The 81,297-nt window shown below is 38.1% G+C and carries 71 protein-coding genes and 1 pseudogene (1 of these 72 cut by a window edge); 33 read left to right on the top strand and 39 right to left on the bottom strand.

All coding sequences use genetic code 11. The features are described from left to right. Positions 1–132: 132 nt before the first annotated feature. From AC1M9N_RS10760 to AC1M9N_RS10740, 5 genes are all read right to left on the bottom strand, one after another. Positions 133–2,010, bottom strand: a complete 1,878-nt coding sequence (locus AC1M9N_RS10760) for a 5'-nucleotidase C-terminal domain-containing protein (RefSeq protein ID WP_481954733.1) — start codon at positions 2,008–2,010, stop codon at positions 133–135. A 61-nt stretch (positions 2,011–2,071) separates the two neighbouring features. Further along, positions 2,072–3,667: an FAD-dependent oxidoreductase gene (locus tag AC1M9N_RS10755; protein WP_481954732.1), complete on the bottom strand. Its 1,596-nt coding sequence runs from the start codon at positions 3,665–3,667 to the stop codon at positions 2,072–2,074. Next, positions 3,664–4,125: a hypothetical protein gene (locus AC1M9N_RS10750; protein ID WP_092767835.1), complete on the bottom strand. Its 462-nt coding sequence runs from the start codon at positions 4,123–4,125 to the stop codon at positions 3,664–3,666. The genes AC1M9N_RS10755 and AC1M9N_RS10750 overlap by 4 nt, the downstream gene beginning before the upstream one ends. Before the next feature lie 163 nt (positions 4,126–4,288). Further along, positions 4,289–4,903, bottom strand: a complete 615-nt coding sequence (locus AC1M9N_RS10745; protein ID WP_092767832.1) for a YidB family protein — start codon at positions 4,901–4,903, stop codon at positions 4,289–4,291. Between the two features lie 101 nt (positions 4,904–5,004). After that, a complete protein-coding gene (locus tag AC1M9N_RS10740) occupies positions 5,005–5,472 on the bottom strand; it encodes a DUF6231 family protein (RefSeq protein WP_481954731.1) in 468 nt (155 codons plus the stop codon). A gap of 31 nt (positions 5,473–5,503) precedes the next feature. On the opposite strand from AC1M9N_RS10740, the gene AC1M9N_RS10735 reads away from it, so the two are divergent. After that, complete coding sequence (locus tag AC1M9N_RS10735) at positions 5,504–6,379, top strand: DUF2797 domain-containing protein (protein ID WP_481954730.1); 876 nt, start codon at positions 5,504–5,506, stop codon at positions 6,377–6,379. A gap of 35 nt (positions 6,380–6,414) precedes the next feature. Here AC1M9N_RS10735 and lpxB read toward each other — a convergent pair whose 3' ends face one another. Then, positions 6,415–7,584 (bottom strand): lipid-A-disaccharide synthase, encoded by a 1,170-nt coding sequence (lpxB, locus tag AC1M9N_RS10730; protein ID WP_481596355.1) that lies wholly within the window; start codon positions 7,582–7,584, stop codon positions 6,415–6,417. A gap of 186 nt (positions 7,585–7,770) precedes the next feature. On the opposite strand from lpxB, the gene AC1M9N_RS10725 reads away from it, so the two are divergent. The 3 genes from AC1M9N_RS10725 (at position 7,771) to AC1M9N_RS10715 (ending at position 10,574) form a co-directional block, all read left to right on the top strand. After that, positions 7,771–8,646, top strand: coding sequence for a sulfite exporter TauE/SafE family protein (locus AC1M9N_RS10725; RefSeq protein ID WP_481954729.1), 876 nt, complete (start codon positions 7,771–7,773; stop codon positions 8,644–8,646). Positions 8,647–8,909: 263 nt separating this feature from the next. Beyond that, complete coding sequence (locus tag AC1M9N_RS10720) at positions 8,910–10,001, top strand: 3-deoxy-7-phosphoheptulonate synthase (RefSeq protein ID WP_051586615.1); 1,092 nt, start codon at positions 8,910–8,912, stop codon at positions 9,999–10,001. Positions 10,002–10,049: 48 nt separating this feature from the next. Beyond that, complete coding sequence (locus tag AC1M9N_RS10715) at positions 10,050–10,574, top strand: protein-tyrosine phosphatase family protein (RefSeq protein ID WP_481596357.1); 525 nt, start codon at positions 10,050–10,052, stop codon at positions 10,572–10,574. Positions 10,575–10,584: 10 nt separating this feature from the next. Here AC1M9N_RS10715 and ispF read toward each other — a convergent pair whose 3' ends face one another. After that, the gene (ispF, locus tag AC1M9N_RS10710; protein WP_092767822.1) at positions 10,585–11,070 is read right to left on the bottom strand and encodes a 2-C-methyl-D-erythritol 2,4-cyclodiphosphate synthase; all 486 of its coding nucleotides are present in this window, start codon (positions 11,068–11,070) and stop codon (positions 10,585–10,587) included. A gap of 98 nt (positions 11,071–11,168) precedes the next feature. Here ispF and AC1M9N_RS10705 point away from each other — a divergent pair, with 98 nt between their 5' ends. Then, complete coding sequence (locus AC1M9N_RS10705) at positions 11,169–11,822, top strand: A1S_1983 family putative colistin resistance protein (protein WP_481596406.1); 654 nt, start codon at positions 11,169–11,171, stop codon at positions 11,820–11,822. Between the two features lie 23 nt (positions 11,823–11,845). On the opposite strand, the gene AC1M9N_RS10700 is transcribed toward AC1M9N_RS10705, so the two are convergent. The 4 genes from AC1M9N_RS10700 to AC1M9N_RS10685 all read right to left on the bottom strand — a co-directional run bounded on the left by AC1M9N_RS10700 (position 11,846) and on the right by AC1M9N_RS10685 (position 15,498). Continuing rightward, positions 11,846–12,694: an EamA family transporter gene (locus tag AC1M9N_RS10700; RefSeq protein ID WP_481954736.1), complete on the bottom strand. Its 849-nt coding sequence runs from the start codon at positions 12,692–12,694 to the stop codon at positions 11,846–11,848. A 77-nt stretch (positions 12,695–12,771) separates the two neighbouring features. Further along, on the bottom strand, positions 12,772–13,809 hold the full coding sequence (gene fba / locus AC1M9N_RS10695) for a class II fructose-bisphosphate aldolase (RefSeq protein WP_035269168.1): 1,038 nt from the start codon (positions 13,807–13,809) through the stop codon (positions 12,772–12,774). A gap of 132 nt (positions 13,810–13,941) precedes the next feature. After that, on the bottom strand, positions 13,942–14,190 hold the full coding sequence (locus tag AC1M9N_RS10690; protein ID WP_481592481.1) for a hypothetical protein: 249 nt from the start codon (positions 14,188–14,190) through the stop codon (positions 13,942–13,944). 120 nt (positions 14,191–14,310) lie between these two features. After that, positions 14,311–15,498: a phosphoglycerate kinase gene (locus AC1M9N_RS10685; protein ID WP_481954728.1), complete on the bottom strand. Its 1,188-nt coding sequence runs from the start codon at positions 15,496–15,498 to the stop codon at positions 14,311–14,313. 138 nt (positions 15,499–15,636) lie between these two features. Between AC1M9N_RS10685 and AC1M9N_RS10680 the strand changes: the two genes are divergently transcribed. The 4 genes from AC1M9N_RS10680 (at position 15,637) to AC1M9N_RS10665 (ending at position 20,769) form a co-directional block, all read left to right on the top strand. Next, positions 15,637–16,020: a DUF2237 family protein gene (locus tag AC1M9N_RS10680; protein ID WP_035269188.1), complete on the top strand. Its 384-nt coding sequence runs from the start codon at positions 15,637–15,639 to the stop codon at positions 16,018–16,020. Beyond that, positions 16,020–16,631 (top strand): Maf family protein, encoded by a 612-nt coding sequence (locus AC1M9N_RS10675; protein WP_481592480.1) that lies wholly within the window; start codon positions 16,020–16,022, stop codon positions 16,629–16,631. Before AC1M9N_RS10680 ends, AC1M9N_RS10675 begins: the two co-directional genes overlap by 1 nt. 1,190 nt (positions 16,632–17,821) lie before the next feature. Beyond that, entirely contained in the window at positions 17,822–18,988 is a 1,167-nt protein-coding gene (locus AC1M9N_RS10670) for a ribosomal protein uL16 3-hydroxylase (protein ID WP_481954727.1), read from the top strand. A gap of 110 nt (positions 18,989–19,098) precedes the next feature. After that, on the top strand, positions 19,099–20,769 hold the full coding sequence (locus AC1M9N_RS10665) for an FMN-binding glutamate synthase family protein (RefSeq protein ID WP_481589291.1): 1,671 nt from the start codon (positions 19,099–19,101) through the stop codon (positions 20,767–20,769). 36 nt (positions 20,770–20,805) lie between these two features. Here AC1M9N_RS10665 and AC1M9N_RS10660 read toward each other — a convergent pair whose 3' ends face one another. Genes AC1M9N_RS10660 through AC1M9N_RS10645 form a run of 4 tightly spaced genes read right to left on the bottom strand, consistent with a single transcriptional unit; the run spans position 20,806 to position 24,543 of the window. Continuing rightward, on the bottom strand, positions 20,806–21,834 hold the full coding sequence (locus tag AC1M9N_RS10660) for an alpha/beta hydrolase (RefSeq protein ID WP_035266046.1): 1,029 nt from the start codon (positions 21,832–21,834) through the stop codon (positions 20,806–20,808). Beyond that, positions 21,834–22,964, bottom strand: a complete 1,131-nt coding sequence (locus AC1M9N_RS10655; RefSeq protein ID WP_481589292.1) for a YdcF family protein — start codon at positions 22,962–22,964, stop codon at positions 21,834–21,836. The genes AC1M9N_RS10660 and AC1M9N_RS10655 overlap by 1 nt, the downstream gene beginning before the upstream one ends. 10 nt (positions 22,965–22,974) lie before the next feature. Then, the gene (gene murB, locus AC1M9N_RS10650; RefSeq protein ID WP_481609143.1) at positions 22,975–24,009 is read right to left on the bottom strand and encodes a UDP-N-acetylmuramate dehydrogenase; all 1,035 of its coding nucleotides are present in this window, start codon (positions 24,007–24,009) and stop codon (positions 22,975–22,977) included. A gap of 12 nt (positions 24,010–24,021) precedes the next feature. Continuing rightward, a complete protein-coding gene (locus AC1M9N_RS10645; protein ID WP_179999475.1) occupies positions 24,022–24,543 on the bottom strand; it encodes a low molecular weight protein-tyrosine-phosphatase in 522 nt (173 codons plus the stop codon). Positions 24,544–24,656: 113 nt separating this feature from the next. Between AC1M9N_RS10645 and AC1M9N_RS10640 the strand changes: the two genes are divergently transcribed. Then, positions 24,657–25,817 (top strand): iron-containing alcohol dehydrogenase, encoded by a 1,161-nt coding sequence (locus AC1M9N_RS10640; protein ID WP_481596365.1) that lies wholly within the window; start codon positions 24,657–24,659, stop codon positions 25,815–25,817. Positions 25,818–25,854: 37 nt separating this feature from the next. Beyond that, the gene (locus AC1M9N_RS10635) at positions 25,855–26,304 is read left to right on the top strand and encodes an acyl-CoA thioesterase (RefSeq protein ID WP_481596366.1); all 450 of its coding nucleotides are present in this window, start codon (positions 25,855–25,857) and stop codon (positions 26,302–26,304) included. Here the strand turns inward: AC1M9N_RS10635 and dnaX are convergent. From dnaX to AC1M9N_RS10600, 7 genes are all read right to left on the bottom strand, one after another. Next, entirely contained in the window at positions 26,294–28,420 is a 2,127-nt protein-coding gene (gene dnaX, locus AC1M9N_RS10630) for a DNA polymerase III subunit gamma/tau (RefSeq protein ID WP_481954726.1), read from the bottom strand. The genes AC1M9N_RS10635 and dnaX overlap by 11 nt on opposite strands. A 118-nt stretch (positions 28,421–28,538) precedes the next feature. Continuing rightward, positions 28,539–28,997: a copper resistance protein NlpE N-terminal domain-containing protein gene (locus AC1M9N_RS10625; protein ID WP_481596368.1), complete on the bottom strand. Its 459-nt coding sequence runs from the start codon at positions 28,995–28,997 to the stop codon at positions 28,539–28,541. A gap of 60 nt (positions 28,998–29,057) precedes the next feature. Next, positions 29,058–29,675, bottom strand: a complete 618-nt coding sequence (gene cpaB / locus AC1M9N_RS10620; RefSeq protein WP_481596369.1) for a metalloprotease secretion chaperone CpaB — start codon at positions 29,673–29,675, stop codon at positions 29,058–29,060. A 3-nt stretch (positions 29,676–29,678) separates the two neighbouring features. Continuing rightward, positions 29,679–31,409 carry a metalloendopeptidase CpaA gene (cpaA, locus tag AC1M9N_RS10615; RefSeq protein WP_481596370.1) on the bottom strand — a complete coding sequence of 577 codons (1,731 nt, stop codon included), beginning with the start codon at positions 31,407–31,409 and terminating at the stop codon, positions 29,679–29,681. Between the two features lie 108 nt (positions 31,410–31,517). Further along, the gene (locus tag AC1M9N_RS10610) at positions 31,518–32,777 is read right to left on the bottom strand and encodes a serine hydrolase domain-containing protein (protein WP_481608082.1); all 1,260 of its coding nucleotides are present in this window, start codon (positions 32,775–32,777) and stop codon (positions 31,518–31,520) included. 68 nt (positions 32,778–32,845) lie between these two features. Next, the gene (locus AC1M9N_RS10605) at positions 32,846–33,700 is read right to left on the bottom strand and encodes a MaoC family dehydratase (protein WP_481597806.1); all 855 of its coding nucleotides are present in this window, start codon (positions 33,698–33,700) and stop codon (positions 32,846–32,848) included. 140 nt (positions 33,701–33,840) lie between these two features. Next, positions 33,841–35,232: a 3-oxoacyl-ACP reductase gene (locus AC1M9N_RS10600; RefSeq protein ID WP_035266061.1), complete on the bottom strand. Its 1,392-nt coding sequence runs from the start codon at positions 35,230–35,232 to the stop codon at positions 33,841–33,843. Positions 35,233–35,472: 240 nt separating this feature from the next. Between AC1M9N_RS10600 and AC1M9N_RS10595 the strand changes: the two genes are divergently transcribed. Both AC1M9N_RS10595 and AC1M9N_RS10590 read left to right on the top strand, forming a co-directional pair. Next, entirely contained in the window at positions 35,473–37,002 is a 1,530-nt protein-coding gene (locus AC1M9N_RS10595) for an acetyl-CoA C-acetyltransferase (RefSeq protein ID WP_481596372.1), read from the top strand. 177 nt (positions 37,003–37,179) lie between these two features. Further along, complete coding sequence (locus AC1M9N_RS10590) at positions 37,180–38,178, top strand: OmpW/AlkL family protein (protein WP_481596373.1); 999 nt, start codon at positions 37,180–37,182, stop codon at positions 38,176–38,178. Between the two features lie 43 nt (positions 38,179–38,221). On the opposite strand, the gene aceI is transcribed toward AC1M9N_RS10590, so the two are convergent. After that, on the bottom strand, positions 38,222–38,653 hold the full coding sequence (gene aceI / locus AC1M9N_RS10585; protein WP_092767850.1) for a chlorhexidine efflux PACE transporter AceI: 432 nt from the start codon (positions 38,651–38,653) through the stop codon (positions 38,222–38,224). A 97-nt stretch (positions 38,654–38,750) separates the two neighbouring features. Between aceI and aceR the strand changes: the two genes are divergently transcribed. From aceR to AC1M9N_RS10565, 4 genes are all read left to right on the top strand, one after another. Further along, positions 38,751–39,635, top strand: coding sequence for an HTH-type transcriptional regulator AceR (aceR, locus tag AC1M9N_RS10580; RefSeq protein WP_481954725.1), 885 nt, complete (start codon positions 38,751–38,753; stop codon positions 39,633–39,635). Between the two features lie 94 nt (positions 39,636–39,729). After that, entirely contained in the window at positions 39,730–40,716 is a 987-nt protein-coding gene (gene tal, locus AC1M9N_RS10575; protein ID WP_481587645.1) for a transaldolase, read from the top strand. 67 nt (positions 40,717–40,783) lie between these two features. Continuing rightward, entirely contained in the window at positions 40,784–41,434 is a 651-nt protein-coding gene (leuE, locus tag AC1M9N_RS10570) for a leucine efflux protein LeuE (RefSeq protein WP_481587646.1), read from the top strand. Between the two features lie 53 nt (positions 41,435–41,487). Further along, the gene (locus AC1M9N_RS10565; protein ID WP_481587691.1) at positions 41,488–42,666 is read left to right on the top strand and encodes a benzoate/H(+) symporter BenE family transporter; all 1,179 of its coding nucleotides are present in this window, start codon (positions 41,488–41,490) and stop codon (positions 42,664–42,666) included. A 19-nt stretch (positions 42,667–42,685) separates the two neighbouring features. Here AC1M9N_RS10565 and map read toward each other — a convergent pair whose 3' ends face one another. Next, positions 42,686–43,480, bottom strand: coding sequence for a type I methionyl aminopeptidase (map, locus tag AC1M9N_RS10560; protein WP_481592105.1), 795 nt, complete (start codon positions 43,478–43,480; stop codon positions 42,686–42,688). 344 nt (positions 43,481–43,824) lie between these two features. Here map and brnQ point away from each other — a divergent pair, with 344 nt between their 5' ends. Then, positions 43,825–45,117: a branched-chain amino acid transport system II carrier protein gene (brnQ, locus tag AC1M9N_RS10555; protein ID WP_481954724.1), complete on the top strand. Its 1,293-nt coding sequence runs from the start codon at positions 43,825–43,827 to the stop codon at positions 45,115–45,117. A gap of 420 nt (positions 45,118–45,537) precedes the next feature. Then, positions 45,538–45,789, top strand: coding sequence for a hypothetical protein (locus tag AC1M9N_RS10550; protein WP_035266079.1), 252 nt, complete (start codon positions 45,538–45,540; stop codon positions 45,787–45,789). A gap of 91 nt (positions 45,790–45,880) precedes the next feature. Here the strand turns inward: AC1M9N_RS10550 and AC1M9N_RS10545 are convergent, their stop codons facing one another. Both AC1M9N_RS10545 and AC1M9N_RS10540 read right to left on the bottom strand, forming a co-directional pair. Next, positions 45,881–46,336: a hypothetical protein gene (locus AC1M9N_RS10545; RefSeq protein WP_416224324.1), complete on the bottom strand. Its 456-nt coding sequence runs from the start codon at positions 46,334–46,336 to the stop codon at positions 45,881–45,883. Positions 46,337–46,480: 144 nt separating this feature from the next. Further along, positions 46,481–48,013 carry a TerC family protein gene (locus AC1M9N_RS10540; RefSeq protein ID WP_092767773.1) on the bottom strand — a complete coding sequence of 511 codons (1,533 nt, stop codon included), beginning with the start codon at positions 48,011–48,013 and terminating at the stop codon, positions 46,481–46,483. Positions 48,014–48,568: 555 nt separating this feature from the next. Here AC1M9N_RS10540 and AC1M9N_RS10535 point away from each other — a divergent pair. Beyond that, entirely contained in the window at positions 48,569–49,033 is a 465-nt protein-coding gene (locus AC1M9N_RS10535; RefSeq protein WP_035266085.1) for a MarR family winged helix-turn-helix transcriptional regulator, read from the top strand. 17 nt (positions 49,034–49,050) lie between these two features. Here AC1M9N_RS10535 and AC1M9N_RS10530 read toward each other — a convergent pair whose 3' ends face one another. The 5 genes from AC1M9N_RS10530 to AC1M9N_RS10510 all read right to left on the bottom strand — a co-directional run bounded on the left by AC1M9N_RS10530 (position 49,051) and on the right by AC1M9N_RS10510 (position 56,086). Then, a complete protein-coding gene (locus tag AC1M9N_RS10530; protein ID WP_481592103.1) occupies positions 49,051–49,716 on the bottom strand; it encodes an SOS response-associated peptidase in 666 nt (221 codons plus the stop codon). 59 nt (positions 49,717–49,775) lie between these two features. Beyond that, the gene (locus tag AC1M9N_RS10525) at positions 49,776–51,224 is read right to left on the bottom strand and encodes an aldehyde dehydrogenase family protein (RefSeq protein ID WP_481596380.1); all 1,449 of its coding nucleotides are present in this window, start codon (positions 51,222–51,224) and stop codon (positions 49,776–49,778) included. 91 nt (positions 51,225–51,315) lie between these two features. Beyond that, the gene (locus AC1M9N_RS10520) at positions 51,316–53,478 is read right to left on the bottom strand and encodes a malate synthase G (RefSeq protein WP_481954723.1); all 2,163 of its coding nucleotides are present in this window, start codon (positions 53,476–53,478) and stop codon (positions 51,316–51,318) included. A 354-nt stretch (positions 53,479–53,832) separates the two neighbouring features. Continuing rightward, entirely contained in the window at positions 53,833–54,975 is a 1,143-nt protein-coding gene (gene zapE / locus AC1M9N_RS10515) for a cell division protein ZapE (RefSeq protein ID WP_481587652.1), read from the bottom strand. 100 nt (positions 54,976–55,075) lie between these two features. Then, on the bottom strand, positions 55,076–56,086 hold the full coding sequence (locus tag AC1M9N_RS10510) for an AraC family transcriptional regulator (protein WP_481954722.1): 1,011 nt from the start codon (positions 56,084–56,086) through the stop codon (positions 55,076–55,078). Positions 56,087–56,241: 155 nt separating this feature from the next. On the opposite strand from AC1M9N_RS10510, the gene AC1M9N_RS10505 reads away from it, so the two are divergent. After that, positions 56,242–57,762, top strand: a complete 1,521-nt coding sequence (locus AC1M9N_RS10505; RefSeq protein WP_481954721.1) for a flavin-containing monooxygenase — start codon at positions 56,242–56,244, stop codon at positions 57,760–57,762. A gap of 38 nt (positions 57,763–57,800) precedes the next feature. On the opposite strand, the gene AC1M9N_RS10500 is transcribed toward AC1M9N_RS10505, so the two are convergent. Next, the gene (locus AC1M9N_RS10500; protein WP_035266096.1) at positions 57,801–58,283 is read right to left on the bottom strand and encodes a glutathione peroxidase; all 483 of its coding nucleotides are present in this window, start codon (positions 58,281–58,283) and stop codon (positions 57,801–57,803) included. After that, the gene (gene msrB / locus AC1M9N_RS10495) at positions 58,280–58,699 is read right to left on the bottom strand and encodes a peptide-methionine (R)-S-oxide reductase MsrB (protein WP_035266138.1); all 420 of its coding nucleotides are present in this window, start codon (positions 58,697–58,699) and stop codon (positions 58,280–58,282) included. Before msrB ends, AC1M9N_RS10500 begins: the two co-directional genes overlap by 4 nt. A gap of 151 nt (positions 58,700–58,850) precedes the next feature. Between msrB and AC1M9N_RS10490 the strand changes: the two genes are divergently transcribed. The 11 genes from AC1M9N_RS10490 (at position 58,851) to AC1M9N_RS10440 (ending at position 74,539) form a co-directional block, all read left to right on the top strand. After that, complete coding sequence (locus AC1M9N_RS10490; RefSeq protein ID WP_481587655.1) at positions 58,851–60,086, top strand: pyridoxal phosphate-dependent aminotransferase; 1,236 nt, start codon at positions 58,851–58,853, stop codon at positions 60,084–60,086. A 186-nt stretch (positions 60,087–60,272) separates the two neighbouring features. Then, positions 60,273–61,331: a type II asparaginase gene (locus AC1M9N_RS10485; protein ID WP_035266107.1), complete on the top strand. Its 1,059-nt coding sequence runs from the start codon at positions 60,273–60,275 to the stop codon at positions 61,329–61,331. Between the two features lie 173 nt (positions 61,332–61,504). Then, positions 61,505–65,083 (top strand): DNA polymerase III subunit alpha, encoded by a 3,579-nt coding sequence (gene dnaE, locus AC1M9N_RS10480; protein ID WP_481610265.1) that lies wholly within the window; start codon positions 61,505–61,507, stop codon positions 65,081–65,083. 13 nt (positions 65,084–65,096) lie between these two features. Beyond that, entirely contained in the window at positions 65,097–65,939 is an 843-nt protein-coding gene (locus AC1M9N_RS10475) for an RNA methyltransferase (protein ID WP_092767753.1), read from the top strand. Beyond that, the gene (gene cysE / locus AC1M9N_RS10470) at positions 65,932–66,744 is read left to right on the top strand and encodes a serine O-acetyltransferase (protein ID WP_035266113.1); all 813 of its coding nucleotides are present in this window, start codon (positions 65,932–65,934) and stop codon (positions 66,742–66,744) included. The genes AC1M9N_RS10475 and cysE overlap by 8 nt, the downstream gene beginning before the upstream one ends. A 110-nt stretch (positions 66,745–66,854) precedes the next feature. Continuing rightward, complete coding sequence (locus AC1M9N_RS10465) at positions 66,855–67,772, top strand: ABUW_2363 family tetratricopeptide repeat lipoprotein (protein WP_035266116.1); 918 nt, start codon at positions 66,855–66,857, stop codon at positions 67,770–67,772. Between the two features lie 114 nt (positions 67,773–67,886). After that, a complete protein-coding gene (locus tag AC1M9N_RS10460; RefSeq protein WP_481952347.1) occupies positions 67,887–69,890 on the top strand; it encodes an esterase/lipase family protein in 2,004 nt (667 codons plus the stop codon). A gap of 230 nt (positions 69,891–70,120) precedes the next feature. Beyond that, positions 70,121–71,557, top strand: a complete 1,437-nt coding sequence (gene antA, locus AC1M9N_RS10455) for an anthranilate 1,2-dioxygenase large subunit (RefSeq protein WP_035266117.1) — start codon at positions 70,121–70,123, stop codon at positions 71,555–71,557. A gap of 2 nt (positions 71,558–71,559) precedes the next feature. After that, positions 71,560–72,051 (top strand): anthranilate 1,2-dioxygenase small subunit, encoded by a 492-nt coding sequence (antB, locus tag AC1M9N_RS10450; protein WP_035266119.1) that lies wholly within the window; start codon positions 71,560–71,562, stop codon positions 72,049–72,051. Positions 72,052–72,062: 11 nt separating this feature from the next. Next, a complete protein-coding gene (gene antC / locus AC1M9N_RS10445) occupies positions 72,063–73,097 on the top strand; it encodes an anthranilate 1,2-dioxygenase electron transfer component AntC (protein WP_481952322.1) in 1,035 nt (344 codons plus the stop codon). A 98-nt stretch (positions 73,098–73,195) separates the two neighbouring features. Next, complete coding sequence (locus AC1M9N_RS10440) at positions 73,196–74,539, top strand: MFS transporter (protein ID WP_092767747.1); 1,344 nt, start codon at positions 73,196–73,198, stop codon at positions 74,537–74,539. 43 nt (positions 74,540–74,582) lie between these two features. Here the strand turns inward: AC1M9N_RS10440 and AC1M9N_RS10435 are convergent, their stop codons facing one another. Next, positions 74,583–75,563, bottom strand: coding sequence for an AraC family transcriptional regulator (locus AC1M9N_RS10435; protein WP_481593673.1), 981 nt, complete (start codon positions 75,561–75,563; stop codon positions 74,583–74,585). 458 nt (positions 75,564–76,021) lie between these two features. Here AC1M9N_RS10435 and AC1M9N_RS10430 point away from each other — a divergent pair, with 458 nt between their 5' ends. Continuing rightward, entirely contained in the window at positions 76,022–77,059 is a 1,038-nt protein-coding gene (locus tag AC1M9N_RS10430) for an AraC family transcriptional regulator (protein ID WP_481954720.1), read from the top strand. 48 nt (positions 77,060–77,107) lie between these two features. Here AC1M9N_RS10430 and AC1M9N_RS10425 read toward each other — a convergent pair. The 5 genes and pseudogenes from AC1M9N_RS10425 to AC1M9N_RS10405 form a co-directional block, all read right to left on the bottom strand. Beyond that, a pseudogene (locus AC1M9N_RS10425) lies at positions 77,108–78,052 on the bottom strand (SphA family protein). A 53-nt stretch (positions 78,053–78,105) separates the two neighbouring features. Then, the gene (locus tag AC1M9N_RS10420; protein WP_180028210.1) at positions 78,106–78,630 is read right to left on the bottom strand and encodes a flavin reductase family protein; all 525 of its coding nucleotides are present in this window, start codon (positions 78,628–78,630) and stop codon (positions 78,106–78,108) included. Between the two features lie 19 nt (positions 78,631–78,649). Continuing rightward, positions 78,650–79,888: a styrene monooxygenase/indole monooxygenase family protein gene (locus AC1M9N_RS10415; protein ID WP_481954719.1), complete on the bottom strand. Its 1,239-nt coding sequence runs from the start codon at positions 79,886–79,888 to the stop codon at positions 78,650–78,652. A gap of 21 nt (positions 79,889–79,909) precedes the next feature. Further along, on the bottom strand, positions 79,910–80,695 hold the full coding sequence (locus AC1M9N_RS10410) for an SDR family oxidoreductase (RefSeq protein WP_481954718.1): 786 nt from the start codon (positions 80,693–80,695) through the stop codon (positions 79,910–79,912). Positions 80,696–80,716: 21 nt separating this feature from the next. After that, on the bottom strand, positions 80,717–81,297 hold the final stretch of the coding sequence (locus AC1M9N_RS10405) for a dienelactone hydrolase family protein (protein ID WP_180028213.1). It continues 670 nt past the right edge of the window; 581 of the gene's 1,251 nt are visible here — the last part of the coding sequence; the start codon falls outside the window, past its right edge — the gene reads right to left on this strand; the stop codon is at positions 80,717–80,719.

Here is an 81,297-nt window from a genome sequence, read left to right as displayed (position 1 = left end):
AAACAAAAACTCATGCATGTTTATTTTTTAAGCAAATTTATGTTTTTTACACTAAAAAATACACAAAAACGATTAATTAAATTAAAAAACCCCAATTAAATTGAGGTTTTTCAGATCAAAAAGCTCTAAATCTTATTCTATGTATTTTTGAGTACTATAATATGAAGTAGGTAATTTTCGAATTGTTTTTATTTCTTGATGACCATCTATTGAATTTAAGTAATTTAAGAATGCTTCTGCATAGTCCAATCCAACATCTATTCGACGATCACCTGTAATTTTTTTCAATGTATGATAGTAATCAGCCCCATCAGCTAAAAAATTGATGGTTACAATTTTATATAACTGATTTAAATCTAATGGCACAAGCTGGTCAGACCTATTTCTGACTTGAATATTTGTAATACGCTTTCCATTAGGCTGCGTCATATCAACTTGCCAAGTTAATCCAGCCGTATATGGATAACTTCCAGTATTTTTTTGTTCAATCACGCCTGAAATGGCATCTTCAAGCGTATCTTTAATTTCTTGACCAGTCATATTCAATTGAACGAGCGTATTTTTGAAAGGTAAGACTTGGTAGATATCTGCTACAGTGATATTTCCTTTCGCCAAATCAACTCTTACTCCACCTGCATTTTGAAATGAAATATCAGCATTAAAATATTCCTTGCCTTGTTTAAGAAATGCTTCGGCAACCATTTGTTGAATATCACCACCATGGGCATCGACATGCGCATTCAAATTACACACATCACCTAAAGATGATCGTGAGCGATCAAATTGAGTTCCCGGCACACGTCTTGAACATAAATTATCAACTGCCTGCCCAACAACTTTGACTGCAAATAATTTTTTAAATTGCTTATAGGGCTCTAAGACACTCAAAATATTTTGATCTTCTTTAATAATAGAAAAAGGAGCTCGTTCTTTTTCGAATTGATGTTCTATATATTTTTTTTCTTGATCACTGACTCTTTCATTATTTTGCTTACGTTTAAAATCATCGCCAATTAACACATGCGGTGTACCCATACAACTTTGAACCGCACCATGTGCATTAAATTTTACGTTAAGTTCACCAACCAAATAACTGTATTGCCATGCTTGAGCAACACAAACAGATTCGCCATTTTTATTTTTCAATTGTAATGGGTAGGTAGCGACAGGAGACATACCATACTTTTCTAATATATGAGGTCCAAACAATGTGTGAGAGTCGCCTCCAATTATCACATCCACATCCGTAAGTTCTTGTGCTAATTTTTGATCTAGCTCATAGCCTACATGTGTTTGTAAAATAATTTTTTTAATTCCCTGTTTTTTGAGTTGATTAATCTCATTTTGAGCTACTGTAATTTCATCTCGGAATAATGTGTCTTGATTTGGTTGAGAGGAATTTTTAGTTTTTGATGCAATGGTGAGCCCCACAACCCCATATTTTTCCCCATCCCGCTCAAGAACAATAGATTTTTGAATCCGATCTGTCTGATATAAAGGTGAACTCACCCCAAATTCAACATTTGCAGAAAGAATCTCTGTTTGCTCTTTACAGTGTCCTTCGTCTAAAAAACCAATAAAATCTTTTAAGCCTTGATCTTTTGCATCAAATTCATGATTTCCCAAGGTAAAAGTATCAAAACACACTGTATTCATCATTTCAGCGTCAGCTTTTCCATTTGAGAGGTTATAATACAAATCTCCTGTTATCGCATCACCAGCATGAATTTTCACTACATTCGGATGATTTTCTGCCATTAGATTCATAAATGTTGCTACACGAGAAAATCCACCACGCGAAACGACTAGTTGTTCTTCACCATGACCTAAATCAAAATTAAAGCTAAGCTCTTCACCATCTAAATGGGAGTGATGGTCATTAATATGAAGAATTTTTAACTCTGAGGGTTGTGTAATATTAGGATTAGATTTTTGGTCATCTCCACCACAACTACTTAGCAATAACGATGTCGTTAAGAGAAGAGCTGTTATTTTTTTCTTGTTCTTCATTTGAATACTCCTTATTTAAACCAAGAGTATTCAACGAAGATATGACATTATGATGGTGGATTTATGACACTTTATCGAAATTACTGATTTTATATTTTTCCGCAAATCGCTCAGCTAATGCCGTAATGGTCAAACTCGGATTAACACCGACATTCACAGGAATCGCACTTCCATCAACTACATATAAGCCTTGATAGCCAAAAACCTGATGATTAGAGTCAATCACACCTTTAGAGGAATCTTCAGCCATAACTGCACCACCCAATATATGCGCTGTAACAGATAAGTGCCCCATACTTTCCAATATATTATTCTGTGCTTGACCACCACTTACTTCAGCAAATTTTTCCGCAGCTTCATTTGCTAACGGTATAAAAGACGGCGCTCTTTCTCCAACTGAAACCTGCGTTTTCAAAAAACGCCTAAAACCTCTGAGTGCAGTACGTCCATATACAAATCGTAGTTGATTGTCTGCCTGTTGCATGACGGTTAATACAGTGACACGTTTATGCCAGTTTTTAGAACGCCATGATCGAGTTGAAACAAAGGGGTGTAGAAAAAAATGCTTTAAAACATAGAGTGCACGTTTTACAGGTTGATCGCCATTGACCAGTGGTCCCATATAAAACTTCATAAACTCATAACTTGCTGGAAATCGATTCTGAGTAATATGTGTTTTGTCATCTGCATGAAAATGACTGGAAATGGTCGTCCCTCTCGTTAAATCTATTGTTTTATCATTATTAGAGATTGCAACAATCGCCTCACTATTGGTTCGAATATGCTCACCTAACTGACCAGAAATATTCGGTAAGGTTTTGTACACTTCTCTTGAAGCAAACAGAATTTCAACGGTTCCTATAACACCTGCGGATAGAATGACCTGTTTCGCAGAGTAATCTTGTTTTTCTTTAGAGTTAAATGACTGATATGTATGAATGATATATTTTCCATCAACATGTGAAAGATGAGTCACTTTGGTTTCTGGAATAATCTCAACTCCATTGTTCTCTGCAAGATATAAATAGTTTTTATCCAAACTATTCTTCGCACCCTGCGCACACCCCGTTATACAATTTCCGCACTGATTACAACCTATTCGTTCGGGACCTTGACCATTCAATAGCGGATCACTCACCCATTGATGAGGATCACCAAAGTAAATTCCCTGTGGTACGGTGTCGAAACTATCTCCAGAACCCATTTTTTCTGCTGTTTGTTTTAACCACTCATCTTGCTGACCTTTATATGGATTTAAACTTACACCTAGCATGGACTGAGCCATCTGATAGTGCGGTTGTAATTCCCTCTCCCAGTCTTCTGACAAATGACTCCAAGTTGGATCACGATAAAACTTTTGAACTGGTTTTAACAACACAGCAGCATAAATAACACTGCCACCACCAACGGCAACCCCTCGAACCACACCCATATGTTGGAATACGTCTTGTGCAAGAAAACCCTTCATCCCTAACGTCGGTGCCCAATTTAAGTATTTAGAACTCCGACTTGCTCGATGTAAATCATCTTCAGTGAGCCTTCTTCCCTGCTCTAGCACAGCTACTTTTAATCCAAGCTCAGACAATCTTAGCGCAGATACACTTCCACCAAAGCCTGAACCTACAATAATGACATCATATTCAAATTTTGATTTCATACATCACGACTTAGAATAAATGGAAATGAAAAATGCTTTAAAAAAGGAAGATTAATGATAGTCATACACAACATCGTATGTTCATCAAGCTGTCTTAACTCATCAACCACCCAACGCCATGGAATTGGTGCTGTCTTGCCATAATACAAGGCGATCGTTTGTTTTCCATCAATCAAAGACGCCTCTTCTAGACACTCCATTTGAAGCTTTTCACTTCTCTGACCGCGATTGAGTAAAATATTAGTGACTAAATTTTGATTGATGAATTTTTTCCCAAACCATCCCCCCAATCCACTTAAAAATAAACTCGGTGCTGCAGACACTCTTAACCACCAAGGACCAATAAACTGAGCCTTATATTCTCCTTGTCTCATGGCAAGTGGCGCGGATGACAGTTGTTGATAGGTTGCCTTAATCGAGGTCAACGAAGCAGTGATTAAATGCTCCTTACGGATCATGAATTTCTCCCTCAATGATTTTTGTTTTATTCAGCATGTCCTATGCTTCTTTATGAAATATATCAATCGTTTAAATTTTATTCCACTTACATACTTTGATCGATTGCATAAAAAAAGCCGAATGTATGTCACATCCGGCTTTTCAACTCAAATTAATTTCACTTTATTTCTTTAAAAATCCTGATACAAGATTCAACACATTTTGTATATCTGAATTCGCTTCTTGTGGATCGGTCTTATTTGCTTGAGGTGTAAGCGAATCAATAATTTGTGGTAAGACTGAAGAAATCGCACTGTATACATCCTGTTTAGGAACTTGCGCTTCTTGTGCGACTTGCTCTACATCTTGCTGATCAAATAAATTTTGAACCTGTTGCGTGCTGACATTGGCATTTTCGCCAGGACCAGTTGAAACCCAATCATCCACTTGACTCGTCAGACCCTGACCTTTCAGTTGATCAAGTGCACCTTGCAAACCGCCATTTTTTTGAATCCAATTGAGAATTAAAGGAACTACTGCGATTAATAAGGTTTGAGCGTTTAGACCTGATGATTTGCCTACACCACCAGGTTGACTACCCGATAAACCACCAAGTACAGATCCCAAAATCCCTCCCAATCCACCTTGTTGTTGGTTTTGATTGGTCTGATTATTTTGTCCCGTTAAACTCCCGAGTACAGAACCAAGTACACCACCCAATCCCGATTGATTAGATTGTGGATTACCGCCTAAGGCCTGTTTCGCTAAAACTTCAACGATATTACTTAAATTTGTCATCAAGACACCTTTACATTCTTATTTTCATTGATCAGCATATCGTTTAAAACATGGCTTTGTACATTGAAATTGTTGTGTTTTGATAAACTCAAAGTTTGCCATTACCATCTAAACTTATTCCAATTTTCTGGATTAGCCCAAAACTTAGAATTAAACCAATCTGGCACATGCTTATAATTCAAAATATTGAATTGCCATAAGGCGAAATCTTGCTCTGTATTTTTTTGCTCAATGAGCTGCGTGAATCCCAGACTTCTTAATAATTGTTCATCTGCAATATGACTCAACACGACGATTCTTTTTGCCATTAAATCACGCAGTTTTACCAGCATTTGTGATTTATGATGGGTTGATAGTGTTTCCATCTGTTCATTATTTAAAATCACAACACCTAGATCATAGCGTTGCTGAAAAGGAAGCATTAAAAATTCAGTTACGTTAAAATGATTCCACTGGATTGTTTGAGCATAGTCTTGGCTGAGATCCTGACCAAGACATACGGCAGTTTGAATTGGCTGTTCTTTAGATAAATCGTCTAGCATTGACGTGATGACATTTTTCTCAGCCATGAGCTGCACCTTATTTGAGTGAGATTAAAGCATGGAATTACAGGGCATTTGTCATAAAATGCACGCTGGTTTAACCAACCTAAGTGTAACTGAACAACAAACACAACAGGCAAATGTTGAATATAAATTTATTTTAGATCGTTCAGAAATCAATCTCCCGTTCAACTTAGGTCAAGAAATTGAAATTGAATGGACCGGCAAAATTTACTGTGTTTCCTGTGGGAATAAAACACCAAAATCATACTCCCAAGGTCACTGCTTTAAATGCATGAAAACGAAAGCAGCCTGTGATATGTGTATTATGAAGCCAGAAACATGCCATTACCATTTAGGGACTTGTCGTGAAGAAAGCTTTGCTCAAGAAGTATGCTTTCAACCCCATATTGTCTATCTTGCCAATTCAAGTGCATTAAAGGTTGGCATTACCCGTTTAGGTCAAATGCCAACACGATGGCTAGATCAAGGGGCTACCCAAGCTTTACCTATTATGAAAGTGGGCTCTCGTCGGTTATCAGGACAACTTGAAGTCATGTTTGGTACGCAAGTCGCTGATAAAACAGACTGGAGAAAATTGCTGAAAGGTGAAGCGGAAAAGGTAAATTTGTTAGAGATCAGAGATGAATTGTTCACGGAGTTTGAACCTCAAATTGAAACCATTCGAGATGAGTTCAGCATGAGCCTAGATTTCAATGAAAATGTAGAAATTTTAGAAAACGAACTTCCTCGTGAATTCATTTATCCTGTCGATCAATATCCTGAAAAAATTAAATCGCATAACTTAGACAAAACGCCAGTCATACGTGGAAAACTGCACGGTATCAAAGGACAATATCTGATTATGGACACAGGTGTAATCAATATACGCAAATATACGGGTTATGAATTAAAAATTCGTGCTGATTCATAATGCTAAATCAATAAGGCCTCAATATGAGGCTTTTTTTAAAGGATAGATAGAATTGCGTGCACTGGATCTTCATTTTGATCCGACAATAGTTGCTTGTGCATCGTCAACAATTGCATAGATTGTATTTTTGAGTTTTCGATATTCATCAACAACTCAATCTCATGTGCTAAGTTTTCTGGAGTTGCATCATTCTGGATTAACTCCTGAATTACTTTTTTACCTGCAATAATATTAGGTAAAGAATAATAAGGAATTTTCACTAAAAGTTTCGCGATCCAGTAGGTCAAACTATTTAATTTATAAAAAGTCACCATAGGACGATGCAATAACATCGCCTCAAGTGTTGCTGTACCCGATGCCAACGCCACAATATCACTGGCATCCATGACCATCCGACCTATTTTAGATTCCGCGTCAATATTTTCCATTAACTTGATATTATCTCTGAACCTATCTGGGTAACCTATTAGGATCTGCTCAATTTGTTGTTTACGAGCCTCATTGATGGCTGGAATTAAAAATTGATACTCAGGATATTTTTGATGGACAATCTTCGCTGCATCTAATACAAGCGGTCCTAACTTATCAACTTCACCACGACGACTTCCAGGCAGTAATGCGATATGTTTTTGTGCAGGATTTAAACCGAGCGCCTGCTTTGCATCGAGTATAGGATTTTCCAGCGGTAGTTGATTAGCGAGAGGATGTCCAACGAATACCGCTGGCACATTAAATCGATCATAAAAAGTTTTTTCGAATGGAAATAGACAAAGTACCAAGTCAATTGTGGCTTTAATCCCATGAACACGACCTTGACGCCATGCCCAAACTGAAGGACTCACATATTGAACAGTCTTAATTGGCAACGATTTTTGCTTTATTTTTTTTGCTAAGCGCAAGTTAAAATCTGGTGCGTCTATCCCTATAAAAATATCAATAGGTTGTTTAGTCCATTGATCAACCAAGCCATCTCGAACCGCAAAAAGTTTTTTAATATCTTTTAATACTTCAACAATTCCCATCACCGATAGAATATCCATCGCATAATAGCTTTTAAAACCCTCTGCAATCATTTGAGGACCGCCAATTCCTTCAAATTCAGCATCAATTCCCTGCTCTCGAAAACGACGTATTAATTTGGCGCCTAAGGTATCACCTGAAACTTCACCAACCACAATGCCAATTTTAAGTTTTCGATTTTGCAAATGAATATCCTCTCTCATGCTCTACAAGTATCTTAACATAAGCAGCTCATAACAGATTGAGTTCTTGAAATATCTTAACTTAGCGATGCTTTATCTTATTTTTGAATAAGTAAATGAATAATCAAGACAACAGCTTATATTCAAAAATCATAAGATATGCCGGTTTTCTGATAAGTAGCATAAACGATGTACGGTTCTATTGAATATATTTTAGCAGGTGTTTTAGTTGGATTCTGTGTAGGGGTTACTGGCGTAGGTGGCGGCTCACTTATGACTCCTATCTTAATTGGTTTATTTAAAATTGAACCACATATTGCAATTGGTACAGATCTACTTTATGCCGCGATTTCTAAGTTTTGCGGCTCTTTTGTACATGCAAAAAAGCTTAATATTGTTTGGCCCATCGTCATTTGGCTTGCGATCGGAAGTATTCCAGCCTCTTTAGCCACAACTTGGGTTTTAGACAACTATTTGAGTCAATCTACACATTACAAAGCCATTCTCACGATGGTCTTAGGCTTTATGCTGACCATTACTGGTATTTCAATTGTATTCCGTACCCAGATAGAAAAATTCTTCAAGAAATTTTCTAAAGAAGTTACTGAAGAGGAAGTTGAATTAACTCGAGAAAAATTAAAGCAGAAGCGTTTATATATTGCTTTAATGGGTATTGTATTGGGTATTTTTGTGACCTTATCTTCAGTTGGCGCGGGTGCATTCGGCATTATGGCGCTGATCATCATGTTCCCTAATTTACCTATGATTAGAATTATTGGTTCTGACGTTGTCCATGCAGTTTTACTGACGCTCGTGGCAGGTATGGGGCATATGAATTCAGGTAATGTGGATTTCAATTTATTGATGTGGCTTTTAGTCGGGTCAATTCCTGCAATCATCGTTGGTACGTTGGTGAGCTCCCATTTACCAGAAAAAATTATTCGTAAGGTACTGGGCATCACCTTATTTGCCATTGGTGTTAACTTCATGCTTAATCCAGTCAAAGCAAAACCTGTGACCGCGCCTGAGGCAGTTATTGAAACATCAACTCAAGCTCATTCTTAATTTAGTATCATGTTCAAACTATAACCTCAGTGAAGCTGTATATTTCACTGAGGTGAAATTAAATGATTTATTCGATTTAATAATTTTCAAAATTTAAAATCATTCTATACAATACAAGCAGAAACTCTGATTAATACCAAAAAGACAATTTCATTACTTTTTTTTATTAAATCCATTCAACTTTTTGATAACAAATGATCTACTGAATCATGCTATATTCAATAGATTGAACATTTTCTTGTAAAAACGAACCAGTGACGGCAATGAATACTTTACAGTCAAATTCTATCACCCAAAACGACATTGATGACGTGAATGTACAAAGCATTCAGCCTCTTGTTACTCCTGCTGAATTAAAAACAGAATTACCGTTAACTGATAATGCATACCAAACAGTCCTAAAAGGTCGTGAAACTGTACGTAATATCTTAGATGGCAACGACAAACGTTTATTCGTAGTCATTGGACCGTGCTCTATTCACGATCCTGCAGCAGCTCATGATTATGCTGATCGTTTAAAAGTTTTAAGCGAAAAAGTGAAAGACACGCTTTATATCATCATGCGCGTGTATTTCGAGAAGCCTCGTACAACAGTGGGTTGGAAAGGCTTAATTAATGACCCTGACATGAATGACTCTTTCAACATTGAAAAAGGTTTACGTTTAGGCCGTAAATTATTGCTGGAACTCAATGAGAAAGGTCTGCCATGCGCAACTGAAGCGCTTGATCCCAACTCTCCACAGTACTACCAAGACTTAATTTCTTGGTCAGCAATCGGTGCACGTACAACAGAGAGCCAGACACACCGAGAGATGTCTTCAGGTCTATCATCTCCTGTTGGCTTTAAAAATGGTACGGATGGCGGTCTCACTGTTGCGACCAATGCGATGCAGTCTGTAAAACATGGTCATAGTTTCCTTGGCTTAAATGACCAAGGTCAAGTTTCAGTTATTCGTACTAAAGGTAACCAATATGCCCATGTCGTTTTACGTGGTGGTAATGGCAAACCGAATTATGATGCTGGCTCTGTAGCAGAAGCTGAAAATGCATTAGCGAAAGCAAAAGTAAGCAACAAGATCATGATTGATGCGAGTCATGCCAACTCTAATAAAGACCCATACCTTCAGCCATTGGTTCTAAAAAATATCACTGAACAAATTTTAGATGGCAATAAATCGATCGTAGGTATTATGGTTGAAAGTCATTTAAAAGGTGGCCGCCAAGATATTCCTGCAAATCTTTGCGATTTAGAGTATGGTAAGTCTGTTACAGATGGATGCATCGATTGGGAAACAACTGAAAAAGTTTTGTTGGAAATGGATGCAGCTTTGAAAGACGTTCTACCACAACGTTAATCAGATAAAACGCCATCACACGATGGCGTTTTTTTATAAGGTTAAATCATGGATCAACTCGAAAAAGAACTTAGCTCAATCCCCCATTTTCAATTTGTTCATGAGCATTTGTTTAGCTCAGGTCAGCCAAACGAAGAACAACTTAAATCGATTAAAGCTTATGGTATCGATACCATCATTAATCTCGCTTTTAATGATGCTACACCGAACTTAAATCACGAGGATCGCTTAAGTGCTGAAATTGGTCTTAACTACATCCAAGTCCCTATTGATCCAGAATTTCCACATGACGATCAATGTTTATTTGTGCTCGATCTGATCGACCATCTCGTTAAAGAGAAAATGGTCTGGATACATTGCACCAAAAATCATCAATGTAGTTCATTAATCTATCTGTACCGACTACATTATATGAATATGGATTTATCTACAGCACATGAGCTATTACACCAAGTATGGGAACCCAACAACACTTGGACTGGGTTAATGCACGCAGTCGGCTTACAGTTGCAAGGACGTAAAGCCACTCAAGAACTGCAAGCCTCTTTGATGAAAGCGCAAAACTTTGAATGATCAAAATTGCTCATTGATGACTAATTAATACGGTCGCTGTAGACAGGATTCCTTCCTGACGACCAGTAAACCCTAATTTTTCAGTGGTAGTGGCTTTAATACTAATCTGATTGATATCCACATCAAGTACATCTGCAATACTTTGACGCATATCTAAATTATGTTTCGCTAATTTTGGACGCTCACAAGCCACTGTAATATCCGCGTTATTCAGTTGATAACCACGATCCAATATCAACTGATAAACATGCTTTAATAAAACCTTACTGTCCGCGCCTTTGAACTGTTCATCAGTATCTGGAAAGTGCTGTCCAATATCACCGAGCGCTAAAGCACCCAACAATGCATCACAAAGTGCATGTAAAACTACATCTCCATCAGAGTGTGCTTTCAAACCATGTGTATGCGGAATACGAATACCAGCCAATGTGACATAATCGCCTTCCTCAAAAGCATGAACATCAATACCTTGACCTATACGAATAGCTAAGCTCACATTGAACTCCTTTACACAGTTTTTGAAAATGAAATCTTGTATTCTTTGATTCTTGTTCGCTATAGTAGATGCGCAAACATTTGAAAGTATAAGCGATGATGTTGTCAAAAAGCGTATCAAGTTGGATGAAACCTTTAATTTCTATCTTTTTCATTGGATTAAGCAGTGTTTCTGTCGCACAGGCACAACTTATTCAATGCGATAAGCCTCAATCAAATTTTAAAAATTCCATGATTTGTTCTGTTGATTTTTCATCTTTGAGAGATGAATTGAATGAACGCTTTTTAACATCCTACTTAGTTACCGATGCACCAACTCGATTAATTCAAGATACACAACAGCTTTGGCTGAATCGACTGCAGCAGTGTAAAAATAAAAATTGTGTGTCATTACAAATCAATCAACGCATTGATGATTTAAACTTTTACATGTCAATGAATCAAACGCTTACTCAGCATTACATCAAGTTTGAACAAGGTAAAATTGCAGCGCAACCTGTACACCTTAAGATTCATCAATTAAGCAAGGATCGCGTCAAAATTGAAGGTATTGCTTATCGTAGCCCTAACAATCGCCTAGAAACCCAGACCATCCCATTATTGGCTTATACAACCACTCAAAACAAACACGAAATTATTGATAATGAGCATGATTGTCAGTACAAACTCAAATATCAAAAATCATTACTGATTGTCTCAACTGAGCAAACAGGCTGTGAGCGCTTTAGTGGAATCTATCGACTATATGATTAAACAGAGTGTATGCAAGTTCACAGTTAAATTGCGAATGCTAAACACAACACTCCTGTGATCGCTAACAGAATACCTAAGCTGTTTTTTAGGGTTATTTTTTCTTTAAAAACTAATATACCTGCGATCACACCTAACACTACGACTAGAATATTCATACCAGCGAATACGATTGCAGGTGAATCCTTTAACAACATATGTGCTTTCACATAAAGTGCAATATTGGCAAAATTCAATACACCTAAACTTAGTCCAGCAAGAAAATTTTGCAATGACCATGATGTTTGACGCAGGGACAAATATCCCATGGAAATAATTAAAGCAAACACAAACATCAAGTTTAAACTGACTGCAAATTTTAACCCTAAACTTGTACTGTATTTTAACAGAACATCTACGAGTGCATAGCCAAGCCAAACTGCGAGCAAATACATTCCTGCTTTTTTTGTTTGCAATGTTGGTGTCGATGTTTTAGAAAAAATGATCAAAACAATTGCACTCAAACCCAATGCAATACCAATCAATTTCAGGGTGCTAAATTTTTCTTGGAAAAGAAAATAGGCTGCCAACAATGAAAGAACAACGGATAATCTTTGCGCGATTTCAGTTCTGATAATTCCAGCTTGATCAAGTGATTTGGAAAGCAGCAAGAATATTGAGGGTAAAGCTATTCCCAACAACCCAATAAGCCACCAAGGTGTGGAGGTTAATGATATTTGGTAGAGATCTGGCTCAAACCAAAAAAAACAGAGTATCGTGGCGATGGCATAATTCCACGCAATCATTTGCATGACATCAAATCCACGAGACTTACTAAACTTCAATAAAATCGATACTAGTACACTGCATAAAGCTGCTGAAAAAATCAGTTCCATAATTTGCTCTTGTTTTTTATTCAAGAAAAAGCCCACAATCACTGTGGGCTTTTTAAAATTATAAATAATTTTATTAATTATTTATAACGATCTACCATTTTCTCTAAAGAAATTGGGCGAATCTTGTCAGCATGACCTGCTGTACCAAATGCAGTATAACGATCTACACAGATTTGCTTCATTGCTTCAACAGTTTGAGCAAAGAATTTTCGTGGATCAAATTCACTTGGTTTTTCAGCCATCATACGACGCATAGCACCTGTTGAAGCTAAACGTAAGTCAGTGTCGATATTGATTTTACGTACACCGTGTTTAATTGCTTCAACCAACTGCTCAACAGGAACACCGTAAGTTTCTTTGATGTCACCACCGTATTGGTTAATAATCGCTAACCATTCTTGTGGAACTGAACTTGAACCATGCATTACAAGATGAGTATTTGGAAGTGCAGCGTGGATCTCTTTAATACGATCAATCGCTAAAATATCACCTGTAGGTGGACGCGTAAATTTATAAGCGCCGTGTGAAGTACCAACCGCAATTGCTAACGCATCAACGTTAGTATCAGCGACAAATTGAGTCGCTTCCTCAACCGAAGTAAGGAGTTGTGAATGATCTAGAACGCCTTCAGCGCCAACACCATCCTCTTCACCAGCCAAACCAGTTTCAAGGCTACCTAGGCAACCAATCTCACCTTCTACAGATACACCACACGCATGTGCCATTTGAACAACACGACGAGTTACATCTACGTTGTAATCATAAGTTGTTGGTGTTTTACCATCTGCACCTAATGAACCATCCATCATTACAGATGAAAAGCCCAATTGGATTGAGCGTTGGCAAACGTCAGGATCAGTACCATGGTCTTGGTGCATCACAACTGGAATGTGTGGCCATTCTTCGATTGCAGCCAAAATAAGATGGCGTAAGAATGGAGCACCAGCATATTTACGAGCACCAGCAGATGCTTGAACAATAACAGGTGAATTTGTTTCATCTGCGGCTAACATAATCGCGCGCATTTGTTCTAAGTTGTTTACGTTAAACGCTGGTACGCCGTAACTATGTTCTGCGGCGTGATCCAAGAGCTGGCGCATTGAAATAAGAGCCATAATTTCCTCCCAGGTAATGCTCCATATTCTAACCTGACCTGTGTTTCAATTCAGCAACAATTGACAGTATTTCATAAAAAATCCCTGCAATTGCAGGGAGATTTTCAATTTAATACTTATTGAAGTAGAAAATCACTCCGCCGTTGCTTGATCAGCAGGTGCATTTGCAACTTCTTCAGGAACATCTGTATTATTTTCATCTTGTAATGGCTGATCAATAGCATCGATAGCCGCTTGTTGTTCAGCACTAATATCTGATGCTTCAACAGCAACTTCTGATGTTGATGTTTGATCTGCCGCTGGTGCACTTTCTTGTTTAGAACAAGCCGTCATTGCAAGAGTAGCAGTCAATAGTGCAATTACGCCTAATTGTAATTTCATGATGTTATTCCGCATGATAAATCAGATTATGATCATAATATTTCAAAATTATTTCATTTTCATGACGAAAATTAGTCATAAAAAAAGACCTTCTTAGAAGGTCTTTTTTCTTAAATCCAATTAAGCGCGTTCAAGTAGAACAGCGACTGCTGGTAATGTCTTGCCTTCTACAAATTCAAGGAAAGCACCCCCACCCGTTGAGATATAACCAATTTTGTCAGCAACTTCATACTTATCAATCGCAGCTAAAGTATCACCACCACCGGCAATAGAGAAACCTTCAGATTCTGCAATCGCTAAAGATAGCGCTTTCGTGCCCTCACCAAATTGATCAACCTCAAATACGCCTACTGGACCATTCCAAAGAATTGTTTTTGAAGTTTTTAAAATTTCAGCAAACGCTTGAGCTGTTTCTGGACCAACATCAAGAATCATGTCATTGTCAGCAACATCTTCAACTTTTTTCACTACGGCTTTTACTGCCGCTAATGAGCCAAGGAAGTCATCAAAGTTAATTTCTGATGCGTCAGCAACAACAACATCTGTTGGCAATGGAACCGATACTTTCGCAGCAATTGCTTTAGCTGTATCGATTAAATCATTTTCACAAAGTGATTTACCAACGTTATAGCCCGCAGCTGCTAAGAATGTATTCGCAATACCGCCACCGACAATGAGCTGATCACAAATATCTGATAACGATGTTAAAACATCAAGTTTAGTCGATACTTTTGAACCCGCTACGATAGCAACCATTGGTTTTTCAGGCGTCTGAAGCGCACGACCGAGTGCGTCTAATTCAGCGGCAAGTAATGGACCTGCTGCTGCAACTTTAGCAAGACGAGCCACACCTTCTGTCGATGCTTCTGCACGATGTGCAGTACCAAATGCATCCATCACAAACACATCACAAAGTGCTGCATATTTTGCTGCTAACTCTGGATTATTTTTCTTTTCGCCTGTGTTAAAGCGACAGTTTTCAAGTAACACAACTTGGCCTGGCGCAACTTCAACACCATCCAAATATTCAGTGAGTAATTTAACTTCTCGACCCAATGCTTCAGTTAAGTAGGCAGCAACAGGTGCAAGTGATTGTTCAGCTTTAGGCTCACCTTCAACTGGACGACCAAGGTGAGAATAAACCATTACTGCTGCGCCTTTTTCAAGAGCGGCTTTAATTGTTGGCAATGCAGCGCGTAAACGTGCATCACTCGTAATCACACCATTTTTAACAGGAACGTTTAAGTCTTCACGGATCAGAACACGTTTACCTGCTAAATCGAGGTCAGTCATACGCTGAAAGTTCATGTATAGCTCACTTTATAGATATTAAAACCGCATAGATTCTAAATGATTATGGTAAAAAAGGTGAGTAAAATTTCAGAAAAGCTGTAGAAATCTTTAGATTTGATTATGATAGATGGAGTCGAACCATAAAGTGTTACTATGTCTATCCATCCAGATCCAAGTATTAATCGTTTAAATGTTTTCGGCGAACCGCTCGCCAGTTGTTGTTTTGATCCTATCACAGGATATTTCAGAAATGGTTTTTGCCACACTGCGCCGTCTGATTTAGGTCAACATACAGTCTGTGCCGAAATGACGTCAGAATTCTTAAGTTTCTCGCAACGAATTGGGAATGATTTGACAACACCACTACCCGAAGTTGGTTTTCCTGGTTTAAAGCCTGGTGATTTCTGGTGTATTTGTGTGACGCGCTGGGTTGAAGCTTATCAGAATGATATGGCCCCGAATTTAAAACTTCAGGCTTGTCATCAATCAGTACTTGCTTATGTCCCGATCGACATTTTAATGGAATTCTCAGTGTAATGAATCATCATGTTGCTTCAACGTCAGCAAGAATTATTTTAGCTTCTGGCAGTCAGACACGTAAGGAACTACTTAATCGATTACATATCGATTTTGAACAAATATCACCCGATATCGATGAGACTCCGCGTGGGGAAAGCCATGCCGATGATCTTGCCTATCGACTTGCATATGAAAAAGCAAAATATTTTGCTGAGAAAGATCCAGATGCGATCGTTATTGGTTCTGATCAGGTGGCTTGGCGTGAAGGCGCACCTGATATATTTATTGGAAAACCTTTATCTCCTGAAAAAGCAATCAAACAACTTCAAGCAAATTCAGGAAAAATTGTTTATTTCAGTACAGCTTTGAGTGTTCAACACGCTTCATCTGGGTTTGAAGAAACCATTGTTGAACATTATAAGGTCAAATTTAGGCATTTGAATCTGGAAGAAATTCAGCGTTATGTCGCACTTGAACAACCTTTACAGTGTGCTGGAAGTTTCAAATGCGAAAGTTTGGGCATCAGCTTATTTGAAGAAATGATTGGGCAAGACCAAACCACGTTGATGGGCATGCCGATGATTCAATTGTGTAAAATTTTACGTGAATTGAAAATTCTAGTGCCTTGATACGTTGCATATTAATAAATAAGACCGAGTTCAATAACTCGGTTTTTTTGGAATTATTTGTTACTAGCAACTGATGAATGAAATAAATACCCTATTTTTAGCTCAAAAAATTACAACTGAGCTAAATTAATTTATATACACAAAGCTGTGGAAAATTGATCGATAAGCGATCTCAAAACATAGAAATTGTAAAAAAGTTCAAATGATCATATTTGGGTTGTTCATTTCAAGTTAAGAATATGAATTACATGAACAAGTTAAGAAACTTTGTATAACATCCATTATCTTAGTTTAAGTTATCATTGTTAAAGTTTTTTTCAATTTTGGATACTATCTTTAGGGGGATACATATGCATGATAACTTCTGGAATAGATTTCTACATATAGAAAAAAAACTAAAAGAATTTAGTACTCACGTAGATTTTGACATTAGAAACAATAAAACTTTTTCTATAGAAATAATGAATTTGTATCTTACAATTTGTTCAGAAATTGAAGCAATTTTTTAAAGCTTGTACATCTAATATTGGTAATTCATTCAACTTTAGAGATTTTCGTGAATACTATAAAGATGAAACACAACTACAAAGTCTATCTCTCTTAAAGTCTAACGTAAAAATTAAATATACATCTTTAAAATTCACTCCATTTGATAAGATAGATAGCGATGAAACAATTTTATGGTGGAATCACCATAATAAAATTAAGCATGATCGTGAAATTAATAGAAATCTCGCGAACTTAAAAAATCTATTAGACTCATCTAGCGCACTTTTTTACTTAACTTAGTCCACAGATTTGTAGTTCAAGAAAAAATATACCTTATACCCCCTCCTGAAATTTTCGAAACAAAAGACTTCTTGGTCAGCATTCATTCTTCAGGAGGTGGGCTTATATATGCATCCAAAGCCTGTATAAATAGTTTTGGTGTTGAAAGCCCTTTTGATGATGATTAGTTTAGTTAATATTTGATTCAATAAATCTGCCTCATTTAACATAATGGCTTTTATACGATATGAAATTCCCTCAAAGTGTAAATTAATTATTTCTTTAAAACAGCTATATTCATTTTTTTTCATATTCATTTGTCTCATCCATAAGCAAGAAAACATGCGCTTTTAAAGCCGTGTCACTTGCAGAACTTGCATCGTTCAAGGGACAATAAGCCAAACTAAATTGTAGTCCTTATTATGTCCCAAACTTTAGACGTTCTCGGCGGTATTAGCGCTGAACAATTCCTTACGGAATATTGGCAAAAAAAACCGCTCCTCGTTCGTAATGCAGTTCCTGAAATTGTGGGTTTACTTGAACCCAATGATGTTATGGAGCTTGCACTCGATGAAAACGTGACTGCACGTTTGATCAAACAAAAAGATCGTGACCCTAATCAATGGAATGTGAAGTCATCGCCACTGCTCAAAGCAGACTTCCAAAAAATGCCAAAATTATGGACACTACTCGTTCAAGCGGTCGATCACTATTCGTTTGATCTTGCTGAGTTATGGAAAAAATTTCCTTTTATTCCTCAATGGCGTCGTGAAGATATTATGGTGTCTTACGCACCACAAGGTGGTTCTGTCGGTAAACACTTCGATTTTTATGATGTATTTTTAGTTCAAGGTTACGGACATCGCCGTTGGCAATTAGGCCAAATGTGTGATGAACAGACAGCACTCGTTGCAGGTCAGCCTTTAAAACTTTTGCAAGAAATGGAAGTTCATTTTGATGAAGTTTTGGCGCCAGGAGATTTACTATATGTCCCACCTAGTCTTTCTCATTATGGCGTAGCTGAAGATGAGTGTTTAACCTATTCTTTCGGTTTCCGCATGCCAAATATCTCAGACATGATGGATAGTCTTGGTGATTCTTTTTCAGAACAAGAGCAACTGAAAAAACCATTATTAGATATCACACGCTCTGTCAGCACTGCTGTCGGCGAAATTTCAGATCATGAGCTTAGCTATTTGCGCGAACAACTTTTAGCTCAACTGCAAAATCCTGAGATGCTAAATGAAGCCATCATGTGTCTCGCTTCGCAACCTGGTTATCCTAACAATATTCCAGAAAATGACGAAATTGGAACAGGTGATTTAGAAGAAGCACTTGAAGAAGGTTATTTATTAAAAATCGAACCTGCTTCACGTTTGCTTTATAGCAACTTCAATGATGAACTTAACTTTTGGGCAAATGGAGAACGCTTATGCATCTCCGAAGAATTTAAACCCCATTTAAAACGTATCGCTGATGGTGAAATGATCGCTTTGGATGAAAATTTATTTGATCAACACATTCTTGAAGATCTCGCGGAACTCTTGAATAATTCGATCATTATGTTGCTTCCTTCGGAAGAAAACTAAACCCATAAATATAAATTGTTAGCTTACATCTGTAAGCTAACAATTCACTACTTGTCTGATTCCATAGAAGTTCGTATGGTAATTGCAGTAAAGAACGATGGAAAATAAAAATGGCAAGTCCTGCTCAAGCAATAAGACATAAATTACTGAACACTTTTTTTTCAAGGCATTCTGTATGGTTCGCATGTATTATCATCGCCCTGAGTATTACATGGCTTAGGCTATTTTACAGCCCCCATTATATTTATTATTTTCTATCCGACAGTGTCATTAATATTATTTGGCTACTGACCAGTTTACTCAGTGTCTTAGGCCTATATGATGTACTTCAAAATAAACATTCGATTTTAAAGAACTACCCAATCATGGGGCATTTTCGCTTCTTATTTGAAGATTTCAGACCCGAAATTCGTCAATATTTTATTGAATCAGACCAAGACGCTTTACCCTTTTCAAGAATGCAACGTAGCTTAGTTTATCAGCGTGCAAAGAATGAAAATGCTGATAAGCCTTTTGGTTCAATTATTGATGTATATCAAGATGACTATCGTTTCATTACTCACTCTCTTGCACCGAAACTCCCAGCTGATACCAGCACCTTCCGTATTAAAGTGGGTAATGATCAGTGTGCTCAACCTTATAGTGCATCAATCATGAATATCTCAGCAATGAGTTTTGGGAGTTTAAGTGCTAATGCAATACGCGCACTTAATCTCGGTGCCCACATGGGTCAGTTCTATCATGATACTGGCGAAGGAAGCCTAAGCCCCTACCATCTTGAAAATAATGGAGATATTGTTTGGCAAATCGCCAGTGGATATTTTGGTTGTCGAACTGAAGACGGTCTATTTGATCCTGAAAAATTTAAAGCTCAAGCCAAACATCCCAATATCAAAATGATTGAGCTAAAACTGTCTCAAGGTGCAAAACCAGGTCACGGCGGTATTTTACCCAAACATAAGATTACAGAAGAAATTTCGAAGATTCGTGGTGTTCCTCGTGATCGCGATTGTATTTCCCCGCCAAGCCACCCTAGCTTTAATACACCGATTGAAATGATGCATTTTATTCAAAAGTTACGTGAACTATCAGGTGGTAAACCTGTTGGATTCAAATTATGTATCGGACAGCCTTGGCAATTTATGAGTATTGTCAAAGCGATGCTTGAAACCAATATTGTTCCTGATTTTATCGTCGTAGATGGATCAGAAGGTGGAACCGGTGCTGCACCGATTGAATTTAGCGATAATATCGGAACGCCACTGCGTGAAGCGCTCTTATTTGCACACAATACCTTAGTAGGTGCTGGATTAAGAGATAAAGTAAAAATTGGCGCAAGTGGTAAAATCATCAGTGCTTTTGATATTGCGAGTACCTTTGCCTTAGGTGCAGATTGGGTGAATTCAGCTCGTGGATTTATGTTTGCTGTCGGTTGTATCCAAGCTCAAAGTTGCCATACCAATCAGTGTCCAGTTGGGGTAGCAACACAAGATGCTGAGCGCCAAAAAGCAGTCCATGTACCAACGAAAGCAGAACGTGTTTATAATTTCCACAAAAATACATTGCATGCACTGGCGGAAATGATAGCAGCTGCAGGTTTAAATCATCCGAGCGAAATTAAAGCTCATCATCTCGCGCAACGTATAAATGATCGTGAAATCAAAAATTATGCTCAATTACATTTTTGGTTAGAATCAGGTCAATTATTAAACTGTAAAGATAGAGATGAAGAAAATTTCTATTTCAGAATGTGGAATTTGGCAGATGCCAGCAAATTCTAGTTTCGTCAAAAAGGTGCTGAAATCAGCACCTTTATTTTAAAAGTATCCTTTGTGACTTTGAGCATGCAAGAACGCTGGGATTAAACCCGTTAATGCTGCCCGTATATCCGCACGCTCATTGATCAACTGATGAGATCCCTCCTCTAACATGAGCAAGGTCTGAAGGCGAAACTTTCTGCGTATAAATTCGATATTATAACGCCAGTCTACAGTTTGATCTTGGGCACCTTGAGCGAGCCAAACTGGAATTCGGCATGCAGGTCGATTTTCCATTTCCAACATCCACTTTGACATTGCTAATATCCAATCCATCCCCATCATGCGCGGTTGTAGTGGATCTTTTAGACGTACAAATCTTAAAAATTCAGGATTGTGATTATTGCGTTTAAAATGTCTTGGAACTTCACGTTTGATACGGCGAATGATGCCCAAGCCTACTGGATTATGCCACCATGCTGTTTTTGCAGGTCTGACTAATGGCGACAAGAGTAATACACGTTCTACAATTGGATTTTTACGTTGTTCAGCAAACTCCAACAAATGATGCATCCAAATTGCACCACCAGTACTCTGTCCAATACCTAGCCATGGTTTAGGCAATTGATCAGCTTGTTTTACATATTGGTGAACCGCATGGAGTACTTGCTGATAATGATCAAAGTTCTGAATGCTGGCAGCATTGCCATCACTTAACCCATGTCCTGGCAAATCATAGGTCAAAACACTAAACCCTTGATCCAGCAATTCACCAATAATTGGTTGGTAAATCCCACTGTGTTCCAAATAGCCATGCAATAAGAATACAGTACCTTTCACCTGCTCTATGCGAGGTTGATACACCTGCACATGAAGTTTGAACAAAGGCATTTTGATATAACCCTGCCAATAATTCGCTTCAAGACGATCAAGTGCGTAAAGATGACGATAAGCTTGAATCTCTTTCGAAGGTGAATAAGGTCGATTTAAGTTTAAAGGTTCCAACCTTAATGGTGTTTGTTCTCGATTCGGAATGGGTAAATCGAGTTGTTTCAACACATTTGGATTCAGAAATGGAATATCAGACATTATGGCACCTCCCGACAACCGCTAGAGCCAAACATTACATCTCTGATCGTGGCAAGTAATTCATAATTTGCACGACGACTGTGATCGTAATTTAATTGGCTAGGACGCCATGTTGTCAGCATTGTAGGCATGGGTGCTTCAACAGGAATTGTCTTGATACCGTTCAAAGCAAAAAGACGTCGTGTACGAGTCATATGATAACGATCGGTAATCAGAATCACTGTCGGCGCTCCTCCTTTTTTTTGTAATAATAATGAACTAAAGCGTGTATTCTCACAGGTATTCATGCTGCGTTGCTCTAATAGATTCGCTTCTACCCCACGCGATGCTAACCACGCTTGCATGTACGGTGCTTCAACACCACTCAACACAATAGGTAAATCCGTTTGCTTCTCAATCTCAAGTGTTTTTTCTAGTCTAGAGCGTGTGTAATCATTAACTACAATATCAATTTTATTATCCCCTAGCGTCAACCCACCACCCAACACAACTATCGCATAAGGTTTATCTTTCTGATTTGATAAAGTTTTATTTTCATTTTGAATCAACGCGATATCTTTATAGATTTGCGGATCTAATGTTTGAACCTCATCTTCTTCTAAGGGATGATTTCTAAGGAAAAATTCATATTTTTCCATTAAAGCCAAGCGCTGATTTTTTTCTTCATTGATGGATGAATTTGTTGAATCAGTTTGGCTTATGGCAACATCACTGGCTAAATCAGGCTGATCAATTGCGAAGACAACATCCTCTTTAGTTTCATTCTTTGTATTTATATCTGTAAGCAATTCATCTTTAATTTTTTGTTTTAATAACACATAGCGAGTTTGAATTTCAGCAAGCTGTTCAGCCCCTTGATCATTCAATTGTTCTTCAATAAGTTTGAGATAAGCTTGTCTTGCAATCCACAGCCTTGAACCAGGCTCCAAATCCTCCTTATCAGTTAACGCTGCCATTTGCTGGCTCTTGGCCGCAATTTCGTCAACTTTGATAGGGACAAATGCGTGAAGTGATTTCACAACAAGTGCTGAATAAAATGGTGTATACCAGAAAACCATGAGACAGCCCAAAAGTGCGAATATGATCGCCATCATACGCACCGTTGCCACCATCCAATGTTTTCTAGACATACTGTCCTTTCTAAACCAAATGAGATTGAATAGAACCTTTTTGATCGAACAAAACAGGCTCAGGTTCTAATAAAATACCAAACTTATTTAACACATCTTGCTGCACAGAGCGATAGGTTGCTTGCACATCTGTGAGAGATGCATCAGCGTAATTGACTAAAACTAAAGCCTGTCGATCAAACATTCCCACTTTTCCTAATTTTTTTCCTTTCCAGCCTGATTGGTCAATCAACCAACCAGCTGCAACTTTTACAGAACCATCTGCTTGAGGATAGTGTGGAATCGTGGGATGAAGCTGTAAAACTTCCTCAAATTTCGTTTTAATTAAAATCGGATTTTTAAAAAAGCTCCCTGCATTTGGATATTCTGCAGGATCTGGGAGTTTACTTTGACGAATTTTGATCACTTGTTGCTGTAAATTATATGGCGTAATGTCATCGCCCATCGCAGCTTTTAAATCTCCATAATTCATTTTGAGTCGTGGCTGTTTAAGTAATTTAAAGATGACCGCAGTAATAACAAACCGCTCAGGCTGATCTTTAAAAATGCTGTGTCGATATGAAAAATGACAATCACTCGCTTGGATTTGAACGATTTCATTTTTTGTACGATCAAAAGCCTCTACAAATTCAATAAATTCACCGACTTCAACGCCATAGGCACCAATGTTCTGAACAGGTGCAGCACCCACCCACCCTGGAATCAATGCGAGATTTTGCAATCCATAGAAACCTTGCTCTGTTGTCCAAAGCACGAACTCATGCCAGTGACGTCCAGCACCTACTCGAATTGTTACATTGGTATCATCTTCAGCAAGCAGGACAAGATCATCTAAATGTAATTGAACAACTAAAGCATCTAGATGCTCAGGGAGCAGCATATTACTCCCCCCTGAAAGTATCATCATGTTTAATTGAGCTTGCTCAGCAAATTCAATTGCTTCACGCAAATCTTGAAGAGATCGAACAATACAATAATGAGATGCAACAGCATTTAAATTCAACGTATTGAAAGACTGGAGTTGTATATTAGTTTGAATATTAATCATATTTTTATCTTACTCAACGTTTGACTGCTGCAACATTGGTTTTAAGTAACTAATCCATGCTTTACTGTTCGACTCACATTGATCTAAGACCAACTCAAAGCCATCATCTCCACCATAGTAAGGATCTGGTACTGGTTGATTTAAATATGAAGGATCTTTGGCACTCATGAGCTCTATTTTTGCTCGTAGTTCATGGTTTTGAAATATTTGCGCTGCTTCAACTTGCAGTTTCTGAATATTGACTAGATTTTCATGATCCATCGCCAAGATTAAATCAAATTCCTTAAAGTCTTCAATACGAATCTGTCTCGCACGTAATGAAGATAAATCATATCCTCGTTTCAATGCGTGCTTTTGACTTCGATGATCAGGCGCTTTGTTTGGGTGATAATTACTGGTTCCAGCTGAATCAACTTGAATATTTAATTTTTCTAAATCCGCAAAGTGTTTCATTACCACTTCAGCTGTTGGGGAACGACAAATATTTCCTAAACATACACATAAAATTTTGTATGGCATTTTCGTCGTCATCTTCGCCTCAAAAATACATATACTTTCGCAGTGCATATGTTAAGTTATTTAAGGAGTGAATCCTATAGAACTGTAAAACAATAATCTTATTTAAAGCGCAAAAAGGATGTGTGATGAGCCAATTTCAATTTCAAACTGTCGGGAATATTATTTCTGGTTTAGGGAGTATTCAACAGCTTGGCTCAATTTTAAAACAACATCGATTTAATAAAGTTTTTCTCGTCACAGATCAAGGGATGATTGATCACCACCTCCACCAACCTATTCTTCACATTTTCAACGCTACTGGGACTGAGTTCAGTATTTTTTCCGATGTCGTTGCAGATCCTCCTGAAGATGTCATCTTAAATGCAGTAGATGAAGCAAAACGTTTACACATTGATGCAGTCATTGGTTTTGGCGGTGGTAGCTCCTTAGACGTGGCAAAAATTATTGCCGTACTTGCGCACCCCAATCAAACCCAAACGATTTCTGAGTTATATGGCGTCAATCAAGCTCAATTGCCACGATTACCACTCATCTTAGTCCCTACAACTGCAGGTACGGGTTCTGAAGTTACACCAATCTCTATTGTCACTACAGGCAAAACAACAAAAACAGGAATTGTTTCACCCGTTCTGTATGCGGATACTGCCATTTTAGATGCAACTTTTACTCAAGGTCTTCCGGCTCACATCACTGCAGCAACAGGAATTGATGCAATGGTGCATGCAATTGAAGCCTACACCTCAAAACTAAAGAAAAATTTCTATTCTGATTTACTCGCTAAACAAGCATTGGATTTATTGAATCAAAATTTAAAACTTGTTCTAGAGCAACCCCAAAACCTAGAAGCGCGCCAAAAAATGCTCTTAGGTTCTATGTTGGCTGGACAAGCATTTGCAAATGCTCCTGTTGGAGCGGTTCATGCGCTTGCCTATCCTTTGGGCGGGCATTATCACTTATCGCATGGTCATACCAATGCAATCGTGCTTGTTGAAACACTGAAATTCAATGCACCTCAAGCGAAGAAATACTATGCTGAACTGATGCAATGGATTGACCCATATAGCAAAGGCAATACTGATGGCTTATGTGATTTATTTATAGATCATATGGAAAGGCTTGTTAGCCAGAGTGGGTTGAGCTTAAAACTCAATGAGCTAGGTGTACAAGAATCAGATTTAGAGATGTTAGCTAATGATGCGATGCAACAAACGCGCCTCTTACAAAACAATCCTAGAGCTCTAAGCTATGCTGATGCTTTAAGCATCTACCAAGCAATTTATCATTAAATGACTCGAAATCTTTAATCAACTTTCTGAATAAAATATGACAACTATTTTAAAAAAAACTAGAGCAGACTATAAATTCTTTTTTCCCATCCAAACCCGTTGGGCTGATAATGACGTGTATGGGCATGTCAATAACGTCACTTATTACAGCTACTTTGACACCGCCGCAAATGCGCTACTTATTCAACACGCACTATTTGACTTTAAAACTTCGCCTATCATTGGACTCGTTGTTGAATCAAAATGTACATATTTTTCTGAACTATCCTACCCCGAAGTGATTGATGTTGCTGTCGCTATCGAAAAGATTGGACGATCTTCAGTGACGTATAGCATTTCAATATTTAAGAAAAATCAATCAGAGCCTGCTGCTCAAGGTTATTTTGTGCATGTATTTGTCAACCGTGACTCTCGTAAAAATATTGAATTACCAAACTCAATACGCGAAGCCTTAACTACGTTTATGACAACTAAACTTAAGACTTAAGCTGAATATTATGTAGCTCACCGCCGAAAGTTTTTAATAAGTCTTCCACGACGGGTTCTTGATGAATCAATTCTTCAGCACGTCGATATGCCTTTTGCTTACGCTTTTCCTGCAGATCGAAAGGCGTTTCACCGTTTGGTTCGTTGTATTTTACGATTAATTGAGATTTTGAAAATGATTGCTTGAGTGCTGCTTCTAAACTCGGAATGAGTGAGTGCAATAAAGCTTCGTATTTTGCAGGGATATAGAATTCACATGTCCCATCAATTTGACCTTGCATAAGACCTTGTTGTGCTAATTCTTGTACCGCAGGTGTTAATGGACTATTTCTGAACCAATATTCCCACTTTTGAGTATCCCATTCACCTACCAATTCGACAGGCTCAAGTTTAAGAATATCTTGAGGCATTAAACCTTTTAAGCCAACATCTGTGACAACAATTTTATTCTCATCGGGTAGATCTAGACTTGGGAAATGAGAGCCATTCGATGTTCCTTCTTCTTGAACTGACAATTCAGCACTTTCAGCAGAAAGTTCATTTGGTTTAGGCTCTAAAAAGAAAATATTGTCTTGATCAACAATTGAAGATTCAACAGGTTCTGAATTAAAGCTTGCTCCAAATGAAGTCAGCTCAATCTCCCCACTGCCTACCACAGAGTTGGTTAAATTCTCTTGTTTCACCTCAACAGATACAGACTGACCGACATCATCCGCATGATTTAATTCTGTTGAATGTAAGCTTTCAGATTCAGATTTTTCAGGATGAACTGACTCCGTAGGAAAAGCCTCATCATCAGATGCCATCATCTGCTGAAACAAGATTAGATCCGTATTTTCCTCATCATTTACATCACGACTATGCTGAATCGAACTCGTATTATTCTCAGGCGAACTGATTTTCGATCCTGCTTCTTGATGATCTGCCGGTATAGATTCTGAATTCTCTGTCGAAATCTGATTGAAATTTTCAGCTTCTTTTAAGACATTTGATTGTTCTGGAGGTGCTTGAGTGGCCAGCTGCTCATTATTCGCCATCGGGCGGAATGCCAACAACCTGAGCACACACATTTCAAAGCCTTGTTCTTGAGTCACTGCAATTTGTAATTCAGCACGACCTTTACATGCAATTTGATAATACAATTGTAGATCTTGAGCCGAAATCAGGCGCGAAAGCTGCATAATTTTCTGATTGATCTCTGCACTATATTTTAAACTCAAGTCTGGTAAATATTGGAGTAAAGCCAACTCGTGTAAAGTTGAAATGAGTTGATCCAACACTAGAGAAACATCTAGTGCTTGTTGACGGAACTGGAGTAATAAAGCACTGACTTTAGCACGTTGATTTTGATGTATCGCCAAAATAAGGTTGAAAATAATCGTGCGATCAATCAAACCCAGCATTTCTTTCACATCTTGGTGGTGAATCGCACCTTGCCCATATGCAATTGCTTGATCTGTTAGCGACAGTGCATCACGTAAAGAACCTTGTGCTGACTCAGCGATCTGCCAAATCGCATCAGCTTCCGCATTAATTGATTCTTTAGTTAAAATTTGTGTGAGATGTGAAGTGATTTCATCAACCGCCAATGGGCGTAAAGTAAATTGCAAACAACGTGAAATAACCGTAATTGGAAGTTTTTGAGGATCTGTCGTCGCAAATAAAAATTTGACATGTTCAGGCGGTTCTTCAAGTGTCTTGAGTAAAGCATTGAATGAATGTGTGGACAGCATGTGTACTTCATCAATGAGATACACTTTAAAACGACCTTGCGTTGGTGCATAAGGTACGTTATCCAATAATTCTCGTGTATCCTCAACTTTGGTTCGGGATGCTGCGTCAATTTCAATTAAGTCTATAAATCGACCTTCATTGACTGCGGTACACGTTGGACATACTTCACACGGTGTAGATGTTACACCTGTTTCACAGTTCAGACATTTAGCAAGAATCCTTGCAATCGTCGTTTTACCAACGCCACGCGTCCCCGTAAAAAGATAAGCATGATGCAGTCGACCACGCTCTAAAGCACTGGTTAATGCACGCGACACATGGTTTTGACCAACCAATTCTAAAAAATTACGTGGACGATATTTACGCGCAAGAACCTGATACATGAATGCTCCCTAATTACAGGACTAAGCATACTGTTTTTTTTGGCAAGAGTGAATGCGTTACAGATGATTCATACATTCAAAAAACAATTTAAACCCAACTCTTTTTTCTTGGGAAAATTTAACCTGTTAAATTCAAACTATAATCATCGAAATTTTCGTATTCCTCACCAGTCCCATCGATACGAATTTCTAGTATTTTGTTGACCAAATCGACAAGAATGATATTTCTGGTTGGGACACCGCTTAATTGAATCACAGACTTCTCAGTATTAATGAATTTAAACTGACCTTTTATTTCTTCTGCTTGGTTATGACCACTTAGACTTAATCGTGATAATACATACGTTTGGTCTGCGTTAAGTTGTAAATCAACAGCCATACCAGGACAATCCTCACAACGCGAAAAACACCCCATACATGGCGTAGTACCTTGATACAAACCAATATATTGAGGTGTTACTTGATTTTTTATTGAATCATTCTGTTTCAAGAGTTGATTTGATTGCGTGGACTGATCGCAAGAAGCCATATGAATCGACGAGATCAAAACGAATGGGATGACAGTACTACGGCGCATAATCACAAATCAATTTTAACAATTTTGTGAAAATTACCATATCTCAAGTCTGCATATGAATCAATGCGTATGTTGGTGCACGTGAACCCCATCATCATGTAAAACTTGATCAGGGTAAGCGAGTCCAATCCCTTTAATTACTTCAGCAAAATATGACCCTTTATCTGTATAAACTTTAATAATTGCATATTGATCTTCAATACTTTGAGTAATCGTAAAATAGTTTAGATCAGCAGGATAATCCTCAAATTGCCCCTTATATCGCACAATTCCATCCTCAACTTGTTCAATCTCAGTAATTTCAGCCACACGGTTGATACCAAATTGCAAAAGTTTCAAGGGAAATTTACTGCCCTCTTTCATGCTCGCCACTTGATCAGGACTAAACTTAAATAAATAACCCGAGTCAGCCCGATGCTGAAAACTTTCTGGAAGAATCATATGCCGTTCAACATTTTGTTCTAGTACAGGCATAAGCTCAGGCATCAGATGAGAACTCGATGATTCATTCTTATTTTCAAGCCGTTCGTCATGAGCATTAACATTTTGACCCAGTTCATTTTCAACTTGATGCTGCTGTAAGCTTGCAGATGATTTGTCTTTTTCGGGTTTTAGATATAACGTAAATGTAGCAGTCACAAAAACTGCTACACCCAATAAAATATAAATTACTTTCATACGTTATTTGAATAGCGACACTGCTTTAGCATTTTTATTAATCATAGTGACAGCATCACGATCATTCGTACCCCCTAATTGGTATCCATACTTTGGATGGAATAAATCTGGGCTTGAGAAATAAGAGATACTATTACCTCCCATAATCGTACCACCCAATGGATGCTCCAAACCACGTGCTGGTCCAGCGGTATCATCATGATTCACCCCCATATTATGACCGAATTCATGACGTAAAACCGTGATTCCACAGTTAATACTTCCACTACCGATCATATAATTAGAGTTAGGGTTTTCAAGCAAGTAAGCTAAACCACAGCCTTCTTCATCACCTTCATAATATACAGCATCAGCTTTTAAGCGATTACGCTCATTCTGAATAACTTTGTCCACACGACCAATATCAAGGACATTGTTTAATGTTTTAGAACCTGGTGTTTTATATTGCAGATAACCAACGTTGCGCAGATAAAACTTGGCATTTGAATTCTCTGCAGACACATTGGTTAGATCAAAGCCTTCAATCAACCTCATTTTCGCTGCATTTGCACCTAATTTCTCTGCAACAGCAGTACTACTCACCAAAAGCATGTCAATGGTTGCACTATCAGCTTGCCATCCTTGAGATGTATAGAGAAAACGTTGCGTTTCACCAGTTTGAATCGTTTGTCGTAAATTATTGGATGCCTGAATTGTGCTGCTCCACGCCGCTCCAGAACTTATGATTATCTTGTCATTGATTTGAGCGCGATCAGGTAAATTAATTACTGATTGCCAATTTCCATTTGCCAACTTAACACGTGTCACTGGTTGTTTAGGATCAGGAACTTTTTGATTATTTAAATCTTTCGCTTGTATCACACGTTCTGGTGCAGAAACTAAAATCCACTTCGCTAATTCTTTTACAAACATAAATTCATATCGTTCACCTCTATTTAGTTTTAAAGTTGCTGAGGTATTGATATTCTGATTTGAAATAGTAGCTTCCCATGTTGCAGTCGACTTCACGATCACACGATCACGGTCATATGCTGAACTTGGTAATGTGAATTGTGACACCCAGTTTCCATCACCAAAAATAATTTCAGTTAAAGGGCTATCGGTTTTATTTAACTGAGTACCCACTGAACTAACATTTAGTTGTCTCGGCTTGATATATTCAGGCACCCATTTTTTTAGATTTTGATTAAATACAAACCAATAGCGATCTCCTTTTTTTAAATTAAAATTACTCGAAAAAAGAAGATTTGTTGTATCAATTGATGAATCCCTGCCTGCATCAGATTCAATCAACATTACCGTATTGTTAGCAACATCGCTCGGCAATACTATTTTCTTTGCCCAAGCGCCATCTTTTAGATGAACTCGCTGTATTGTTTGTTGATTAGATATAATATTTTGTACACTTGAATTATCTAAAATGACACTGGGTGTACTGTTGATTCGCCATTTTTTTAAAGATTCACTATAAATAAAGTCGAATGTGTTTCCTTTATTGATTTGAATTGATTCAAGGGGAATATCAATATTAGAAGTATCTAGATATGTAGCATATCCCGCCGATGAGGAAATTCTAATCTTGTCATTATTTTTTGGATTGTTTGGCAGATAGATTTGTTTCGTCCAATTTCCATCACGCAATTTAAATTCTAATTCAGCATAACCGCTCGGAATCTGCCCGCTTTGCTGATTTTGGTTTGGTGTAAGTACTGTACTTGCCACAACACCACTCATCAAACAACCCATTAGTAAAAAGGTAATTTTTTTATTCATCATGTCACTATTTGTTTATTTTAGTTAAAGTTAGTATACATTATAAATACAAATTCTCCTTTGTAAATGTTAAAACCATCCCTTTTTACCATTATTAATGTGATCCACACATCTTAATGCCTCTTGCGATAAACTCCACAAACGATAATCCCCTGTAATTGACCCAACAGGATAATTATGGGTATAGGCAAAGCTTAATTTTCTTTCAGGATCACACCAAGCCCCTGATCCGTTGTAGCCCATATGACCAAATCCATTTTTTGCACTTTTACCCAGCGTGATAACTCTGTGATAACCCAAACGCCAATGCATAGGTATTGGCATCACCTTGTCTCGATCATAGCTTTGAATTTGCGAAAGTTGTTTGAATACAAGTGGCTTGATAAATTGTCTTGATTCGAACTGACCATAGTGCGCCATCATGGCATAGATTTTCGCTAAACTTCTGGCTGTAAAGACACCATTAGCAGCAGGAATGGGTTGAGTCAGAACACGATCATCAAAAAAGCTAAACCCCTTCATTCCCTTTGGAATCATTGCATCTATAAAATCATCAGGATTTTGACCAGAATATTGAATGATACGATCCGAAAATGAAACTTTCTGTTTTTTCTTCTTTTGTTGTGCAACTTGAGTAGTTGATGACTTTTTTTCAATATTTGTTTTTTCTAGAGGTTTGGCTATTCTTGAAAGTTGATCCTGAGGGACACCAAAATAGGCACCATCTAATTGAAGTGGTTCTACTAAATATTGATTCATCAGCTCAGAAAGATTTTGCTGAGTCGCTTTTTCAATCAGCCCTCCTAATAACCAGCCATACGTAAGTGCTTGATATGCATAATTTGAATTGGGTTTAAAACGTGGTGTCGCGCTAGCCATCACATTGAGCATGTGATCCCAGTCTGCCATTTCAGATGCTTGAGCAATGACATTTCTAACATCATATAAACCACTACGGTGACTCAATACGTCAGCCAAAGTAATCTCAGATTTTCCATGTTCAGCAAATTCTGGCCAATAATCAGCTATGGGTTGACGATAATCTAATTTCCCTTCACTCACTAGAATATGCGACAAAGTCGCTAAGATCCCTTTTCCGGTGGAATAGCACATCGCCATCGTGTCTTCTGACCACTCTTCACTCGAAGACTTTTTTCCAACATAAATATCAACCACTTTTTCTTGACCATAATATACAGCCAATGATGCACCACCTTGTTCAGTACGAGAGTCTTGTAAACGACTAAATAAATGTGCCAAATCTGCAAACTGATGGTGAACGATACCCTTATAATTATGTGTGTCAGCGTAAATTAAATCTTTTAGAATTTTCATCTTCTATCCTTGATTTATAGTTATAAAAAAGCCTAACAAACATGTTAGGCCTAGAGCATCTATTAAAGTGGTTTCACAACACCAGAAACATGAGGTTTTTGTGATTTTGCATTACGAACTAACAAATATGTCGCTTGATCTCGCTCACCCGTTAAAAATTCAACCTCAGATGGTAAAAACATAGGCAACTTAAAATAAACATCAGCATCATAAGCATCCGGTAAACTAATACTTGCTAATGCTTTAGCTTTACTCCACATGCCATGCGCAATCGCTTGTTTAAAACCAAATGCTTTTGCTGTAACTGCATGAATATGAATGAGGTTAAAATCACCTGAAACGAGCGCATAGCGACGACCCGTGTTTTCAGCGACTTTCCAATTACCCTGTGATTTAAATTCAGGCAACTGATCTTCTTTCGCCTTTGAAGAGGATGAAGTATTTGTTTTTTCACGAGAAAGATAGGTTGTTAAACCCTCCATCACCACATCATTACCTACTTTCGCAGTGGTAATGAAGTCAAATTGCAAACCTTTGTCATGTGGTTTTAACTCACCAAATTTGCATGATAGCGTGATGGTTTCATTCACTCCAATTTTGCGATACTGCTTAACTTGATTACGAATATGAACTAAACCCAGCAAAGCAAATGGGAAAGGTTCTTGTGTCATCATTTGCATCTGCAAACTTTGAGAAATGACTGCCAAGTAAGTCGATGGTACATATCCATTATTCTTATAACCACAAATTTCGTTATAAGATTTTAAATGGTCATGATCAACACGATATTCATCAACGATGTAATCCACTTGTGGCAGTGTCTTTTCGCCTTTCGGTTTTTTAAAAATTAAACCTTTAATGACTTTAGGATAAGCTAAATAAGCTTTTGGCAATTGACTAAAGTGACGTGTTTTCATGTTAAAAATTCCCATTTATCTTTATAAAAAATTTAAAGTTTGCAGCTCAACAAAACGATCATAACAAATCATACGAGCAATAAAGAGAGCAATGCCTGAACATTACTCTCTTTCATTTAACAATCTATGACCACTAAAGCTTAAGCACCTAATAAACTTTGACCACACACACGTACAATGTTTCCATTCAGCCCCGTTGAAGCAGATGAAGCAAATAATGCGATTGTTTCAGCCACATCAACTGGTTGACCACCTTGACTCATCGAATTCATACGGCGACCCGCTTCACGAATTGCGAATGGAATCGCTGCTGTCATTTGAGTTTCAATAAATCCAGGAGCAACAGCATTAATCGTTACACCATTTTTCAAAATTGGTGCTGTAAATTTCACTAAACCAATCACACCAGCTTTAGAAGCTGCGTAGTTCGTTTGACCGAGGTTACCCGCAATACCTGAAATCGAAGATACGCAAACGATGCGACCATTTTCATTGATGCCTTCATTAGACAACAAATAGTCATTCACACGCTCAATCGCAGATAAGTTAATGTTAATCACAAGATCCCAAAGCTCTGGCTTCATATTAGCAAGCGTTTTATCACGTGTAATACCGGCATTATGGACAATCACATCTAGCCCGCCTTGAGCAGCCGCTGCAGCTTTGATTTTTTCTCCAGCATCTGGTGCAGTGATATCAATCGCTAAAGTCGATCCACCAATTTCACTCGCAACACGATCAAGATCTGCTTGTTGTTGTGGTACATCTAAGCAAATGACATGAGCACCATCACGCGACAAAACATGCGCAATCGCTTCACCAATACCACGACTTGCACCTGTGACCACTGCAGTTTTGCCCGCAAGTGGTTTAGTCCAATCAACATCAACAACATTTGCTTTTGAAACACGAATGACTTGACCTGATACATACGCTGAGCGCGGAGAAAGTACAAAACGAAGTGTAGATTCAAGATTTAAAGCAGCATCTTGATCTACATAAACCAATTGTGCAGCAATACCTTTCTTAAATTCTTTACCTACAGATTTCACGAATCCTTCTAATGCACGTTGAGCAATCGCTTGTTTCACTGTAGGTGCTGATTCTGGTGTCAAGCCAACGACGACTACACGACCTGAAGTTTGAATTTGGCGAGCAATTGGATTAAAGAATTTATACAATTCAATTAACTGTTCAGAGTCCTGAATACCCGAAGCATCAAACACAACTGCTTTGAATTTCGACTCTTTATCGCCTTCATTAAACGCACCTAAGTTCAACCCTACTTTAGCTGCAGCTTGTTGTAACTCAGCATTGTTTCCCGCATAGCTGTTGGCATGAATATTACTCAGAACTTGCGCAATTTCACCATTAAAAAGACTTTTAGACGCAGAACCGAATAAAACAGCGCCTTGAACAACAGGCGTTGCTGATTCAAAGCGATCTAAGTGAATTGGAGATGGTAAACCTAAATTTTTGATGACAAATTTACCAATTGGAGATTTTGCAAAAGCTTGATATTGGTCAGTCATGAATATGATCTCTCGATAGAATAATTTTTTGAAGGATCTATGGTGTAGATGAAGTTCAGTTCAAACTCTGATACTTAGTAAATTAATCGATCCCTGCGTTTCAGTTAAATAATACTTGAGTTACTCTATGTATGTCTTGACCTGAAAGCATTGCTAAATGTCATTTTAGTCAATACGACCTCTTAGCGATTATGCTAATGTAGCACTCAAGAATATCCCAAATATGCTTGGAAAAGCCTTATGAGCAAAACAACTCAAGAAAATCCAACAACTGAGAATTCTGCGAAAGCGACTGTGTCAAATACATCAAAAGCTCGTTCAAATACGAGTAGTGGTAATGCAAACAGTGCCAACAACGCAAATACTCCAAAAGCGACTCGCCCTCGTACGTCGACGACTCGCAAAAAAACAGCAGCAACAAATAAAACTAAAGCTGAAAATCAAACTTCAGCAACTACGACTCAATCTTCCGCTGAACAGGAAAAAACTATGACTCAAAATACTGTACGCCGTGTTGCAATTATCGGTGGTAATCGTATTCCTTTCGCACGTTCTAATGGTGCTTATTTCACAGCTACAAATACGGATATGCTTACAGCAGCATTGAATGGTCTAGTTGAGCGTTTTAATCTTCAAGGTCAACGTCTGGGTGAAGTTGTTGCTGGTGCTGTACTGAAGCACAGCCGTGATTTCAATATGACGCGTGAATGTGTGTTAAGCACAGAGCTTGCACCTGAAACTCCAGCTTACGATATCCAACAAGCTTGTGGTACTGGGCTTCAAGCCGCTTTCCTCGTAGCGAACAAAATTGCACTTGGTCAAATTGAGGTGGGTATTGCAGGTGGTGTGGATACCACTTCAGATGCTCCTATCGCATTTGGTGATGGATTACGTAAAGCCCTCTTAGAACTCAACGTTGCAAAAACAGGTAAAGATCGTCTTAAAGCGTTAACTAAAATTAACGTAAAAGATTTGCTAGATGCTCCTAAAAATGGTGAACCTCGTACTGGCTTATCTATGGGCGATCACCAAGCGATCACAACACTTGAGTGGGGCATTTCTCGTGAAGCTCAAGATGAACTTGCTGCATCGTCTCATCAGAAAATGGCTGCAGCTTATGAAGCAGGATTCTTTGACGATTTAATGACGCCATTCCTTGGCCTTGAGCGCGACAACAACTTACGTCCTGATTCAACTGTAGAAAAGCTTGCAAAACTTAAGCCAGCGTTTGGTAAAGGTGATGCTCGTACAATGACTGCTGGTAACTCTACTCCACTTACCGATGGTGCTTCTTGTGTATTATTAGCATCAGAAGAATGGGCTAAAGCAAATGGTCACGAAATTTTAGCGTATTTAAGTTTCTCTGAAACTGCTGCTGTAGATTTCATTGGTAAAAAAGAAGGTTTGTTAATGGCTCCTGCTTACGCAGTTCCACGTATGCTCGAGCGTGCTAATTTAAAACTTCAAGATTTTGACTACTATGAAATTCATGAAGCATTTGCATCTCAAGTTCTTTCTACATTAAAAGCTTGGGAAGATCCTAAATTCTGTAAAGAACGTCTAGGCTTAGATGCGCCTTTAGGTTCAATTGATCGTGCGAAGTTAAACGTTAAAGGCTCTTCGTTGGCTGCGGGTCACCCATTTGCCGCAACGGGTGGTCGTATTATCGCAACTGCTGCAAAGATTTTAAATGAAAAAGGTTCAGGTCGTGTACTTGTCTCGATCTGTGCTGCAGGTGGTCAAGGTGTAACGGCTATTATTGAAAAATAATTCGATGTTCTTAACAAATAAGCCCCTCGATTGAGGGGCTTTTTTTATTTTCATAAAAAAGATTGACAGAGTATTTATTTTTTTTAGACGAATGACTGACATTAAACTTTAAAAATTAGCATTTTATTACATAATTAAAGAGCTAAAAATGGATTTTAGCCAATTAAAGGAAAAAAAATGAAAAAGATACAAAACATATACTCAGTAATTCTATTATGTTGCATCAGTACCACAATTTTGGCGAACTCAGTTGAGCCTAAATATAAATGGTCTGTTAGTACTGGATGGCTACATATAATGCCTCAGGGGAAATATGGAAATACGTCGATTAATACAGCCGTTGATCCTGATTATGAGTACGACCTATGGAAAAATATGGGCATAACCTCAAAAATGGACGGATTAAGCAATTGGACTGAAAATGCTGGCTTAAAACCTAAGGATGGGGATACTTTGGGTTTAATGATTAATTATTATGTCAATGATAACATTTCACTTCAAATGATTGGAGGTGTTCCACCCAAAATTGATATTAAGGGGAAAGGTCAGATTAATGCAAAACCTATTGCACTTAATCCAATGATTGATGCTGCTATTATTGATATATTAGGGCCTGATCGAAATTTGTTTGTAACTGATCTTGGGAGCAGATCAAAGTTGGCAGAAGCAACAGCTTGGACTCCAGCTGCAACCGCACAGTACCACTTTGGTACTACAGGTATAAATAAATTTAGACCTTATGTCGGTGCAGGTGTCATGTATGCAACATTTACTGGACTAAAAATTGATAAAGGTCTTGAGGAAGAACTAATAACTGCTGGACATCGTATCGGTCATATTACAAATATTGTTAGAGATAGTGATCCATCAAAGGATATCAATGGAAATCTATTAGATGCTCTTGTAGATCCTATAGCAGTAAGAATTAATTCTCCAGTAGATCCAAAGGTTAAAGTGAAAGCCACTGATGCTTTAGGAGCAGTATTCACTTTAGGTGCAAATTACGACATTTCAAATAGAATCTATATTACCGGATCACTAACCTATGTAGATTTATCGAATAAGTCGAAAATTACAGTTTATGACCAAATATCAGGGCGTCCATTAGTTTCATCATCAACAAAAATCAATCTTAATCCTTTAATCAGCTATATTGGAATTGGTTACAAATTTTAAATAAAAAAAGCATCTCAATAGAGATGCTTTTTTATTTTAAGTTTTAATGATTTAAAGCCTCAGGTGCATAACCCAGTTTAGCTTCGATCCCATCATAGAACCATTGAAATATAAACGTATACACCAGAATACTAAGCGTCAAAGCTAAGTCGACGATAAAAGCTTGTATGAGCGTCATATCCATCATATATGCAACAATTGGAATGGTCACTAACATCAAGCCACCTTCAAATCCTAGCGCATGCAATATACGAACTTTTACAGTACGCTTCCACTGATTGCGCGCTTCAATTTTTTCAAAATAATGATTGAAAATCATATTCCAGATCACTGAAAGTACGGCCATAATCACACCTAATGAACCTGCAATCTCCAGGGGAACTTCAAAAATAAAACTCAAAGAAATTGCGATGATCACCAATAGAATGATTTCATAGCTTATTGCGTGAATAATTCTTCTCTTTGAAAAAAACATGCGTTCACTCATCAACATTGTTATTCATGAGCGCATTTTATTTTCATAATATTGAATGATCGAGTTAGAATCTATCAAAATTTTTGAAAGAATAAACATGAATATTAATCAAGAACAATTGGTCGTTTTTAAAACTGTGATGGAAACAGGTTCTTTTTCCGCAGCCGCACGTCAGTTAGGCAAGGTCCCCTCTGCTGTCAGTATGGCGATTTCCAATTTAGAGATTGATCTGAATCTTCAACTGTTTGAAAGAGTAGGACGTGAACCACAGCCAACACTTCAAGCCAAAGTTTTGTATGAACGTACTAATCATTTATTGATTGAAATGAATCAATGGAAACAACATGCATTTGGTTTGAGTAGCGGCATCGAAACCGAATTAAATATTGTGGTGGTATCTGAGTTACTGCATAGTAGATGGACTGATTATATTGTTTTATTAGAACAACAATTTCCTCAACTACAAATCAATATATTCAGCGCACCACAAGAAGATGCTCAACAAATGATTTTAACGGGTAAAGCACATTTAGCATTGATGTTTGAGCGTGAACATATTGAGGCGAATGAACAATTCGTGGAATTAATGAAAGAAAGTTTAATTCCAGTTGCATCTGTTCATCATCCGCTGTGCCAAAATCAAAAAGTGAGCTATGAAGAAATTTTTCAAAGTCGTCAGATTGTAGTCGCTAGTCGCGATCGGAACATTAAGCCTGAATTACTCTTCTCCAAAGATGCATGGCGTACAGACAATCACCATTCTGCATGTAGACTAATTTCACAAGGACTTGGATGGGGAGTTTTACCCACTGAAATGCTTTTCGAACAACCAACATTAAAGAAAAAACTTAAAGTTCTACGATTTTCAGATTTCACTCCAAAATTTGATTATTTTATCGATCTGGTTTGGAGTAAAGAGCAACCATTGGGCAAAGCTGCTCAATTTTTAATTCATCACATCAGAAATAAAAGAAAAATGTAGGAAAATAACTTGATTTAAAACTTTTGTAGCATGTTTCAAAATAATCATGTGTTATAAAGATGGTATAAGTAATGAAACAAAGAATTAGATCGCAATGACTGAAACAGCTTTATCTCAATTAAAAAACTTCACTACAATTGTTGCAGACACAGGTGACTTAAACGCTATAAAAAAATTTAAGCCATTGGATGCTACCACTAACCCTTCACTCATCACGGCAGCAGCTTCATTCCCTGAAAACAAAGAACTGATTGAAGCTGCATTTGATCAAGCAAAGTCAGAGGGTTATCAGTCAGATGAGTTAATCGATAGAACAATTGATATCCTGACTGTCAAATTAGGTGTGGAAATTCTAAAAGTAGTTGAAGGTCGAGTATCAACAGAAGTTGATGCAGCACTTTCATACGATACAGCCGCGACAATTGCTAAAGCTAAAGAATTACTCGCTCTCTATGCGACTTATGGTGTTGATCAAAACCGAATTTTAATTAAAATCGCCTCAACATGGGAAGGTATTCAAGCTGCTAAGGTTCTTGAAGCAGAAGGCATTCATTGCAACTTAACTTTGTTGTTTGGCTTACATCAAGCAAAAGCATGTGCGGATGCTCAGGTCACATTAATTTCACCATTTGTAGGTCGTATTCTCGATTGGTATAAAAAAGCTGAAAATGTGGATCACTATCCAATTGAACAAGATCCTGGTGTGCAATCCGTTAAACAAATTTACGAGTTCTACAAACAAAATCAGGTGAAAACTGAAGTTATGGGCGCCAGCTTTCGTAGCATAGAACAGGTTCTCGGACTTGCTGGATGCGACCTCTTAACTGTATCACCGAATTTACTTGACGAATTGGCTCAAGATCATCGCCAAGTTGAAGTTCAGTTAAATGCAAATGCACACAGCTCAAATATCGAATCACTTAGTCCAATCACTGAAATAGATTTTAAAGCGCAAATTCAGAAAGATCTTATGGCATCGCAATTATTGCAAGGCGGTATAGATGGCTTTATTAAGGCAAGAGATCAACTCAGCTCTCTGTTAAAACAATCATTTGGCATAGATGCTGATATAAAAGCTTAATTGCACCTATCCATCATTCTTTCAATCGAGCTCTTAGGAGCTCGATTATTTTTTAAGAGATAAATGAGTGTTTGGTATAACTGATCTTCCAACCTATTTAATAGGTACATTACTTATTATTTTATTACCTGGACCTAACTCGCTCTATGTCATGTCTATTGCGACTCGCTTTGGCATAAAAGTGGGCTATCAAGGTGCTTTCGGTATTTTGTGTGGAGATAGCATCCTTATTTTGCTAACTGTCTTAGGTGCCGCAACATTATTGCATCAATTTCCCTGGATTTTTTTCGCCCTAAAAATTATTGGTGCTTTATATCTTAGTTATTTAGGTATCCGTTTAATATATGCAGCCTATTTAACTTGGAAACGTCCAAGTAAAGATCAAGCTAATGTTTCTATTGTACAAAAACAAGAAAAATTTCATCCTTTTCGTACCGCATTACTCATTAGTCTGATTAACCCAAAGGCAATACTGTTCTTTTTATCGTTTTTTGTTCAATTTGTAGATCCAGCTTATCCTTATCCAGCCCAAAGCTTTTTAATGCTTGCTGTAATTTTACAATTAATGAGTATAGCCTACTTAAGTATGTTGATCTTCACAGGTATCAAAATTTCAAATTACTTCAACACGCATTATAAATTAGCAGCTGCTTCTGTTGCCGCTATTGGTATTTTATTTGGATTGTTTGGGATCAAACTTGCGACATCAACAATGTAATCTTAACTTCACAGAATCATTAGGGAAATAATATAAAAATGCTCATAGACGTGATAACAAGAATAAAAAAAGATTTAAGTCTACCTGCTGTTTTCGCTGGCTTTATTACATTTTTAATTGGCATTAGCGTTTCATCTGTACTGGTTATTCAAGCTGGACAAGTATTAGGTGCAAATCAAGCACAGATTAGCTCATGGTTTTGGGCACTGGGTTTGAGTATAGGATTATCAGGACTGATCTTAAGCTGGAAGTTTAAATATCCAGTTGCAACATCATGGTCAACAGCAGGACTAGCACTGATTATCGCTACAGGCTCAGGATACAATTTGAATGAGGCGATAGGGGCATTTTTAATATGCGGAATTATGACTGCTGTATTGGGCTTTTTTGGAATATTTCAAAGAATTCTTGAATTTTTACCGCAATCTCTTACAAGCGCCATGTTAGCTGGAGTGTTATTAAAATTTGGCATTTCATTATTTACGGTCATGCAAGACCAATTGATCTATGTTCTAATCTTGATCAGTACATATTTTATAAGTAAAAAAGCATTACCCCGTCACTCCATTGTCATTACATTGTTAGCTTGCATTATCGCCACACCTTTTTTCTTTGAATATACAGCAACCAAAATTCACTACGGAATGACGTATCCAGTATGGATTCAGCCTGAATTTCACTGGTCAAGTATTCTGGGTTTAGCTATTCCCCTCTTGATCATCAATATGGCTTCACAATATTTACCTGGTTTAGCAATGATCAGATCCTATGGTTACAAACCTCATGTCAACCAATTAGTAAGTTGGACAGGAATTGCTCAAGCAATATTCGCTCCGTTCGGGGCATTTTCAACCAATATCGCAGCAATTAGTGCAGCTGTGAGCCTTGATGAACAAGTTCATCAAGACCCTGCTAAACGCTATATTGCAGGTATGGCTTGTGGAGTGTTCTATATTTTTATGGGCATTTTTGCAGCGACACTAACGGGATTATTACTGTCATTCCCTAGAGAAATGATCACCACTTTGGCGGCGATCGCACTTTTTGCAACGATTGGACATAACATCAGTATCGCATTTAAAGAAGATTTAGATCGTGATGCTGCTTTAATCACTTTTTTAATGTCTGCATCTGGAGTTCAGTTTTTGGGCATTGGATCTGCTTTTTGGGGATTGGTTATTGGATTTATTATTTATCATTTGATGCGTATACAAATTAAAAAGCCTATTTAAAAAAATAGGCTTTTGGGAATTAAATTACAGGATATTCACCCGTACCTTCAGGCCAAGGTGTCAATAATTCATATCCTTCATCAGTCACAGCAACCATATGTTCCCATTGTGCAGACCAAGATTTATCTGCTGTAACTACTGTCCATCCGTCTTTTAATTCTTTAACTTTGGCTTTGCCTGCATTCACCATAGGCTCAATGGTAAACACCATTCCTTTTCTTAATACTAATCCCTGACCAGGCTGTCCGTAATGCAATACATTCGGTTGCTCATGGTAGGTTTTTCCAATACCGTGACCACAATATTCACGTACAATCGTAAAACCTTCGCGTTGCGCAACTTGTTGAATAGCATGACCCACGTCACCTAGTGTCGCGCCAGGTTTAACCGTTTTAATACCTGCAAGCATCGCTTCATAAGTCGTATCGACTAATTTTTTTGCTTCAGGTTTAATTGTACCTACATAGTACATTCGACTGGTATCACCAAAATAACCATCCTTGATGATTGCAACATCAATATTAATGATGTCTCCATCCTCTAAGATAATATTGGAAGCAGGGATACCATGACATACAACTTCATTTTTCGAAATACAGGTTGTTTTTGTATATCCGTAATAACCCACATTTGCTGGCGTCACCTTGAGTGTATTGACGATGTAATCATTACAGATATCATCAAGATACTCAGTACTCACACCTGGCTTCACATAATCACCAATCATTGCAAGCACTTGTGCCGCAAGCCGACCCGATATTCTTAGTTTTTCAATATCTTGTTCAGTTTTAATGGTGACAGCTGTTGCCTTCATGATGAACCCCTTTTTAATTCAGGATTCATTATAGGACTTTCATTTGTCGATCACAAACGCTATAGACTATCTGTAACTTAATCATTTTCGACTATTATTTAACCATTCAGTACATTATTTTATTTTGCGAATCAAGATCTATGCTCTGCTTAATTTCAATTCAATAAATAAATTTATTTTATTAGTTTTATAAATACATAGACTTAATTTAACTCATAATTTCCCATCCAATAAAATTATTCGCTTCTTGCTTTTTTACTATTCCATTCGATGGATGACCGCCCTCCCTATTTACTGACATTTGCTCTAAAATCGCTTTCTTTTTTCTTGAACCGATCTCCCTTATGACCAATTTGCGTACACGGGACATTATTGCCTTAGGTTTTATGACCTTTGCACTATTTATCGGTGCAGGCAATATTATCTTCCCACCTATTGTTGCTCAACAAGCGGGTGAACATGTTTGGTTAGCTGCTTTTGGCTTCTTAATTACTGCTGTTGGCCTTCCTGTTATCACGATCATTGCGCTATCGCGTGTTGAAGGCTCTATTCAACTTTTAAGCTCTCCACTGGGTAAGATTGCAAGTTTAATCTTAACCGTAGCATGCTATCTTGCTGTTGGACCACTTTTCGCGACACCTCGGACAGCTACAGTTTCTTTTGAAATTGGTTTTTCGAGTTATTTTGGAACGTCTTCATCGACCTTGTTGATCTACAGTGCAATTTATTTTGCATTTGTAACTTTAATCTCACTTTATCCGAATAAAATTTTGGATACTGTCGGCTATGTTTTATCTCCACTCAAAATTCTCTCTTTGATCATTTTAGGTGGTAGTGCCTTTTTAGTTTCTGCAGATTATATCCCTGCACCCATTGGAAATTATATCAATAGTCCTGTTTCAGAAGGATTTGTTAATGGTTATTTAACCATGGACACTTTAGGAGCTTTAGTATTTGGTATTGTCATTATTAATGCGATACGTTCACGTGGTGTAAATGATCAAAAGTTAATTACCAAATATGCAGTGATCGCAAGTTTAATTTCAGGTATTGGCCTTACACTGGTTTACATTAGCCTATTTAAACTTGGACTGAGTAGTCACGAGGCTGCACCTAACGCTGCAAATGGTGCCATTATTCTCCATGGCTATGTTCAGCATGCCTTTGGTGACTTTGGCTCATATTTTCTAGGGGCGATGATTTTTATCGCATGCATGGTTACGGCAATTGGTTTGACTTGTGCATGTGCAGAATATTTCTCACAAATCACGAAGATTACTTACAAAAAATGGGTTTTCATTCTTGTTGGTTTCTCATTTGTCATTTCCAACTTAGGTTTAACCAAGTTAATCGCCTTCTCTGTACCTGTATTAAGTGCAATCTACCCACCAGCGATTGTGGTGATCATGATGGGATTTATGTGGAAGTTCTTTAATTCCGCTCCACGCGTCATTGCGCCTGTTACGGCGGTTGCTTTCATATTCGGTATTATTGATGGACTTAAGGTTGCAGAATTAGATCATTTCTTGCCAGCATTTATGAACAATCTACCATTGGCTAAACAAAATTTAGCATGGTTGATTCCTTCTTTAGTTGTATTTGTCATTGTCTACATACTGGATAGACTGAAGAAGTAAATTCAGGTGATTTATCAATAAATATTGTTTTACCCAAGCCGTATTTGTTCTGTAATCAATAATTGTCTCGTTTATCCAACAGACTATTATTGCTTACCCACCTTAACTTTGACCTCATCAGTCTGATTTGGAATGACTTTTGCTACTATTTATTTGTTTTGCAAGATGCTAAAAAGTAAATAGATTAAAGAATTACAAGAAACTCTATTCATCTCATCACGATTTATCGAAATAATTCTAGCACTTAGCTCACGTAGTATCTTAATTTCAAATATTTCGACTTTTGTCATATTAATGTCATAATTTATTTACATAATAGAGTGTTAAAAACTTGCTTTATTCTTCAATCCCCTGTACAAGTATGTAAACAAAGTCGACTAAATCATTCAGATTTGTCATGAATTATCAGGAGGGATGGAGATGTTATCATTACATTTCAACAAGCAAGTCTTCATTAATACTCTTAAAGCAAACAACAATGCTGTCGTTTTTTTAAGCACAATGTTTGCTCTCATGCTGACACTTGTTGTGCAAGGTACAATTCAAGGCACGTTGAAGCTTGAATATTTTGCTTATGCACTTGCTGCGACGCTAGCATTTTACGTGTGGGCCTTTATTGACACGAAATATCGTACTCAAAAGCTTTCTGATCAAGAGGCACATTTAGACTAAGAGATGGATGCCAAAGCATCCATCTTAAAGTCAATGTCATCATTTAAAGCACTCTATCAAAATAACAAGTTTTTCAATTCTGCTCTACTTATTAGAATAACCCAACATATAAACCATAAAGCAAACCTAAGGTCGCCCCAACCTCACCTACGACCAATAGTACCATCGCACCTCTCATGAGCAATTTTGGTAATTCAATACGCCCTAATTGATGTGGTTCTTTGAACTGATTTGTCGTATCTTTCAATAAGCCATGCAAAATATAACTTAAAATTGAAAATGCAAAAAAGAAAATATTAATCAAAATAAAGAGCAAATTTGTCGATTCATTCAACGCTGAAAAATATGCCATAACCGCTAGAATTAACGTTGCAGGTGCATATAGCAAACTACTCCTATGCGCAATATCAACATAATAATGTGCTCGAGCTTGTTTAGATAAGCTGATTTGCACATACTTCCATACACCAGTAAGCATACCGGTCAATAAAAAAATACCACTAAAAAAAATAGCAAGTCTTACCGATAATTCCATTTGATCGATCATGATCTGACATTCCTTCGCTATAAAACAGATTGCAATATGTTTAGCATCTTATCTCATATTTCATACTACGACTTCGCTAACTCCATACCTTATATAGAAATTTAAGCAAAAAAAAGCTCCAATAAGGAGCTTTTTTATTAGAGTTTAAAGCGTGATTTTAACGGTTTTAATTCGATTATCTTCCATTTCTAGAATTTCGAAATTAACCCCTTGGTGTTCAATCAACATACCAACTTCAACCGCCCCACTCGTTTTATCTAAAATCAGTCCTGCAACACTAAAGTAACCTGAGTCTTCTTGCACCAGATCTAAATCTAATATATCGAGCGCCAGCTCTAATTGATATAAATCTAACATACCAGACGCCTTCCAAGTGGTATCATCGATTTTAACCAATTCAAGCTGTTCATCAGCATCTGGGAATTCACCAGCAATTGCTTCAAAAACATCTAATGGTGAGATTAAGCCTTGAATATTGCCATATTCATTTGTAACAAGTACCAATGAACCTTTAGAAGTTCTTAATGTATTAATTGCATCAATCACTTTCATTTTTTCATAAATGAAAATAGGACGGACACGTTTCATCAAATCTTTTAGTTGATCTGGATCATCTAATGCATCAATCAATTCTTTTGCACGTACAATCGTGATGACTTTATCCAATTGTCCACGACAAACTGGGAAAAGACTATGAGGTACAGCTAATACCTGTTCACGAATTGCTTCGGCATCGTCCTCAATATTAACCCAAGAAATTTGATTTCGAGGTGTCATAATTGAAGCAACTGAACGTTCAGCAAGTGATAGCACACCACCAACCATATAACGCTCTTCATCACCAAAAGCTTGTTGAATTTCTTCAACTTCTTTGGATGTTGCAATATCGGCATCCAATTTACTGCCCATCAATTTCAAAATTGAATCTGCAGTTCGATGACGTAACGGGATCTTCGCTTGATTTTTTTCAAGATTACGATTCGAAAATTGATTGAATGCTTCAATTAGAATTGCAACACCAATACCTGAATAAATATAACCTTTAGGGATATGGAATCCAAAACCTTCAGCGATTAGACTTACACCGATCAATAACAAGAAACTTAAACAAAGGATAACCACCGTAGGATGACGGTTAACAAACGTAGTTAACGGTTTTGATGCAATTAACATGACAACCATAGCCACAATCATCGCAGCCATCATCACGTAAATATTATCCACCATACCAATCGCAGTGATCACTGAGTCGAGTGAAAATACCGCATCAAGCACAACGATCTGAGCCACAACTGCAGCAAAACCAGCGTATACGACATTGTTATTCGTTTTAATCTCGGGTTTACCCTCCATTTTTTCATGGAGTTCATTGACAGCCTTATACACAAGGAATAGACCACCAAACAGTAATATCAAATCCCGACCTGAGAATGTTTTTCCAAAAATTTCAATCAATGGTTGAGTTAAAGTCACTAACCACGAGATCGCAAAAAGTAGACCTAGACGCATTAATAATGCGAGGGATAAACCGATTACACGGGCTTTATCACGTTGTTCTGGAGGAAGTTTTTCTGCAAGTATCGCAATAAATACTAAGTTATCAATACCTAAAACGATTTCAAGAATGATAAGGGTAATTAACCCTATCCAAATGCCAGGATCCAATAAAAATTCCATATTAGATCTCCTGGTTCTTATTATTTAAGATAATGTAAGAAGCTAAATTAGGCCAACACGGCGACGGGTCCATATATAAAGTTACCTTTTCAGAAATGATGAAACTATTATGCATAAGAATTTTATTTTGTAATTACTTTTTTATGTTCAAAACAATTTTTTATGTAAATTTAGATCATATCTTTAGTCGTAATTGCCATCCTTGAATAGTCTTTGACATTTTCGACACAAAAAAAAATATCAGTGCCAAGTTATAGTTCCTATATTTTTCAATAGAATTTGGTCAGCGTGGAATTGACATAAAGATATAATCATGAAGATCAGAATAGCTGTATTTTTCGAATCTTCTGTTTTGATACACATAAAGATATTTACAGATCATTGAAATATGTTTTATAAAACTGAAGTCAATAGGTGTCATACCTTTTGTCTGATTTAAGGTAAGCGCTTGAACATAAGTTGATTATTTGAACATAGTTCTTTTAATATAGGTTATGCTTCATGTAATATTTAAATTAATAAAAACAATTAAGTTACACTGACAAGGACGTAGCGATGTCAAAAAAATATGCAAAATTTTTACCTTCATCTGAAAATTTTGAACTCGAAAATTTTCCATTCTATTGGATCACTCAAGTCCATTCTCAGTATGTACTGAATGTTGACCATGTGCTCAAAAAGTATGGCGTTGATAATTCTCGTCGACGTTTGCTTGTCGCATTGTCTACTAAACCAGATGCAAGTGTTTCAGAACTCTCTGACATGATTGTGTCAAAAATGTCGACGACTACAAAAATCGTTTACCGTTTAAAAGATGAAGGAATGGTTGACACTTACTCGTGTGAAAACGATGCCCGTATTACGCGTGTGGTACTAACACCAAAAGGTTTAGAAATGACAAAAAAAATTAATGACCTGATGAGTGTGGTTCTTGAACAAACATTTGAGGGATTAACCCCACTTCAAATTGAAAAACTAATGGAAAGCTTAAAGCATATTTTCAAAAATTTAGCGCATTAATTTTCCTAAACTTTAGATTAAAGCCCATCATCAAACATATTGAGTTGGGCTGTATTGTTCTGCCGTGGTTTTGGACAATAAAAACATTCAAATTCCCCTACTGGAAAGCCTTCAACAAAGTTCTGAATGTCGGGGGATTTTAAACTCAACCACTGATCTAATTTATGGTGCGGAATAATAATTACTGACCGTTTAACATCTCCAGGCTCATGAAAATCCTTCATCATTTCGTGATGAATAGCATCCATGGTAATCATCGTTGCTGAACGATAAATAATTTGATCAATTTTCGTGATTTCATACAACGCTGCGATAAAAAATGCCTGACCATCTTTTCTTCTCACACCCCATCGTTGCGGTCGTCCATTAATATATTTTGCTTCATAAAACTCAGTGACTGGAATTACACCAAATTTACATTTTTCAAATGCTTCTTGAAAACTTCTTTTTTCGCTTAATGTTTCATTGCGTGCATTATAGGTTTTCTTCGCTATTTCTGTATCAGTTGCCCATTTTGGTATAAAACCAAAATTAACTAACCTCCACTCGTAGCTATGATCAGATTTAAATAATAACGGGGTTTCGTAGCTTGGATAAACCTCTTCCACATATTCAAATGAAATATGTGGAAGTTCTAATGCTTGGATTTGATGCGCTTGTATTGGCTTAAAGTTGGCACACATAGCATAATTTTCAATACTATAAAAAACTTAGGCTATTATAGCCGATCCAATTCAGTTCATTATGATGATATTGGTACTGTCATCCAGTGTGTACGCGTGAATTCATCCATAATCCAATGCCCATTAAAGCGCCCTAATCCAGAGTTCTTTTCTCCACCGAATGGTGCATTAGCATGGTCCGCGACACTTATATCATTAATATGTGTCATTCCAATATCGAGTTTTGAAGCGATTTCTACTCCGCGCTCAATATCAGATGTACATACAGCACCAGATAAACCAAACGGTGTGTCATTGGCGATTTTTATTGCATGTGCTTCATCATCTGCTCTGATGATCGGCAGAATTGGTCCGAAGCTTTCCTCTTGAGCAATTGCATATGTCGGCAATACATCGATAAACACATGAGGTGAAACCAAATTATTCTCAATACCCCCAGCATAGACCAACTTAGCACCTTCTATTTGAGCCTGATCAATGATTCGTTGATGCTGTTTCACTTGTGTATTATTAATAATAGGTCCTATAAGCGTCTCATCAAGATTAGGATCACCCACAGGAATATCTTTGACTTTGTTTAAAAGCTTTTCAACATATTCATTGTGAATCGATTGATCTACGATGACACGATTAGTGCTCATACAGATTTGACCTTGGTGAAGGAAGCGCCCCTTGATCGTCAAATCGACTGCCAAATCTAAATCTGCATCTTTAAGAATTAATAATGGCGCATTCCCCCCAAGCTCTAAAGCAAGTCGTTTGATTCTAGAGCTGGCCATCGCTTTAGCACCAACATTTTGTCCTACTTCTGTAGAGCCAGTGAATGAAATCATCTTCGGGATAGGATGCTCGACAAAATAATCCCCTATTTCACTACCACTACCCACAATGACATTCAGTACACCAGCGGGCACACCCGCCTCTTCAAACAATTTCCCTAATAATGTTCCACCTGTAACAGGTGTGTCACTCGCAGGTTTTAGTACCACTGTATTTCCACATGCGATTGCGCAAACAACCGATCGCATTGACAAATGAAATGGAAAATTCCAAGGGCTAATGACAGCAATAACACCCAACGCTTTGCGTTGATAAAAACTTTTTCTCGCAGGATCTTTACTTTCTAGCTGAACAGTTTGGATTTGATCAGGAAAAGTGAATGATTCTGAGATAATACCAAGCGCAGCACCTACTTCAATATTTGCCTTGAGACGCGTACTTCCAGACTCGGTAATCAGCCAATCTATAATTTCGTCTTTACGTAATTGTATGATGTCATGCAGCTTCTGAATGATTTTCTTGCGATCTATAGCAGAGGTAATTAAGCCAAGATCAAATGCTTGTTGTGCTGCAGAAAAAGCGAGATCAACATCAGACTGATTCGCCGCTTGAATTTGGTGTATTTCTTTTAAATCAAATGGATTAAAATTTTGTATGACACGCTCTGAAGAGCCTTTTAACCAAGAACCGTTAATATACTGTTGATTTAAATTTGAATATCGCGTCATTTTATGTCCCTCTACATGCCACTTTTTACCCAATGGTCAACTATTTTACACAATCGTAAAAAAAGCCTCCGGAGAGGCTTTTTTATTTTAATTAGTCACCAGTATAACCTTTAAGCTTCAAGCGGTAAGCATGAAGTAATGGTTCTGTATAACCTGATGGTTGTTCAGCACCTTTAAACACTAAATCATATGCTGCTTGGTAAGCATAACCGTCAAACCCAGGCGCCATTGGTGTGTACGCTGGATCGTTCGCATTTTGCTCATCTACAATTTTAGCCATACGTTGCATTACTTCTTCAACTTGCTCTTTAGTCACGATACCGTGACGTAACCAGTTAGCAACGTGTTGAGATGAAATACGTAAAGTTGCACGGTCTTCCATCAAACCAACGTTGTTGATGTCTGGAACTTTAGAACAACCAACACCCAAATCAACCCAACGAACAACATAACCAAGAATACCCTGAAGGTTATTTTCTAACTCTTTGGTTTTCTCTTCATCAGTCCAATTCGTATCAGTCGCTAATGGTGGAGTTAATAAATCATCTAAAGGTAATGCTTCAGTTTTTAACAACTCTTGTTGACGCGCTGAAACATTACATTGGTGATAGTGAATCGCATGAATTACAGCACCAGATGGTGATGGAACCCAAGCACAGCTCGCACCAGCTTCAGGATGCTCAATTTTGGTTTTATACATATCTAAAAGCATATCTGGTTTAGGCCACATGCCTTTACCAATTTGTGCTTTGCCACGTAAGCCTGCTTGTAAACCAACCATCACGTTACGGTTTTCATATGCAGGGAACCAAATTTGAGATTTAACTTCACCCTTACGAACGAATGGACCTGCTTCCATAAAGGTATGGATTTCGTCACCTGTACGGTCCATGAATCCTGTGTTAATGAAGATGGTACGATCTTTCGCTTGAGCAATACAGTTTTTCAAGTTTACAGAAGTACGGCGCTCTTCATCCATGATCCCGATTTTAAGCGTTTTTGCTGGCAAACCTAGAGCTTGTTCTGCACGCTCAAATAGTTCAACTGCAAATGCAACTTCTTCAGGGCCATGCATCTTAGGTTTAACGATATACATAGAACCTTTACGAGAGTTCTTGATTTCATTTTGACCTTTGATGTCAGCAAACGTTAATAACGGTGTGATCAATGCATCCATGATACCTTCATAGATTTCTTGACCATCCACTAGGATCGCCGGGTTCGTCATCAAATGACCAACGTTACGAAGAAGCATCAATGAACGACCGTGTAAAGTTGTTTCGCCACCGATCAGATTTTTGTGGGTACGGTCTTTGTTTAAAGCACGAGTAATGGTTTTACCATTTTTCTCGATTTTCTCTTCCAAAGTACCCTTCATCAAACCTAACCAGTTACGGTAGCCTTCAACTTTTTCTTCAGCATCAACCGCAGCAATTGAGTCTTCCAAATCTTGGATCGTTGTTACCGCAGATTCTAAAACAAGATCTTTTACGCCAGCAGCATCCGTTTGACCAATTGGGCTTGTCGCATCGATTTCAATGATGACATGCAAACCATTATTTAATAAAACGATTTCTGTCGGCGCAGACTCTTCACCATTAAAACCTACAAATTGAGCTTCTTTAGCCAAATTCGTTGTGCTGCCATCTTGAAGCGTTACCACTAATTTTTTTGCTTCAACAGCGTATTTCGTAGCATCCGCATGTGATCCATTTGCTAAAGGGAAAGTTTCATTTAAGAAATTTTTAGCAAAAGCGATAACTTTTTCGCCACGAACAGGGTTATACCCCTTACCTTTTTCCGCACCGCCTTCTTCCGAGATGACATCGAAACCATACAATGCGTCATATAAAGAGCCCCAACGAGCATTTGCAGCGTTCAAGCAGTAACGTGCATTACGTACAGGCACAACCAATTGTGCACCCGCCAATAGTGCGATTTCTTCATCTACATTTTCAGTTGTAATTTGAAAATCTTCTACTTCTGGTAATAAGTAGCCAATTTCTGTCAGGAAAGCTTTGTAAGCTCCTAATTCAAATTTATTATTGCGGTGCCATTCATCAATTTTCGCTTGAATGTCATCACGCTTAGCCAAGAGTGCTTTATTTTTTGGGCTAAGATCAACAACGACTTGTTCAAAGTTTTTCCAGTAAGTTTCACTGTCTAAACCAGAACCTGGTAGTGCTTCATTTTCGATGAAATCGTAGAGTTCTTTAGCAATCGCTAACTTGCCTTTCTGAATACGTGCAGTCATTGTCTTTCCTGATATTGCTACTTTTTATACAAGAGAATCTAGTATACCCATTTATAAATTGCTGAATAGTAATATCACATTGCTAAATAGTGATCATTTATTATAGACACCAATCAGATGAGACTTTTGATCTATTACTTATTGAGTCGTTTTAATTCAACAATCTAATTACAGTGTATAAAGTTTTATAAAGGTAGAAATTAGACTTAAGTGCCAATTTCCATCAAATCTGATTTAATTTAAACCAATATGTCTATTTTCTCTACGCTTTTAAGCGACGATTTCAAATTTATTCCACTCCAAATAAAAAAACCCAAACATCATCTGTTTGGGTTCGTTTTTGAATTTTCACATTTATTCTGCAGGCATATCAATTTGTCGATGCGCAGATTGTAAATAGTCATCTGATTGCATTTCGAGTAAGCGTGAACGTGTGCGTTCGATTTCAAACGCTAATTTTTCGCCACTATATATATCAATGATACTGGCATGTGAGGTTAGTAATAATTTAACACCACGATCATAGAACTCATCGACTAAATAAATGAATCGGCGTGTTCCTTCTGATAAATAATCATTCAGATCGGGAACATTACTGACTAGGACAGTGTTATAAGTGTTCGCAATTTCGATAAAGTCCGCAGGACTTCGTGGCTTCATACAGAGTTCAGAAAACTCACACCATAATACATCTTCAGTATGACCAATTGTATCGACATTACGTCCATTAATGATGATCGGTTCTTCACTCACATTTTGAGCACTGGTTAATGCTGAAAAACGTTGTGCCATCCATACCTGATTATCATGGCTTAAAGGTGATTTGAACAACTGCGCTTGTTTCAGTACACGCAAACGATAGTCAACACCTGCATCCACATTCAAAATGACACAATTCTTTTTTACCATTTCAATCGTTGGAATAAAGCGGTCGCGATGAATACCGTTCTTGTATAAACCATCTGGTGCAATGTTTGATGTCGCAACAAGTGTAATTCCACGAACAAATAGCTTTTGGAATAAATCACTTAAAATCATCGCATCCGTGACATTTGATACAAAGAATTCATCAAAACAGATCACAACCGCATCTTTGTAAATTTGATCAGCAACGATGTCGAGTGGATTTTGCTGTCCTGAATTTTTATTTAACTCTTTATGCACATATTGCATAAAATGATGGAAATGCATACGCGTCTTACGACGGAATGGTATCGCATCATAAAACTGGTCCATCAACCAAGTTTTTCCACGCCCAACACCACCCCACATATAAACACCCTTCGGGGCTGTTTGACGGCGAAAACGTCGAAACGCTTTTTTAGAAGCTTTATATCGTAAGATCAGTTCTTCCCAAACACGATTAAGTTCATGTACAGCTTGAGCTTGAGCATCATCAGGCATAAATTGTCCTGACGAAATTGCGTGAGCATAACGTTCTGCAGGTGATTGCGGAGTGTGACTTAAACTATTTTGCGAAGAATGAGAATGGAACATAGATATTGATTACTTTTTTAGGCCGTCGGAAGTATAACGAATATTTAAAAAAATGATAAATAACACTTTGGCATATACCATTTGAGCATACATGCTGAGGTTATTTCCCATACTGTCGTGGACTTTGTCCAAACCATCTTTTAAAAGCATGGTTAAATGCTGCAGGTTCTGAATATCCAAGCATTTCAGCTATTACTTCGATTGAATACTCTTTGTACTCAATTAATCGAAGCGCTTTCTCTCGAATGAGTTGCTCCCGTATTTGCTTATAGCTTGTATCCAGTTGGTTAAGCTGATGTCGCAAAGTACGCTCTGGAATATTCAATGCTTGAGCAGTTTCTGCCATTGTTGGAATCTGCCCCGTTTGTAAATCCAAATAATCGTGAATTCTTTGAATCAACTGGTGTTGATTCAATTGTTGTGCATTCAATCTTTCGATTTCAGCATTACATCTTTGTTGATGGACATTAAATGTGATTTGATCAGCTGAAGGCAACTTCAATTCTAAAATTTCTGCATCAAAAATCAGTCGAAATTTATCATGTTCAAACCGAACTTGCGCACCGAAATAATCCAAATACTTGTTTAAAAAGATGGATTCTTTGGGTCGTGAAAACGGCAATTCAATCTGCACTTCAGGAAAAGGCAATCCTATCATTTTGTAGATGTCTTGCACGAATTTAACCGTACCTGAAATTTCACATTGAGCCCTGAACTCATCAACTTCATTTTGTAAATTGAGAGGTTCATAACATAAAGCCGCATAGACACTCGTCTGCTCTAATGTAAGTCTACCCGATAAATGGGTAAGCGCTTGATAGCGTATTCCATTTGTGAGAGCCGCACCGACATTCGGGCTTGTGACCAACAGCATAAGAAGCGGACCATAGCCTGCGAGCGCATAATGTTGACCGACATCCAAACCAAGCAGCGGGTTAACCCCTTTAGCAATAATTCTTTGAATGATTTGTTCTAATTCAGGTTGAATCGTTGAACTCGGATCTAAGGCATCCGCCTTTAAACCGACAGCTTCCAATCTTTCGTCTACATTTATTCCGACCTGTCGCATACCCTGTATGAGATACAACAAACCGAGAATCGACCTTTTCATAAAACAGAATTTTAAAATTAAAGTTGCATATGTTTTACCCTAAAAAAAAGGGAAAGGATATTGCCGAAAATATCAATATTAAATGTCAATGAAATCATGTCAGTTTCAATCCAGACTGCTTATGATAGCTTCAAATAATATGAACGAGTATTAAAATGGAAGTTAGATCAGATCAGCTAGATACAAATTCAGTCGACTTGACTGAAACGCAATTCATCAAGAAAAATACTAAAATTGCGATTATCGGCGCCGGATTTGGAGGATTAGCCACAGCGATTCAACTTCTTAAACGCGGTATCAAAGATTTTGTTATTCTTGAAAAAGCTACAGATGTAGGTGGTACTTGGCGCGAAAATCAATATCCGGGTGCTGCATGTGATGTTCAGTCTCATATGTATTCGTTATCTTTTGCCCCCAAATCTGATTGGACAAAACGATATGCTGAAGCACCTGAAATTTTCCAATATATTCAAGATCTTATTCAAGAATATGATTTAAAAAAATTTATTCAATTTGATACCGAAGTCATTTCGACACGCTTCGATGAGCAAGCTCATGCGTGGGAAATATCCATCAAGAATCAAAGTGCTCTACACAGTCAATTCCTTATTTTTGCCTCTGGTCCATTGCATATTCCTCAAATTCCAAAGATTAAAGGTATCGAAAAATTTAAAGGCGAAGTATTCCACTCATCATCTTGGAATCATGCTTATGACCTGAATGGTAAACGTGTAGCCAGTATCGGCACAGGTGGAAGTGCAATTCAATATATTCCTGAGATTGCACCAAAAACCAAACAGTTATACGTGTTTCAAAGAACTGCTGCATGGGTAATACCGCGCGATGAACGTGCTTATAATGCTTTAGACAAAAAACTGTTTGCCCAATACGACTGGTTTAGAAAATTGCATCGAGCGCGCTTGTATTGGTCAAATGAATCACGCGTAGTTCCGATTGTAAAACCTCAAATGATGCGACTGGGTCAAAAACTTGCAGAAGCTTTTATTCGCTTCCAAGTCAAAGATAAAGAAATAGCAAAAAAATTGACACCAGATTACACCATGGGGTGTAAAAGAATTTTGGTATCAAATCGATATTTCCCAACATTTAATCGCAAGAATGTAGAGCTCGTGACGGACAGCATCCAAGAAATTACTGAAAATGCGATTGTTACCAAAGATGGGCAAGTACGAGAAATAGATTGCTTAATTTACGGTACTGGTTTTATTACTGATCCACGAATTTATTTAAAAGATTTTAAATGTTATGGTGAAAATGGTATTGAGTTGAAAGAAGCATGGAAAGAGGGTGCTGAAAGCTACTATGGAATTTCTACCAAAGGATTTCCAAATCTCTTTCAACTTTTAGGCCCGAATACTGTTTTAGGTCATAACTCTGTAATTTTTATGATCGAATCTCAAGTGAATTACATTCTACAACTGATTGAAGCTGTAGAAAAATCCAAAACCAAAGCAATCGTGGTCAAAGATGTAGTCCAAGAAGAATTCAACCGTAAAATCCAAGAAAAATTTGCAGGCACAGTTTGGCAATCTGGCTGTGTGAGTTGGTATCAGCAAGAAGGCGGAAAGAATTTTTCACTTTGGCCGAGTTATACATGGAAGTATTGGCTAGAAACCAAAAATGCAAATCTAGCCGATTACCGTTTCTTGAATTAAATGAATAAAAAAAATCAGCTCAATTGAGCTGATTTTTTTTACTGAGCCAGCGCTTTTTGAATATCATCTTCAATGCTTTCTGGTTTAGTTGTAGGTGCATATCGATTAAGCACTTTGCCATCTTTTCCAATCAAAAATTTGGTAAAGTTCCACTTAATTCCACTTCCTAAAATGCCTTTGCTGTTGTTGGTGAGATACCGAAAAATCACATGGGCTTCAGGACCTTTTACATCCACTTTAGCGAACATCGGAAAGGATACACCGTAATTTCTCTGGCAAAAACTACCAATTTCTTCGTGCGTACCCGGATCTTGCCCACCAAATTGATTACACGGAAATCCTAATACCTCAAAACCTTGATCTTTATACTTTTCATACAGCGCTTCCAACCCTGCAAATTGTGGCGTAAATCCACATTTGCTGGCTGTGTTGACTATCAATAGCACTTTACCTTCATAGTCCGAAAATTGCTTATTTTCCCCTTCTAGCAATTCTGCCTCAAATTGATAAATATTGGTCATGGATAGGTTTCCTCATCATTTTTTTCTTGGGTTTTTAATTCTAATGAAGCTGAGTTTACACAATAGCGAAGACCTGTAGGTTCAGGTCCATCCTCAAAAACATGACCTAGATGTGCGTCACAATGATGACAAACAATCTCAGTACGAATCATGCCATGTGAGTGATCGTCATGTTCTTCAATGACTGTTTGGTTGATTGGACGATAAAAACTAGGCCATCCACAACCACTGTCATATTTGGTTTCTGAAGTAAATAAAGGTTCGCCACAGCAACGACAAACATAAGTTCCTTCTTGTTTGGTATTCCAATATCGCCCTGTGAAAGCAGGCTCAGTTCCCTTTTGACGGGTAATGCGATACTCCTCTGGTGATAACTCTCTTTGCCATTCTCGGTCTGTTTTATTGAGTTTTCCCATGATTAACTCCTTTAAATCTTTGACATTCAATGTCATGCTTCAGTACCTTCATATTTACGCTAGAGCTTGAAAAATTTCTAGCTAAATTTCTACATAGATTGTGATATTTAGTAATCTATTTTTATTCACTCAAAAATAATTGGATGGGAATATGTCCGTTTTAGGTAACACTACTCCACGCGAAATTAAGAAATCGTCTAAGCTCGAGCATGTATGCTATGACATTCGTGGACCTGTGTTACGCGCCGCCAACGAAATGGAAGAAGCCGGACATAAGATAATTAAACTCAATATCGGCAACCCAGCGCCCTTCGGTTTTGAAGCACCTCAAGAAATTATCAATGATGTTGCGTTGAACTTACCAAATGCAATTGGCTATACAGACTCAAAAGGGATTTTCCCTGCCCGCAAAGCGGTTTGTCAGTACTATCAACAAAAAGGTATTTTCAATATGCATGTCAATGACGTTTATATTGGGAATGGTGTTTCTGAGCTGATTGTAATGGCTATGCAAGGCCTGTTAGATGACGGCGATGAAATGCTGGTGCCAATGCCAGATTATCCATTATGGACTGCTGCCGTTAATCTTTCTGGTGGTACTGCAATCCATTATAAATGTGATGAAGAAAACAATTGGTATCCTGATATTCAGGATATGGAAAACAAAATTACGCCTAATACTCGTGGGATCGTGATTATCAATCCGAACAACCCAACGGGTGCTGTTTATCCACGTCATGTCTTAGAAAAAATTGTCGCTCTTGCAAAAAAATATGACCTGATTTTATTTGCTGATGAGATCTACGATAAGATCGTTTACGATGGAATCGAACATGTATCGGTCGCTGCCCTTGCGGGTAATCAACTGTGTATTTCATTTAACGGATTATCTAAATCCTATCGAATTGCTGGATACCGTTCAGGCTGGATGGCAATTACGGGTGATAAGACACGTGCAGCAGATTATATTGAAGGTCTAGACATGCTCGCGTCAATGCGCCTGTGTGCTAACCATCAAGCTCAATATGCTATTCAAACTGCATTGGGTGGCTACCAGTCTATCAACGATTTAATTCGTCCAGGTGGTCGTTTGTATGAGCAACGCAATATTGCTTGGCAAATGTTGAATGAAATCCCAGGTGTAAGCTGTGTTAAACCTGAAGGTGCAATGTATTGTTTCCCTAAACTTGATCCTGAAATTTATCCGATTCAGGATGATGAACAGTTTATGCTTGACTTCCTCAAAGCAGAAAAAGTGTTATTGGTTCAAGGTACAGGATTCAACTGGCCTACCCCTGATCATTTCCGTGTGGTGTTCTTGCCTGCTGAAAATGAACTTCGTGAAGCGATTAACCGTCTAGGAAGATTCTTGGCGAAAATGCGTTAATTCAGTCGTTTTATGTGAATGATGTATTTAAAACCCCCAGATTTCAATGTGGGGGTTTTATATTTAATATTTTGATTATTTCATGATATTAATTTCATTTTGATTATATACAAGCACCCTTCTTTTCCTTTATCGTGATTAAGCATTATCCATGCACAATACTATAAAAAACATTTAGGAAAAAAGATGAAAAAGACGCTAACCGCACTGACTCTATCGATTGGCTTGTTATTACCCCTAACGAGCTTTGCTAAAAATAACGTTGTCGTCGTTGCAACTGGGGGAACGATTGCGGGTGCTGGTGCAAGCTCAACCAACAGCGCCACTTACACTGCCGCAAAAGTTCCAGTGGATGACTTACTGAATGCCGTTCCTCAAATTAAAGATTTAGCCAATGTGAGCGGCGTACAAGCAATGCAGGTTGCTTCTGAAAGCATTACAGACAAAGAATTACTTTCCCTTGCCCGCCAAGTCAATGATTTGGTTAAAAAGTCAGATGTAAATGGCGTTGTCATTACACATGGCACAGATACTTTAGAAGAAACCGCTTTTTTTCTTAATCTAGTCGTACAAACGGAAAAACCTATTGTTGTTGTCGGCTCAATGCGCCCATCGACGGCTTTATCTGCGGATGGCCCACTAAATTTATATAGTGCAGTTGCTCTGGCAGCAGACCCGAGTGCAAAAAATAAGGGGGTGTTCGTCCTTATGAACGATAGTATTTTTGCAGCTCGAGATGTGACTAAAGGCATTAATATTCATACTAATGCCTTTGTAAGCCAATGGGGAGCTTTAGGGACGTTGGTAGAATCTAAACCTTATTGGTTCCGAAGTTCTGTTAAGCGATTTAATCAGCGGTCAGAATTTAATATCGAGAATATTAAGGGTGATACACTCCCATTAGTTCAAATTGTCTATGGCTCTGGCAACATGATTCCTGATGCTTATCAAGCGTATGCCAAGGCTGGGGTTAAAGCCATTGTCCATGCAGGTACAGGAAACGGCTCAGTCGCGAAAAATATTGTTCCCACGCTGAATCAACTTCAGCAAAGTGGTATACAAATTGTACGTTCTTCACGAGTGCCACAAGGATTCGTTCTCCGTAATGCCGAACAGCCAGATGACAAATATGGTTGGGTAGTTGCACATGACTTCAACCCTCAAAAAGCTAAAATTTTAACCGCGCTTGCTTTAACCAAAACCAAAGATGCAAAAGAAATACAACGCATGTTCTGGGAATATTAAGCCCAATTTTCATGTTATAAAAAAGTGCCGAATGGCACTTTTTTTGATTGATATAAAATCGTCTTTATTCAAATCGAAGATAATTTGTGCGAATCATATAAAATATCGTGGATTCTCAGCTCTAAATCACTTTGCATGATAAAATACGCTCTGCTCTTGTAAAGGACTCATCTATGCAGTTTGTTCATCTCGGTGTTCATACAGAATTTTCTATTACTGAATCAATCGTACGTATACCTGATCTAATGAAGTCTGCTGTACAGGATTCTATGCCTGCACTCGCGATGACAGATTTATCGAACTTACATGCAGCAGTGAAGTTTTATACCTCGTGTCTTAAAAAAGGGATTAAACCTATTTTAGGAAGTGTGATTCGTTTGAATGATGAATCACATCGTATGACTTTACTGGCGATGAATAATGAGGGTTGGCGTAGTTTAACTGAAGTAGTATCGCGCGGCTTTATTGAAGGACAACAACTCAGTATCCCGTGTGTAAAAAAAGAATGGGTGTTAGAACAAGCGCCGGGCATGATTGCACTTTTAGGGATTAAAAGTGATGTTGGAGAAATGCTGTGTTCAAGTAGCCCTGAAAAAGCTGAACCCTTACTTGAAGCTTGGATCGAAAAATTTGGCAATCGTGTCTATTTAGCACTCACGCGCACCAATCGCCCACAAGAAGAAGATTTTATTATTGAAGCTGTTAAATTAGCCGCAAAATATCAAATCGGTGTTGTCGCTCATAATGATGTTCATTTTATTAGAGAAGAAGACTTTGAAGCCCATGAAGCGCGCGTCTGCATCGCAGATGGCTATGTTTTAGGTGATAATCGTCGTCCACGTACTTACAGCCCTGAGCAATATTTCAAAACAACAGCGCAAATGGTGGAGTTATTTGCTGATATCCCCAGTGCTATTCAAAATACAGTTGAAATTGCTAAACGCTGTAATGTGACACTTCGCTTAGGTAAATACTTTTTACCTGACTATCCAATTCCTGAAGGTCATACAATTGATACCTTCTTTGCCCATTTGTCTAAAGAAGGATTAGAAGAACGTCTTAATCACCTTTATCCTGTGGAGAAACGTGGAGAAGACTGGCCTGAAATTCGCAAAGAATATGACGATCGATTAGATTTCGAAATCAAGATCATTAACTCGATGGGATTCCCAGGTTACTTCTTGATTGTCATGGACTTCATTCAGTGGTCCAAGAACAATGGCGTACCTGTAGGCCCGGGCCGTGGTTCAGGTGCAGGCTCATTAGTTGCATACAGTTTAAAAATTACAGATTTAGATCCACTACCATACGGACTTCTTTTCGAACGTTTCTTAAACCCTGAACGAGTTTCGATGCCAGACTTTGACGTGGATTTTTGTATCGCAGGTCGTGATCGTGTAATTGATTATGTAGCACGAACTTATGGGCGTGACGCTGTATCTCAAATTGCAACCTTTGGTACGATGGCAGCGAAAGGTGCAATTCGAGATGTTGCACGAGTTTTAGGTAAGTCTTACGGCTTAGCAGATCGTATTTCTAAAATGATCCCGACTAAACCTTTGGGTTTAAGTTTAGAAGAATCTTTAGAAGCCGAACCACAACTTAAAGATATTGTAACCAACCCATCCAACCCAGATTATGAAGATGCATCAGAAATCTGGGAAATGGCGCTTAAACTTGAAGGAATAACGCGTAACACTGGTAAGCACGCAGGTGGTGTTGTAATCGCACCGACCAAGATTACGGACTTCTCAGCTGTACTGTGTGACGAAGATGGTACCGGTCGTGTCGCTCAATTTGATAAAGACGATGTTGAGGCGGCAGGACTTGTTAAATTTGACTTCTTGGGATTGCGAAATCTTACTGTAATTGAAGATGCTATTCAGCACATTAACCAACGATTGAAGTTTGATATACCTCTAAAGATTGAGAATATTCCGCTAAATGACAAAGCTGCATATTCGATATTTGCCGAAGCAAATACCACTGCGGTATTCCAATTTGAATCCGTGGGCATGAAAAAAATGCTCAAGGAAGCACGCCCAAGTAAATTTGAAGAAATTATTGCTTTCGTGTCATTGTACCGCCCGGGCCCAATGGATCTAATTCCAGACTTTATTCATCGTATGCATGGTGGAGAGTTCGAATACTTACATCCCCTATTAGAAGGTGTCTTAGAACCTACCTATGGGATTATGGTATATCAAGAACAGGTTATGCAAGCAGCTCAGTATTGTGCCGGATATAGTCTAGGTGGTGCGGACTTACTTCGTCGTGCGATGGGTAAAAAGAAACCTGAAGAGATGGTTAAACAACGCCAAATCTTTATTGAAGGTGCTGCAAAAAAAGATATCGATGAGCAAACGGCGAACCATATCTTCGACTATATGGAAAAATTTGCAGGCTATGGTTTCAACAAATCACATGCTGCAGCCTATGCATTAGTGGCTTATCAGACGGCTTGGTTAAAAGCACACTATCCTTCTGAGTTTATGTCCGCTGTACTGACTTCGGAAATGCAAAACACGGATAGTATCGTATTCTTGATTGATGACTGTCGTAACAATGGTCTCGACGTGTTACCACCTTCCGTCAATATGTCGATTTATCAATTCCATGCAATTGATGAAAAAACCATTGTATATGGTCTAGGTGCAATCAAGGGTGTTGGTGAAGCAGCTATGCAATCCGTCATTGATTCACGTAAGCAACTTGGACCTTATAAAGATTTATTTGATTTCTGCCATCGCATTGATCTGAAGAAAATCAATAAACGTACACTTGAAGCTTTGATTCGCTCAGGTGCATTAGATTGTCTCGGACTTGAACGCGCGACTTTAATGGCTCAATTGCCTGAAGCTGTACAAGCTGCCGAACAAGCTCGTTCAAATCGCGAAACTGGCATTATGGATTTATTTGGTGAAGTTGAAGAAGTTCAACGTAAACCTACTAAACCTGTAAAACCTTGGTCTGATGAAGTCCGTTTAAAAGGTGAAAAAGACACCTTAGGTTTATACTTAACGGGACACCCGATTGATGTGTATCGCCCCGAGTTAAAAGCATTTATTTCTAACAAAATTAATGAGCTGACTCCAACACGTCGTGGCGTGACTACAGTATTTGCCGGCTTGGTTGTGGATGTCGCAAATTTCCCTAACCGCATGATGATCACACTCGATGATGGTACTGCTCGAATTGAAGTCTCAGCAAATCATGAACGCTTCCAACGTTTTAAAGACATTATTGTGAATGAAAGAGTGATCGTGATTGAAGGTGAAATTTATGAACGTGAAGGCTTCGACCGTCCGATGGGACGTCTTACAAAAGCGTTTACATTAAATGAAATTCGTCAAAAACGTGCGAATCACATCCTCATCAAATTACAACCTGAGCATATTCAGCCAAATCTTGGTCAAGAGCTTTCGCAGATCATTCAACCATTTTGTAATGTAGATATGTGTCAGCATGTGCCATTACAAGTACAACTCGACTTTCCATATGCAACGGCTGATTTTCATTTACCACCACAATGGAATGTCGCACCACTCGATGACTTATTGTTCAAACTGCGCGACTATTTTGGTAAAGAGGCCTTACATGTGGAGTATCATGTCAAGTCAAAAGCTGCACGTTCCCACGCCGTGGAACCAAAATCAGAACCAGTCATCACATCACATGCCTCTCCACCTGACCAGATCAGTATGGATGAAGCAATGGATCAATACATGACGGAAGTCAGTCAATACTCTTAATTTTGGAAGATTTATGAATTTAATTGATAATGCTGCTGTCTCAGCGCATTTGTCTCATGTGCGTATTGTCATGGTGAATACTACCCTGCCTGCGAATATCGGTAGCGCACTTAGAGCAATGAAAACCATGGGGCTTTCAAAATTGGTTTTAGTTGCACCTAAAACTTATCCTCATCCTGATATTGATGCACTTGCAGCCGGTGCAACCGATTTAATTGATCAAATTCAGATTGTAGAAACGCTTGAAGAAGCCATCGCAGATTGCCATTTAGTCTTTGGTACAAGTGCTCGTAGCCGAACTATTCCATGGCCTTTATTAGATGCTCGGCCTGCTGCTGATAAATCGATGCAAGCGGTGATCAAAGAACAACAAGAAATTGCCGTAATATTTGGGCGTGAAGATCGCGGATTAACCAATGAAGAGTTGGCTTTGGCGAATTACCATGTGACCATCCCTGTGAATACAGACTATGGGGTACTCAATGTCGCTCAAGCCATTCAAATTATTTGCTATGAAATGCGAATGGCGACCACGGCTCTCATGGAACAAGTTGAAGATCCTCAAGCAGTTATGAAAGTGACTGATGAAGATTCTATGCATTGGGATGAGCCGTTGGTAACACATCAACAGATGGAACAATTTTATCCTCATTTTGAAAAAATGTTGCACGAAATCGAGTTTTTAGACCCAGAAAACCCACGATTATTGCCTTTACGCTTGCGTCGCTTATTCGGACGTATACAATTAGATCGTATGGAGTACCATCTTCTTAGAGGTATTTTCAGTCGTGTTCAGGCATTGAACAATGGCACATGGAAAAAGTCAGATTCTAAAGAGAAATCAAAAGATGCTTAAACAGCTTAAAGAAGATATTCAAGCTGTGTTTGCCCGCGATCCTGCGGCGCGCAACACATTTGAAGTTTTAACCACTTATCCAGGAATTCACGCACTGATTATGCATCGTGTTGCGCATGAGCTTTGGAAAAAAGAGTGTAAAACTTCAGCCCGCATGCTGTCTTCTTTTAGTCGTTTTGCAACTGGTATCGAAATTCACCCAGGTGCCAAAATTGGCAAACGTTTTTTTATTGATCACGGTATGGGTGTGGTCATTGGGGAAACAGCTGAAATTGGTGATGATGTGACGCTCTATCATGGCGTGACATTAGGTGGCACCACTTGGAATAAAGGCAAACGTCACCCAACTTTAGAAGATGGTGTAGTCGTTGGCGCAGGTGCGAAAATTTTAGGACCATTTACCGTGCATAAGAATGCGAAGGTGGGTTCGAATGCTGTGGTCACCAAAGAAGTCCCTGAAGGTGCTACTGCCGTAGGTAACCCAGCGCGATTTATTATTAAAAATCAGCAAAAAGATTTGGACAAAGAATCCGAACGACGCAATTATGCAGAAAGCATCGGTTTTCAGCCTTATGCGACAACCCAAGATCAATCAGATCCTATGTTAGAAGGTATGCGAGTATTATTGGATCGTATACAGCACAATGAAAAGCGCATGAACACTCTATGTCAGCGACTTTCATTACTTGATCCAACATTTAATAACGCTCAAAGTAATGGACAACCATTTAGTGCTGAAGAGTTAAAAATCATTGACGAAGTTCGTCGTGAGTGCGAAGCTCAAACTGCACAATCAAAAGCTTAATGTATAAGTTTGACTAAGTTAGGTGAATCTGAGTTGCATGTTGTTTCGACTTTTCATAGACTCAGATACAACCTGAACTAGAATTTAAAAACATAATATTGGAAGAAAATATGACGATTAAGCCCCTTATTGCCACCATGATCGCTGTTTCATTATTGAGTGCTTGTAGCTCTCCAGCAGTTAAAAAACAATCTAAAACAAACGATCCAATCGTCTTTTCTGAGCCTGATTTAAGTGCGCCATTTTATGCATTAAATCCTTTTAATTATAGCCAACCTCCAGTATTCGAGCTTGAACTAAAAAAAGCTGCTGCTGCACCACTTCAAAAACTTGAGGTGACTGATCCAAATAATCCAAACAGAAAGATGATCCTCGAACAAAACAAATTAATCGTACCGACTGTGAATAGTTCACAACGTGCGATGAAATACACGGTTTTAGCGGGTCAAAATGAAATCGATATTACAGAAATTGATGACTTCCTCCAGATGGTTGAAGGTAAAGCACGTCACTATCCTCCTCGCTTTACAGATCGTCAAGAACGTCGCGGTTTTGAAGCTAAATTACGTGAAGTTTCAGCTCAACTAGATACTTTAGCAGCGAAAGATAACGCGTCATTCGATATTTTAATTCGTGCATTTAAAGCAAGTATATTGGGTCGTAACCTTGATCTTGGTTCTGCTTACACCACTAAATCTTTAAAATATGCACAACAAATCCTTAAGATCAACAAAGAAGACGCTGAAGCTAACTTCTGGTTTGGTTTCTCTTTGTCTGAAGGTGGTGGTCAAAAAGAAGCTATTCCATATATCGATAAGGCCATCAAAGCGGGTGTTCAAGAAGCTTATCTCGTAGCTGTTAATAACTACCTCGCATTGAGCCAAAAGAAAAATGCAATCACAACTTTAAAAAATTACAAGGTGAAATATCCTGAAGAAACTGAAGTTGCTGACCGCTTGATTCAAGAAATTGAGAAACAAGGTCGTTACAATGTTTGGCAAATTTTAAACAATCCAGCGAAATCATAATCTTATTAAAAAAAAATAGACTGATCATTCAGTCTATTTTTTTTAGCACTTATTTTTATCTCCCTAAAAATAACGTATGCTCAGCGTTAATGATTCATGCTGACAGTTGAAAATATGTTTATGATGAACAATAAATACATCGGCGTCCTACTGCTCGCAACACCACTATTTATGACAGGTTGCCAAGTCGTCAGTGTAAAAAATCAAGCGCTTAATGTTTCGATCGCGAATGAACGAGATAGCATATTAACGCGTAAAAAAATGAGTGAAGCGAGTCTGAATGTCCTCTCCATGACAGGCAGTGAGGCTGAAAGTTGTTCTAATGATCCAGATAAATGCGTATCTGATCTAAAAAAAATAAAACAAATTCAAGATGAACAACTGTATTCAACTGCAAGTGAAGCATATTTGACACGGGCATTAACCCTCAGTAATTCTTCTGATTGTAATACCAGTTTAATTAATAAATATCAGTCAGAAGAAAAGCAAAAACTTCATCAAGAAAACTATAGTCAATGTCTTGACCAACAGTTAGCAATGCTTGATAAAAGTATTCGTTATAGTTATGCCTATCTATTCAAGACAAAACGCCAACCAAGCGACCGTATTTTCGATAATAGACAAGTTCAAATACGAGATTTCTACAATCAAGCCTTGGCGAAAATGGTGATGACCTATGGTATGCGCTATACGGGTGAAAAAGTTCCCAAACAAATAAAAATTGGTCAAAGCATTTATACCATCAACTATGACCATTACCCTCAGATTGCTAATCGAAAATTAGATAGCCTGCTTTCAAGCTACAATCTCAATTTTAGCGGATTGCGTTCGATTAACCGTCGAGATGGTTTCGGTGCGGAATTTGTCGCAACGCTTCCAGCGCCAGAGCGAAATAGCGATTCGGGTAAATATATTGTAGATCCATTAAATCACGCTTATAAAAATGGTCGTAATCCTAACATTCATCCACCACGTTATCTTTCAGTCACGATGACCGCTGAGCCTGCGCGTCAAAGTAATGTAGAGGATATTCTGAATGACCCGCATTTCACCCTGAATATTTATGATCCTTATGGATTAGATCAATTAAAAGTAGGTGGAAAAGTTTATCCCTTAGCTGCGAATTATTCTGCACCTTATGGTTTGTGGCTTGCCGAAAATAACTTAGGTGCTGCTGCATATTTGAGTTTGATTGATCGTGACAATACAATCACAATGCCTCATCTCTTTATGCTCGAACCCTATAATCCAAACAAAAAAATTATTGTCTTGGTGCATGGACTTGCAAGCAGTCCAGAAGCTTGGATTGCATTAACCAATGACATTATGGGAGATAATGTTCTAAGAGAGCATTATCAAGTTTGGCAAGTATTTTACTCAACCAATATGCCAATTTTAGAAAGTCGCTTTCAGGTGAATGCGATCATTCAACAAGCATTTAATTCACTTGATCAATCTACAGCATCAGCTAAAGATGCAGTTCTGATTGGACATAGTATGGGTGGTATTATTTCAAGATTATTGGTGAGCCAAGCTGATTTAACACAATCTGCATTGTCTCAATTAAAAAATTCTCAAATTAGCCGCTTTAAGAATGAACCTTTATTTAAAGCTCGTTTACAAATCAAACCTGTGCCACATTTTAATCGTGCTATTTTCTTAGCAGCACCTCATCGAGGTACAGATTATGCTGATCGTTGGTTTACACGAGCTGCGCGTAAAGTGATCAAGTTACCAGGTGCATTTTTGGGTGCATTTGCTGAATCGCTCTCAGATAAAGATATTAATATTAAACATTTTGTCAAAGACTTAGGTCATGGATTGATTCAAAATGGTCCGAGTGATCTGAGTCACAACTCTCCTTTCACCAAATTAACCTCACCTGTGACGCCAATTAAAGGATTTAAATTTCACTCCATCATGGGGAATGTGACTGAGAGTAAAGATCCTACTGTTATGTCAGATGGGATCGTGCCTTATCAGAGTGCGCATCTTAAAGGGGCACAATCTGAGATTATTATCAAAGGTGGTCACTCAATTCAGGAAACGCCTGAAGCTGTGTTGGAATTAAGACGAATCCTAAGACTTCATTTGACAGAGCTTGGAATTGCCAAATAACGATTTCCTTTAGCTTTTATCAGCCGATGTATCAAAGATGCATCGGCTTTTTGTTTTTATAGTCCCAAAGTACGACTTTTGAATCCCACTCATATTTTTAACTACCTTCTCCATAAAATATTTGAGAAAAAATGGATAACGATTAGAACAAACTGGATAGCCTAACTCCGTTAATCACTGTTCAATAGATTCAAAGATAAATGAAATCAAGTGATATAAGGAGTTAGACCATGGGATCTCGTAGCAGCATCGAATGGCATGATTTTATTGAAGGATGTATCGATTTTCGACCAGAGGATGGCGTCTATCGTATCGCACGTGACATGTTTACTGAACCAGAACTTTTTGATCTAGAAATGGAAATGATCTTTGAAAAGGTGTGGATCTACGCGTGTCATGAAAGTGAAATTCCAAAACCAAATGACTTTGTCACTGTTCAAATTGGTCGCCAACCGCTCATCATTAACCGTGATGGTCAAGGTAATTTAAATGCAATGGTCAATGCCTGCGAGCACCGTGGTGCTACATTGACCCGAGTTGCGAAAGGTAATCAATCCACATTTACCTGCCCGTTCCATGCTTGGTGTTACAAATCGGATGGTCGCCTCGTAAAAGTTAAAGCTCCTGGTGAGTATTGTGATGACTTTGATAAATCATCACGAGGTCTAAAAAAAGCACGTATTGCAAGTTATAAAGGATTTGTCTTCGTTAGCTTAGATACAACAGCTACAGACACCTTAGAAGATTATTTAGGTGATACACGTGTTTTCCTTGATCTTATGGTTGAACAATCACCTACAGGTGAATTAGAAGTTTTACCGGGTAAATCAGCATATACCTTTGCTGGAAACTGGAAGCTACAAAATGAAAATGGTGTAGATGGCTACCACGTAAGTACTGTTCACTATAACTATGTCTCTACAGTTCAATATCGTCAGCAACTGAATGCACAAAAAGGGACAGGACCAAAGGACACACTTGATTACAGTAAATTAGGTGCTGGTGATGACACAACTGATGATGGTTGGTTCTCATTTAAAAATGGTCATAACGTTTTGTTTAGTGACATGCCTAACCCAACTGTACGTCCTGGTTACGCAACTGTGATGCCATATCTGGTTGAAAAATATGGTCAAAAACGTGCTGAATGGGCAATGCATCGTCTCAGAAACTTGAACTTATACCCAAGCCTTTTCTTTATGGATCAAATCAGTTCGCAACTTCGTATTATTCGTCCAGTTGCGTGGAATAAAACTGAAGTCATTAGCCAGTGTATTGGTGTTAAAGGTGAGTCGGCTGAAGCACGTCGTAACCGTATTCGTCAATTCGAAGATTTCTTCAACGTATCGGGCTTAGGCACACCTGACGATTTAGTCGAATTCCGTGAACAACAGCGTGGTTTCCAAGCTCGTTTAGAACGCTGGAGTGACATTTCGCGCGGTTATCACAAGTGGAATTATGGCGACAGCCCGAATGCTCAAACATTAGGGATCAAACCAGTCATCACGGGTACTGAAATCACTCAAGAAGGTTTATATGTCAATCAACACCAAGTTTGGCGCGATCTCATGTTAAAAGGCTTAAAAAATAAAGCACTTAAACTCACTGAAGATACTTCTGAACCACACGAATGCCCTGCATCACAAGCGACAACTGAGGAGGCTTAATCATGACACAAGCTCTTGTACATCAAGTTTCTCAATTTTTATATGAAAAATCTGCGCTTTGTGACAACTATGAATGGGACGCATATCTAGAACTCTATGACGAAGACAGCGAATACCACATTCCACAATGGATTAGTGACCATGAATACGTCACTGATCCAAACCAAGGGCTTTCATATATCTATTATGAAAACCGTGCTGGCCTTGAAGATCGCGTATTCCGTATAGGAACTGGTAAAGCTGCATCAGCTACGCCCCTTCCGCGTCTCATGCATGCGATTCACAACATCCGTGTAAAAACACTTGAAGACGGATTATTAGAAGTTAAAGCAGGTTGGTCGACATTCTATAACCGCCAAGGTTTAGAAGGCTATTTTTACGGGCATGTCACTTATATCCTTCGTCAACATGAAGACACTTTCCGCATTCGTAAACAGCACACCATTTTGTTGAATGACAAAATTGATTCTGTGCTCGACTTCTATCACGTTTAAGGAGTAAAAGAATGAGTCATTCTGTTGCACTCAACTTTGCAGATGGTAAAACGTTCTTTATCTCTGTGAATAATGATGAGCTTTTACTTGATGCTGCGTTCCGTCAAGGTATCACATTGCCTTTAGACTGCCGTGAAGGCGTTTGCGCAACCTGTCAAGGGCAATGTGAAAGTGGCAATTACACTCAAGATTATGTCGATGAAGAAGCATTAACCGAACGTGATCTGGCAGAGCGTAAAATTTTAGCTTGTCAAACACGAGTGCAATCGAATGCTGCATTCTATTTCGATCATGACTCAAGTTTCTGTAATGCTGGTGAAACACTTCAACTCGAAACCAAAGTGACTCACGTAGAATTAGTCTCTGAAACTACAGCAATCATTCATGTAGATGCCAGTCAACATACGCAGAAAATTGATTATTTACCGGGTCAATATGCTCGATTAAAAATTCCTGGTGCAAATGATTGGCGTTCTTATTCCTTTGCCAATTTACCCAATGAAGGTAATCAATTACAGTTTTTAATTCGCTTACTCCCGCAAGGTCTCATGAGTGACTATCTGCGAGATCGAGCAAAAGTTGGGGATACAATTTTACTCGAAGCACCTTTAGGAAGTTTTTATCTTCGAGAAGTGGAAAAAGACAAGCCATTAGTCTTTGTCGCAGGAGGTACTGGATTGTCAGCATTTTTAGGAATGCTAGATCAAATTGTGAAACAACCTCAAATTCCACCAGTACATCTGTATTATGGTGTAAACAAAGAGCAAGATTTGTGTGAACAAGAAAGGTTAAAAGCATACTCAGCTAAGATACCACACTTTGAGTATCATCCCGTAATCGGACAACCTTCTAATGATTGGACTGGAAAAAAAGGATTTATCCACGAACATTTAGATCAATCGCAATTAAGCGAATCAGCATTCGATATGTATTTGTGTGGTCCGCCACCAATGATCGATGCTGTCAAAAATTGGTTAGCTGATCACCAGATAGACAACGGACGTGTTTACAGTGAGAAGTTTATTCAAAGTCATAGCTCTAGATAATTAAATGAGCTGATGACAATCACTAAGGACTATCGTTAATATTCTTTGCAAACGATAGTCCTTTTTTGTTCTAACGTTTGAATATATGGAAATTTTAAATGCAAAAAATAATTGTAAATGACGTTATTGATCGGGAAAAAATGTCCCCTTTACAATGGACAGTTTTCTTTCTGGGGTTTTTGGTTTTTTTCTGTGATGGATTAGACACTGGCATCTTAGGCTTTATTGCACCAGCATTGTTAGATGATTGGGGGATTTCAAAACCAGATCTAGCACCTGTGCTGAGTGCGGCCTTAGTAGGCATGTCGATCGGCGCCATTATCTCAGGACCATTATCAGATAAATTTGGACGCAAGGGTGTCATCGTAATGACGACTTTGTTGTTTTCAATTTTCACCATCATGTGTGGATTTGCTTCTAACACACAAGAACTTATGATCTATCGTTTTATTACAGGGGTCGGACTTGGTGCGGCTATGCCGAATATCAGCACAATGGTATCCGAATACATGCCTCTAAAACGTAAAGCATTCCTGACCGGATTAGCAGGTTGCGGATTTATGTTAGGGATCTCAAGTGGCGGTGTCTTATCTGCGTTCTTATTAGAGAATCAAGGGTGGGCAAATGTCATTATTATTGGCGGTGTAATCCCACTCATTGTATTGGTATTTTTGATTACCAAGTTACCTGAATCACCTCAATACCTCATCAAACAAAATCGTCAAGAAAAAGCAAAACCAATTCTTGAGAAGATTCACGGTCAAACATTTGATCAAAGTACTGTATTTGTTCTACCTGAAGCAGAAGTATTAGATCCTAAACAAAGCCCTGTTAAAATTTTGTTTAGCAAATACTTTTGGGGTTCGGCAATGCTTTGGCTGTGTTGCTTTACCAGCCTAATGGTGTTTTATCTGTTAACCAGCTGGATGCCAACTATTCTTAAAACCGCTGGATTTACAACAGAGCAGTTTAGTTTAATTGCAGCGATTTTCCCATTCGGCGGTGTAATAGGTGCATGCTTTATGGGGTGGTATATGGATAAAGTTAATCCAAATACTGTGATTAAATATTCTTATCTCGCAGCATTTGTATTGTTCTTCGTTGCAGCATTCGTAAGCCAAAGTATTGTTTTACTCGGTATTGCAATTTTCTTAATTGGCGCATTATTAGTGGGTGCTCAATCATCACTACTTCCATTAACAGCACTGTTCTACCCTTCAGTGTGCCGCGGTGTAGGTGTTTCATGGATGCATGGTATTGGTCGTATCGGTGCGATCTTAGGTGCGTTCTACGGATCACTGATTTTTACTTTTGAATTATCTCTTGCAGGTATTTTCTATGTCCTAGCAATTCCGACATTTATTTCGTTTATTGCGCTCGCATTAAAAGGACTAAAACAACCTGAATCAGCCAATACTGCAACTGCAGAGGTAACGCAGTAAACTCAACTCAGTCATTAAAAAGCCCCAATCAAGGGGCTTTTTTTTAAACCATTATTTTAAGTGTTTCACTCGGGAGAACCCCATATTTGGCTTTGTATTCTTGAGAAAATCGTCCTAAATGTCTGAATCCCCAGTCATAAGCCAATCTCGAAATGGAAATATTTGCATTGTTCTGCAGCAAAGCATGATGAATCTGTTCAAGTCTATAGTTTTTTAAATAATCCATAGGACTCATATGCAGCGCTTGTTGAAACTCACGGTATAAAGTCGATTTTGAAGTTCCCGATATCATGACTAAATCTGATGCATCCAACTCTTGATCAGCAAAACGATGGATAAACTCTCTGACCACCATGACTGGCTTCGGAAGCTGATACTCTTGGAGCGATCTTAATTCATTGGAATAATTATTCTGCTGGGTTAAAAGCAAAGCCTTAATCAAAAAACTTTCATAATCTTGAGAAAGCAGATTTAAACCATCAAAACGAGAATAATCTTGCCTGAGCGATAAACATTGTTGAATATTATTCCACCACAATCTTAGGAAGTTATCTTCACTAAATGGCATATCTGGCTCAAAAATCACCCGCTCTTTAACAGGTTTAGAAAGCAAATTGGAAAGTACAGATTTGACACTTTCTTCAGGAATCACCACTTGAAATTTTTTACAATTACGGTGAATGATGAGTTCTTGCTGATCCTGACTAGAAACAATGATTCCATTATTACTATGTGATAAATGAGTTTCTCCATTCATACGCAATGTTTGCTGTCCATGAATAGGCAAACTGATACTGTATGCACCTAGCTGCTGAATTTGAATAGATACATCTGTGCCATAACTGATACAGCCAATTGCCATTTTTTTACTCGGCAAGCGTATACCTGAATAATGAAAATCAAGCTGATCTTTACGAGCAGTTTCTAATTGATGTGAACCACAAATAAGGCTCATTAATCGTTGAGCAACATTCAATTCACGCGATGCGTGACTAAGATCCTTATGTTGGCTGAGTGTGATCATCCTGTTCACCTAGCTATTTTGAATCATGATAAATACTATAAAACATTTTTAATAATAATGTCGAAATAAAGTCTCTTCGCTTCGACTAAATATTTAAATATATTTTTGAACACAGATTAGTAAATTAAAAAATACTAATTTGGTATCTTATATTACTTAATAGGTATTTTAATTTTTTATTATTTTTCATTAACTTATATAAAATTACAATGATAAAAAATTCGGTTTTATTTGACATTCAGCGATTATAGAGATAGATTTTTAAATAACGTCCTAAGGATAGGACTGATATAAATAAATGTAATTTTTTTCAATTACCACTATAGCTATTAAATTTTAAAATTATTATTTCTGGTCTGAATATTGCTTCATTTATTTATATCGTAAATCTCATTCCATGATATCAATTTAACACTACTGTCATGGTACGGACTACTAATGAGCCAAAAGGATTCACAATGAACCAGCTTCATTCCTCTCAGCTAACTGGGCAAAATTTTAGTAATGAATCAATTTTCAACAGTCAAAACTTGGTCTTCAATCAAGCAGATTTGAGCGAAACTTGTAAAAATGTAGGGCAAATTTTTAAGCCTCATGCTCTAAAAGTGTTAAAATCAGCTAAAAAATTTAGTGCAAGCATGCATCATGTTCAAACTGGGGCTCTTTCTATCAGCCGCTTGGAATATGGCGCAGATGTATTGATCGAACCAGATCAACTTGAAAAGTTTTATCTTATTCAGATTCCTACTCGAGGCTATGCAGAAATTGAATTTGGTCAAGATAAATTTATTTCATACTCAGAAGTAGCGTCAATTATCTCACCTGACCAATCACTCAGAATGCGCTGGCGTGCTCACTCCCCTCAACTCATTCTCAAAATTTCAAAAGATGATTTTGCACATCATTGTCAGCAACATATCGTGAAATCTGAACAAAAAAATGTAATTTTTAATCCTCGACTTGATTTTACCACCCAATCTGGTGGTTATTTTCTGCAACTTTTGAGAACCATGATGGATGCACTTAAATGTGAGCATCATCCTCTCCACCACCCACTTGCATTTAAGCAGTATGAATCAAATCTATTTAATGCGCTTATTTATGGACAACCAAATAATGCTTTTTTTAAAGCAAATTCTCATCATGAGAAAAAATTAGCGCCATACTTTATCAAACGTGCTGAAGCATACATTCACCACCACTTACATGAACCACTCAACATAGAAGTCTTGGCTGAACAATCAGGTGTAAGTGCACGAACACTCTTTGCAGGATTCAAAAACCATTTTGGCATTACCCCTATGGCATATTTACGTGAGCTTCGTTTTGAACAAGCTCATCTTGAACTGATGAATAATGAACATGCCACGGTCACTGATGTTGCATTTAAGTGGGGCTTTACTCATTTAGGTCGTTTTTCACAAGAGTACAAACGTCGTTATGGCGAGCTGCCATCATCAACGCGTAAGATTACACAAAATTCACTCTTCTCTTAATTTTATGTCTGTCAATAAAAAAGCCTGTGAAATCACAGGCTTTTTTGATTAGAAATGATGAATGTATCGAATTTGAAATCGATCGCCTTCAGTTCTATTTTTTGCATCATGCTCAAAATATGCATTTGCGACTACATGATTTTTTGGCGAGTGACTATACATAAGTCCAGGTCCAACTGCCCACACACTTTCTTTGCGACCATCGACTTTTACACCATCAACTTTAGTATCGGTAAGCTGTTTTAAATAGTACCCACTTAAACCCAATCGAATCTGATCATGTACAGCATATTCAGATGCTAGGTTAATGTGTACTGCTTGCCCCGCTTGGATGTCATCAGCAGCACCAAAACCATAAGTTGGATCATCATTTTTAAAATTATACAAATAATGAGCGCGTGTCGAAGCTGTCCATTTCGGATTAAACCAATACGTTGCAGCCCAATATGGATTGAAGGAAAATGCATTATTACCCGGATTAATATCACGGTTTTGCTGATATTCCCCTGTTGGCAAATTTATCTGTAATTCTATTCGATGGACAAATTTTGGTCCCTGTTCACCCATGACTGGATCAAACTGGAGAAATGGACCAATCATCAAATCTCCAAATCCACTTTTAGCTTTTAAAGCTTGATTATTTAAACCATCGTCAACACTGATTTTACTTAAATAAGGGATAAGTAAATTCAGACCTAGACTTGAATGAGCAGTCGGTTTATAGGTCGACATGTAACTTAATTGCTCGACAATCACTTGATAATTTAAATCTGTTTTGGGCAATGGAAGCTTTTGTCCACTCGCATCTCTCAACTTGTCACTGTCATAATGTTAAAAATACGTTTGCGAATACCAACCAGGTCCAGCTGGTAGTCCACCATCTAGAAAACTGGTCATACCCAAATTCACAGTCGGTAAATCATAAGCAAAAACATGTGATGAATTTGCTGTAGTAAACAAGGTTAAAGCACTTAATATAATTTTATTTTTCATGTGTATTTCCCATAAAAAACCACGATTATTCATCGTGGTTTTTAAAACAATGATTAAAGGTCTGGATGGCTCGCTGCAATTTGGTAACGACCAGCATGAAATACTAAGGGCTCACCAGCAGTTTGTTGATATTTTTGAATTTCACCGATAAAAATCAAGTGATCACCACCTTCGTATTGCTGTACATTTTTACAAACAAGTGTAGCAAGTGCTTCGTTCAGTAATGGAACACCAGTATCACATTCACCATGATCAACTGTGGCAAACTTATCTTGTGCACCACGGGCAAAATGGGTAGAAAGCTGATGCTGCTCCTTCGTTAACATATGAACTGCAAAGTGCTCAGCTGCAACAAAATCGGGCAAACTTGGTGCTGTTTTCGACAAGCTCCACAACACAAGCGGTGGATCTAATGACAACGAAGAAAATGAATTGGCTGTCATACCCACTTTTCGTCCATCCGTTCCACGTGTGGTGATTACGGTAACACCTGTGGCAAACTGACCAAGAAGATTACGAATCTCGCGAGGATTACTGATGTCAATCTCTTGCAGATTAATTTTATCTAATACATCCATTTTTAACACCTCAGTTCCATCAAGCCACTTGAGAAACTTGATCTGTTTCTAATACTTCTTTCGCTGCGTTTTCGTCAAACCACCACGGTGAAAAGTTACGTGGATCATCAAAATTATTAACGATCTGAGAAGCTAAATTGTGATTTTGAGAGGCTGCACCTAGTAGCTCAACAACATGAGGTTGAGGTGGAACCAATAAACTATTTGTCCAGCTCACGACTTTTTCAGCATATGACCAATATTTCTCAAACGTTGACTCCATCCAATCTTCAGTAAACGCTTGATTACCGTGTGCTAAGATCGCATCGAAATAAACCTTGCTACACTTAGCTGCATTATTTGATCCTTGACCTGTGATTGGATCATTCACCACCAATGCATCTGCCATACCAAATATTTTTTTACCAGAAGCCAATGTCATGACGGGTTTACGTACCGTTGGTGGGAAACGTCCTGCTAAATATCCGCCATTATCCGTAAGCGTTACGTCTTGACAACGCTCATACTCCCACGGCAAATGTTGTTTCAGAATTTCTAAGCTTTTATTTAAATGCTCTTCTGGTGTTTTAACTTCAGCCCAGCTATCCATAGGACCATTAGGAATTCCTTCAAAAACCATGATGTCACATGGACCATTTACTGTAAGCGCAGGAAAACAAAAATATTCTCCCACCCCAGGAATAATATTAAAGCTCACTCTCGAGTATGGTGAAATTGGCTTCATTCCATTCACATAAGTCAAAGCCAATGCACGCTGAGGTTTGTCAAAAGTACTACGTTCTGCGTCACGTACAAACTCTTTAACCACTTCACCTTTACCCGCAGCCAATAGCACTAATTCATACTCGTCAGCCAAATGTTCTAATTCATTTAGACCGACATCTTGGAGAACAAACTTGCCTCCACGGCGCTGAAACTCTTCAAGCCAATAAGGCATCTTGACACGTTGATCAACAGATTGAGCATAACGCTCTAATCGCGCACTCCATTTAAATGCTCTTTCACCACTTGCTGGATCAACCAAAGCAAAACTAATACCTTCTACCGCTGGACAATGCTCTTCCCAAAAATTTAATCCTAAATCACGCTCAGTCTGTAACGCAGTATGGAACATACATTGACTAGACATGACTTTACCTTGACGAATCTCATCAGGAGTTTTATTCGACAAAATCGTGATGTCATATCCCTTATCAAGCAGTCCTAATCCAAGTTGAAGTCCTGACTGACCTGCACCAACAATTGCAATTTTTCTCATCTTTATTCTCCAATATTTAATTTATTCTGCTAAACGTGGTATTGCGGGTTGATTCGTTTCAGGCCCCATGACTGAATACCCACCATCTACCGCATAATCTGCGCCAGTCACAAAACTTGCAGCATCCGACAATAAGAATGTCACTACATTTGCCACTTCTGCCGGATTACCCAAACGTCCCAAGAGATGATAATCACTTGCTACAGCATCAGCTTTCGCACGATTTTGTCCACTCACTTCAGAAATCACTCTCGACCAAGTCCAACCTGGTGAAACTGAGTTGACACGGATACCATCTGGCGCAAAATCCATTGCCATCGATTTGGTCAGTTGTAAAATTGCCGCTTTAGAAACTGGATATAACCAACGTCCCGTTTGAGCACATTGCGCTGAAATCGAGGTGAAATTCACCACTGACCCTTTATTTTTTTGCAAATCTTCATATACGGCACGCGTTAGCTCAACAATAGATACCAAATTGATATCTAATGCTTTTAACCAATCTGATCGTGGTGATTTGAAACCATCATCAAGATAGGTACATGCCAAGCTCACTAAATAACTGACTTCACCTAGATGATTTCTAATGCTGTTTACCGCTTCATGAATTGCGATGTCTGAAGTTAGATCAGTTTGTATAAACATCACTTCATAAGGATGTTGCGCAGCTATGGTTTTTCCGTAGTCATCAATGTCTAAAATGGCAACTTTAGCCCCTAAATTCACGAGACTTTGAACCACAGCCTGTCCAATCAACGTTGATCCTCCACTGACAATGGCAACTTTATCTTTAATATTTAATTCCATTTTTTGCCCCATATATTTTGATTATTCGATTGGCTTACCAGCACTCGACTCCCAACTTGGCATCAAGCCATTTGAAGGAATATCTTCATCTAAAAGTTTTTTCGCTGTTTCTACACCTGCAACAGGCAATCCTTCTGGATTAAGTAATCCGATTTGGACAAGTACAGAAGCTTGATCCCAATAAATATGTTCGTGACAAAGTTTTGGACCTCTAAACTGAATGACCCCCAACATTGGAATTTCGACATATTTTCCAGTCGGTTTTATACCTGGTAATAACCAATCAATTTCAGTGTCGTGAGTGAAACTCATGATGAATTCATCCACAACCTGAGTAGATCCCACAGTTCTAGAAATTGAGGTGATTTTCATATCTTGAGGGTTTTGATGTACAAAATGATATCGATAGAATCGCGCTAACTGGCTATATCCCACACCACCTGTCAACGTTGGAATGTGATTCACATATGGTTGAGCGACCATCGTTGCCATGGTTGCTGGTACATCGCGCGTGTCGAACTCATGTCTGATATGCTCTTCCCACAATGCAACTAAGTCATAGTGAGGGCCAACCGTTTCATGTAATGCTGTTACGGTACGTT

Source organism: Acinetobacter sp. ANC_7655 (assembly GCF_056784015.1).
This window is presented reverse-complemented; position numbering and strand designations above follow the sequence as displayed.

Excerpts from the sequence above, each read along its gene's own strand:
- AC1M9N_RS10760 (WP_481954733.1), bottom strand. The coding sequence starts at position 2,010 with ATGAAGAACAAGAAAAAAATAACAGCTCTTCTCTTAACGACATCGTTA.
- AC1M9N_RS10755 (WP_481954732.1), bottom strand. The coding sequence starts at position 3,667 with ATGAAATCAAAATTTGAATATGATGTCATTATTGTAGGTTCAGGCTTT.
- AC1M9N_RS10750 (WP_092767835.1), bottom strand. The coding sequence starts at position 4,125 with ATGATCCGTAAGGAGCATTTAATCACTGCTTCGTTGACCTCGATTAAG.
- AC1M9N_RS10745 (WP_092767832.1), bottom strand. The coding sequence starts at position 4,903 with ATGACAAATTTAAGTAATATCGTTGAAGTTTTAGCGAAACAGGCCTTA.
- AC1M9N_RS10740 (WP_481954731.1), bottom strand. The coding sequence starts at position 5,472 with ATGGCTGAGAAAAATGTCATCACGTCAATGCTAGACGATTTATCTAAA.
- AC1M9N_RS10735 (WP_481954730.1), top strand. The coding sequence starts at position 5,504 with ATGGAATTACAGGGCATTTGTCATAAAATGCACGCTGGTTTAACCAAC.
- AC1M9N_RS10725 (WP_481954729.1), top strand. The coding sequence starts at position 7,771 with ATGTACGGTTCTATTGAATATATTTTAGCAGGTGTTTTAGTTGGATTC.
- AC1M9N_RS10720 (WP_051586615.1), top strand. The coding sequence starts at position 8,910 with ATGAATACTTTACAGTCAAATTCTATCACCCAAAACGACATTGATGAC.
- AC1M9N_RS10715 (WP_481596357.1), top strand. The coding sequence starts at position 10,050 with ATGGATCAACTCGAAAAAGAACTTAGCTCAATCCCCCATTTTCAATTT.
- AC1M9N_RS10705 (WP_481596406.1), top strand. The coding sequence starts at position 11,169 with ATGTTGTCAAAAAGCGTATCAAGTTGGATGAAACCTTTAATTTCTATC.
- AC1M9N_RS10700 (WP_481954736.1), bottom strand. The coding sequence starts at position 12,694 with ATGGAACTGATTTTTTCAGCAGCTTTATGCAGTGTACTAGTATCGATT.
- fba (WP_035269168.1), bottom strand. The coding sequence starts at position 13,809 with ATGGCTCTTATTTCAATGCGCCAGCTCTTGGATCACGCCGCAGAACAT.
- AC1M9N_RS10690 (WP_481592481.1), bottom strand. The coding sequence starts at position 14,190 with ATGAAATTACAATTAGGCGTAATTGCACTATTGACTGCTACTCTTGCA.
- AC1M9N_RS10685 (WP_481954728.1), bottom strand. The coding sequence starts at position 15,498 with ATGAACTTTCAGCGTATGACTGACCTCGATTTAGCAGGTAAACGTGTT.
- AC1M9N_RS10680 (WP_035269188.1), top strand. The coding sequence starts at position 15,637 with ATGTCTATCCATCCAGATCCAAGTATTAATCGTTTAAATGTTTTCGGC.
- AC1M9N_RS10675 (WP_481592480.1), top strand. The coding sequence starts at position 16,020 with ATGAATCATCATGTTGCTTCAACGTCAGCAAGAATTATTTTAGCTTCT.
- AC1M9N_RS10670 (WP_481954727.1), top strand. The coding sequence starts at position 17,822 with ATGTCCCAAACTTTAGACGTTCTCGGCGGTATTAGCGCTGAACAATTC.
- AC1M9N_RS10665 (WP_481589291.1), top strand. The coding sequence starts at position 19,099 with ATGGCAAGTCCTGCTCAAGCAATAAGACATAAATTACTGAACACTTTT.
- AC1M9N_RS10660 (WP_035266046.1), bottom strand. The coding sequence starts at position 21,834 with ATGTCTGATATTCCATTTCTGAATCCAAATGTGTTGAAACAACTCGAT.
- AC1M9N_RS10655 (WP_481589292.1), bottom strand. The coding sequence starts at position 22,964 with ATGTCTAGAAAACATTGGATGGTGGCAACGGTGCGTATGATGGCGATC.
- AC1M9N_RS10645 (WP_179999475.1), bottom strand. The coding sequence starts at position 24,543 with ATGACGACGAAAATGCCATACAAAATTTTATGTGTATGTTTAGGAAAT.
- AC1M9N_RS10640 (WP_481596365.1), top strand. The coding sequence starts at position 24,657 with ATGAGCCAATTTCAATTTCAAACTGTCGGGAATATTATTTCTGGTTTA.
- AC1M9N_RS10635 (WP_481596366.1), top strand. The coding sequence starts at position 25,855 with ATGACAACTATTTTAAAAAAAACTAGAGCAGACTATAAATTCTTTTTT.
- dnaX (WP_481954726.1), bottom strand. The coding sequence starts at position 28,420 with ATGTATCAGGTTCTTGCGCGTAAATATCGTCCACGTAATTTTTTAGAA.
- AC1M9N_RS10625 (WP_481596368.1), bottom strand. The coding sequence starts at position 28,997 with ATGCGCCGTAGTACTGTCATCCCATTCGTTTTGATCTCGTCGATTCAT.
- cpaB (WP_481596369.1), bottom strand. The coding sequence starts at position 29,675 with ATGAAAGTAATTTATATTTTATTGGGTGTAGCAGTTTTTGTGACTGCT.
- cpaA (WP_481596370.1), bottom strand. The coding sequence starts at position 31,409 with ATGAGTGGTGTTGTGGCAAGTACAGTACTTACACCAAACCAAAATCAG.
- AC1M9N_RS10605 (WP_481597806.1), bottom strand. The coding sequence starts at position 33,700 with ATGAAAACACGTCACTTTAGTCAATTGCCAAAAGCTTATTTAGCTTAT.
- AC1M9N_RS10600 (WP_035266061.1), bottom strand. The coding sequence starts at position 35,232 with ATGACTGACCAATATCAAGCTTTTGCAAAATCTCCAATTGGTAAATTT.
- AC1M9N_RS10595 (WP_481596372.1), top strand. The coding sequence starts at position 35,473 with ATGAGCAAAACAACTCAAGAAAATCCAACAACTGAGAATTCTGCGAAA.
- AC1M9N_RS10590 (WP_481596373.1), top strand. The coding sequence starts at position 37,180 with ATGAAAAAGATACAAAACATATACTCAGTAATTCTATTATGTTGCATC.
- aceI (WP_092767850.1), bottom strand. The coding sequence starts at position 38,653 with ATGTTTTTTTCAAAGAGAAGAATTATTCACGCAATAAGCTATGAAATC.
- aceR (WP_481954725.1), top strand. The coding sequence starts at position 38,751 with ATGAATATTAATCAAGAACAATTGGTCGTTTTTAAAACTGTGATGGAA.
- tal (WP_481587645.1), top strand. The coding sequence starts at position 39,730 with ATGACTGAAACAGCTTTATCTCAATTAAAAAACTTCACTACAATTGTT.
- map (WP_481592105.1), bottom strand. The coding sequence starts at position 43,480 with ATGAAGGCAACAGCTGTCACCATTAAAACTGAACAAGATATTGAAAAA.
- brnQ (WP_481954724.1), top strand. The coding sequence starts at position 43,825 with ATGACCAATTTGCGTACACGGGACATTATTGCCTTAGGTTTTATGACC.
- AC1M9N_RS10550 (WP_035266079.1), top strand. The coding sequence starts at position 45,538 with ATGTTATCATTACATTTCAACAAGCAAGTCTTCATTAATACTCTTAAA.
- AC1M9N_RS10545 (WP_416224324.1), bottom strand. The coding sequence starts at position 46,336 with ATGATCGATCAAATGGAATTATCGGTAAGACTTGCTATTTTTTTTAGT.
- AC1M9N_RS10540 (WP_092767773.1), bottom strand. The coding sequence starts at position 48,013 with ATGGAATTTTTATTGGATCCTGGCATTTGGATAGGGTTAATTACCCTT.
- AC1M9N_RS10535 (WP_035266085.1), top strand. The coding sequence starts at position 48,569 with ATGTCAAAAAAATATGCAAAATTTTTACCTTCATCTGAAAATTTTGAA.
- AC1M9N_RS10530 (WP_481592103.1), bottom strand. The coding sequence starts at position 49,716 with ATGTGTGCCAACTTTAAGCCAATACAAGCGCATCAAATCCAAGCATTA.
- AC1M9N_RS10525 (WP_481596380.1), bottom strand. The coding sequence starts at position 51,224 with ATGACGCGATATTCAAATTTAAATCAACAGTATATTAACGGTTCTTGG.
- AC1M9N_RS10520 (WP_481954723.1), bottom strand. The coding sequence starts at position 53,478 with ATGACTGCACGTATTCAGAAAGGCAAGTTAGCGATTGCTAAAGAACTC.
- zapE (WP_481587652.1), bottom strand. The coding sequence starts at position 54,975 with ATGTTCCATTCTCATTCTTCGCAAAATAGTTTAAGTCACACTCCGCAA.
- AC1M9N_RS10510 (WP_481954722.1), bottom strand. The coding sequence starts at position 56,086 with ATGAAAAGGTCGATTCTCGGTTTGTTGTATCTCATACAGGGTATGCGA.
- AC1M9N_RS10505 (WP_481954721.1), top strand. The coding sequence starts at position 56,242 with ATGGAAGTTAGATCAGATCAGCTAGATACAAATTCAGTCGACTTGACT.
- AC1M9N_RS10500 (WP_035266096.1), bottom strand. The coding sequence starts at position 58,283 with ATGACCAATATTTATCAATTTGAGGCAGAATTGCTAGAAGGGGAAAAT.
- msrB (WP_035266138.1), bottom strand. The coding sequence starts at position 58,699 with ATGGGAAAACTCAATAAAACAGACCGAGAATGGCAAAGAGAGTTATCA.
- AC1M9N_RS10490 (WP_481587655.1), top strand. The coding sequence starts at position 58,851 with ATGTCCGTTTTAGGTAACACTACTCCACGCGAAATTAAGAAATCGTCT.
- AC1M9N_RS10485 (WP_035266107.1), top strand. The coding sequence starts at position 60,273 with ATGAAAAAGACGCTAACCGCACTGACTCTATCGATTGGCTTGTTATTA.
- dnaE (WP_481610265.1), top strand. The coding sequence starts at position 61,505 with ATGCAGTTTGTTCATCTCGGTGTTCATACAGAATTTTCTATTACTGAA.
- AC1M9N_RS10475 (WP_092767753.1), top strand. The coding sequence starts at position 65,097 with ATGAATTTAATTGATAATGCTGCTGTCTCAGCGCATTTGTCTCATGTG.
- cysE (WP_035266113.1), top strand. The coding sequence starts at position 65,932 with ATGCTTAAACAGCTTAAAGAAGATATTCAAGCTGTGTTTGCCCGCGAT.
- AC1M9N_RS10465 (WP_035266116.1), top strand. The coding sequence starts at position 66,855 with ATGACGATTAAGCCCCTTATTGCCACCATGATCGCTGTTTCATTATTG.
- AC1M9N_RS10460 (WP_481952347.1), top strand. The coding sequence starts at position 67,887 with ATGTTTATGATGAACAATAAATACATCGGCGTCCTACTGCTCGCAACA.
- antA (WP_035266117.1), top strand. The coding sequence starts at position 70,121 with ATGGGATCTCGTAGCAGCATCGAATGGCATGATTTTATTGAAGGATGT.
- antB (WP_035266119.1), top strand. The coding sequence starts at position 71,560 with ATGACACAAGCTCTTGTACATCAAGTTTCTCAATTTTTATATGAAAAA.
- antC (WP_481952322.1), top strand. The coding sequence starts at position 72,063 with ATGAGTCATTCTGTTGCACTCAACTTTGCAGATGGTAAAACGTTCTTT.
- AC1M9N_RS10440 (WP_092767747.1), top strand. The coding sequence starts at position 73,196 with ATGCAAAAAATAATTGTAAATGACGTTATTGATCGGGAAAAAATGTCC.
- AC1M9N_RS10435 (WP_481593673.1), bottom strand. The coding sequence starts at position 75,563 with ATGATCACACTCAGCCAACATAAGGATCTTAGTCACGCATCGCGTGAA.
- AC1M9N_RS10430 (WP_481954720.1), top strand. The coding sequence starts at position 76,022 with ATGAACCAGCTTCATTCCTCTCAGCTAACTGGGCAAAATTTTAGTAAT.
- AC1M9N_RS10420 (WP_180028210.1), bottom strand. The coding sequence starts at position 78,630 with ATGGATGTATTAGATAAAATTAATCTGCAAGAGATTGACATCAGTAAT.
- AC1M9N_RS10415 (WP_481954719.1), bottom strand. The coding sequence starts at position 79,888 with ATGAGAAAAATTGCAATTGTTGGTGCAGGTCAGTCAGGACTTCAACTT.
- AC1M9N_RS10410 (WP_481954718.1), bottom strand. The coding sequence starts at position 80,695 with ATGGAATTAAATATTAAAGATAAAGTTGCCATTGTCAGTGGAGGATCA.